Origin of the sequence: Quatrionicoccus australiensis, assembly GCF_020510525.1 — a bacterium.
GTDB classification, from domain to species: domain Bacteria; phylum Pseudomonadota; class Gammaproteobacteria; order Burkholderiales; family Rhodocyclaceae; genus Azonexus; species Azonexus australiensis_B.
Window position 1 is genome coordinate 1,123,961 of record NZ_CP075188.1, and the last position, 115,343, is coordinate 1,239,303.

The 115,343-nt window shown below is 62.3% G+C and carries 94 protein-coding genes and 1 tRNA gene (2 of these 95 running past the window's edge); 42 read left to right on the plus strand and 53 right to left on the minus strand.

What is annotated here, in order from left to right:
• The 6 genes from KI612_RS05505 to queA form a co-directional block, all read right to left on the minus strand.
• A protein-coding gene (locus KI612_RS05505) for a bacteriohemerythrin (RefSeq protein ID WP_226442818.1) crosses the window boundary here: on the minus strand, positions 1 to 93 show its 5' portion. The gene continues 321 nt to the left of window position 1, outside the view; 93 of the gene's 414 nt are visible here — the first part of the coding sequence; it begins with the start codon at positions 91 to 93; its stop codon lies beyond the left edge, outside the window.
• A gap of 154 nt (positions 94 to 247) precedes the next feature.
• Positions 248 to 1,195 (minus strand): protein translocase subunit SecF, encoded by a 948-nt coding sequence (gene secF, locus KI612_RS05510; protein ID WP_226442819.1) that lies wholly within the window; start codon positions 1,193 to 1,195, stop codon positions 248 to 250.
• Positions 1,196 to 1,206: 11 nt separating this feature from the next.
• On the minus strand, positions 1,207 to 3,084 hold the full coding sequence (secD, locus tag KI612_RS05515; RefSeq protein WP_226442820.1) for a protein translocase subunit SecD: 1,878 nt from the start codon (positions 3,082 to 3,084) through the stop codon (positions 1,207 to 1,209).
• A 49-nt stretch (positions 3,085 to 3,133) separates the two neighbouring features.
• Positions 3,134 to 3,457 carry a preprotein translocase subunit YajC gene (gene yajC / locus KI612_RS05520; protein WP_226442821.1) on the minus strand — a complete coding sequence of 108 codons (324 nt, stop codon included), beginning with the start codon at positions 3,455 to 3,457 and terminating at the stop codon, positions 3,134 to 3,136.
• A 42-nt stretch (positions 3,458 to 3,499) separates the two neighbouring features.
• The gene (gene tgt / locus KI612_RS05525) at positions 3,500 to 4,609 is read right to left on the minus strand and encodes a tRNA guanosine(34) transglycosylase Tgt (protein WP_226442822.1); all 1,110 of its coding nucleotides are present in this window, start codon (positions 4,607 to 4,609) and stop codon (positions 3,500 to 3,502) included.
• Entirely contained in the window at positions 4,599 to 5,645 is a 1,047-nt protein-coding gene (gene queA, locus KI612_RS05530) for a tRNA preQ1(34) S-adenosylmethionine ribosyltransferase-isomerase QueA (RefSeq protein WP_226442823.1), read from the minus strand. The genes tgt and queA overlap by 11 nt, the downstream gene beginning before the upstream one ends.
• A 396-nt stretch (positions 5,646 to 6,041) precedes the next feature.
• Here queA and KI612_RS05535 point away from each other — a divergent pair, with 396 nt between their 5' ends.
• Positions 6,042 to 6,656: a hypothetical protein gene (locus tag KI612_RS05535; protein WP_226442824.1), complete on the plus strand. Its 615-nt coding sequence runs from the start codon at positions 6,042 to 6,044 to the stop codon at positions 6,654 to 6,656.
• Positions 6,657 to 6,828: 172 nt separating this feature from the next.
• On the opposite strand, the gene KI612_RS05540 is transcribed toward KI612_RS05535, so the two are convergent.
• The 7 genes from KI612_RS05540 to KI612_RS05570 form a co-directional block, all read right to left on the minus strand.
• A tRNA-Leu gene (locus KI612_RS05540) sits at positions 6,829 to 6,913 on the minus strand.
• A 25-nt stretch (positions 6,914 to 6,938) separates the two neighbouring features.
• On the minus strand, positions 6,939 to 7,340 hold the full coding sequence (locus KI612_RS05545) for a Rap1a/Tai family immunity protein (protein ID WP_226442825.1): 402 nt from the start codon (positions 7,338 to 7,340) through the stop codon (positions 6,939 to 6,941).
• Positions 7,337 to 8,101: a uroporphyrinogen-III C-methyltransferase gene (cobA, locus tag KI612_RS05550; RefSeq protein WP_226442826.1), complete on the minus strand. Its 765-nt coding sequence runs from the start codon at positions 8,099 to 8,101 to the stop codon at positions 7,337 to 7,339. The genes KI612_RS05545 and cobA overlap by 4 nt, the downstream gene beginning before the upstream one ends.
• A 150-nt stretch (positions 8,102 to 8,251) precedes the next feature.
• A complete protein-coding gene (cphA, locus tag KI612_RS05555) occupies positions 8,252 to 10,825 on the minus strand; it encodes a cyanophycin synthetase (RefSeq protein WP_226442827.1) in 2,574 nt (857 codons plus the stop codon).
• A 15-nt stretch (positions 10,826 to 10,840) separates the two neighbouring features.
• Positions 10,841 to 13,096 (minus strand): cyanophycin synthetase, encoded by a 2,256-nt coding sequence (locus KI612_RS05560; RefSeq protein WP_226442828.1) that lies wholly within the window; start codon positions 13,094 to 13,096, stop codon positions 10,841 to 10,843.
• 123 nt (positions 13,097 to 13,219) lie between these two features.
• Complete coding sequence (locus tag KI612_RS05565) at positions 13,220 to 13,690, minus strand: cyanophycin metabolism-associated DUF1854 family protein (RefSeq protein WP_226442829.1); 471 nt, start codon at positions 13,688 to 13,690, stop codon at positions 13,220 to 13,222.
• A gap of 8 nt (positions 13,691 to 13,698) precedes the next feature.
• A complete protein-coding gene (locus KI612_RS05570; RefSeq protein WP_226442830.1) occupies positions 13,699 to 15,993 on the minus strand; it encodes a cyanophycin metabolism-associated ABC transporter in 2,295 nt (764 codons plus the stop codon).
• A gap of 133 nt (positions 15,994 to 16,126) precedes the next feature.
• Between KI612_RS05570 and KI612_RS05575 the strand changes: the two genes are divergently transcribed.
• Genes KI612_RS05575 through KI612_RS05585 form a run of 3 tightly spaced genes read left to right on the plus strand, consistent with a single transcriptional unit; the run spans position 16,127 to position 17,668 of the window.
• A complete protein-coding gene (locus KI612_RS05575; protein ID WP_226442831.1) occupies positions 16,127 to 16,702 on the plus strand; it encodes a pseudouridine synthase in 576 nt (191 codons plus the stop codon).
• Positions 16,695 to 17,138: a DUF192 domain-containing protein gene (locus tag KI612_RS05580; RefSeq protein ID WP_226442832.1), complete on the plus strand. Its 444-nt coding sequence runs from the start codon at positions 16,695 to 16,697 to the stop codon at positions 17,136 to 17,138. The genes KI612_RS05575 and KI612_RS05580 overlap by 8 nt, the downstream gene beginning before the upstream one ends.
• Positions 17,138 to 17,668, plus strand: a complete 531-nt coding sequence (locus KI612_RS05585; RefSeq protein ID WP_226442833.1) for a chorismate--pyruvate lyase family protein — start codon at positions 17,138 to 17,140, stop codon at positions 17,666 to 17,668. The genes KI612_RS05580 and KI612_RS05585 overlap by 1 nt, the downstream gene beginning before the upstream one ends.
• 7 nt (positions 17,669 to 17,675) lie before the next feature.
• Here KI612_RS05585 and KI612_RS05590 read toward each other — a convergent pair whose 3' ends face one another.
• The 4 genes from KI612_RS05590 to xseA all read right to left on the minus strand — a co-directional run bounded on the left by KI612_RS05590 (position 17,676) and on the right by xseA (position 20,800).
• The gene (locus KI612_RS05590; protein WP_226442834.1) at positions 17,676 to 18,041 is read right to left on the minus strand and encodes a hypothetical protein; all 366 of its coding nucleotides are present in this window, start codon (positions 18,039 to 18,041) and stop codon (positions 17,676 to 17,678) included.
• 15 nt (positions 18,042 to 18,056) lie between these two features.
• On the minus strand, positions 18,057 to 18,626 hold the full coding sequence (locus KI612_RS05595; protein ID WP_226442835.1) for a hypothetical protein: 570 nt from the start codon (positions 18,624 to 18,626) through the stop codon (positions 18,057 to 18,059).
• A gap of 195 nt (positions 18,627 to 18,821) precedes the next feature.
• Positions 18,822 to 19,409 (minus strand): superoxide dismutase, encoded by a 588-nt coding sequence (locus tag KI612_RS05600; RefSeq protein WP_226442836.1) that lies wholly within the window; start codon positions 19,407 to 19,409, stop codon positions 18,822 to 18,824.
• 38 nt (positions 19,410 to 19,447) lie between these two features.
• A complete protein-coding gene (gene xseA, locus KI612_RS05605) occupies positions 19,448 to 20,800 on the minus strand; it encodes an exodeoxyribonuclease VII large subunit (RefSeq protein ID WP_226442837.1) in 1,353 nt (450 codons plus the stop codon).
• 281 nt (positions 20,801 to 21,081) lie between these two features.
• Here xseA and KI612_RS05610 point away from each other — a divergent pair, with 281 nt between their 5' ends.
• From KI612_RS05610 to KI612_RS05665, 12 genes are all read left to right on the plus strand, one after another.
• Positions 21,082 to 21,687, plus strand: a complete 606-nt coding sequence (locus KI612_RS05610) for a MotA/TolQ/ExbB proton channel family protein (RefSeq protein ID WP_226442838.1) — start codon at positions 21,082 to 21,084, stop codon at positions 21,685 to 21,687.
• A 3-nt stretch (positions 21,688 to 21,690) separates the two neighbouring features.
• The gene (locus KI612_RS05615) at positions 21,691 to 22,107 is read left to right on the plus strand and encodes an ExbD/TolR family protein (protein WP_226442839.1); all 417 of its coding nucleotides are present in this window, start codon (positions 21,691 to 21,693) and stop codon (positions 22,105 to 22,107) included.
• Complete coding sequence (gene lpxK / locus KI612_RS05620) at positions 22,107 to 23,114, plus strand: tetraacyldisaccharide 4'-kinase (protein ID WP_319002991.1); 1,008 nt, start codon at positions 22,107 to 22,109, stop codon at positions 23,112 to 23,114. Before KI612_RS05615 ends, lpxK begins: the two co-directional genes overlap by 1 nt.
• Positions 23,095 to 23,268: a Trm112 family protein gene (locus KI612_RS05625; RefSeq protein ID WP_226442840.1), complete on the plus strand. Its 174-nt coding sequence runs from the start codon at positions 23,095 to 23,097 to the stop codon at positions 23,266 to 23,268. The genes lpxK and KI612_RS05625 overlap by 20 nt, the downstream gene beginning before the upstream one ends.
• Positions 23,269 to 23,270: 2 nt before the next feature.
• Positions 23,271 to 24,056, plus strand: coding sequence for a 3-deoxy-manno-octulosonate cytidylyltransferase (gene kdsB / locus KI612_RS05630; protein ID WP_226442841.1), 786 nt, complete (start codon positions 23,271 to 23,273; stop codon positions 24,054 to 24,056).
• A 78-nt stretch (positions 24,057 to 24,134) separates the two neighbouring features.
• Positions 24,135 to 24,788 (plus strand): adenylate kinase, encoded by a 654-nt coding sequence (adk, locus tag KI612_RS05635; protein ID WP_226442842.1) that lies wholly within the window; start codon positions 24,135 to 24,137, stop codon positions 24,786 to 24,788.
• A gap of 9 nt (positions 24,789 to 24,797) precedes the next feature.
• Positions 24,798 to 26,057 carry a 6-phosphofructokinase gene (locus KI612_RS05640; RefSeq protein ID WP_226442843.1) on the plus strand — a complete coding sequence of 420 codons (1,260 nt, stop codon included), beginning with the start codon at positions 24,798 to 24,800 and terminating at the stop codon, positions 26,055 to 26,057.
• Between the two features lie 30 nt (positions 26,058 to 26,087).
• Positions 26,088 to 28,160, plus strand: coding sequence for a sodium-translocating pyrophosphatase (locus tag KI612_RS05645; protein WP_226442844.1), 2,073 nt, complete (start codon positions 26,088 to 26,090; stop codon positions 28,158 to 28,160).
• A gap of 107 nt (positions 28,161 to 28,267) precedes the next feature.
• Complete coding sequence (locus KI612_RS05650) at positions 28,268 to 30,445, plus strand: type I secretion system permease/ATPase (protein WP_226442845.1); 2,178 nt, start codon at positions 28,268 to 28,270, stop codon at positions 30,443 to 30,445.
• A complete protein-coding gene (locus tag KI612_RS05655; RefSeq protein ID WP_226442846.1) occupies positions 30,442 to 31,857 on the plus strand; it encodes an HlyD family type I secretion periplasmic adaptor subunit in 1,416 nt (471 codons plus the stop codon). Before KI612_RS05650 ends, KI612_RS05655 begins: the two co-directional genes overlap by 4 nt.
• A complete protein-coding gene (locus KI612_RS05660; protein WP_226442847.1) occupies positions 31,857 to 32,477 on the plus strand; it encodes a response regulator transcription factor in 621 nt (206 codons plus the stop codon). Before KI612_RS05655 ends, KI612_RS05660 begins: the two co-directional genes overlap by 1 nt.
• A gap of 114 nt (positions 32,478 to 32,591) precedes the next feature.
• Positions 32,592 to 49,421 (plus strand): cadherin-like domain-containing protein, encoded by a 16,830-nt coding sequence (locus KI612_RS05665; RefSeq protein ID WP_226442848.1) that lies wholly within the window; start codon positions 32,592 to 32,594, stop codon positions 49,419 to 49,421.
• Between the two features lie 115 nt (positions 49,422 to 49,536).
• On the opposite strand, the gene KI612_RS05670 is transcribed toward KI612_RS05665, so the two are convergent.
• Together KI612_RS05670 and KI612_RS05675 are read right to left on the minus strand one after the other, a co-directional pair.
• Entirely contained in the window at positions 49,537 to 51,009 is a 1,473-nt protein-coding gene (locus tag KI612_RS05670; protein ID WP_226440886.1) for an IS1182 family transposase, read from the minus strand.
• A 123-nt stretch (positions 51,010 to 51,132) separates the two neighbouring features.
• The gene (locus KI612_RS05675) at positions 51,133 to 51,828 is read right to left on the minus strand and encodes a Crp/Fnr family transcriptional regulator (RefSeq protein ID WP_226442849.1); all 696 of its coding nucleotides are present in this window, start codon (positions 51,826 to 51,828) and stop codon (positions 51,133 to 51,135) included.
• Positions 51,829 to 51,968: 140 nt separating this feature from the next.
• Here KI612_RS05675 and KI612_RS05680 point away from each other — a divergent pair, with 140 nt between their 5' ends.
• Positions 51,969 to 53,309, plus strand: coding sequence for an NYN domain-containing protein (locus tag KI612_RS05680; protein WP_226442850.1), 1,341 nt, complete (start codon positions 51,969 to 51,971; stop codon positions 53,307 to 53,309).
• Between the two features lie 57 nt (positions 53,310 to 53,366).
• On the opposite strand, the gene KI612_RS05685 is transcribed toward KI612_RS05680, so the two are convergent.
• The 12 genes from KI612_RS05685 to creD form a co-directional block, all read right to left on the minus strand.
• The gene (locus KI612_RS05685) at positions 53,367 to 53,876 is read right to left on the minus strand and encodes a hypothetical protein (protein ID WP_226442851.1); all 510 of its coding nucleotides are present in this window, start codon (positions 53,874 to 53,876) and stop codon (positions 53,367 to 53,369) included.
• 98 nt (positions 53,877 to 53,974) lie between these two features.
• Entirely contained in the window at positions 53,975 to 54,346 is a 372-nt protein-coding gene (gene panD, locus KI612_RS05690; protein ID WP_264180423.1) for an aspartate 1-decarboxylase, read from the minus strand.
• A gap of 101 nt (positions 54,347 to 54,447) precedes the next feature.
• Positions 54,448 to 55,272 (minus strand): pantoate--beta-alanine ligase, encoded by an 825-nt coding sequence (gene panC / locus KI612_RS05695; RefSeq protein WP_226442852.1) that lies wholly within the window; start codon positions 55,270 to 55,272, stop codon positions 54,448 to 54,450.
• Positions 55,273 to 55,291: 19 nt separating this feature from the next.
• Positions 55,292 to 56,110 carry a 3-methyl-2-oxobutanoate hydroxymethyltransferase gene (gene panB, locus KI612_RS05700; protein WP_226442853.1) on the minus strand — a complete coding sequence of 273 codons (819 nt, stop codon included), beginning with the start codon at positions 56,108 to 56,110 and terminating at the stop codon, positions 55,292 to 55,294.
• Positions 56,111 to 56,401 carry a DMT family protein gene (locus KI612_RS05705; RefSeq protein WP_404818094.1) on the minus strand — a complete coding sequence of 97 codons (291 nt, stop codon included), beginning with the start codon at positions 56,399 to 56,401 and terminating at the stop codon, positions 56,111 to 56,113. It abuts the gene before it with no gap.
• 68 nt (positions 56,402 to 56,469) lie between these two features.
• Positions 56,470 to 56,946, minus strand: coding sequence for a 2-amino-4-hydroxy-6-hydroxymethyldihydropteridine diphosphokinase (folK, locus tag KI612_RS05710; protein WP_226442855.1), 477 nt, complete (start codon positions 56,944 to 56,946; stop codon positions 56,470 to 56,472).
• A complete protein-coding gene (gene pcnB, locus KI612_RS05715) occupies positions 56,943 to 58,286 on the minus strand; it encodes a polynucleotide adenylyltransferase PcnB (protein ID WP_226442856.1) in 1,344 nt (447 codons plus the stop codon). Before pcnB ends, folK begins: the two co-directional genes overlap by 4 nt.
• Positions 58,287 to 58,369: 83 nt before the next feature.
• Positions 58,370 to 59,893, minus strand: coding sequence for a mechanosensitive ion channel family protein (locus KI612_RS05720; RefSeq protein WP_226442857.1), 1,524 nt, complete (start codon positions 59,891 to 59,893; stop codon positions 58,370 to 58,372).
• The gene (locus KI612_RS05725; protein ID WP_226442858.1) at positions 59,893 to 60,567 is read right to left on the minus strand and encodes a histidinol-phosphatase; all 675 of its coding nucleotides are present in this window, start codon (positions 60,565 to 60,567) and stop codon (positions 59,893 to 59,895) included. The genes KI612_RS05720 and KI612_RS05725 overlap by 1 nt, the downstream gene beginning before the upstream one ends.
• Positions 60,564 to 61,190, minus strand: a complete 627-nt coding sequence (gene hda / locus KI612_RS05730; RefSeq protein WP_264180863.1) for a DnaA regulatory inactivator Hda — start codon at positions 61,188 to 61,190, stop codon at positions 60,564 to 60,566. Before hda ends, KI612_RS05725 begins: the two co-directional genes overlap by 4 nt.
• The gene (locus KI612_RS05735; protein WP_226442859.1) at positions 61,093 to 62,562 is read right to left on the minus strand and encodes a glycoside hydrolase family 3 N-terminal domain-containing protein; all 1,470 of its coding nucleotides are present in this window, start codon (positions 62,560 to 62,562) and stop codon (positions 61,093 to 61,095) included. The genes hda and KI612_RS05735 overlap by 98 nt, the downstream gene beginning before the upstream one ends.
• Before the next feature lie 9 nt (positions 62,563 to 62,571).
• Entirely contained in the window at positions 62,572 to 63,903 is a 1,332-nt protein-coding gene (gene creD / locus KI612_RS05740; RefSeq protein ID WP_226442860.1) for a cell envelope integrity protein CreD, read from the minus strand.
• Positions 63,904 to 64,153: 250 nt separating this feature from the next.
• Here creD and KI612_RS05745 point away from each other — a divergent pair, with 250 nt between their 5' ends.
• The 6 genes from KI612_RS05745 to KI612_RS05765 all read left to right on the plus strand — a co-directional run bounded on the left by KI612_RS05745 (position 64,154) and on the right by KI612_RS05765 (position 73,055).
• Positions 64,154 to 65,767: a diguanylate cyclase domain-containing protein gene (locus KI612_RS05745; protein WP_226442861.1), complete on the plus strand. Its 1,614-nt coding sequence runs from the start codon at positions 64,154 to 64,156 to the stop codon at positions 65,765 to 65,767.
• Positions 65,768 to 65,828: 61 nt separating this feature from the next.
• On the plus strand, positions 65,829 to 68,369 hold the full coding sequence (locus tag KI612_RS05750) for a type I restriction endonuclease subunit R (RefSeq protein ID WP_404818079.1): 2,541 nt from the start codon (positions 65,829 to 65,831) through the stop codon (positions 68,367 to 68,369).
• A gap of 12 nt (positions 68,370 to 68,381) precedes the next feature.
• Complete coding sequence (locus KI612_RS19925) at positions 68,382 to 68,687, plus strand: type I restriction-modification enzyme R subunit C-terminal domain-containing protein (protein WP_404818095.1); 306 nt, start codon at positions 68,382 to 68,384, stop codon at positions 68,685 to 68,687.
• Positions 68,687 to 70,210: a restriction endonuclease subunit S gene (locus tag KI612_RS05755; RefSeq protein ID WP_226444158.1), complete on the plus strand. Its 1,524-nt coding sequence runs from the start codon at positions 68,687 to 68,689 to the stop codon at positions 70,208 to 70,210. Before KI612_RS19925 ends, KI612_RS05755 begins: the two co-directional genes overlap by 1 nt.
• Positions 70,207 to 71,223 carry a PDDEXK nuclease domain-containing protein gene (locus KI612_RS05760; protein WP_226442862.1) on the plus strand — a complete coding sequence of 339 codons (1,017 nt, stop codon included), beginning with the start codon at positions 70,207 to 70,209 and terminating at the stop codon, positions 71,221 to 71,223. Before KI612_RS05755 ends, KI612_RS05760 begins: the two co-directional genes overlap by 4 nt.
• Before the next feature lie 350 nt (positions 71,224 to 71,573).
• Positions 71,574 to 73,055 carry a class I SAM-dependent DNA methyltransferase gene (locus tag KI612_RS05765; protein ID WP_226442863.1) on the plus strand — a complete coding sequence of 494 codons (1,482 nt, stop codon included), beginning with the start codon at positions 71,574 to 71,576 and terminating at the stop codon, positions 73,053 to 73,055.
• A 9-nt stretch (positions 73,056 to 73,064) separates the two neighbouring features.
• Here KI612_RS05765 and KI612_RS05770 read toward each other — a convergent pair whose 3' ends face one another.
• Positions 73,065 to 73,409 (minus strand): cupin domain-containing protein, encoded by a 345-nt coding sequence (locus tag KI612_RS05770; protein ID WP_226442864.1) that lies wholly within the window; start codon positions 73,407 to 73,409, stop codon positions 73,065 to 73,067.
• A gap of 152 nt (positions 73,410 to 73,561) precedes the next feature.
• On the opposite strand from KI612_RS05770, the gene KI612_RS05775 reads away from it, so the two are divergent.
• Entirely contained in the window at positions 73,562 to 73,942 is a 381-nt protein-coding gene (locus tag KI612_RS05775; RefSeq protein WP_226442865.1) for a VOC family protein, read from the plus strand.
• Between the two features lie 50 nt (positions 73,943 to 73,992).
• Here the strand turns inward: KI612_RS05775 and tyrS are convergent, their stop codons facing one another.
• The 3 genes from tyrS to KI612_RS05790 form a co-directional block, all read right to left on the minus strand.
• The gene (tyrS, locus tag KI612_RS05780) at positions 73,993 to 75,267 is read right to left on the minus strand and encodes a tyrosine--tRNA ligase (RefSeq protein ID WP_226442866.1); all 1,275 of its coding nucleotides are present in this window, start codon (positions 75,265 to 75,267) and stop codon (positions 73,993 to 73,995) included.
• 136 nt (positions 75,268 to 75,403) lie between these two features.
• Positions 75,404 to 75,568 carry a carboxymuconolactone decarboxylase family protein gene (locus KI612_RS05785; protein ID WP_226442867.1) on the minus strand — a complete coding sequence of 55 codons (165 nt, stop codon included), beginning with the start codon at positions 75,566 to 75,568 and terminating at the stop codon, positions 75,404 to 75,406.
• A gap of 224 nt (positions 75,569 to 75,792) precedes the next feature.
• A complete protein-coding gene (locus KI612_RS05790) occupies positions 75,793 to 76,281 on the minus strand; it encodes a hypothetical protein (protein ID WP_226442868.1) in 489 nt (162 codons plus the stop codon).
• Between the two features lie 104 nt (positions 76,282 to 76,385).
• On the opposite strand from KI612_RS05790, the gene KI612_RS05795 reads away from it, so the two are divergent.
• Positions 76,386 to 77,423 (plus strand): IS630 family transposase, encoded by a 1,038-nt coding sequence (locus KI612_RS05795; protein ID WP_226440294.1) that lies wholly within the window; start codon positions 76,386 to 76,388, stop codon positions 77,421 to 77,423.
• Positions 77,424 to 77,581: 158 nt separating this feature from the next.
• Here KI612_RS05795 and KI612_RS05800 read toward each other — a convergent pair whose 3' ends face one another.
• The 3 genes from KI612_RS05800 to creB form a co-directional block, all read right to left on the minus strand.
• Positions 77,582 to 78,718 carry a trypsin-like peptidase domain-containing protein gene (locus tag KI612_RS05800; RefSeq protein WP_226442869.1) on the minus strand — a complete coding sequence of 379 codons (1,137 nt, stop codon included), beginning with the start codon at positions 78,716 to 78,718 and terminating at the stop codon, positions 77,582 to 77,584.
• Between the two features lie 217 nt (positions 78,719 to 78,935).
• A complete protein-coding gene (creC, locus tag KI612_RS05805; RefSeq protein WP_226442870.1) occupies positions 78,936 to 80,363 on the minus strand; it encodes a two-component system sensor histidine kinase CreC in 1,428 nt (475 codons plus the stop codon).
• Positions 80,364 to 80,370: 7 nt separating this feature from the next.
• Positions 80,371 to 81,078, minus strand: coding sequence for a two-component system response regulator CreB (gene creB / locus KI612_RS05810; protein WP_226442871.1), 708 nt, complete (start codon positions 81,076 to 81,078; stop codon positions 80,371 to 80,373).
• A 114-nt stretch (positions 81,079 to 81,192) separates the two neighbouring features.
• Here creB and KI612_RS05815 point away from each other — a divergent pair, with 114 nt between their 5' ends.
• From KI612_RS05815 to KI612_RS05835, 5 genes are all read left to right on the plus strand, one after another.
• Positions 81,193 to 82,629, plus strand: coding sequence for a sensor histidine kinase (locus KI612_RS05815; RefSeq protein WP_226442872.1), 1,437 nt, complete (start codon positions 81,193 to 81,195; stop codon positions 82,627 to 82,629).
• A 109-nt stretch (positions 82,630 to 82,738) separates the two neighbouring features.
• Positions 82,739 to 84,325 carry a magnesium-protoporphyrin IX monomethyl ester anaerobic oxidative cyclase gene (bchE, locus tag KI612_RS05820; RefSeq protein ID WP_226442873.1) on the plus strand — a complete coding sequence of 529 codons (1,587 nt, stop codon included), beginning with the start codon at positions 82,739 to 82,741 and terminating at the stop codon, positions 84,323 to 84,325.
• Positions 84,326 to 84,400: 75 nt separating this feature from the next.
• Positions 84,401 to 85,453 (plus strand): phosphoribosylformylglycinamidine cyclo-ligase, encoded by a 1,053-nt coding sequence (purM, locus tag KI612_RS05825; protein WP_226442874.1) that lies wholly within the window; start codon positions 84,401 to 84,403, stop codon positions 85,451 to 85,453.
• Positions 85,454 to 85,481: 28 nt separating this feature from the next.
• Positions 85,482 to 86,126 (plus strand): septal ring lytic transglycosylase RlpA family protein, encoded by a 645-nt coding sequence (locus KI612_RS05830; protein WP_226442875.1) that lies wholly within the window; start codon positions 85,482 to 85,484, stop codon positions 86,124 to 86,126.
• A gap of 86 nt (positions 86,127 to 86,212) precedes the next feature.
• Positions 86,213 to 87,340 (plus strand): response regulator, encoded by a 1,128-nt coding sequence (locus tag KI612_RS05835; RefSeq protein ID WP_226442876.1) that lies wholly within the window; start codon positions 86,213 to 86,215, stop codon positions 87,338 to 87,340.
• Here the strand turns inward: KI612_RS05835 and miaA are convergent.
• On the minus strand, positions 87,330 to 88,274 hold the full coding sequence (gene miaA / locus KI612_RS05840) for a tRNA (adenosine(37)-N6)-dimethylallyltransferase MiaA (protein ID WP_226442877.1): 945 nt from the start codon (positions 88,272 to 88,274) through the stop codon (positions 87,330 to 87,332). The two genes, KI612_RS05835 and miaA, sit on opposite strands and share 11 nt — an antisense overlap.
• 161 nt (positions 88,275 to 88,435) lie before the next feature.
• Here miaA and KI612_RS05845 point away from each other — a divergent pair, with 161 nt between their 5' ends.
• Genes KI612_RS05845 through KI612_RS05855 form a run of 3 tightly spaced genes read left to right on the plus strand, consistent with a single transcriptional unit; the run spans position 88,436 to position 90,419 of the window.
• Positions 88,436 to 89,041 (plus strand): LemA family protein, encoded by a 606-nt coding sequence (locus KI612_RS05845; RefSeq protein ID WP_226442878.1) that lies wholly within the window; start codon positions 88,436 to 88,438, stop codon positions 89,039 to 89,041.
• 7 nt (positions 89,042 to 89,048) lie between these two features.
• The gene (locus tag KI612_RS05850) at positions 89,049 to 89,921 is read left to right on the plus strand and encodes a TPM domain-containing protein (protein WP_226442879.1); all 873 of its coding nucleotides are present in this window, start codon (positions 89,049 to 89,051) and stop codon (positions 89,919 to 89,921) included.
• A complete protein-coding gene (locus tag KI612_RS05855; protein ID WP_226442880.1) occupies positions 89,922 to 90,419 on the plus strand; it encodes a TPM domain-containing protein in 498 nt (165 codons plus the stop codon). It begins immediately after the preceding gene.
• Positions 90,420 to 90,444: 25 nt separating this feature from the next.
• On the opposite strand, the gene ybaL is transcribed toward KI612_RS05855, so the two are convergent.
• The 3 genes from ybaL to mutL all read right to left on the minus strand — a co-directional run bounded on the left by ybaL (position 90,445) and on the right by mutL (position 96,846).
• Positions 90,445 to 92,148: a YbaL family putative K(+) efflux transporter gene (gene ybaL, locus KI612_RS05860; RefSeq protein WP_226442881.1), complete on the minus strand. Its 1,704-nt coding sequence runs from the start codon at positions 92,146 to 92,148 to the stop codon at positions 90,445 to 90,447.
• Between the two features lie 130 nt (positions 92,149 to 92,278).
• Entirely contained in the window at positions 92,279 to 94,972 is a 2,694-nt protein-coding gene (locus KI612_RS05865; RefSeq protein WP_226442882.1) for a bifunctional diguanylate cyclase/phosphodiesterase, read from the minus strand.
• A 26-nt stretch (positions 94,973 to 94,998) separates the two neighbouring features.
• Positions 94,999 to 96,846 carry a DNA mismatch repair endonuclease MutL gene (gene mutL / locus KI612_RS05870; protein ID WP_226442883.1) on the minus strand — a complete coding sequence of 616 codons (1,848 nt, stop codon included), beginning with the start codon at positions 96,844 to 96,846 and terminating at the stop codon, positions 94,999 to 95,001.
• 653 nt (positions 96,847 to 97,499) lie between these two features.
• Between mutL and KI612_RS05875 the strand changes: the two genes are divergently transcribed.
• Positions 97,500 to 98,516: a hypothetical protein gene (locus KI612_RS05875; RefSeq protein WP_226442884.1), complete on the plus strand. Its 1,017-nt coding sequence runs from the start codon at positions 97,500 to 97,502 to the stop codon at positions 98,514 to 98,516.
• 217 nt (positions 98,517 to 98,733) lie between these two features.
• Here the strand turns inward: KI612_RS05875 and KI612_RS05880 are convergent, their stop codons facing one another.
• The 3 genes from KI612_RS05880 to KI612_RS05890 all read right to left on the minus strand — a co-directional run bounded on the left by KI612_RS05880 (position 98,734) and on the right by KI612_RS05890 (position 104,067).
• Positions 98,734 to 99,978, minus strand: a complete 1,245-nt coding sequence (locus tag KI612_RS05880; RefSeq protein ID WP_226442885.1) for a nucleoside recognition domain-containing protein — start codon at positions 99,976 to 99,978, stop codon at positions 98,734 to 98,736.
• Between the two features lie 95 nt (positions 99,979 to 100,073).
• Positions 100,074 to 100,796, minus strand: a complete 723-nt coding sequence (locus KI612_RS05885) for a L,D-transpeptidase family protein (RefSeq protein ID WP_226442886.1) — start codon at positions 100,794 to 100,796, stop codon at positions 100,074 to 100,076.
• 37 nt (positions 100,797 to 100,833) lie between these two features.
• Positions 100,834 to 104,067: an ATP-binding protein gene (locus KI612_RS05890; protein ID WP_226442887.1), complete on the minus strand. Its 3,234-nt coding sequence runs from the start codon at positions 104,065 to 104,067 to the stop codon at positions 100,834 to 100,836.
• A gap of 74 nt (positions 104,068 to 104,141) precedes the next feature.
• On the opposite strand from KI612_RS05890, the gene KI612_RS05895 reads away from it, so the two are divergent.
• The 6 genes from KI612_RS05895 to KI612_RS05920 are packed head-to-tail and all read left to right on the plus strand — an operon-like array spanning position 104,142 to position 109,703.
• Positions 104,142 to 104,783, plus strand: a complete 642-nt coding sequence (locus KI612_RS05895; protein WP_226442888.1) for a DedA family protein — start codon at positions 104,142 to 104,144, stop codon at positions 104,781 to 104,783.
• The gene (locus tag KI612_RS05900; RefSeq protein WP_226442889.1) at positions 104,783 to 105,487 is read left to right on the plus strand and encodes a hypothetical protein; all 705 of its coding nucleotides are present in this window, start codon (positions 104,783 to 104,785) and stop codon (positions 105,485 to 105,487) included. The genes KI612_RS05895 and KI612_RS05900 overlap by 1 nt, the downstream gene beginning before the upstream one ends.
• Positions 105,484 to 106,131 carry a phosphoribosylglycinamide formyltransferase gene (purN, locus tag KI612_RS05905; protein WP_226442890.1) on the plus strand — a complete coding sequence of 216 codons (648 nt, stop codon included), beginning with the start codon at positions 105,484 to 105,486 and terminating at the stop codon, positions 106,129 to 106,131. The genes KI612_RS05900 and purN overlap by 4 nt, the downstream gene beginning before the upstream one ends.
• 6 nt (positions 106,132 to 106,137) lie before the next feature.
• Entirely contained in the window at positions 106,138 to 107,115 is a 978-nt protein-coding gene (locus tag KI612_RS05910; RefSeq protein WP_226442891.1) for a DUF3108 domain-containing protein, read from the plus strand.
• A gap of 60 nt (positions 107,116 to 107,175) precedes the next feature.
• The gene (locus KI612_RS05915) at positions 107,176 to 108,438 is read left to right on the plus strand and encodes an RsmB/NOP family class I SAM-dependent RNA methyltransferase (protein ID WP_226442892.1); all 1,263 of its coding nucleotides are present in this window, start codon (positions 107,176 to 107,178) and stop codon (positions 108,436 to 108,438) included.
• Positions 108,435 to 109,703 (plus strand): mechanosensitive ion channel family protein, encoded by a 1,269-nt coding sequence (locus KI612_RS05920; protein ID WP_226442893.1) that lies wholly within the window; start codon positions 108,435 to 108,437, stop codon positions 109,701 to 109,703. Before KI612_RS05915 ends, KI612_RS05920 begins: the two co-directional genes overlap by 4 nt.
• 39 nt (positions 109,704 to 109,742) lie before the next feature.
• On the opposite strand, the gene KI612_RS05925 is transcribed toward KI612_RS05920, so the two are convergent.
• The 5 genes from KI612_RS05925 to KI612_RS05945 all read right to left on the minus strand — a co-directional run bounded on the left by KI612_RS05925 (position 109,743) and on the right by KI612_RS05945 (position 112,643).
• On the minus strand, positions 109,743 to 109,889 hold the full coding sequence (locus tag KI612_RS05925; protein WP_226442894.1) for a hypothetical protein: 147 nt from the start codon (positions 109,887 to 109,889) through the stop codon (positions 109,743 to 109,745).
• Positions 109,890 to 110,077: 188 nt separating this feature from the next.
• Positions 110,078 to 110,257, minus strand: coding sequence for a hypothetical protein (locus tag KI612_RS05930; RefSeq protein ID WP_226442895.1), 180 nt, complete (start codon positions 110,255 to 110,257; stop codon positions 110,078 to 110,080).
• Positions 110,257 to 110,406, minus strand: coding sequence for a hypothetical protein (locus KI612_RS05935; protein ID WP_226442896.1), 150 nt, complete (start codon positions 110,404 to 110,406; stop codon positions 110,257 to 110,259). The genes KI612_RS05930 and KI612_RS05935 overlap by 1 nt, the downstream gene beginning before the upstream one ends.
• A 109-nt stretch (positions 110,407 to 110,515) precedes the next feature.
• Positions 110,516 to 111,952 carry an ATP-binding protein gene (locus KI612_RS05940; protein ID WP_226442897.1) on the minus strand — a complete coding sequence of 479 codons (1,437 nt, stop codon included), beginning with the start codon at positions 111,950 to 111,952 and terminating at the stop codon, positions 110,516 to 110,518.
• Complete coding sequence (locus KI612_RS05945) at positions 111,939 to 112,643, minus strand: winged helix-turn-helix domain-containing protein (RefSeq protein WP_226442898.1); 705 nt, start codon at positions 112,641 to 112,643, stop codon at positions 111,939 to 111,941. Before KI612_RS05945 ends, KI612_RS05940 begins: the two co-directional genes overlap by 14 nt.
• Positions 112,644 to 112,762: 119 nt before the next feature.
• Between KI612_RS05945 and KI612_RS05950 the strand changes: the two genes are divergently transcribed.
• Positions 112,763 to 113,254 carry a disulfide bond formation protein B gene (locus tag KI612_RS05950; protein ID WP_226442899.1) on the plus strand — a complete coding sequence of 164 codons (492 nt, stop codon included), beginning with the start codon at positions 112,763 to 112,765 and terminating at the stop codon, positions 113,252 to 113,254.
• Positions 113,255 to 113,306: 52 nt separating this feature from the next.
• Here the strand turns inward: KI612_RS05950 and rpmG are convergent, their stop codons facing one another.
• The 3 genes from rpmG to radC all read right to left on the minus strand — a co-directional run bounded on the left by rpmG (position 113,307) and on the right by radC (position 114,490).
• Positions 113,307 to 113,474: a 50S ribosomal protein L33 gene (rpmG, locus tag KI612_RS05955; protein WP_226416658.1), complete on the minus strand. Its 168-nt coding sequence runs from the start codon at positions 113,472 to 113,474 to the stop codon at positions 113,307 to 113,309.
• Between the two features lie 19 nt (positions 113,475 to 113,493).
• Positions 113,494 to 113,727 carry a 50S ribosomal protein L28 gene (rpmB, locus tag KI612_RS05960; RefSeq protein WP_226442900.1) on the minus strand — a complete coding sequence of 78 codons (234 nt, stop codon included), beginning with the start codon at positions 113,725 to 113,727 and terminating at the stop codon, positions 113,494 to 113,496.
• An 82-nt stretch (positions 113,728 to 113,809) separates the two neighbouring features.
• Complete coding sequence (radC, locus tag KI612_RS05965) at positions 113,810 to 114,490, minus strand: RadC family protein (protein WP_226442901.1); 681 nt, start codon at positions 114,488 to 114,490, stop codon at positions 113,810 to 113,812.
• A 46-nt stretch (positions 114,491 to 114,536) separates the two neighbouring features.
• Here radC and coaBC point away from each other — a divergent pair, with 46 nt between their 5' ends.
• On the plus strand, positions 114,537 to 115,343 hold the 5' portion of the coding sequence (gene coaBC / locus KI612_RS05970) for a bifunctional phosphopantothenoylcysteine decarboxylase/phosphopantothenate--cysteine ligase CoaBC (protein ID WP_226442902.1). Its footprint extends 396 nt past the window's final position; only the first 807 of its 1,203 coding nucleotides appear in the window; its start codon is at positions 114,537 to 114,539; the stop codon falls past the right edge of the window.

Genomic DNA, 115,343 nt, shown 5'->3' on the forward strand with positions numbered 1-115,343 from the left:
GCACAGTTGCAGCAGTTGCTTGTGTTGCCCATCCAGCAAGGCATTGCCGACACTGTAATGGGGCTGCCATTCGGTAAAGTCGCTTTTGTCCATGCGCGGACCCTCTATTGTTTGCAGGCAGCTTGGCGTGCCCTTGTATCCCTTGTGCGCAGTAACTATATACGAATCAGGTGTTTGCCATTCGCGCCGTCAAGAAAAAAGGGAGCCAAAATGGCTCCCTTTTTGCGGTCGACCGGTCAAAAACGGCTTAAACCACGGCGCCTTCTTCGTTGGCGCCTTCGACGACTTTCTTCTGCTTGGCGATGAACTGTTCGCGCGAGACGCCCAGCCACATGACCAGCGGGCTGGCGACCAGCACTGAGGAGTAGATGCCGAAGCAGATGCCGATGGTCAGCGCCATGGCGAAGTAGTGCAGGGTTTCGCCGCCGAAGATCAGCATCGAGAGCACCATCATCTGCGTCGAGCCATGGGTGATGATCGTCCGGCTGATCGTGCTGGTGATGGCATGATCGAGCACTTCCGGCGTCGACATGCCGCGGACCTTCTTGAAGGTTTCGCGCACGCGGTCGAAGACGACCACCGACTCATTGACGGAGTAGCCGAGCACGGCAAGGATGGCGGCCAGCACCGACAGCGAGAACTCCCACTGGAAGAAGGCGAAGAAGCCGAGAATGATCACCACGTCGTGCAGGTTGGCGATGATGGCCGAGACCGAGAAACGCCATTCGAAGCGGAACGCCAGGTAGATGACGATGCCGATCACGACCAGCAGCAAGGCCATGGCGCCATTTTCGGCGAGTTCCTTGCCGACCTGCGGGCCGACGAACTCGACGCGGCGCAGTTGGGCACCCGGCGCATCGGCTGCGAGCGACTTCATCACGGCTTCACCGAGCTGGTTGCTGTTCTGCTCGCCCTTGAGCGGCAGACGGATCATGACGTCCTGCGACGAACCGAAGTTCTGCACGGCGTAATCGCTGAACCCCGCCTTGCCCAGCGCATTGCGCACCTTTTCCAGGTCGGCGGTCTGTTCGTAGTGGGTTTCGATCAGCGTACCGCCGGTGAATTCGACCGACAGGTGCAGCCCCTTGGTGAACAGGAAGACGACGGCGAGGATGAAGGTGACCAGCGAGATGACGTTGAACGTCAGCGCGTGGCGCATGAAGGGAATGTCTTTGTGGATGCGGAAAAATTCCATGTCCGTTCTCCTTATTTCTGACCGTCGGTCGTGGCGGCAGCGGGTTTCCAGAGCTGGCCGATGGCAACCTTGGTCAGCTTCTTCTGGCGGCCGTAGATCAGATTGACCAGGGCGCGGGAAACGACGACCGAAGAGAAGATCGAGGTCAGGATGCCGAGACAATGCACGACGGCGAAGCCGCGCACCGGGCCGGAGCCGAAGATGAGCAGCATCAGGCCGACGATCAGCGTCGTTACGTTGGAGTCGAGAATGGTCCCGAAAGCACGTTCGTAGCCTTCCGAGATGGCACCTTGCGGCGGCATGCCGCTACGCAGTTCTTCGCGGATCCGTTCGTTGATCAGCACGTTCGAGTCGATGGCCATGCCCAGCGCCAGTGCGATGGCGGCAATGCCGGGCAGGGTCAGCGTCGCCTGCAGCAGCGAAAGCAGGGCGATCAGGAAGAGCAGGTTGGCGCCGAGTGCAACGACGGAAACCACGCCGAAGACCTGGTAGTACACGATCATGAACAGCGCGATTGCGGCAAAACCCCAGAGCGTCGAATGGAAGCCCTTCTGGATGTTGTCGGCACCGAGCGACGGGCCGATCGTGCGTTCCTCGATGATGTCCATCGGTGCGGCCAGCGAACCGGCGCGCAGCAGCAGGGCGGTGTCGTTGGCTTCGCTGGTGGTCATGCGGCCGGAAATCTGGACGCGGCCGCCGCCGATTTCGGTGCGGATGACCGGCGCGGTGACGACTTCGCCCTTGCCCTTTTCGATGAGCAGGATGGCCATGCGCTTGCCGACGTTTTCGCGCGTGATGTCGCGGAAGATGCGGGCACCGGCCGAGTCCAGCGTCAGATGCACGGCGGCTTCCTGGGTCTGGTTGTCGAAACCGGGCTGGGCGTCGGTCAGGCGGTCGCCGGTCAGGACGACCTGCTTCTTGACCAGCAGCGGCTGGCCGCCACGCTCGTTATAGACCTCGGTGCCGAAAGGCGGATTGCCGGCCAGCGCGGCTTCCAGGCCACCTGGTGCATCGTCCACCATGCGGATTTCGAGGGTCGCGGTACGGCCGAGAATGTCCTTGGCCTTGGCGGTATCCTGCACGCCCGGCAGCTGAACGACGATGCGATCGGCGCCTTGCTGCTGGATCACCGGTTCGGCAACGCCGAGTTCGTTGATCCGGTTGTGCAGGGTGGTGATGTTCTGTTTCAGCGCGAATTCGCCGATCTTCTGCTGTGCCTGCGGCTTGAGCGTCGCAATCAGCTTGAAGTCGCTGCCGTCGGACTGTTCGGCGACCAGCAGGTCCGGCTGGCCGTCGCTGATCACGTTGCGTGCCTTGTCGCGGGTTTCGACTTCGCGGAACTTGACGACCAGACGGTCGCCTTCGCGGCTGATGCCGGCGTGACGCAGGTTCTTGTCGCGCAGCAGGGTGCGCAGGTCGCCGGCGGTCGAGTCGAGGCGCTTGGTCAGCGCGCCCTTCATGTCCACCTGGAGCAGGAAGTGCACGCCGCCGCGCAGGTCGAGGCCGAGATACATCGGCAGCGAGTGCATGGCGGTCAACCATTGCGGCGAGGCCGAAAGCAGGTTGAGGGCGACGACGTATTTCGGATCGGCCGGGTCAGGATTGAAGGCTTTTTCCAGGACGTCCTTGGCCTTCAACTGGGTGTCGGTGTCCTTGAAACGGGTCTTGACGCCGTTCAGGTCGAGCAGGATGCCGTCGTTGGCAACGCCGGCGGCGCTCAGGGCTTCTTCGAGGCGGGCCTTGGTCTTGTCATCGATCTTGATGGTGACCTTGGCGCTCGAAACCTGCACGGCCGGCGACTCGCCGAAGAAATTGGGCAGGGTGTAGATGAAACCAAGCACCAGCGCGATGGCGACGGTGATGTACTTCCAGAGAGGATAGCGATTCATGGTGGCTTTAAAGCGAAAAGGCGGCCAGCGGCCGCCTTTTTTGGGGTGATTACAGCGACTTCAGCGTGCCCTTCGGCAGAACCAGGCCGATGGCCGGTTTTTGCACGACGACTTCGGTACCTTCGGCAACTTCGAGAGTCACGTAGTTGTCGCCAACCTTGACGATCTTGCCAACCAGGCCGCCGCCCGTGACGACTTCGTCACCCTTGGCCAGTGCATCGATCAGGGCCTTGTGTTCCTTGGCCTTCTTCATCTGCGGACGGATGAAGAGCAGCCACATGGCGGCCACCATGATGAGCAGCGGGAGGTACTGCATCAGGCCGCCGGTCGGGTCGTTGGCGGCAGCGGTCTGGGCGTGGGCAAGACTAATCATTGGTCAAACTCCTGGATGCGAAAAAACAAAACGTGGATTCTATCATTGGCCCGCAGAACGGTCCCGGGCAAAGGCAGCCGACCACTGGTCAAGCGTGCCGGCCTCGATGGCAGCCCGCATCTCGGCCATGATGGTCTGGTAGAAATGCAGGTTGTGGATGGTGTTGAGCATGCCGCCGAGGATTTCGCCGTTGCGGAAGAGGTGGTGCAGGTAGCTGCGCGTGAATTGCGTGCAGGTATAGCAGGTGCAGGACGGGTCGAGCGGGCCGGTGTCCAGCTTGTAGCGGGCGTTCTTGATCTTGACGTCACCGAAGCGGGTGAACAGGTGGCCGTTGCGCGCGTTGCGGGTCGGCATCACGCAGTCGAACATGTCGATGCCGTTCTTGACGCCGTTGACCAGGTCTTCCGGCGTGCCGACACCCATCAGGTAGCGCGGCTTGTGGGTCGGCAGGCGCGGTGCGGTATGCGCCAGGATGCGCGCCATGTCGTCCTTGGGTTCGCCGACCGAGAGGCCGCCGATCGCCATGCCGTCGAAGCCGATGTCGCACAGGCCGGCCACCGATTCGTCGCGCAGGTCTTCATACATGCCGCCCTGGACGATGCCGAACAGCGCATTGCCGTTTTCCAGGCGGTTGTGCTCGTCACGCGAACGTTGCGCCCAGCGCATCGACATGCGCATCGATTTGGCGGCTTCGTCGTGGCTGGCTGGGTAAGGCGTGCATTCGTCGAAGATCATGACGATGTCGGAATTGAGCACCTTCTGGATCTGCATCGAGATTTCCGGCGTCAGGAAGAGCTTGGCGCCGTCGTGCGGCGAGCTGAACTTGACGCCTTCCTCGGTGATCTTGCGCATGGCGCCGAGCGAGAAGACCTGGAAACCGCCCGAATCGGTCAGGATGGGCTTCTGCCAGTTCATGAAATCGTGCAGGCCCTTGTGCGCGGCGACGACATCCAGACCCGGGCGCAACCACAGGTGGAAAGTGTTGCCGAGACAGATCTGTGCGCCGATGTCGTTGAGACTTTGCGGCGTCATCGCCTTGACCGTGCCGTAGGTGCCGACCGGCATGAAGACGGGGGTCTGGACCTGGCCATGGGCCAGGGTCAGGGTGCCGCGGCGGGCGGCGCCATCGGTTTTGTGGAGTTCAAATTGCATCGGTTTTTTCCAGAAGCATGGCATCGCCATAACTGAAGAAGCGGTAACGCCCGGCCACCGCGTGCGCATAGGCAGCGCGGATGTTGGCGTAACCGGCAAAGGCCGAGACGAGCATGAGCAGCGTCGATTTCGGCAGGTGGAAATTGGTGATCAGGCGGTCGACGACCTTGAAGCGATAACCCGGTGTGATGAAAATGTCGGTTTCGCTGGCGCCGACGCGCACCGTGCCATCATCGTTGCCGGCCGATTCGAGCGAGCGCAGGCTGGTCGTGCCGACCGCGATGACCCGGCCACCGGCGGCGCGGGTGGCGGCGATGGCAGCGGCCGTCGCCTGCGGGATTTCGTAGCGCTCGCTGTGCATGCGGTGATCGGCGATTTTCTCGACGCGCACCGGCCGGTAGGTGCCGGCGCCGACATGCAGCGTGACGAAGGCGGTATTGACGCCCTGCGCGCGCAGCGTGGCCAGCATTTCCTCGGTGAAGTGCAGGCCGGCAGTGGGCGCGGCGACGGCGCCCGGCTCACGCGCATAGACCGTCTGGTAGCGCGTCTCGTCGGCGCCTTCGGCCGGGTGTTCGATATAGGGCGGCAGCGGCAGTTTGCCGTACTGTTCGGCGACTTCCCAGAAGTCCGTACGGTCGACCAGCTCCAGGGCAAAGAAATCATCGTCGGCGCCGGCCCGGCCGGTCATTTTTACCGTGAAGGCGTCGGCCAGCAGCAGCGTGCAGCCGGTCTTCGGCGCCTTGCTGGCGCGAATCTGGCAGATCGCGTGCGTCGCATCGACGATGCGCTCAAGCATGATCTCGACCCGGCCGCCGCTGTCCTTGACACCAAAGAAGCGTGCCTTGATGACGCGCGTGTCGTTGAAAACGAGCAGGTCGCCGGCCCGGAGCAGTTCCGGCAGTTCGGCAAATTGCCGGTTCACAAGCTGTTGACCGCTGACGTGCAGCAAGCGGCTGCCACCGCGTTCGGCGGAGGGATGCTGGGCGATCAGTTCGGGCGGGAGGGGGAAGTCGAAGTCGTCTACTGTCAACGACATGGGCAAAATCCGTATTCCTGAATGATGACGGCGCCCACAGGGAGCGCCGCTGGCGGATGGCGCCATCTGGCGCCGGCATTGGCTGGAAATGAACGGCATCAACGAGTTGGTGTGTCGCTCAATCAAGCGGGGCGAATATTACCATCCGCAGGCTTCCCCGGTCTCGCTCCCGGTAAAACGCCTGTTCGGAATGCGTTTACTGCCTGCGGCATGTCCATCCCGGCCGGAAGGTCGATTGCCGCCGGCATTCATCGTCCGGGTGAAGTGGGCGAACGGGTTTCATGAATCCGGAGGCTCAATAAAGCCAATTAATTGATTTATTTGTGTTTCGCTGACAACCAAATCGAAATTGCTGCGTTAAGCATGCATTGAGTACGTATTTGCAAGGGAATCGAAGTGCGCTGGATAGCAATCGCATTGGCTGCAGCATTGGTTTCAGGGGGGGGCGGTGCCGCCGAACCTGAAGTAACGGCTGTGCCCGCAGCAGAGGTCGTAACGACAGTGATCGATTACGCCCAGACCGCACGTGCGACAGTTGATATTGCGCAAGTTGCCGCAGCGAGCAGTCTTCCTCAAATTACGCCACAAAAAGTGGCAAAGCTTGAGAAAAAGGGCACGATCAAGAAATCGATGCTCTCCAGAAGTGCCCGCAGCCAGATGAGCTTGTTGAGCACGAAAGCCATGCCTGAACTGGCCGCCTCGTTCAAATTCATCGACGATGGCGATGACGATGAGGGCGCCGATGATCTTGACCTGCATCGTTCATTCAGCCGCCCGAAGCTGGCCGGTTCGGAAGATCAGGATGATGAGCAGATTGCTTATCCGGCCATTTCGGAAACCGCCAAGCTCAGACTGTTCCTTGCGCGCATGAAGGCGGTCGAAGCCCACAAGATGGCTAATGTTGCCGGCATCGATGAGCAGGCAGCCGAAGATGTTTCCGACGCGGTGAAGCTCAGGTTGCTGATTGCCCGGACAAAAGCCGTTCAGGCGCATGAGCGGAAGTTCTCTTAAGGTTCGACGCCCGCTGTCGTCGCCCATCCCGCGAGTCTGATCGCGCGGGCTGAATTCCAGAAAGCCGGATCCTCGTTGCCGAGGAGCCGGTTTTTTATTGCGGAAAAACCAACAAAAAACCCGCACAGAGGCGGGTTTGATGGACTTGCTTGGACTGCTTTAACCAGCTAACTGGTGCCCCGAGCCAGACTCGAACTGGCACACCTTTCGGCGGCGGATTTTGAATCCGCTGCGTCTACCGATTCCGCCATCGGGGCGAATGGAGGCCGGATTATCCATGAATCACTTCTTCGTTTCAAGTGAATCAGGACAGGAGAAGGATTTAGCCAGGGCGCTGGCGACCAGCATGGCGGTGTTGCCGCCCGGTTTTGGCGGCAGGTGTTCGAGGTGGGCGAGCACGGCGCGGACCAGGCGCGGCGTCAGATCGGCGTCGTTCGGCAGGCAGAAGGCGTTGATCTTGAGGCCGATTTTTTCGGCGAGATAGTCGCTGATGGCGTAACCGTCGGCAAAGCCGGCGACGTAGGAAATGCAGCGGGCACTGCGTACCGACTGGTAAGGGTCGGTCGTTTTCTTCTGGGCATAAAAGTCGTCGGCAGCCTGACAGTCGTCGCGTAGTTCATCGATCGAGTAGGCGTGGGCTGACGCGGCACAGCAGAGAGCGAGCAGGCAGAAGAGTTTTTTCATGATTTTTCGAACCAGTTGAGCTTGTCATGCAGGTTGACGACGCTGCCGACGACGATCAGCGCCGGCGGCTTGATGCCGGATTCGGCTATGCGCTGCGGCAGGGTGCCGAGTGTGGCGAGCAGGGTTTGCTGTTCGGGCAGGGTGCCCTTGCGGATGACAGCGGCCGGTGTCAGTGACGGCAGACCGTGCGCGATCATCTGCTGGCAGATTTGTTCGGCGGCACCGATGCCCATGTAGAAAACCACGGTCTGGCCGGGGCGGGCCAGTGCCGGCCAGTCGAGATTGACGCTGCCATCCTTGAGGTGGCCGGTGACGAAGGTGACCGACTGGGCGTGCTCGCGATGCGTCAGCGGGAAGCCGGCATAGGCGGCGCAGCCGGCCGCAGCGGTGACGCCGGGGACGACCTCGAAGGGAACGCCGGAGGCCTGGAGAATTTCAAGTTCTTCGCCGCCGCGTCCGAAGATGAACGGGTCGCCGCCTTTCAGCCTGACCACGGCGAGGCCTTCTGCTGCCAGTTCGACGAGCAGCTGGTTGATCTCTTCCTGCTTCAGGGTGTGCCGGGAGGCCTTCTTGCCAACGTAGATGTGACGGCTGTGGGCCGGAAAGAGCGCGCGCACGCCTTCGCCGACCAGATGGTCATAGACGATGGCATCGGCACTGGCGATCAGGCGGGCCGCCTTGACAGTCAGCAGGTCGGCATCGCCGGGGCCGGCGCCGACTAGCCAGACCTTGCCGGTGGAGAGGGTTGCGTTGTCGTTCATGGTGGTTTCCGGCAGTGGCTTGTATGCTGGGAGGCTGGCGGTCGACCGGGGAAAAATGCTGTTTTTCGCCGGTCGACCGATAAAAGGAAAGGGCTGCCGCCTGGTGCGCGTACACCTTGCAGCAGCCCGTGGCGCATGTTGCTTGTCGCTTTAGCCGGCTTCGCTGATCCGTTTGGCGATATGGGCGAGTGCCTCGTCGACCTGGTCGATCAGGATCAGGCAGAGGTCGCCCGGACGCAGGCGCTCCAGTGCCGTATCGATGGCCAGGAACTCGCCGGTGATCGCATCGATATGCTTGGTGCGGCTGGCATTGGCCAGGCCTTCACGCAGCAGGCCGATGACTTCGCCATCTTCGCGGCCGCGCTGGCAGGCATCCTGGTAGAGGATGACGTCGTCGAAGGCTTCGCCGAGGATTTCGGTCTGCTGCCGGATATCGTCGTCGCGCCGGTCGCCGGCGCCACTGATCACCACCGAGCGACGCACCGCCGGCATGTTGGCGATGCCGCCGACCAGCGCCTGGATGGCATCCGGATTGTGGCCATAGTCGGCAATCAGCGTCGCACCCTTGTAGTCGAAGACGTTGAAACGACCGGGGGCGGTTGCTGCGTCGCTGACAAAGTTGGCCAGTGCCTTTTCGATCACGTCCCAGGCGTAGTCGAGCGCCCAGCCGGTGCCGATGGCCGCCATGGCGTTCTCGACCTGGAAGCCGATCGTGCCGTTGCGGGTGAGCGGAATGTTGGCGAACGGGATGCGGTGTTTCTTGCGGCCTTCGCCGCAGATGATCGCATCGCGTTCGGCGTAGATCACCCGGCGGCCCTGGGCGCGGTGCGTGGCGAGTACCGGGTTCATGCGGTCGCGGGCAAAGTAGATGATGTCGCCGTGGCAATGGTGAGCCATGGCGGCAACCACCGGGTCGGCGGCGTTGAGCACGGCGGTACCATCCGGTGCCACGTTTTCGACGATGACCCTTTTGACCACCGCCAGCTCGTCGACCGTCGTGATGTAGTTGAGACCGAGGTGGTCGCCGAGACCGATGTTGGTGATCACGGCCACATCGCACATGTCGAAGCCGAGACCTTCACGCAGTACGCCGCCACGGGCGGTTTCGAACACGGCAGCGTCGACGTCCGGATGCAGCAGCACGTTGCGCGCGCTGCGCGGGCCGGAGCAGTCGCCGTCGTCGGTACGGCGGCCTTCGATGTAAACACCGTCGGTGCTGGTCATGCCGACGCGCAGGTTGTTGGCTTCGAAGATGCGGCCGATCAGGCGGCTGGTCGTTGTCTTGCCGTTGGTGCCGGCGATCGCGACGACCGGGATGCGGGCGTTGTCGCCGTCCGGGAACATCATGCCGACAATCGCTTCGCCGACGGCGCGGCCCTTGCCGAAAGACGGGTCGAGGTGCATGCGCAGGCCGGGGGCGGCGTTGCATTCGACAATGCCGCCGCCCTGTTCTTCGAGCGGCTTGTGCATGGTGTCGCAGACGACGTCGATGCCGCAGATGTCGAGGCCGACCGTCTGCGCGGCAGCGATGGCGGCAGCAGCGAGTTCCGGATGCACGTCGTCGGTGACGTCGGTGGCGGTGCCGCCGGTCGACAGGTTGGCATTGTTGCGCAGCACGACACGCACGCCGCGGCCGGGCACGGAGTCGGCTGTATAGCCTTGCTCTTCGAGGCGGGCGATGGCGATTGCGTCAAAACGGATCTTGGTCAGCGAGGTGGCGTGACCGTCGGAACGGCGCGGATCGCTGTTCACGATGTCGACCAGCTCGCGCACGGTGTGTGTGCCGTCGCCGATGACCAGCGGCGGATCACGCCGGGCGGCAGCGATCAGCTTGTCGCCGATGACCAGCAGGCGCCAGTCGTGGCCGGGCAGGAATTTCTCGACCATGATGTCGTCGAAGAAGCTGACGGCGACCTGGTAAGCCTTGCGGACTTGTTCTTCGGTGGTCAGGTTGACCGAGATGCCCTTGCCCTGATTGCCGTCCTGCGGCTTGACGACGACCGGCAGGCCGACTTCCTGGGCGGCAACCCAGGCGTCGTCCTCATCCTCGACCGGGCGGCCGTAGGGAACGGCAACGCCGGCGGCATGCAGCAGCTTCTTGGTCAGTTCCTTGTCCTGGGCGATGGCTTCGGCGATGGCGCTGGTGAAGCTGGTTTCGGCGGCCTGGATACGCTTCTGCTTGGAGCCCCAGCCGAACTGGACGAGGCTGCCCTGGGTCAGGCGGCGGTAGGGAATGCCGCGCGCCACAGCGGCAGCGACGATGGCACCGGTCGATGGGCCGAGGCGGATATCCTCGTCGAGGTCACGCAATTCCTTGAGCGTGCCTTCAAGATCGAAGGGCGTGTCAGCGATTGCAGCCAGGCAAAGTTGCTCGGCGCGCTCGAAGGCGAGGCGACCGACTTCTTCTTCGGTGTACTCGACCACGACCTGGTAAACCCCCTGGTCTACGGTCTGTGCCGTGCGGCTGAAGGTGACCGGGCAGCCGGCCTGGGCCTGCAGGCCGAGAGCGGCGAACTCGAGGGCATGTGCCATCGACACGGTGTCGAGGTGGTCGGCCGGGATCAGGTCGCCCAGCGCCGGGAAGCGCTCGCGCAGGCGGGCTTCGAAATTGTCCAGATCAGAGATGGCACATTCGGCACCTTCACAGGTGACGATGGCCTGGATCGCGGTGTGCCGGCTCCACAGGTTGGGGCCGCGCAGGGCACGAATACGGGAAACGTCCATGACGCTAAATCCTTGTTAGTTCCGGTGGGTCGCCGGCTTTTTGGCCACGGGCGATTTCTTGGCGCGCAGCGGCAGCAGCGCGGCGGGGTCGGGCAGTTCGATGCCGAAGGTCTTGAGGCCGGTGACGATGACTTCCTGCGTCAGGCCCAGGGCCCAGCCGGCAGCGACAGCGGCCAGCACATTGGCAATGGTGTGCGGATCCTTCTGCTTGCCGATGACCGGGGCATCGCCCAGGCGGCAAAGACGAATCTCGTCCTGGCCGCTGGCCATGATGATGCGGCCCTCGGCGACATAGACCGTGCGGCCGTTGCCGGCGCGGTGCGTGACCAGAGCCGGGGTGGCCGGATCGGCGGCGTAGAAGATCACTTCGCCGTCGCACAGCTCGGCAAAGTCGGCGACCAGCTCGTCGGCGCCATTGAGCACGGCATGGCCGCTGGGCAGCACGACATCAACCTGGGTGCGGTAGATCGAACGGTGCGTCGTGTAGTACTCGCCGCCCGTGGGCTGGACATCCCAGCGTGACAGGTCTTCGTCGGCCGGCACGATGTCGGTGATGACACCGACCGAGCAGCGGTCGTAGGGCAGGCCTTCGCCGAGGATGACTTCGGCGCCGTTCTCGATGACGGCAGCTTCAACCGAGCGGTTGAGCAGCAGGCGACGGCCGCCTTCCCAGTTGGCTGCATTGCTCTTCTGGACCTGGCGACGGCCGAGGAATATGCCGTCGCTGCAGGCCAGGCCGGCCTTCTGACCGGACAGGTAGAGGAAGTGGGCGATCAGCTTGGCGACGGCCGTCTTGCCGTGCGTGCCGGTCACGCCGACCAGCGGTACGCGGCCACCGACGTTGGGGCCAAACAGGTTGTCGACGATGGCCTGGCCAACCGGACGCGGCTTGCCGATGCCCGGTTTTATGTGCATCAGCAGGCTGGGGCCGGCGTTGACTTCAACGATGGCGCCGCCCTGTTCGCCGAGCGGCTTGGCGATGTCCTTGCAGACGAGGTCGATGCCGGCAATGTCGAGACCGACGATACGGGCGGCGAGGGCGGCAGTACGGGCCGTTTCCGGGTGGACGTCGTCGGTGCAGTCAAAGGCGTGGTTGGCGTTGCGCTGGATCAGTACTTCGCGCCCGGCGGCCGGTACGCTGTCGGCGTTCAGGCCCTGGCGTTCGAGTTCCATGCGGGCCGCGGTGTCGATGCGGATGATCGAGAGCGGATGCAGTTCGGTCGTGCCGCGGCGCGGATCAACGTTGATCTGGCTGTCGATCAGTTCCTGCACGGTCGACTTGCCGTCGCCGTTGATTGTGATCAGGTCGCTGCGATTGGCGGCGACCAGTTTGCCGCCGACCACCAGCAGGCGGTGTTCGATGCCCTGGATGGAGCGCTCGACGAGCACGCCGGAGCCTTCTTCGACGGCGATGGCGTAGGCCTTGGCAACCTCTTCCTTGCTGGTCAGGTCGATGAAGACGCCGCGCCCGTGGTTGCCGTCGGTCGGCTTGACGACGACCGGTACGCCGATGTCTTCGGCGGCTTCCCAGGCATCTTCGGCGCTGCTGACTTCGCGGCCTTCCGGGATGGCGACGCCGCAGGAGGAGAGCAGGGTCTTGGTAAGGTCCTTGTCGCGCGAGATGGTCTCGGCAATGGCGCTGGTCTGGTCGGTTTCGGCCGTCCAGATGCGGCGCATCGCGGCGCCGTAGCCGAGTTGCACCAGGTTGCCGTCGTCGAGCAGGCGGATCGCCGGAATGCTGCGCGCTTCGGCGGCATTGACGATGGCTGCGGTTGACGGGCCGAGATACTTGCGGTCGACGCGGCGGCGCATGGTGCTGGTCGCTTCGGCCATGTCGAAGGGCGTGTCATTGACGGCAGCGAGGATGAGCTTGATGCCGAGTTCGAGGGCGAGGCGGGTGCAGTCTTCCTGGAAGTTGCTGATCGCCAGCTTGTAGACGCCGCGCTCGGTGGTTTCGCGGGTGCGCCCGAAGCCGTCGGGCAAGCCGCCCAGCGTCATCAGTTCGAGAGAAACGTGCTCGAGCACGTGGCCGATCCAGGTACCTTCGTCGAGGCGGCGCAGGAAGCCGCCGCGTTCGTCGTAGTTGCAGCGATGTTCGATCAGCGACGGCAGCCAGGCCTTGAGGCGGTCCACGAAACCGGGCAGCTTGTTGGACGGGTAGTCCTCGAATTCGCCAATGTCGATCCAGGCTTCGAGGGCCGGGGGATAGGTCCAGATGCTCGGACCGCGCAGGGAAATGATGTCCCGGATGATGATGTCTTTTTTCTTCATGATTCCTTCGCCCGGCTCCGTTTCACGGTCAAGATTGTTATTGGGGCAGATGGTGATTATTAACGCTTTCGAGGGGCGATGGATTACCCGTGACAAAAAAATGTCACAACCCGGTACGCCCGGTTACAGGAAGCGGTCGAGCAATTTGCGGCTTTGCCGGTCGAGCACGGTCAGGTCGCGGACCAGAAACTGGATGCCGTTGCTGTCGGCAATCAGCAGACAGGTCTGCGACAGGCGGCGGATATCTTCTTCGCCCTTGAGGACGAGCGCCGTTGCGCCGCGGTTGGTACCTACCTGCCAGGTGCTCGGACAGGCGAAGCTCGACACCTCGGTGATCTGCGTGATCTCCGGGACGAATTCGCGGCTGGCCAGTTCTTCTTCAAGCAACTGGCCGATCGCCGGCGGCAGGTCGGCGATGTTGTCCACCCAGGCCACTTCGTGCCCTTCGTAATTGATTAGCGACAGGCCTTCGTCGGGGGCGGCGATGGGGAAGGCGCGGACCGGCGTGATGCCTTCGTGGCGTTCGCCATTTTCGCCGGTCAGGATGAGTCGACCGTAAGCGTCGCGTTCGAGCTGGAAATTGGGGTTCGACATGATGACTTTCAGGCCGTGACGGTTTTCGGAAGATCGGGGGAGCGCGGCAGTTCCTGTTCGGTATCGACGTTGCGCGCCTGGGCCTGGTAGAGCTTGTAGTAATGCCCTTCGAGTTCCATCAACTGGTCGTGATTGCCGATTTCGACGATGCGGCCGCGATCCATGACGACCAGACGGTCAGCCTTCCTGAGCGTGGACAGGCGGTGCGCGATGGCGATTGTGGTACGGCCACGCACCAGGTTGTCGAGCGCCTTCTGGATTTCCTTCTCGGTTTCGGTGTCGACCGCCGAGGTCGCTTCGTCGAGGATCAGGATGCGCGGGTCGATCAACAGGGCGCGCGCGATCGAGATGCGCTGGCGTTCGCCGCCGGACAGGCCCTGGCCGCGTTCGCCGACCAGCGAGTCGTATCCGTGCGGCAGGCGCAGGATGAACTCGTGGGCGTGCGCGGCGCGGGCGGCGGCGATGATTTCCTGGCGCGTTGCCTGCGGCTTGCCGTAGGCGATGTTCTCGGCGATGGTGCCGAAGAAGAGGAAGGGCTCCTGCAACACCAGGCCGATGTGCTGGCGGAATTCCTCGACCGGCACGGAGCGGACATCGACGCCGTCGATCAGCACCTGGCCTTCGGAGACGTCGTAGAAGCGGCAGATCAGGTTGACCAGCGTGCTCTTGCCCGAGCCGGAGTGGCCGACCAGGCCGATCATTTCGCCGGGCTGGATGACCAGATCGACGTCGCGCGTCACCGCACGTGTGCCGTAGCGGAAGCTGGCCTTCTTCAGTTCGAGCTGGCCGGTGACCTTGCTCAGGTGGATCGGGTTGGTCGGTTCCGGCACGCTGGAGACGTGGTCGAGAATTTCGAAAATGCGCTTGGTGCTCGACGCGGCGCGCTGGGTCGCGGAGACGATGCGGCTCATCGAGTCGAGACGGGTGTAGAAGCGGCCGATGTAGGCGAGGAAGGCGGTGAGCACGCCGACCGTGCTGGCACCCTTGGAAATCTGCCAGATGCCGAAGACCCAGACGACGAGCAGGCCGACTTCGGTGAGCAGGGTCACGGTCGGGGTGAACAAGGACCAGGTCTTGTTCAGCTTGTCGTTCATCTGCAGGTTGTGCTCGTTGGCGGCGCGGAAGCGGGCGCCTTCGCGCTTTTCCTGGGCAAAGGCCTTGACGACGCGGATGCCGGGGATGGTATCGGCCAGCACGTTGGTCACTTCGGCCCAGACGCGGTCGATTTTCTCGAAGCCGGTGCGCAGCTTTTCGCGCACGAAATGGATCAGCCAGCCGATGATCGGCAGCGGCAGCAGTGTGACCAGCGCCAGCCACGGGTTGATCGAGAACAGGATGACGGCGGTCATCGTGATCATCAGCACGTCGGTGGCGAAGTTGAGCAGGTCGAGCGACAGGAAGATGTTGATGCGGTCGGTTTCGTTGCCGATACGTGCCATCAGGTCGCCGGTGCGCTTGCCGCCGAAGTATTCGAGCGACAGGCCGAGCAGGTGGTCGTAGGTCTGCGTGCGCAGGTCGCGGCCCATGCGTTCGGAAACCAGCGACAGGATGTAGGTGCGGATCCAGCCCAGGCCCCAGGCCAGCACGGCGGCGCCGAGCAGGCCGCCGAGATACATGAGCACCAGCGGCCAGTCGATCGGCTTGCCGTTCTGGAAAGGGATCAGCACGTTGTCCATCAGCGGCATGGTCAGGTAGGGCGGCACCAGCTGCGCCGCGGTCGACGCGAGCGTGAGCAGGAAACCGGTCAGCAACTGCCAGCGGTAGGGGCGGGCGAAGCGCCACAGGCGGAACAGCGTCCAGGTCGATGGCGGAACGGCGGTTTCGCGATTGCAGTTCGGACATTCGTCGTCGCCCGGCTCGAGCGGTGCCTTGCATTTCGGGCAGACGTCTTCCGGCGGGCGTTCGACCGGCTGGCTGGAGACGATGCTTTGCAGATGCAGCTCGAACTCGGCGATGACGCGCAGGGCGGCCAGGTTGTGGGCCAGCGTGTAGCGCCAGCAGGCCTGGCGGCCATGGGTATCGAGCAGTTCGAGCGTGCCGACGCCGGCATGGTCGACATGGTTCAGGCTGAGGCCGGCTTGTAGCGGCCAGGTTCGCCAGTTGCTCTCGCCCGGCGCCAGCGCCAGCAGGCGGCGGTCAGTGATGACGACCAGGCCGCGGGCGAACTGCAGACGGGCATCGAGATCGATTTCAAGCCAGGCCTGGGGGTTTTCGCCGGCGCTCAGTTGCGCTTCGACTTCAGCCGCCCAGTGAGCGGGGAGCACCGGCTCGTTGCCGGCGGTGTTTTGTGCAATGGCAGTCATCGGGCGAGTATATCGCAAGGCTGGGGGTAGCCGCCTAACGCCCGGCCGGCAGGACGGTTGACCGGAGCCGGTCGCCGGGCGCGTCCGGCTCGGCTAGAATTGCCCTCTTTTTCCGGGTTGACCGCTGCGCGCCGTGTCCAGAATCGTTTTCTTCAACAAGCCTTACGGTGTGCTCAGCCAGTTTACGCCGGAGGGCAAATGGCGTTCGCTGGCTGAATTCATCAGTCTCAAGGATGTTTACGTCGCCGGCCGCCTCGATGCCGACAGTGAAGGCCTGCTCATCCTGACCGACGACGGCAAGTTGCAGGCGCGCATTGCCGATCCGAAGCACAAGCTGGAAAAAACCTACTGGGCGCAGGTCGAGGGCGAGCCGCAGGAAAGCGATCTGGAACGCCTGCGCGCCGGCATCAAGCTTTCCGACTTCACGGCACAACCGGCCAAGGTTCGCCTGATCGACGAACCAGCCGGGCTGTGGCAGCGCGACCCGCCGATCCGCTTTCGCCAGGCGATTCCGACCCGCTGGCTGGAAATCCGCATTGCCGAAGGCAAGAATCGCCAGGTCAGGCGAATGACAGCGGCCATCGGCTATCCTACGCTGCGTCTGATCCGCGCCGCGATCGGTGGGGTTGGCCTGGCCGGTCTGTCGCTTGGCCAGTTGCGTGTCATCGAAGGCTCTCTCAAGGATTTGCAAGGAACATTCCATGAATAAGAACGTATTTGCCGCCTTTTTCGGCCTGCTGCTCAGCGGCGCGGCGCTGGCGCAGACGGCCATGCCGGTCGTCGAACTGACCGCCGGCTTTCACCGCATCGAGGCCGAAGTCGCCGCGACCGACCAGAACCGGCAGACCGGTCTGATGCAGCGCAAGTCGATGCCGGCGCAGCGCGGCATGCTGTTCGTCTTCCCGCAGCCGAACGCCTATTGCATGTGGATGCGCAATACGCTGATCCCGTTGTCGGTGGCCTTTCTCGATGCCGAGGGCAAGATCATCAATATCGAGGACATGCAGCCGCAGACCGAAGACAACCATTGCGCCAAGAAGATGGCCAGTTACGCGCTGGAAATGAATCTCGGCTGGTTCGCCCAGCGCGGCCTCAAGGCCGGCACCCGCCTCAATGGCATCGAAAAGGCACCGCGGGGGCAGTAATGCGCAGCAATCGCTGGCAGTCCGGCCTGGGCCGGGCGGCCGTTTCGCCTTCCCTGGCTTCCTGGTTGAGCGAGCCGACTTCGTTGACAGCGCGCTGTCAGCGCCTGAGCACGGGCTTTCGCGTGCGCCTGCTCGCCTACGGGCGCGGCCGGCCGCTTGCCGATGAAGGGTTGATTTTCGATCAGGGCCGCCAGCCGGCCTGGGTGCGCGAAGTGGCGCTCGAATGCGACGGCGTGCCGGTGATTTTTGCCCATACCACGTTGTCGACCGCTGGCCGCGGCCGCCTGAGCCGCTGGCTGGCGCGTCTGGGTAGTCGTTCGCTCGGTTCGCTGCTCTTTGCGCATCCCGGCTTTCGCCGTGGTGATATCGAGTTTCGCCGCCTCGACAGCCGGCATCCGCTCTATCGCCGGGCCGCGGCGCTCGCTGCCTGCGGCCCCCATCTCTGGGCGCGTCGCTCGCTGCATCGCCTGGGCGGGCAGCAGGTGGTGGTCACCGAGGTCTTTTTGCCGGCGATCGAACGCCTGGGCTGAACGCCGCTCAGGCGGATTGTTTGGCGTTTCGCTCGCGCACGACCGGGCGCATGAACTTGACCGAGAACTGCCAGCCTTCCGGCGTTGCCTTGAGAACCAGGGTTTTGGAATGGTCGCCGTCTTCGAAGGCCGGTTCGCCGTGCAGTTCGATGGCGCCGATGCCCTTGATGACGCAGGCGCCGGGCAGGGTGACGAAGGCCGATTCGGCAGCGACCAGCACGAACTGGCCGCTCTTCGACTCCGAGCAGGCCAGGCCTTTCGGTACGCCGGCCGGATTTTCCTTCCAGCTTTGCCGCAGTTTTTCCAGGCCGTGCAGCAGTTCGTCGGTGGTCTGGGCGGCGAGACTGAGCTCGCAGGATTTTGCCTGGGCCATGCGCGTGCTCCCGGTTTAAGCGGCGGCCGCCGCTTTGGCGGCTTCCAGTTCGAGATGACAGGGCGCGAGCAGCAGGTGCGCCAGGTGCTCCGGGTCGTTCGAGTGCATGTGTTCGGCAAAGGCGGTCAGGCGCGGGTCGGCGGCTTCAGTGAGGCTGGCGATCAGGGCACGGGCGGCTTCGCGCGGGTTCGGGCCGGGCTGGTAGGCCGGCCAGTCCTTGTAGTGCGACAGCAACTCGGCGCGGTGATCGAGATAGAGCGGGCTGCTGCAGGTGTAATCGAGTTCGGCCTGGCGGGCGGCGATTTCGGCATCGATTTCAGCGTCGGTGTTCTTGTAGTGAGCTTTCTCGGCCTCGGTCCAGTGCGGCTTTTCGCCGTGTTTCTCGCGCAGCGTCGCGAAGGTGCTGTTGAGCACGATCTGCGAATGCGTGCCGGCATCGCGGAAGATATGGACCAGATCCTTGCCGTGTCCTTCGGTGCCGACGTAGCGCATGCCGGCCGTGACCCGGCGCGGGTTGAAGGCGAACTGACGGGCGCAGGCGGCGCGCAGGACATCGAAAAGGGCGTTGATTTTGGCGGGATTCACGGCGGACCTGCTTTCGCTCGAAGGTGGCGGCCGGAACGGCCGATCGGTGCGGTGCACGATACGCTTCTTGCTCGGCCAGCGGTCGACGGCTGTTTTTTGCCGATTTTCACAATCCGGGCCGGCAATGAAAAAAGCCCTGCGGACGGTGCCGCAGGGCTTCTCTGGTTCAGGCCCGGATGCGCCTGAATCCGGCGTTTAGCCGGTGAAGTTGCTTTCGGCGAAAGCCCAGTTCACCAGGCTGGCGAGGTAGGTTTCGACGAACTTCGGACGGGCGTTGCGGTAGTCGATGTAGTAGGCGTGTTCCCAGACGTCAACGCAGAGCAGGGCCTTGTCGCCGGTGGTCAGCGGGGTGCCGGCGGCGCCCATGTTGACGATGTCGACGGAACCGTCGGCCTTCTTGACCAGCCAGGTCCAGCCGGAACCAAAGTTGCCGACAGCCGAGGTCTGGAAGGCGGTCTTGAATGCATCCAGCGAACCCCACTTGGCGTTGATCGCGTCAGCCAGGGCGCCCTTCGGAGCGCCGCCGCCGTTCGGGGTCAGACAGTTCCAGAAGAAGGTATGGTTCCAGACCTGGGCTGCGTTGTTGTACACGCCGCCAGCCGGAGCCTTCTTGACGATGGCTTCGAGGTCGAGGTTTTCGTATTCGGTGCCCTTGATCAGGTTGTTCAGGTTGGTGACATAGGCCTGATGATGCTTCGCGTAGTGATAGTCAAAGGTCTCGGCCGACATGTGCGGGGCCAGGGCATCCTTGGCGAAAGGCAGCTGGGGCAGTTGATGTTCCATTGGTATTCTCCGTTATGTTCAAGGGGTAAAACAAAATTCTAGTCAGCTTCGGGTGTGGCCACAACCTGATTGACGGTGACGTCGGCCGAGCCCCGGGCGAAGCTGAGTTTGAGTGCGTCGCCACGCGCAATCTGTGCGGCATCGCGCACGGCACGCCCGTCGGGGCCGATGGCCAAGGCATAACCGCGGGCCAGCACCGCTTGCGGGTCCAGCTGTACTAGACCGCTGCTTAACGCATTAAGTTTCCCGGTCTGTTGAGAAATTTTCCAGAGCGCCTGGCTATGCAGCCGGTAATGCAGATGCACGAGCTGTTCGCCGAGCTTGCCCGGCTGTGGTCGGGCGGCTTTATGGCGCTGGCCGAGGACGGCGAGGCGCAGTTGCTGGCTGGCAGTCTGGCGCAACATCGCCTGGTGCAGACGGCGGCCGAGCTCGGTCGCGTCCTGGCGGCGCTGTTCGATGCGCGCCGCGGGGTGGATCAGGCGGCTGGCCAGCCAGTCGATCTTTTGCTGCTGGTCGGCCAGGGTGCGTTCCATGCGCCGTTCGAGATGGCGCTGCAGTTCGGTGAGGCGGGCGAGCAGGGCGTTACGGTCGGGACTGAGCAGCTCGGCCGCGGCGGTCGGCGTCGGGGCGCGCTGGTCGGCGGCAAAGTCGGCAATTGTGAAATCGGTTTCGTGGCCAACCCCGGCGACGACCGGGATGGCGGAGGCGCGTATGGCACGCGCCACGCATTCCTCGTTGAAGGCCCAGAGATCCTCGATGCTGCCACCGCCGCGACAGAGAATGAGCGCGTCACAAGCGCTGTCGCCGGCCGCCATGATCGCGGCGGCAATTTTTTCGCCGGCGCCTTCGCCCTGGACCGGCGTCGGAAAAAGGCTGATCCGGATATGCGGCGCACGCCGGTGCAAGGTGCTCAGCACATCGCGCAGCGCCGCGGCCTGCGGGCTGGTGACGATGGCCAGGTGGCGCGGAAAGGTCGGCAGCGGCCGTTTGGCTGCGCTGGCGAACAGGCCTTCGGCTTCGAGTTGTGCCTTGAGGCGCAGGAAGCGTTCGAACAGGTCGCCCTGGCCGGCGCGGCGGATGGCTTCGACATTGAGCTGGAATTCGCCGCGCGGTTCGTAGAAGGAAACCAGCGCGCGTGCCTCGATCTTCTGGCCGTTTTCCAGACGCCAGCCGAGCAGTTGCGCCCGGCTGCGCCACATCACGCAGCGCACCTGGGCGGCGGCATCCTTGAGCGAGAAATAGACGTGGCCGGAGGCGGCGTAGGTCAGGTTGGAAATCTCGCCGCCGACCCAGGTCAGCGGGAATTTCGCTTCAAGACATTCGCGGACCAGGCGGTTCAGGCCGGAAACCGTGAGTGTGGAAGAGGGGGCGGTGGTGGTGACTTCACGCATCCGGCGATTGTAACCCGTCGATTTTTGTTGCGGGCTTTGCTTGACAGGTTGGATTTTATTTAACCCGTTGATTTTTATCAATTTAAATAATGTGCCTTGTTTTTTGGCAGAGCAGGAAAAAGCCTTTGCCGGAGTGGGTTTAGCGCAACTGGCCACAATTCATTCACAGACTTATCCACAGATTTTGGGGATAAGCGCGGCCGCGCCTGATTTTTAGGGCTTGCCCCGCCGGAAGGGGAGAGGCAAAATCCACGGTTAATTTTCCAGCGAGGAATTCCCACGTGTTTGCGATCGTTCAGGCTGCCGGTTGGCCCATCTGGCCGTTGTTGCTGGCCTCCATCATTTCCGTTGCGCTGATCATCGAGCGTCTGGTTGCCCTGCGTCGTTCCAAGGTTGTCCCGGCCGGCCTGCTGCAGCGTGCGGTCGGCGAGTTCAAGCGCGGTGCCAACAACGACAAGCTGCTTGAGGACCTTGAAAAGCATTCGCCGCTCGGACGCGTTTTGTCGGCCGGCCTGCGCAACGTCAATGCGTCGCGCGAAATCATGAAGGAATCGATCGAGGAAGCCGGCGGCGCCGTGGCGCACGAGCTCAACCGCTACCTGACGACGCTCGGCACGATTGCCTCGATCAGCCCGCTGATGGGTCTGTTTGGCACCGTGGTCGGGATGATCGAGATTTTCGGTTCGCAGTCGCCGAGCGGCTCGAATCCGCAGCAACTGGCGCATGGCATCTCGATTGCCCTGTACAACACCGGTTTCGGCCTGGTCATCGCGATGCCGAGCATGATCTTCTGGCGCCATTTCCGCGCCCAGGTCGATGGCTTCGTGGTCGAGATGGAACAGCAGGCCGTGCGTCTCGTCGAGTACATGCACGGCGACCGGAAGTAAGCAATGAACTTTCAGCGCGGACGCAGCCGGGAAGAGCCGGAAATCAACCTGATTCCGATGATCGACGTCTTGCTGGTCATCATCATTTTCCTGATGTTGACGACGACTTACGCCAAGTTCTCCGGCCTAGAAATCAATTTGCCGACGGCCGATGCCAGCAAGCAGGCCGAGCAGCCCAACGAGATCGATGTCGCGGTGACGGCGAGCGGCCAGATCCTGGTCAACAAGTCGCCCTTGCCCGGCGGTGACGTCAAGAGCATTGCCGATGCCCTGCAGCGTGCGGCCGGTACCCGGACCGATCCGCTGATCGTCATCAACGCCGATGCCAAGGCGACGCACCAGAGCGTCATCGATGTCATGCAGGCGGCGCAGTCGGCGGGCTATCCGCACATTTCCTTCGCGACGCAAGCGCCACGCTGATGGCGCGCTGGTTGCAGCGGCAGTGGTTCGAGCAACGCCGGCTTTCGCCGGCGTTGTGGCTTTTGCTGCCGCTCCTGCTGCCCTTGTGCGGGCTGTTTGTCCTGCTCGCCAAGCTCAAGCGCCGCCGCACGCAGCCGCTGCGCCTGCCGGTGCCGGTCGTCGTGGTCGGCAACATCACCGTCGGCGGTGCAGGCAAGACGCCGCTGACGCTGTGGCTGGCCCGGGCGCTGCAGGAGCGCGGCTGGCAGCCGGGTATCGTCAGCCGTGGCTATGGGGGTCAAAATTCGGCGCCGCGCGCGGTACTGGCCGACGCCTCACCGGTCGACGTCGGTGACGAGCCGATTTTGCTCGCCCGGCGCAGCGGCGTGCCGGTCTGGGTCGGGCGCGACCGGGCGGCGGCCGGGCTGGCCTTGCTGGCGGCGCACCCGGAAGTGAACCTGATTCTTTGCGACGACGGCCTGCAGCATTACCGTCTGGCGCGCGATGTCGAACTCGCCGTCTTTGACGGACGCGGTGCCGGCAACGGCTGGCGCTTGCCGCTCGGGCCGCTGCGCGAACCGCTGGCACGGCTCGATTCGGTCGATGCCGTGATCTGCAACGGCATGCCGGATGAACGTCTGCCGGCCACCGTGCCGTCCTTTGCAATGTGTTTGCAGCCCGGCGATTTCTATCGTCTCGATGATTTTGCCCGTTTCTGTACGGTCGACCGTCTGCGCGGGCAGAAATTGCACGCGCTGGCCGGGATCGGCGATCCGGGGCGCTTTTTCCGGACCCTGCAGGCATTGGGTTTGGTGTTCGAAGCGCATCCCTTTCCCGATCATCATGCCTACGTGGCGGCCGATCTGGCCTTCGCCAAAGACGGCATCCTGCTGATGACCGAGAAGGATGCAGTAAAATGCGCCGGATTGACGCCCGGCGAAACCTGGGTTTTGCCCGTCGCGGCCGAGCTTGCGCCGGCCCTAACTGAACTTATTCTGGAGAAACTTCGTGGACGCCAGGCTGCTTGATATCCTCGTCTGCCCGATTTGCAAGGGCAATCTCGAACACCGCAAAGCCGAAAAGGAACTGGTCTGCAAACCCTGCAAGCTGGCTTTCCCGATCCGCGACGACATCCCGATCATGCTCGAGGATGAAGCCCGGCAACTGCCCACGGAGGGTTGAACATGGCCCACACTGCATTCAAGGTGGTGATTCCAGCCCGCTACGCCTCGACGCGTCTGCCGGGCAAGCCGCTGCTCGATCTCGGCGGCAAGCCGATGGTTGTGCGCGTGGGCGAACGGGCGCGCCTGTCGGGGGCGGATGAGATCTGGGTGGCGACCGATCACCCGGAAGTGCGTGCTGCGGCCGAAGCGCATGAATTCGCCGCGCTGATGACGCGCAGCGACCACGCCACCGGCACCGATCGCCTGGCCGAAGTCGTGCAGCAGCGCGGCTGGAGCCGCGACACCATCATCGTCAATGTGCAGGGCGACGAGCCGTTGATCGAGCCGGACATCATCGCCCGGACGGCGCGCCAGCTGGCGATCAGCGGTGCCGACATCGCGACGGTGGCGCATCCGATCGCCGAGGCAGGCGATTTCTTCAATCCCAATGTGGTCAAGGTAGTCTGTCGCGCCGATGGCGATGCCGCTTATTTCTCGCGGGCGCCGATTCCCTATGCGCGCGATCACTTTGCGCGTGAAAACGGCGGCGAAACCTTGCCGGCGGACTTTCCGGCCTATCGCCACGTGGGTCTTTATGCCTATCGCGCGAGCTTTTTGCAGGCTTACGCCGGGTTGACCGTTGCGCCGACCGAGCAGTTCGAGTCGCTCGAGCAATTGCGTGCCCTTTGGCATGGTTACCGGATCAGCGTTTTGCTGGTCGATGCGGCGCCGGCACCGGGTGTCGACACGCCCGAAGATGCAGAGCGGATGCGCAAATTGTTTGACCGGGCCGGCAATAGCGAGTAATTTTTCGCCTTTAGAGAACGGCAGCCAGACAAGCCGATAAAAAGAACGAATTAACATTTTTGAACCGAGGGACACTCCATGAAATTGATTCTGTTGGGCGCACCTGGCGCCGGTAAGGGTACGCAAGCCAAATTCATCTCCGAGAAATTTGGCATTCCCCAGATTTCCACCGGCGACATGCTGCGCGCCCAGGTAAAAGCGGGCACTGCCCTCGGTCTGGAAGCCAAAAAACACATGGACGCCGGCGGTCTCGTACCGGACGCCGTCATCATCGGCATGGTCAAGGATCGTTTGACCCAGGACGACTGCAAGGGCGGTTACCTGTTCGACGGCTTCCCGCGCACCATTCCCCAGGCCGATGCCATGAAGGATGCCGGCGTTGTGCTCGACGTCGTGCTCGAAATCGACGTGCCGGACAGCGATATCGTCGAACGCATGGCCGGTCGCCGTGCTCACCTGGCTTCGGGCCGTACCTACCACGTCAAGTTCAATCCGCCGAAGGTTGAAGGCAAGGACGACGTGACTGGTGAGGACCTCGTCCAGCGTGACGACGACAAGGAAGAAACCGTCAAGAAGCGTCTCGAGATCTATCACTCGCAGACCAAGCCGCTGGTTGATTTCTATACCAAGTGGGCTGCAACCGGCGATGCCAAGGCACCGAAGGTTGCCAAGGTGGCCGGGGTGGGCTCGGTCGACACGATTACCAAGAGCGTTTTTGACGCACTGAAATAAGGGACGAAGATGACGGTTAAAAACGCCTTCTACGCGCAGTCAGGGGGCGTAACAGCCGTCATCAACTCAACGGCGTGCGGCCTGATCCAGGAAGCACGCCGCCATCCCGACAGGATCGGGAAGGTTTATGCCGGTCGTGACGGAATCATCGGTGCCCTGACCGAAGACCTGATCGATACCAGCCTCGAAACCGACGAGGCCATCGCCCGCCTGCGGCACACGCCGGGCGGCGCTTTCGGTTCCTGCCGCTACAAACTGAAAAGCCTGGAAGACCATCGCGCCCAGTATGAGCGCCTGATCGAGGTGTTCAAGGCGCACGACATCGGCTACTTCTTCTACAACGGCGGCAACGACTCCATGGATACTGCGTGGAAGGTCTCGCAGATCGCCGAGAAGCTGGGCTATCCGGTCGTTTGCGTTGGTGTGCCAAAGACTGTCGATAACGATCTGCCGCTGACCGACTGCTGTCCGGGCTTCGGTTCGGTTGCCAAGTATGTCGCGACCTCGATCCGCGAAGCCGGTTATGACGTCGCCTCGATGGCGCGGACGTCCACGAAGATTTTCGTTCTCGAAGTCATGGGGCGCCACGCCGGCTGGATTACCGCCGCTTGCGGCCTGGCTTCGGAAAATGCCGGCGAGCCGCCGCACATCCTGCTCTTCCCGGAAGTGCCGTTTGATCCCGAGCGTTTCCTGGCGCGCGTTCAGGAATGCGTCGAGCAATATGGCTATTGCACGGTCGCCGTCTCGGAAGGTTTGTCCGATGCTTCCGGCAAGCTGATCGCCGATTCCGATACCAAGGATGCTTTCGGGCATTCGCAACTGGGCGGTGTCGGTCAGGTAGTTGCACAACTGATCAAGGACAAGCTTGGCCACAAGTATCACTGGGCGCTTGCCGATTATCTGCAGCGCTCGGCCCGCCACCTGGCTTCGCGTACCGATATCGAACAGGCGCATGCGCTCGGTGTCGCAGCGGTCAACCTTGCTTTGCAGGGCAAAAATGCCGTCATGGCGACCGTCGACCGTCTGGCCGACAAGCCCTATCGCTGGCAGATCGGCGAAGCGCCGCTCAAGGACGTCGCCAACGTCGAGCGCAAGATGCCGGCCGAGTTCATTACCGCCGATGGCTTCCATATCACCGATGCGTGCCGCACCTACCTGCAGCCGCTGATCGAAGGTGAGGAGCCGCCACCGTATCGCAATGGCTTGCCGGACTACGTCCGCTTGCAGAATGTCTCCATCGGGAAAAAGCTGGGGGCGTTCAAGATCTGATTTTTTGTTGACCATGAAGAGGGGGGAGTAATGTCTAATGCGTTGTTGTTGGCGCTTGCCTGCGCCGTATTGGCTGTCCTGTATGGCTGGATTTCCAGCCGACAGATCCTCGCGTTGCCTGCCGGCAACGAGCGTATGCAAGAAATCGCCAAGGCGATCCAGCAGGGGGCCGAGGCTTACCTGAACCGACAGTACAAGACCATTGCGATGGTCGGTATCGTGCTCTTCGTGGTGATTGGCGTTATTCCCAAACTCGGTTGGCTCACCGCTTTCGGCTTCTTGATTGGTGCCGTACTGTCCGGTGCCGCCGGCTTCATCGGCATGAATGTCTCGGTGCGCGCCAATGTGCGTACCGCGGAGGCGGCGCGCGGCGGGATTGCCAAGGCGCTTGATGTCGCCTTCAAGGGCGGTGCCATTACCGGCATGCTGGTGGTCGGTCTCGGCCTGCTCGGCGTGGCTGGCTACTTCGCCTTCCTGAAATCGGTCAATGCGCCGGATGCCGAATTGAGTCATGTCATCGAGCCGCTGGTCGGCCTGGCCTTTGGTTCCTCGCTGATCTCCATCTTCGCCCGTCTCGGTGGTGGCATCTTCACCAAGGGCGCTGACGTCGGTGCTGACCTGGTGGGCAAGGTCGAAGCCGGTATTCCTGAAGATGATCCGCGCAATCCGGCGGTGATTGCCGACAACGTCGGTGACAACGTCGGTGACTGCGCCGGCATGGCGGCCGACCTGTTCGAAACCTACGCCGTGACCGTGGTTGCCACCATGGTGCTGGCCGCGCTGACGATCAAGGCGACGCCGGGGCTGGGCGAAAACCTTCTGCTCTACCCGTTGGCCCTCGGTGGCGTCTCGATCATCGCTTCGATCATCGGCTGCTATTTCGTCAAGGCGACCGAAGGCGGCAAGATCATGGCAGCCTTGTATCGTGGCCTGACGGTTGCTGGCGTGCTGGCGCTGGTCGCCTACTATCCGGTGACTTCCTGGTTGATCGGGGCCGGCGCCGTGCTGCCGGATGGTTCGACGATCAATACCATGACCATGTTCGGTTGTTCGCTCGTCGGCTTGCTCCTGACGGCTGCGCTGGTCTGGATTACCGAGTATTACACCGGTACCGAATACGGGCCGGTCAAGCATGTTGCCGAAGCCTCGACGACCGGACACGGGACCAACATCATCGCCGGTCTGGGCGTTTCGATGAAGTCGACGGCCTGGCCGGTGCTTTCGGTCTGTGCCTCGATCTACGCCGCCTATGCCATGGGCGGGCTGTTCGGTATTGCCATCGCCGCTACCTCCATGCTGTCGATGGCCGGTATCGTCGTGGCGCTTGATGCCTACGGCCCGATTACCGACAACGCCGGTGGTATCGCCGAAATGGCCGGGCTGCCGAAAGAAGTGCGCGATGTCACCGATCCGCTCGATGCCGTGGGCAATACCACCAAGGCGGTGACCAAGGGCTATGCCATCGGTTCCGCCGGTCTGGCTGCCCTGGTGCTGTTCGCCGACTACACGCATGCGCTCGGTCTGGACAAAACCACGGGCCTGCCCTTCACCTTCGATCTGTCGAACCACATGGTGATCATCGGTCTGATCATCGGCGGTCTGATTCCCTACCTGTTTGGCGCGATGGCCATGGAAGCGGTGGGGCGTTCAGCCGGGGCTGTGGTTGTCGAAGTGCGTCGCCAGTTCAAGGAAATTCCCGGCATCATGGAAGGCACGGCCAAGCCTGACTATTCCAAAGCCGTCGATATGCTTACTGTGGCGGCGATCAAGGAAATGATGATCCCGTCCATTCTGCCGGTCGCCGTGCCTGTATTGGTTGGTTTGTTGCTCGGTCCGGTTGCTCTGGGTGGCCTGTTGGTCGGTACCATCGTCACTGGCCTGTTCGTGGCCATTTCGATGACGACGGGCGGTGGCGCCTGGGATAACGCCAAGAAATACATCGAAGATGGCCATTTTGGTGGAAAGGGCTCTGAAGCGCATAAAGCGGCAGTCACCGGTGACACGGTTGGCGATCCCTACAAGGATACAGCCGGTCCGGCCGTTAATCCGCTGATCAAGATTATCAATCTCGTGGCACTGCTGATTGTGCCGTTGATCGCCTGATAATTCGGTGTTGAGCGCAAAGGCGGCCTTTGCCGCCTTTTTTACATTAATTCAAGCTGAGTAAATTCGTCTAAGATAGAATCGAACGTCAAAATGCTGGGAAGGCCATGAGCGCGGATATCGAAGTTTCTTCAGAAGTTGGCAAGGCGGGTGTGCGGGAGGATCTTCTGCATCATGACCCGCTGCTGGATTGTCTGGTCGAGCTGACGCGCATTCATGGGCGGCCGAGTACCCGTGCCGCACTGATTTCCGGCCTGCCTCTGGAAAAGGGTTCGCTGACGCCCGGTTTGTTCGCACGCGCGGCGAGTCGTGCCGGTCTCTCTGCCAAGCTGGTCCGGCGACCGCTTGTCCGTATCGATCCGGCATTGTTGCCCGCTGTCTTGCTGAATCACAACGAAGAGGCTTGTGTTCTGCTGGGCTGGGACGAGTCCGGAGAGAACGCCCGTTTGCTCTTTCCTGAAACTGGCCAGGGTTCCGTCCAGATGTCGCGCGAGGCCCTCGAGGCTCGCTACACGGGCGTTGCGATTTTTGCCCGGCCGCATTTCCGCTTTGACAAACGTACGCCGCAGGTTGGTGACATCAAGCTGCGCCACTGGTTCTGGGGGGCGCTGGCTGAGCAGTGGCCGGTTTATCGCGATGTGCTTGGCGCGGCCTTGCTGATCAATGTGATGGCCCTGGCCATGCCGCTCTTCTCCATGAATGTGTATGACCGGGTGGTGCCCAATCGGGCGATGGAGACGCTCTGGGTGCTTGCACTCGGCGTCTTGCTGCTGATTGGTATTGATTTCATCTTGCGTCTGCTGCGCGGTCATTTCATCGATCTGGCCAGCGCGCGTATCGACATGCAATTGTCGGCGCAGATCATGGAGCGGGTGCTGGGAGTGCGTATGGAGGCACGACCGGCTGCGGTCGGGGCTTTTGCTTCCAACTTGCGCTCTTTTGAGACGGTACGTGATTTCATCGCTTCGGCAACGGTAACCGCATTCATCGATCTGCCATTTGCACTCATTTTCATTGTCGTGATCGCGATCATTGCCTGGCAGCTGGTGTTGCCGGTTCTTCTGGCAATCATCATGGTGGTGATCTACGCCTATATCCTGCAGCACAAGATGCATGCCTTGTCGGAAACGACTTACCGGGCCGGCGCCTTGCGTAATGCAACCCTGATCGAAAGTTTGTCGGCACTGGAAACCATCAAGACGCAAGGCGCCGAGAGCGTGATGCAGTCCAAGTGGGAAAAATCGGTGGCTTTCGTTTCCCGGGTAAACAACCAGATGCGCTTTCTTTCGGCTGCCGCGACCAACGGGGCTTCCGAAATCCAGCAGATGGTGAACATCGTTGTGATTATTGCCGGGGTTTACCTGATTGCTGACGGCAAACTCAGCATGGGCGGCCTGATTGCCTGCACGATGCTGGCTTCACGGGCTGTCGCCCCACTTGGGCAGATGGTCGGTTTGTTGATGCAATACCACAGTGCCAAGGTGTCGCTGACTTCGCTCGATCAGGTGATGAACAACCCGGTCGAACGACCGGCTGATGCCGCCTTCGTGCATCGTCCCGATCTGAAGGGCAATATCGAATTCCGTGATGTCGGGTTCAGTTACCCGAACTGTTCGATTGCTGCGTTGAAGGGATTCAGCTGCCGGATTACCTCCGGAGAAAAAGTCGTTGTTATCGGTCGGATAGGTTCCGGTAAAACGACTTTGCAGAAGTTGATACTGGGGCTTTATCAGCCGACCGCTGGTGCGGTGACCATTGATGGCGTTGATGTGCGTCAGCTCGATCCGGCCGATTTGCGGCGCAACATCGGTTATGTATCACAGGATGTGACTCTGCTTTATGGCACGCTGCGTGACAATATCGCGATTGGTGCCCCTTATGCTGACGATGCGGCAGTGATGGCGGCGGCGGATGCGGCCGGGCTGACCGATTTCGTCAATCGCCACCCCGATGGTTTTGACATGATGATCGGCGAGCGGGGTGATTCCCTTTCTGGCGGGCAGCGTCAGGGCGTGGCGATTGCCCGGGCCTTTCTGATGGATCCGCCAATTTTGCTGCTTGATGAGCCAACCAGCTCCATGGACTTTTCTTCCGAGCAGCAGTTCAAGCAGCGGCTGAAGGATGCGGCTGCCCACAAGACGGTGATTATCGTGACGCACCGCAACAGCTTGCTTGATCTGGCAACCCGCGTGATTGTCGTTGATGATGGGCGTGTGGTGGCGGATGGTCCGCGAGATCAGGTGATTCAGGCGCTGCAGAGCGGCCGGATCGGGAGGGCGGCATGAGTCGTCTGAAATTGATTTTAGGCAAACTGCATGCCTTGCTGGAGCGGGTGGCTGTCAGTAATGCGCCGCGCGTCGAAAAAATCCTGGGGCGCCTGCCCAATCGTGAGGATATCGAAGCCGTCGATTTTGCGACGGACGCAGATCTGGCGATGCTTCGTCAGGAGCCCCTGCGGGCCCGGGTTCTGTTGCGCTCGATTGGTATTGTTGCGGTGATCTTCCTTTTGTGGGCCGCGATTGCGCAACTTGATGAAGTGACGCGCGGTGATGGCAAGGTGATCCCTTCGCGGCAACTGCAGGTGTTGCAGAGTATCGATGGTGGTCTGGTTTCGGAAATTCTGGTCAAGGAAGGTGATGTGGTCCAGGCCAATCAACTACTGATCAAGATTGATGAAACCCGCTTCGCCTCATCGGTCAACGAGAATCGGGCGCAATATCTCAGTTTGCTTGCCAAGGCGGCGCGTCTGAAGGCGATGTCGGAGGGCAAGGCTTTCGTGCCGCCACCAGAAGTGATGAAGGAGTCGCCGGAGGTGGTTGAGCAGGAAATGCAGTATTACGAAGCGAAGCGCAGTGAGATGGGGGCGGCTATATCGATTGCGCGCCAGCAACTGTCACAGCGCCAGCAGGAGTTGAATGAAGCGCAGGCGCGACGGACCCAGGCCTCACAGGGCTATGACCTGACTTCGAAGGAGCTTACAGTCACCAAGCCGCTGATCAATTCGGGTGCTGTTTCGGAAGTCGAATTGCTGCGTCTGGAGCGTGATGTGTCCAGGTATCGTGGCGAGCGTGATCAGGCTTCGGCTCAGATTACCCGCGTTCAGGCGGCGATCAATGAAGCTCAGCGCAAGATCGAGGAGGTTGAATTGACCTTCCGCAACGATGCGGGCAAGGAGCTGTCGGAAATAACGGGCAAGCTGAACGGGCTGGCAGAAGGAAGTGTCGGTCTTTCCGATCGGGTCAAGCAGTCCTCGATTCGTTCGCCGGTCAAAGGAACGGTCAAGCGCCTGCTGGTGAATACCGTCGGTGGCGTGGTTCAGCCCGGCAAGGACATGATTGAAATCGTGCCGCTCGATGAGGCCTTGTTGCTTGAGGCGCGGGTAGTGCCACGCGATATTGCTTTTCTGAGGCCTGGTCAGCCAGCCATGGTTAAATTCACTGCCTATGACTTTTCTGTCTATGGCGGCCTTGAGGGAACCCTGGAGCATATCGGTGCGGATACGGTAACCGACGATAAAGGCAATGCCTTCTATATTGTTCGGGTGCGCACCAACAAGCCTGGTTTCGGTGATAGTAATTTGCCGATCATTCCCGGGATGGTGGCCGAGGTCGATATTCTGACGGGCAAGAAAAGTGTGCTGGCGTATCTCCTGAAACCGGTATTACGTGCCAAAAATGTGGCCATGACGGAGCGTTGATGCAACACTGGTTCATTGATACTGATATAAATCCTCTGCCTACGTGGCAGGAGGCGATGCCGAAAGCAAGGTTTCTGCGTCGAGATCAGCTTGCAGCCATTCCTGATGGGCGTCAGGGGGTTATCTGGTGTCGTCTGCGTTCAGGCGAGTCACTCGACTCTCTCGTGCAAAGCGTTTTTACCTGTGCCAACGGCAAACCGCTGATCCTCCTGTGCGACGAGCCGGAGGAGTGGTTAACCATGGAGGCCTTGTCCGCGGGGGCGGCAGGGTGTTGCAATACCAATGCGGCGCCCGAGGTGCTCAAGCAGGTGGCATTGGTTGTCAGTAACGGCGGACTCTGGGTTGGTCAGTCATTGTTGCAGCGCCTGGTTGGCAGTACCTCGCGTGCGCTGGGTGAGAAGGCAGAGCGGCCGCCGCGGGATGACTGGTCGACCCTGCTATCTGAACGGGAGACCCAGGTTGCACGTCTTGTTGCGGGTGGTGCAAGCAACAAGGAAATTGCCGGTCAACTCGCAATTACTGAAAGAACGGTCAAGGCGCACCTCACCGCTATTTTTGAAAAGCTGAGTCTGCGTGATCGCCTCCAGCTCTCGCTCAGGATTAATGGTCTGAGTCTCTGATTCAAGGTGGCGAGTTACGTCGCTGCCGTTGTTGAACTGTACTTTGGTTCAATTGTTTTGCATGGTTGAGGCTCCTACACTGGCAGTATCGAAAACAGTGTCTGGAGTATTACCATGGCCCAATCCCAAGTCATCGCCAAAGTCTCATCCATTACCGGCGAAGCCTTTGCTCGTGACGGTGCTGGCAAGTTGCGGCGCCTCAAGGCTGGGGATGCCATTCGTGAAGGCGAAAGCGTAGTTGCCTCCGATGGCTCCCAGGTGAACTTGGCGTTGGCTGATGGTCGCGAGATGACTGTCCGTCCGGGAGAGGTTGCCAGGCTTGATGCCGAAGTTGGTGCCCCGGTCAAACCAGATGCCGCTGACAGTGCTGTTGCCGACCATGGCAAAGGCGGACTCCAGAAAATTGCCAAGGCTCTGACATCAGGCAACAGTCTCGATGCCCTGCTTGATGAAGACGCGCCGGCCGCTGGTGCGGGGCAGGGTGGCAACGAAGGTCATACTTTCGTTGAGTTTTTGCGTGTGGTTGAGACGGTTGATCCGTTGTCTTATCAGTTTGCTACCAGCCGCGGTGTGCCACTTGAGTCGATCGAGGCTGGTCCTCTTGTTGCTGCCACAGCCGTTCCGGTGCTGGCGGTGAGCGACGTGACGGTGGAAGAAGGCAGCACGGCGGTGTTCACGGTGAGCCTGGACAAGGCCACGGAAAGCGCAGTGACGCTGACGCTGACCCCGGAAATCAAGGTGGGCGACACGGCAGAAGCGAGCGACATCGGTGGCGTGACGAAGGTCAGCTACACGGACGGCACGGGCGAGCACGTGATTGCGGCGAACCCGGACGGCACGTACACGATTCCGGCCGGCGTGCAGACGCTGTCGGTGAGTGTCGGTACGACGAACGATGCGGTCTATGAAGGCAACGAAACCTTCACGCTGAAGGCAGAAGGCACGGTATCCGGCGCCACGCTGACGGCCGCGGAAGGCAAGGGCACGCTGACCGACAACGGCAGCGGTCCGGATGGTGATGATCCGGGCACGACGCCGGACAACGACCTGCCGGTGCTGGCGGTGAGCGACGTGACGGTGGAAGAAGGCAGCACGGCGGTGTTCACGGTGAGCCTGGACAAGGCCACGGAAAGCGCAGTGACGCTGACGCTGACCCCGGAAATCAAGGTGGGCGACACGGCAGAAGCGAGCGACATCGGTGGCGTGACGAAGGTCAGCTACACGGACGGCACGGGCGAGCACGTGATTGCGGCGAACCCGGACGGCACGTACACGATTCCGGCCGGCGTGCAGACGCTGTCGGTGAGTGTCGGTACGACAAACGATGCGGTCTATGAAGGCAACGAAACCTTCACGTTGAAGGCAGAAGGCACGGTATCCGGCGCCACGCTGACGGCCGCGGAAGGCAAGGGCACGCTGACCGACAACGGCAGCGGTCCGGATGGTGATGATCCGGGCACGACGCCGGACAACGACCTGCCGGTGCTGGCGGTGAGCGACGTGACGGTGGAAGAAGGCAGCACGGCGGTGTTCACGGTGAGCCTGGACAAGGCCACGGAAAGCGCAGTGACGCTGACGCTGACCCCGGAAATCAAGGTGGGCGACACGGCAGAAGCGAGCGACATCGGTGGCGTGACGAAGGTCAGCTACACGGACGGCACGGGCGAGCACGTGATTGCGGCGAACCCGGACGGCACGTACACGATTCCGGCCGGCGTGCAGACGCTGTCGGTGAGTGTCGGTACGACGAACGATGCGGTCTATGAAGGCAACGAAACCTTCACGCTGAAGGCAGAAGGCACGGTATCCGGCGCCACGCTGACGGCCGCGGAAGGCAAGGGCACGCTGACCGACAACGGCAGCGGTCCGGATGGTGATGATCCGGGCACGACGCCGGACAACGACCTGCCGGTGCTGGCGGTGAGCGACGTGACGGTGGAAGAAGGCAGCACGGCGGTGTTCACGGTGAGCCTGGACAAGGCCACGGAAAGCGCAGTGACGCTGACGCTGACCCCGGAAATCAAGGTGGGCGACACGGCAGAAGCGAGCGACATCGGTGGCGTGACGAAGGTCAGCTACACGGACGGCACGGGCGAGCACGTGATTGCGGCGAACCCGGACGGCACGTACACGATTCCGGCCGGCGTGCAGACGCTGTCGGTGAGTGTCGGTACGACAAACGATGCGGTCTATGAAGGCAACGAAACCTTCACGCTGAAGGCAGAAGGCACGGTATCCGGCGTCACGCTGACGGCCGCGGAAGGCAAGGGCACGCTGACCGACAACGGCAGCGGTCCGGATGGTGATGATCCGGGCACGACGCCGGACAACGACCTGCCGGTGCTGGCGGTGAGCGACGTGACGGTGGAAGAAGGCAGCACGGCGGTGTTCACGGTGAGCCTGGACAAGGCCACGGAAAGCGCAGTGACGCTGACGCTGACCCCGGAAATCAAGGTGGGCGACACGGCAGAAGCGAGCGACATCGGTGGCGTGACGAAGGTCAGCTACACGGACGGCACGGGCGAGCACGTGATTGCGGCGAACCCGGACGGCACGTACACGATTCCGGCCGGCGTGCAGACGCTGTCGGTGAGTGTCGGTACGACGAACGATGCGGTCTATGAAGGCAACGAAACCTTCACGCTGAAGGCAGAAGGCACGGTATCCGGCGCCACGCTGACGGCCGCGGAAGGCAAGGGCACGCTGACCGACAACGGCAGCGGTCCGGATGGTGATGATCCGGGCACGACGCCGGACAACGACCTGCCGGTGCTGGCGGTGAGCGACGTGACGGTGGAAGAAGGCAGCACGGCGGTGTTCACGGTGAGCCTGGACAAGGCCACGGAAAGCGCAGTGACGCTGACGCTGACCCCGGAAATCAAGGTGGGCGACACGGCAGAAGCGAGCGACATCGGTGGCGTGACGAAGGTCAGCTACACGGACGGCACGGGCGAGCACGTGATTGCGGCGAACCCGGACGGCACGTACACGATTCCGGCCGGCGTGCAGACGCTGTCGGTGAGTGTCGGTACGACGAACGATGCGGTCTATGAAGGCAACGAAACCTTCACGCTGAAGGCAGAAGGCACGGTATCCGGCGCCACGCTGACGGCCGCGGAAGGCAAGGGCACGCTGACCGACAACGGCAGCGGTCCGGATGGTGATGATCCGGGCACGACGCCGGACAACGACCTGCCGGTGCTGGCGGTGAGCGACGTGACGGTGGAAGAAGGCAGCACGGCGGTGTTCACGGTGAGCCTGGACAAGGCCACGGAAAGCGCAGTGACGCTGACGCTGACCCCGGAAATCAAGGTGGGCGACACGGCAGAAGCGAGCGACATCGGTGGCGTGACGAAGGTCAGCTACACGGACGGCACGGGCGAGCACGTGATTGCGGCGAACCCGGACGGCACGTACACGATTCCGGCCGGCGTGCAGACGCTGTCGGTGAGTGTCGGTACGACGAACGATGCGGTCTATGAAGGCAACGAAACCTTCACGCTGAAGGCAGAAGGCACGGTATCCGGCGCCACGCTGACGGCCGCGGAAGGCAAGGGCACGCTGACCGACAACGGCAGCGGTCCGGATGGTGATGATCCGGGCACGACGCCGGACAACGACCTGCCGGTGCTGGCGGTGAGCGACGTGACGGTGGAAGAAGGCAGCACGGCGGTGTTCACGGTGAGCCTGGACAAGGCCACGGAAAGCGCAGTGACGCTGACGCTGACCCCGGAAATCAAGGTGGGCGACACGGCAGAAGCGAGCGACATCGGTGGCGTGACGAAGGTCAGCTACACGGACGGCACGGGCGAGCACGTGATTGCGGCGAACCCGGACGGCACGTACACGATTCCGGCCGGCGTGCAGACGCTGTCGGTGAGTGTCGGTACGACGAACGATGCGGTCTATGAAGGCAACGAAACCTTCACGCTGAAGGCAGAAGGCACGGTATCCGGCGCCACGCTGACGGCCGCGGAAGGCAAGGGCACGCTGACCGACAACGGCAGCGGTCCGGATGGTGATGATCCGGGCACGACGCCGGACAACGACCTGCCGGTGCTGGCGGTGAGCGACGTGACGGTGGAAGAAGGCAGCACGGCGGTGTTCACGGTGAGCCTGGACAAGGCCACGGAAAGCGCAGTGACGCTGACGCTGACCCCGGAAATCAAGGTGGGCGACACGGCAGAAGCGAGCGACATCGGTGGCGTGACGAAGGTCAGCTACACGGACGGCACGGGCGAGCACGTGATTGCGGCGAACCCGGACGGCACGTACACGATTCCGGCCGGCGTGCAGACGCTGTCGGTGAGTGTCGGTACGACGAACGATGCGGTCTATGAAGGCAACGAAACCTTCACGCTGAAGGCAGAAGGCACGGTATCCGGCGCCACGCTGACGGCCGCGGAAGGCAAGGGCACGCTGACCGACAACGGCAGCGGTCCGGATGGTGATGATCCGGGCACGACGCCGGACAACGACCTGCCGGTGCTGGCGGTGAGCGACGTGACGGTGGAAGAAGGCAGCACGGCGGTGTTCACGGTGAGCCTGGACAAGGCCACGGAAAGCGCAGTGACGCTGACGCTGACCCCGGAAATCAAGGTGGGCGACACGGCAGAAGCGAGCGACATCGGTGGCGTGACGAAGGTCAGCTACACGGACGGCACGGGCGAGCACGTGATTGCGGCGAACCCGGACGGCACGTACACGATTCCGGCCGGCGTGCAGACGCTGTCGGTGAGTGTCGGTACGACGAACGATGCGGTCTATGAAGGCAACGAAACCTTCACGCTGAAGGCAGAAGGCACGGTATCCGGCGCCACGCTGACGGCCGCGGAAGGCAAGGGCACGCTGACCGACAACGGCAGCGGTCCGGATGGTGATGATCCGGGCACGACGCCGGACAACGACCTGCCGGTGCTGGCGGTGAGCGACGTGACGGTGGAAGAAGGCAGCACGGCGGTGTTCACGGTGAGCCTGGACAAGGCCACGGAAAGCGCAGTGACGCTGACGCTGACCCCGGAAATCAAGGTGGGCGACACGGCAGAAGCGAGCGACATCGGTGGCGTGACGAAGGTCAGCTACACGGACGGCACGGGCGAGCACGTGATTGCGGCGAACCCGGACGGCACGTACACGATTCCGGCCGGCGTGCAGACGCTGTCGGTGAGTGTCGGTACGACGAACGATGCGGTCTATGAAGGCAACGAAACCTTCACGCTGAAGGCAGAAGGCACGGTATCCGGCGCCACGCTGACGGCCGCGGAAGGCAAGGGCACGCTGACCGACAACGGCAGCGGTCCGGATGGTGATGATCCGGGCACGACGCCGGACAACGACCTGCCGGTGCTGGCGGTGAGCGACGTGACGGTGGAAGAAGGCAGCACGGCGGTGTTCACGGTGAGCCTGGACAAGGCCACGGAAAGCGCAGTGACGCTGACGCTGACCCCGGAAATCAAGGTGGGCGACACGGCAGAAGCGAGCGACATCGGTGGCGTGACGAAGGTCAGCTACACGGACGGCACGGGCGAGCACGTGATTGCGGCGAACCCGGACGGCACGTACACGATTCCGGCCGGCGTGCAGACGCTGTCGGTGAGTGTCGGTACGACGAACGATGCGGTCTATGAAGGCAACGAAACCTTCACGCTGAAGGCAGAAGGCACGGTATCCGGCGTCACGCTGACGGCCGCGGAAGGCAAGGGCACGCTGACCGACAACGGCAGCGGTCCGGATGGTGATGATCCGGGCACGACGCCGGACAACGACCTGCCGGTGCTGGCGGTGAGCGACGTGACGGTGGAAGAAGGCAGCACGGCGGTGTTCACGGTGAGCCTGGACAAGGCCACGGAAAGCGCAGTGACGCTGACGCTGACCCCGGAAATCAAGGTGGGCGACACGGCAGAAGCGAGCGACATCGGTGGCGTGACGAAGGTCAGCTACACGGACGGCACGGGCGAGCACGTGATTGCGGCGAACCCGGACGGCACGTACACGATTCCGGCCGGCGTGCAGACGCTGTCGGTGAGTGTCGGTACGACGAACGATGCGGTCTATGAAGGCAACGAAACCTTCACGCTGAAGGCAGAAGGCACGGTATCCGGCGCCACGCTGACGGCCGCGGAAGGCAAGGGCACGCTGACCGACAACGGCAGCGGTCCGGATGGTGATGATCCGGGCACGACGCCGGACAACGACCTGCCGGTGCTGGCGGTGAGCGACGTGACGGTGGAAGAAGGCAGCACGGCGGTGTTCACGGTGAGCCTGGACAAGGCCACAGAAAGCGCAGTGACGCTGACGCTGACCCCGGAAATCAAGGTGGGCGACACGGCAGAAGCGAGCGACATCGGTGGCGTGACGAAGGTCAGCTACACGGACGGCACGGGCGAGCACGTGATTGCGGCGAACCCGGACGGCACGTACACGATTCCGGCCGGCGTGCAGACGCTGTCGGTGAGTGTCGGTACGACGAACGATGCGGTCTATGAAGGCAACGAAACCTTCACGCTGAAGGCAGAAGGCACGGTATCCGGCGTCACGCTGACGGCCGCGGAAGGCAAGGGCACGCTGACCGACAACGGCAGCGGTCCGGATGGTGATGATCCGGGCACGACGCCGGACAACGACCTGCCGGTGCTGGCGGTGAGCGACGTGACGGTGGAAGAAGGCAGCACGGCGGTGTTCACGGTGAGCCTGGACAAGGCCACGGAAAGCGCAGTGACGCTGACGCTGACCCCGGAAATCAAGGTGGGCGACACGGCAGAAGCGAGCGACATCGGTGGCGTGACGAAGGTCAGCTACACGGACGGCACGGGCGAGCACGTGATTGCGGCGAACCCGGACGGCACGTACACGATTCCGGCCGGCGTGCAGACGCTGTCGGTGAGTGTCGGTACGACGAACGATGCGGTCTATGAAGGCAACGAAACCTTCACGCTGAAGGCAGAAGGCACGGTATCCGGCGCCACGCTGACGGCCGCGGAAGGCAAGGGCACGCTGACCGACAACGGCAGCGGTCCGGATGGTGATGATCCGGGCACGACGCCGGACAACGACCTGCCGGTGCTGGCGGTGAGCGACGTGACGGTGGAAGAAGGCAGCACGGCGGTGTTCACGGTGAGCCTGGACAAGGCCACAGAAAGCGCAGTGACGCTGACGCTGACCCCGGAAATCAAGGTGGGCGACACGGCAGAAGCGAGCGACATCGGTGGCGTGACGAAGGTCAGCTACACGGACGGCACGGGCGAGCACGTGATTGCGGCGAACCCGGACGGCACGTACACGATTCCGGCCGGCGTGCAGACGCTGTCGGTGAGTGTCGGTACGACAAACGATGCGGTCTATGAAGGCAACGAAACCTTCACGCTGAAGGCAGAAGGCACGGTATCCGGCGTCACGCTGACGGCCGCGGAAGGCAAGGGCACGCTGACCGACAACGGCAGCGGTCCGGATGGTGATGATCCGGGCACGACGCCGGACAACGACCTGCCGGTGCTGGCGGTGAGCGACGTGACGGTGGAAGAAGGCAGCACGGCGGTGTTCACGGTGAGCCTGGACAAGGCCACGGAAAGCGCAGTGACGCTGACGCTGACCCCGGAAATCAAGGTGGGCGACACGGCAGAAGCGAGCGACATCGGTGGCGTGACGAAGGTCAGCTACACGGACGGCACGGGCGAGCACGTGATTGCGGCGAACCCGGACGGCACGTACACGATTCCGGCCGGCGTGCAGACGCTGTCGGTGAGTGTCGGTACGACAAACGATGCGGTCTATGAAGGCAACGAAACCTTCACGCTGAAGGCAGAAGGCACGGTATCCGGCGCCACGCTGACGGCCGCGGAAGGCAAGGGCACGCTGACCGACAACGGCAGCGGTCCGGATGGTGATGATCCGGGCACGACGCCGGACAACGACCTGCCGGTGCTGGCGGTGAGCGACGTGACGGTGGAAGAAGGCAGCACGGCGGTGTTCACGGTGAGCCTGGACAAGGCCACGGAAAGCGCAGTGACGCTGACGCTGACCCCGGAAATCAAGGTGGGCGACACGGCAGAAGCGAGCGACATCGGTGGCGTGACGAAGGTCAGCTACACGGACGGCACGGGCGAGCACGTGATTGCGGCGAACCCGGACGGCACGTACACGATTCCGGCCGGCGTGCAGACGCTGTCGGTGAGTGTCGGTACGACAAACGATGCGGTCTATGAAGGCAACGAAACCTTCACGTTGAAGGCAGAAGGCACGGTATCCGGCGCCACGCTGACGGCCGCGGAAGGCAAGGGCACGCTGACCGACAACGGCAGCGGTCCGGATGGTGATGATCCGGGCACGACGCCGGACAACGACCTGCCGGTGCTGGCGGTGAGCGACGTGACGGTGGAAGAAGGCAGCACGGCGGTGTTCACGGTGAGCCTGGACAAGGCCACGGAAAGCGCAGTGACGCTGACGCTGACCCCGGAAATCAAGGTGGGCGACACGGCAGAAGCGAGCGACATCGGTGGCGTGACGAAGGTCAGCTACACGGACGGCACGGGCGAGCACGTGATTGCGGCGAACCCGGACGGCACGTACACGATTCCGGCCGGCGTGCAGACGCTGTCGGTGAGTGTCGGTACGACAAACGATGCGGTCTATGAAGGCAACGAAACCTTCACGCTGAAGGCAGAAGGCACGGTATCCGGCGTCACGCTGACGGCCGCGGAAGGCAAGGGCACGCTGACCGACAACGGCAGCGGTCCGGATGGTGATGATCCGGGCACGACGCCGGACAACGACCTGCCGGTGCTGGCGGTGAGCGACGTGACGGTGGAAGAAGGCAGCACGGCGGTGTTCACGGTGAGCCTGGACAAGGCCACGGAAAGCGCAGTGACGCTGACGCTGACCCCGGAAATCAAGGTGGGCGACACGGCAGAAGCGAGCGACATCGGTGGCGTGACGAAGGTCAGCTACACGGACGGCACGGGCGAGCACGTGATTGCGGCGAACCCGGACGGCACGTACACGATTCCGGCCGGCGTGCAGACGCTGTCGGTGAGTGTCGGTACGACGAACGATGCGGTCTATGAAGGCAACGAAACCTTCACGCTGAAGGCAGAAGGCACGGTATCCGGCGCCACGCTGACGGCCGCGGAAGGCAAGGGCACGCTGACCGACAACGGCAGCGGTCCGGATGGTGATGATCCGGGCACGACGCCGGACAACGACCTGCCGGTGCTGGCGGTGAGCGACGTGACGGTGGAAGAAGGCAGCACGGCGGTGTTCACGGTGAGCCTGGACAAGGCCACGGAAAGCGCAGTGACGCTGACGCTGACCCCGGAAATCAAGGTGGGCGACACGGCAGAAGCGAGCGACATCGGTGGCGTGACGAAGGTCAGCTACACGGACGGCACGGGCGAGCACGTGATTGCGGCGAACCCGGACGGCACGTACACGATTCCGGCCGGCGTGCAGACGCTGTCGGTGAGTGTCGGTACGACGAACGATGCGGTCTATGAAGGCAACGAAACCTTCACGCTGAAGGCAGAAGGCACGGTATCCGGCGCCACGCTGACGGCCGCGGAAGGCAAGGGCACGCTGACCGACAACGGCAGCGGTCCGGATGGTGATGATCCGGGCACGACGCCGGACAACGACCTGCCGGTGCTGGCGGTGAGCGACGTGACGGTGGAAGAAGGCAGCACGGCGGTGTTCACGGTGAGCCTGGACAAGGCCACGGAAAGCGCAGTGACGCTGACGCTGACCCCGGAAATCAAGGTGGGCGACACGGCAGAAGCGAGCGACATCGGTGGCGTGACGAAGGTCAGCTACACGGACGGCACGGGCGAGCACGTGATTGCGGCGAACCCGGACGGCACGTACACGATTCCGGCCGGCGTGCAGACGCTGTCGGTGAGTGTCGGTACGACGAACGATGCGGTCTATGAAGGCAACGAAACCTTCACGCTGAAGGCAGAAGGCACGGTATCCGGCGCCACGCTGACGGCCGCGGAAGGCAAGGGCACGCTGACCGACAACGGCAGCGGTCCGGATGGTGATGATCCGGGCACGACGCCGGACAACGACCTGCCGGTGCTGGCGGTGAGCGACGTGACGGTGGAAGAAGGCAGCACGGCGGTGTTCACGGTGAGCCTGGACAAGGCCACGGAAAGCGCAGTGACGCTGACGCTGACCCCGGAAATCAAGGTGGGCGACACGGCAGAAGCGAGCGACATCGGTGGCGTGACGAAGGTCAGCTACACGGACGGCACGGGCGAGCACGTGATTGCGGCGAACCCGGACGGCACGTACACGATTCCGGCCGGCGTGCAGACGCTGTCGGTGAGTGTCGGTACGACGAACGATGCGGTCTATGAAGGCAACGAAACCTTCACGCTGAAGGCAGAAGGCACGGTATCCGGCGCCACGCTGACGGCCGCGGAAGGCAAGGGCACGCTGACCGACAACGGCAGCGGTCCGGATGGTGATGATCCGGGCACGACGCCGGACAACGACCTGCCGGTGCTGGCGGTGAGCGACGTGACGGTGGAAGAAGGCAGCACGGCGGTGTTCACGGTGAGCCTGGACAAGGCCACGGAAAGCGCAGTGACGCTGACGCTGACCCCGGAAATCAAGGTGGGCGACACGGCAGAAGCGAGCGACATCGGTGGCGTGACGAAGGTCAGCTACACGGACGGCACGGGCGAGCACGTGATTGCGGCGAACCCGGACGGCACGTACACGATTCCGGCCGGCGTGCAGACGCTGTCGGTGAGTGTCGGTACGACAAACGATGCGGTCTATGAAGGCAACGAAACCTTCACGCTGAAGGCAGAAGGCACGGTATCCGGCGCCACGCTGACGGCCGCGGAAGGCAAGGGCACGCTGACCGACAACGGCAGCGGTCCGGATGGTGATGATCCGGGCACGACGCCGGACAACGACCTGCCGGTGCTGGCGGTGAGCGACGTTTTGGTTCACGAAGGGGATACCCTGCACTTCATCTTGAATACGGGGACTGCTTCGTCTACCGACAGTGTCGTTACCTTCACGGTGGGTGGTGCATCCTCTGATACGGTTGAAGCCGATGATTACTCCTTGCCGATTACTGTTTTCATCGGTGGGGTTCCGGTGGCGGTGACTCATGTTTCCGGCGGCACTTACAGTTTTACCATGCCATCAGGGGCAACCAGTGCTGATGTTGCGATCAATAGCAATCCCGATGGTTCGTTGGAGGGAGTTGAGCAACTGGCCGTCAGTGCGACGCTCAGCGGCGAGGTAAATGGTATTCCTTTCAACTCTTCGGCCGGAGCGACGGGTTACATTTCCGATGCCAACATGGCACCGTCTGGCCAAGACTCGACGATCAGCCTGAATGAGGACGCGTCCTACGCTCTCAAGGCGAGCGATTTCGGATTTGTTGATTCGGATGGCGGAAATCTGCTCAGCATTTTGGTTGGTCCTACCTCTGCGGGGACTTTGTATTTGAATGGTTCGGCAGTAACTGGGCCGGTTACCGTGACGTTGGCAGAGCTGAATTCCGGTTTGTTGACTTTCGAGCCGGTGGCCAATGCAAACGGCAGCCAGTACGCCACGTTCAATTTCCAGGTCAAGGATGATCAAGGGACAATCAACGGTGGGCAGGATATCGACCAGACGGCGAACACAATCACGTTCAATGTCGTTCCGGTCAATGATGCACCGACGACGACGCCGGTCACGCTGACGGCGATTGCGGAAGACAGCGGTGCGCGGGTCATCACGCAGGCCCAGTTGCTGGGGAATGCAGCGGATGTCGAAGGGAACACGCTGACGGCGTCGAACCTGACGATCACGAGCGGCAACGGCACGCTGGTGAACAACGGCAATGGCACCTGGACCTACACGCCGGCGCTGAACGACGACACGAATGTCAGCTTCAGCTACACGATCACGGACAACGGTACGACGAATGGTGTGTCGGATCCGAAGAGCGTGGCTGGTTCGGCAACGCTGGACATCACGCCGGTCAATGATGCACCGACGACGACGCCGGTCACGCTGACGGCGATTGCGGAAGACAGCGGTGCGCGGGTCATCACGCAGGCCCAGTTGCTGGGGAATGCAGCGGATGTCGAAGGGAACACGCTGACGGCGTCGAACCTGACGATCACGAGCGGCAACGGCACGCTGGTGAACAACGGCAATGGCACCTGGACCTACACGCCGGCGCTGAACGACGACACGAATGTCAGCTTCAGCTACACGATCACGGACAACGGCACGACGAATGGCGTTTCGGATCCGAAGAGCGTGGCTGGTTCGGCAACGCTGGACATCACGCCGGTCAATGATGCACCGACGACGACGCCGGTCACGCTGACGGCGATTGCGGAAGACAGCGGTGCGCGGGTCATCACGCAAGCCCAGTTGCTGGGGAATGCAGCGGATGTCGAAGGGAACACGCTGACGGCGTCGAACCTGACGATCACGAGCGGCAACGGCACGCTGGTGAACAACGGCAATGGCACCTGGACCTACACGCCGGCGCTGAACGACGACACGAATGTCAGCTTCAGCTACACGATCACGGACAACGGTACGACGAATGGCGTGTCGGATCCGAAGAGCGTGGCTGGTTCGGCAACGCTGGACATCACGCCGGTCAATGATGCACCGACGACGACGCCGGTCACGCTGACGGCGATTGCGGAAGACAGCGGTGCGCGGGTCATCACGCAGGCCCAGTTGCTGGGGAATGCAGCGGATGTCGAAGGGAACACGCTGACGGCGTCGAACCTGACGATTACGAGCGGCAACGGCACGCTGGTGAACAACGGCAATGGCACCTGGACCTACACGCCGGCGCTGAACGACGATACGAATGTCAGCTTCAGCTACACGATCACGGACAACGGCACGACGAATGGCGTGTCGGATCCGAAGAGCGTGGCTGGTTCGGCAACGCTGGACATCACGCCGGTCAATGATGCACCGACGACGACGCCGGTCACGCTGACGGCGATTGCGGAAGACAGCGGTGCGCGAGTCATCACGCAGGCCCAGTTGCTGGGGAATGCAGCGGATGTCGAAGGGAACACGCTGACGGCGTCGAACCTGACGATTACGAGCGGCAACGGCACGCTGGTGAACAACGGCAATGGCACCTGGACCTACACGCCGGCGCTGAACGACGACACGAATGTCAGCTTCAGCTACACGATCACGGACAACGGTACGACGAATGGTGTGTCGGATCCGAAGAGCGTGGCTGGTTCGGCAACGCTGGATATCACGCCGGTCAATGATGCACCGACGACGACGCCGGTCACGCTGACGGCGATTGCGGAAGACAGCGGTGCGCGAGTCATCACGCAGGCCCAGTTGCTGGGGAATGCAGCGGATGTCGAAGGGAACACGCTGACGGCGTCGAACCTGACGATCACGAGCGGCAACGGCACGCTGGTGAACAACGGCAATGGCACCTGGACCTACACGCCGGCGCTGAACGACGACACGAATGTCAGCTTCAGCTACACGATCACGGACAACGGCACGACGAATGGCGTGTCGGATCCGAAGAGCGTGGCTGGTTCGGCAACGCTGGACATCACGCCGGTCAATGATGCACCGACGACGACGCCGGTCACGCTGACGGCGATTGCGGAAGACAGCGGTGCGCGAGTCATCACGCAGGCCCAGTTGCTGGGGAATGCAGCGGATGTCGAAGGGAACACGCTGACGGCGTCGAACCTGACGATCACGAGCGGCAACGGCACGCTGGTGAACAACGGCAATGGCACCTGGACCTACACGCCGGCGCTGAACGACGACACGAATGTCAGCTTCAGCTACACGATCACGGACAACGGTACGACGAATGGTGTGTCGGATCCGAAGAGCGTGGCTGGTTCGGCAACGCTGGACATCACGCCGGTGAATGACGCGCCAACGACGACGCCGGTCACGCTGACGGCGATTGCGGAAGACAGCGGTGCGCGGGTCATCACGCAGGCCCAGTTGCTGGGCAATGCAGCGGATGTCGAAGGGAACACGCTGACGGCGTCGAACCTGACGATCACGAGCGGCAACGGCACGCTGGTGAACAACGGCAATGGCACCTGGACCTACACGCCGGCGCTGAACGACGACACGAATGTCAGCTTCAGCTACACGATCACGGACAACGGTACGACGAATGGTGTGTCGGATCCGAAGAGCGTGGCTGGTTCGGCAACGCTGGACATCACGCCGGTGAATGACGCGCCGACGACGACGCCGGTCACGCTGACGGCGATTGCGGAAGACAGCGGTGCGCGGGTCATCACGCAGGCCCAGTTGCTGGGCAATGCAGCGGATGTCGAAGGGAACACGCTGACGGCGTCGAACCTGACGATCACGAGCGGCAACGGCACGCTGGTGAACAACGGCAATGGCACCTGGACCTACACGCCGGCGCTGAACGACGACACGAATGTCAGCTTCAGCTACACGATCACGGACAACGGTACGACGAATGGTGTGTCGGATCCGAAGAGCGTGGCTGGTTCGGCAACGCTGGACATCACGCCGGTGAATGACGCGCCGACGACGACGCCGGTCACGCTGACGGCGATTGCGGAAGACAGCGGTGCGCGGGTCATCACGCAGGCCCAGTTGCTGGGCAATGCAGCGGATGTCGAAGGGAACACGCTGACGGCGTCGAACCTGACGATCACGAGCGGCAACGGCACGCTGGTGAACAACGGCAATGGCACCTGGACCTACACGCCGGCGCTGAACGACGACACGAATGTCAGCTTCAGCTACACGATCACGGACAACGGTACGACGAATGGTGTGTCGGATCCGAAGAGCGTGGCTGGTTCGGCAACGCTGGACATCACGCCGGTGAATGACGCGCCAACGACGACGCCGGTCACGCTGACGGCGATTGCGGAAGACAGCGGTGCGCGGGTCATCACGCAGGCCCAGTTGCTGGGCAATGCAGCGGATGTCGAAGGGAACACGCTGACGGCGTCGAACCTGACGATCACGAGCGGCAACGGCACGCTGGTGAACAACGGCAATGGCACCTGGACCTACACGCCGGCGCTGAACGACGACACGAATGTCAGCTTCAGCTACACGATCACGGACAACGGTACGACGAATGGTGTGTCGGATCCGAAGAGCGTGGCTGGTTCGGCAACGTTGGACATCACGCCGGTAGACGATCCGATTGGTGTGACGGGTATTGGCGTCGCAACTGGTGATGAAACGGTGTACGAAAAGAATCTGTCCGCCGGAACTTCCCCTGATGCGGCAGCACTGACGCAAACTGGAACCTTCGCCATTCAGGCAATTGACGGTGTTTCGTCGCTAAATGTTGGCGGTACGATTCTTTCCCTCGCCCAACTGCAGACGGCAGCTACCTTCCCTGTTGTGGTTGATACGCCTTATGGTGCGCTGACCTTGACGGGCTACTCTGGCAATACGCAGGGTGGTACGGTCAACTACTCCTATCTGTTGCAAACTAATGTCGATAACGATACTCAGGCCGGTGCGACGACTTCTGGCTATGTCGAGTCTATTGCCGTTACCGTAACTGATACTGATGGTGATACGGCTGCGTCTTCGGTCAAGATCAATATCGTTGATGATGCGCCGGTCACGCATGATGCTTCCAATAACATCTATGTCGGCGTCGATCTCATCAATGTCAATGACTTGAAGGCTGGTTGGCAGAATTCAACCTATTCGAGTGGTACGGGTACGACGGGAAATACCGATGCCGATGCTTACGTTGATACGCTTACCTGGGGTACTGCACAGAATGGTGGTTCGAGGTCCGGCTATACGTTGGTCGACAACACCGCATATACCAGTGCGGCTGGGACAGTTGTACAGCAAGGCACGTTGATCAAGCTGGCTGATTTCACCCATAACAACTTCCCTGTTTCAGGTGGCTCGCTGACCGGAACCGATTTGATCATGACGATGGATGTTGTGATCAACGGAATCTCGACACCTGTCTCGTTCACTGTCCATCTCACCCATACGGAGACACCCAATACCGGTACTGCCGATCAAAATCGCGACATCATCACTTTGCCGACTCAATCAGTGTCAGTGAATATCAATGGGCAACCCTACGTGGTTAAGCTTGATGGTTTCCGGGATTCCTCCGGTAATGTCGTGAATACCATTTATACCAACGAGAGTGCTTCCAATGTCTATGGTGTGTATGGATCCATCGTGACAACCGATGCCTTGCCGTCGGCTACCGGGAATGTTCTGCATGAAAATGGTGCAGATGCCTCGGCGACGAACGTTGTTTGGGATGCGGTTACCAGCACCTACGGATCGTTCGTCGGTAATTCTGACGGAAGCTACACCTTCGTCATGAATGATGCGACACGTAATTCTCTGACTGCGGGTCAATCGTTGTCGATAACTTATGGCTATACGGTAACTGACAACGATGGTGACGCCTCGCACAGCGTCCTGACCATCAATGTTGGCGGGTATCAGAATATCGAAGGTAGTTCTGCCGCCAATACGCTGACAGGTACGGCTGCCAACGAGATGTTGATGGGCTACGCCGGCAATGACTCCCTGGTTGGCGGTGCGGGCAACGATGTGCTGGTTGGTGGTGCCGGTACGGATACCCTGACTGGCGGCACTGGTGTTGATGTGCTGAAGTGGAATCTGGGTGAAACCGGTAGTGATAATGTTGTCGGCTTCGGCAGTGCTGCGGGTACGGATATTCTTGACCTGCGTGACCTGCTGGTTGGCGAGTCTCATGCCGGGACGAATGCTGGAAACCTTGCTAACTTCCTGCACTTCACCTATGACTCTGGCACTGGTAACACGACGCTTAGCGTTCATGCGACCGGTAGTGCAACTGTCAATCAGACCATCATCCTGCAAGGGGTTGATTTGGGTGCAACCGGAACCAATGATGCAACGGTTATTCAGAATCTGCTGACCAATGGCAAGCTGATTGTTGATTGATAGTCTTTAGAGTTAGCAAAAAGGGGCGGATTTTCCGCCCCTTCAGACTGCTGACGAACCCCCGATTTTTCGGGGGTTTTGTTTTTCTGTTTTGGAATTCGGGCGTTTTTCGGATTCAGGCCGAAACAAGGCGGATTCTGGAATTCTCGTGGTGGAGCGCCATCGGCAGGTAATTGCGGGCGAAGTCGGCCGCAAACAGGGCCTGCCCGAGGATTTTGGCCAATAAGGCTGCCGCCTTGCGGGCCAGCAACAGGGCCATCTTCTTCATGTTCTGACAGGCCGCCGAGAGCAGGCACTGCGCTTGCACCTTGGCCAAGCCGCGGAAGCGGGCGTAACGGTGGCCGTGCAACTCCTTGGCATCGGCAAAGCTGCGCTCCACTGTTTCCTTGCGCCGGGCGTACAGCCGTTTGCCCAGGTCGCTCAGGCGATTGGCGTTGATCGCTTCCTTGAAACCTTCCCAGAGATGCCGGGTCACGAGCTTCTGATGATTCCGGCTCTGCGTGCACTGCCCGCGCACGCCACAATCAGCGCAACGGGCGGGATTCGAGGCATATTCCCGATAGCCCAGCCGGTTGGTCGTCCGGTACGGCAGAACCTCCCCGGCCGGGCAGCGGTAGCAGTCCTGGACCGCATCGTAGAGATAGTCCCGCTTGTAGAAATAGCCATCGCGGTGTGTGGGTCGCTTGTAGCCCATCACCCCGAACAGTGCCCGCTCGAGAATGCCCTTGCAGACTTGCGGGGTGAAATACCCGGCATCGAGCCCGACGGCGCCCACGGCCAGATCAAAGCGCTCCATGACCCGGTCCAGGCGGGCCAGATAGGGCTGGCTGTCATGGACATTGCCCGGCGTGACATGGGTATCGACGATCAGGGCATGCACGCCATCGACAGTCCGGTGATCCAGATAGAAGAAGCCGGTCGGCTTGTTGTCGCGGGCCATGAAACCTGCGTCGGGATCGACCGTGCTGACCTTGACCTCCTTCAGTGGCGGTGTCGAATCATCGTCATCACGCTTGAGCGGCTTCTTGCCCGCGGCGGCACGATCCGCTTCGATGGCTGCATCCAGCTCGGCCAAATAGGCCGCCGGCGTTTGCTCGACCTGATGCACCTCGAAGTGCCGTTTGTTGGCATTCGCCTTCAGATGCGTGCTGTCCGTGTAAAGCACCCGCCCGCCAATCAGCTTGTGCTCAATGGCTTGCTCGACAATCCCGTCAAAGATGCGTTGCTCAATGTCCGTCCCGACAAAGCGGCGACGCCGATTCTGCGACAGCGTCGAGGCATCCGGCACTTTGTCCGTCAGCCGAAAGCCGAGAAACCAGCGGTAAGCCACATTGACCTCGATTTCCTTCACCAGCCGTCGCTCGGAGCGAATCCCGAACAGGTAGCCAATGAACAGCATCTTGAACAACACCACCGGATCAATCGCCGGTCGGCCATTGTTCTCGCAATACAGGTGCTGGGTCGCTTCACGAATGAAATCAAACCGGATGTGCTGGTCGAGCAGCCGGAGCAAGTGGTCTTTCGGGACCAATTGCTCCAACGTCACCATCTCCAGTTCCGTTTGGGCAGGGTAGGCAGGCTTGAGCATGCCTGCATTATAAAAAAATAAAGCCCCCAATCGCTTGGAGGCTTTGTCAGCGGTCTGAGGGGCGGTTTTTCCGCCCCTTTTTTTATTTTTAGTTGTCTGCGAATTGAACCGGCTGGCCCGTCTTCAACTATCGTGTGCCCGCAAGCCAGCGACATCGGGAATGCAGATCTTGCGTCCCTTGACGACAATCAGCCCGAGTTCGCTCAGTTCATGCAGGATGCGGGAAAAGTGTTCCTGGGTGAGGTTCAGGCGGGAGGCGATGATGCCCTTGCTGGTCGGCAGGGTGACGGCAATGTCGTTATCTGCCGTTGCATCTTCCGGAATGTCGCGCAGCAGGTAGCCGATGATGCGCTGCTTGCCGGAACGCAGGGAATAGGATTCGACGTCGTTCATCAACTGGTGCAGGCGCACCGCCATGCCGGCCAGCATCTTGCGGCAGAGGCGGGGGTCGCGCTCCAGTTCGGCGTAGATCACGGCTTTGGGGATGTGCAGCAGCAGCGAGTCGCTGAGGGCCTGGGCGAAGACGATGTAGGGCTTGTCCATGAACATGATGGCTTCGCCGAAGCTTTGTCCCTGGCTGATGATTTCGACGACCTTCTCGTTGCCTTGCGACGAAGTGAAAGCCAGTTTGATCTGGCCGTAGACCAGCAGGTGAAAGCCGGTGCAGGGGTCGCCCTTGTGAAACAGGATGTCGCCCTTTGCCGCCTGGCTTTCGCGCGCGGAGGCGGCAATGCGGGCAATTTCCTCCGGCGCCAGGCCGTTGAACAGTGGCAGGTGGGAAAGAAGGGCCTCGATGTTGATACGCGGATTGGCTGCCATGGGAGCTCGCTGGAAAGTGTCGCTGGATGGTGGCATTGCCCCGTCCGGCGAGCAATACCTCTTTCGGACTAGATGCGGATCACCGTCGGAGATACTCCCGCTGGCGGTATACTCCGTCACCCTCTCTCTGGATGAACTTCATGGCCGCACCCAACGATAATGTCAGCATGGCGCTGTTCTGCGATTTCGAAAATATCGCGCTTGGCGTCCGTGACGCCCAGTACGAAAAATTCGATATCCGCCCGGTTCTCGAGCGTCTGCTCGCCAAGGGCAGCATCGTCGTCAAGAAGGCCTATTGCGACTGGGAGCGTTACAAGGGCTTCAAGGCCGCGATGCACGAGGCCAATTTCGAGCTGATCGAGATCCCGCATGTGCGCCAGTCCGGCAAGAACTCGGCCGACATCCGCATGGTGGTTGATGCGCTCGACCTCTGCTACACCAAGTCGCACGTCGATACCTTCGTGATCATCTCCGGCGATTCCGACTTCTCGCCGCTGGTTTCCAAGCTGCGCGAAAACGCCAAGCGGGTGATCGGCGTCGGCGTCAAACAGTCCTGTTCCGACCTGCTGGTCACCAATTGCGACGAATTCATCTACTACGACGACCTCGTGCGCGACCGCGACTCCAGCCGTGGCGGCCAGCGCCGCGAGCGCGAGAAGCGTTCGCCGGAAGAAGAAGCCAAGCGCAGCGAAAAGCAGGAAGAGCGCAAGAGCAAGGCGGTCGATATCGTCTCCACCACCTTCGTCGACCTGATCGCCGATCGCGGCGAGAGCGAGCGCATCTGGGCTTCGGTGCTCAAGGAAGTGGTCAAGCGCCGCAACCCCGGTTTCAACGAAAACTATTACGGCTTCCGCTCTTTCGGCAACCTGCTGGAAGAAGCGGCCGGCCGCGGTTTGCTCGGCTTCGGCCGTGACGACAAGGGGGCCTATGTTTTCCGTGCGCCACAGCGTCCGGCCGTTGCTGAAACAGAGAGTGCCGGCGAAGTCCCTGCCGTCGCCGAAGTGCCAGCGGTCGACGTCACGGAAACGGCAAAAACCGAAACGCCAGCGTCCGAAGTCGAGACTTCCGGCAATCCGCGTCGCCGCGGTGGTCGCCGTTCGCGCAACGGCAAGGACAGAACGGCTCAGGCGGAAGTCGTCGTTGCGAACGAGGCTGTCGAGCTTGCCGCGCTCGAAGCGCCGGCATCGGTGAGCGAAGCCGCCGCCGTGGCACCCGTTGCGCCGGAGTCAGCAGAAAGCGTCGAGGCCAAGCCGCGGCGTGGTGCCCGCAGGCCGCGCAAGGCTGCCGAGCCGGCTAAGGTCGACATGCCGGTGGCAGTCGAGGTGGCGGCAGCGGTCGACCCTGCGCCGAAGGAGAAAAAGGCGGCCAGCCGCAAGGCCAAGGACGGCGAGAAGAGCCCGGCCAAGCCCAAGGATGCTAAGCGTCCGGCCCGTACCCCGCGGGCACGCAAGCCGAAGGCGAGCGAGGCTGCAGAGAGCTGAGCCTCCCCGGAGATGCAGCAAGGGCAGCGCGAGCTGCCCTTTTTTTGTCTGCCGTCCTCAGATCACCTGCAGCAGCTTGCTGCGCAGCGATTCGGCCTCGCGTTTGCCTTCACGTGTCATCACGATGGTGTGATACCACTCGTCGTAGAGCGCCCGCAGACCCGCATGGCCGGCCGCCTCCTCGATGCGGTCGAGCAGCGAACTTGCACCGAGTGTGCCGTTGAAGGCTTTCAGCGTGTTGGTCATGAAATTGCGTGCCCGCTGCAGGTCGACCGGGTCGTGGTCGCCCGGCAATTCGCGAAAGGCGGTAATCGATGGCAGCGGCGCCTGTACGGCCACATTCTGCCCGCCCTTGTCGGTCAGGCCGGCAAGTTCGATGTAGCCTTCCTCCTCCAGCATGCCCAAGGTGTGTTGCAAGTCGTCGGATTGCAGCATGCCGCGCAATTCGTCGACACTGCGTTTGCCATCCACAAAAATCAGCACCCGTCGGACGCGGGGCGTCAGCCCCCCGGCCTTGGTGGCGATTTCGTCATGCCCCTTCGGGGTCTTGGCGAAAACAACGCCCATGGTTTGTCTCCAGTGTTTTTATGAAATTCTGCGGGGCATTGTACACAAAGAAAAACCCGCCGGAGGGCGGGTTTTTTCGGGTCCGGCGAACGACAGGATCAGGCGGCGGCTTGCACCGGGATCTTGTGGCCGCGACGGACGATGCGGTTCTGCGAATCAACGTAAATCAGCTCCGGCTCGTGCTTGGCCAGTTCGACTTCGTTATAGACCGCAAAGGTCGCAATGATCAGGATGTCGCCAGGTGCAGCACGGCGGGCAGCCGAGCCGTTGACGGAGATGACGCCAGAACCACGTTCAGCACGAATTGCATAGGTGGTGAAACGCTCGCCATTGTTTACGTTCCAGATGTCGATCTGTTCGTATTCCTTGATGTTGGCGGCTTCGAGCAGGTCTTCATCAATGGCACAGGAACCCTCGTAGTGCAGGTCGGCGTGGGTTGCTGTCACGCGATGCAACTTGGATTTCAGCATTGTTCTCTGCATGGTTTCACTCATCCAGATGGTTGGGGGATGCGAATTGTAGCCCCTACAAAACCGCTGTCAACGATCTTTTTATGCCCGGCGGAAGGGCGTCAAATCTCAATGTTATCAATGAGCCGTGTTGTTCCCAGTCGGCTGGCGGCAAGCACGACCATTGGGGCGTCTACGCCTTTCGGCATAGACAGGTCGGACTGTTGTCGCACTGCAACATAATCGCTCTGCCAGCCGGCAGCGGTCAACGCATCCAGCGTGCCTTTTTCCAGTTTCGCGATGTCGGTTTCGCCATTGCGCAGGGCGTCGCGAATGCGGTTCAGCTCGCGATACAGGCGCGGCGCCTCGGCGCGTTGCTCCGTTGTCAGGTAACCGTTGCGTGATGAAAGGGCCAGGCCGTCCTCGGCGCGTACCGTTTCGCCGCCGATGATGTCGATCGGCAGGGCCAGCTGGCGCGTCATGTTGCGAATCACCATCAGCTGCTGGTAATCCTTCTTGCCGAACAGTGCAGCCTGTGGCTGGACAATGTTGAACAGCTTGAGGACCACGGTGGCGACGCCGCGGAAGTGGCCGGGGCGAAATTCGCCGTCGAGGATGTTCTGGATGGCCGGTGGCTCAACCAGATATTCTTGCGGCTCGGGGTAGAGGTCAGCCTCGGTCGGTGCGAACAGCACGTCAACGCCGGCGGCGGCCAGTTTGTCGCAGTCGGCCTGGAAGGTGCGCGGATACTTGTCGAAGTCCTCGTTCGGGCCGAACTGGATGCGATTGACGAAGATGCTGGCAACCACGGTGTCGCCATGGGCGCGCGCCTGGGTCATCAGGCTGATGTGACCGGCGTGCAGGTTGCCCATGGTCGGCACGAAAACAACGCGGCCGCGTCCCTTGAGCGCCGCACGCAGGTCGGCGATGCTGGAATGGATTTGCATGTGAATACTCGCTGCGAAATTAGCCGGCGTAGGTATGTTCCGGACCCGGATAGCTGCCATCCTTGATGGCGGCAACGGCACGGCTGGCGGCATCGGCAATGCTGCTGGCGCCATCCATGAAATTGCGGACAAACTTGGCCTTCTTGCCGGGGGGGATGTCGAAGGCGTCGTGCAGCACCAGTACCTGGCCGGAGCAGTCGCGGCCGGCGCCGATGCCGATGGTGATGATGTTGAGGTCGGCGGTGACTTCGCTCGCCAGCTGGGCCGGGATCGCTTCCAGCACGAGCATGGTCGCACCGGCACGCTGCAGGGCCTGCGCATCATCCTTCAGGCGTTGCGCGGCGGCTTCGCCCTTGCCCTGGACCTTGTAACCGCCCAGCGCATGCACCGACTGCGGCGTCAGGCCGAGATGGCCGCAAACGGGGATGCCGCGGTGGGTCAGGAATTCGACCGTGGCTGCCATTTCCTGGCCGCCTTCGAGCTTGACCATCTGGGCGCCCGCGGCCATCAGGGTCACCGCATTGCGGAAGGCCTGTTCCGGCGATTCCTGGTAACTGCCGAAGGGCATGTCAGCGATGATGAAGGGGCGGTCGCTGCCGCGCTTGACGGCGGCGGTGTGGTAGGCGATGTCGGCGACAGTGACCGGCAGCGTCGTGTCATGTCCCTGGATGACATTGCCCAGCGAGTCGCCGATCAGCAGCGTCTCGACGCCGGCACCGTCGAGCAGACGGGCGAAGCTGGCGTCGTAGCAGGTGAACATGCTGACCTTTTCGCCCGCCTGGTAGAGCTTGGCGAGGTCGGCCTGGGTCAGGCGGCGGGTGACGACTTGTGCAGACATTCAGGTCCTGAAAACGAAATAGACAGCGCCTAGGATACACAGGGCAGCCCACAGGTAGTCAAGCTTCAGCGGCTGATCCATGTAAAAAATCACGAAAGGCACAAAAACGGCGAGGGTGATGACTTCCTGCAGGATCTTGAGCTGGCCGAGGCTCATCTCGGTGTGGCCGATGCGGTTGGCCGGCACCTGGATCAGGTACTCGAACAGTGCGATGCCCCAGGAAAACAGCGCGGCAATCCACCACGGCTTGTCATTGAGGTTTTTCAGGTGCGAATACCAGGCGAAAGTCATGAAGACATTCGACAAAGCAAGCAGGATCACCGTCTGCCAGAGAACCGGCAGGTTGAAACCAGGGAAATTCACAGGCGGACGATGCCCTGGTTGGCGACGGCCGGCAGCCAGGCAGCGATGCTGCCGCGGCCGGGGATGACCAGGTCGGGGGAGATTTCAGCCAGCGGCTGCAGGACGAAGGCGCGCAGGTGCAGGCGCGGATGCGGTAATTGCAGGCGCGGCAGGTCGAGAAACTGGTCGTTGTAGAGCAGCAGGTCGAGATCGAGCGTGCGCGGGCCGTTTTTCTCGGCACGCAGGCGACCGAAGCGGTTTTCCAGGTCGAGCAGCGCGTCGAGTAGGCTTTCCGGCGCCAGCGTTGTTTCCAGTGCAGCGACGGCGTTGATGAAGTCGGGCTGGTCGGCAAGGCCGACCGGTGCCGTGCGGTACAGCGACGAGGTATGCACGACGCGGCTTTCCGGCAGGTTGGCCAGGGCACCGAAGGCAGCGCGGACGGTGCTCGCCGGGTCGCCGAGGTTGGCGCCCAGCGCGACGTAGGCGAGGTTCATTCGGCGCTGCTGGATTCGCCGCCCGCGGCCGCAGGCTTCTTGCGCCGGCGGCGGCGTTTCTTGTCGGCAGCCTGTTCCGGCAGCAGCATTTCTGCCCTTTCTTCACCGTCGACCGCCTGGAAGCGCGTCCACCAGTCCGCGACTTCCATGTCGAGCTCACCGGACTCGGCGCGCAACACGAGGAAGTCGTAGCCGGCGCGGAAGCGCGGCTGCTCGAGCAGGGCGTAGGGGCGCTTGCCGGCGCGCTGTTCGAAGCGCGGTTGCAGGGCCCAGATGTCCTTGATGTCGCCGGCGATGCGGCGCGTGATGGCGAGCTTTTCGCCCTGCACGTCGAGCACCGTGTCCATGGCCTGGTAAAGCGCCGGGATCTTGGCTTCGCCCTTGTTCTTGAGCTTTTCCCAGTGTGCCAGCACTTCGTGCCAGAGCAGTGTCGCGAACAGGAAACCGGGCGAGATGCCCTTGCCCTTGCGTACGCGGGCATCGGTGTTGGCGAGCGAGAGCATGATGAATTTCTCGCCCATCGGCTGGTCGAGAATGACGTCGAGCAGCGGCAGCAGGCCGTGATGCAGGCCTTCGTCGCGCAACTGGGTGATGCACTTGACGGAATGGCCCGAGGTCAGCAGTTTGAGCATTTCGTCGAAGAGGCGGGCAGCCGGCACGTTTTCGAGCAGCACGGCCATCTCGCGGATAGGCTTCTTGGCTTCCGGGTCGATCGACAGGCCGAGCTTGGCGGCGAGACGCACGGCACGCAGCATGCGCACCGGGTCTTCGCGGTAGCGGGTGCGCGGCTCGCCGATCATGCGCAGGGTTTTCTGCTTGAGATCGCCGACGCCGTGGTGATAGTCGATGACCGCTTCGGTGGCCGGATCGTAATACAGCGCATTGGCGGTGAAGTCGCGGCGGGCGGCATCCTCGGCATGGCTGCCGAAGACGTTATCGTGCAGCACGCGGCCGTGTTCGTCGGTTTTCGTCTTCTCGTCCAGGGTGCCGCGGAAGGTGGTGACCTCGAGGGTTTCCTGGCCCATCATCACATGCACGATCTGGAAGCGGCGGCCGATGATGCGGGCGCGGCGGAAGTGGCGACGCACTTCTTCCGGCGTGGCATCGGTGGCGATGTCGAAATCCTTCGGCTCGGCGCCGATCAGCAGGTCGCGTACGGCGCCGCCGACGACATAGGCCTTGTGGCCGTGTTCCTGCAGGGTTTCGCAAACACGCCGGCTGCCGGAACTGATCCGGTCGCGGGTGATGCCGTGGGTGGAGACGGGGATGACGGCCGGCTCATGGTGGCCGGCCCTGGGTTTTTTGCCGCCTAGAACGCGGGAAATGAATTTGCGGATCACTTATTACCGATCATTGAGCGCTTGCTGCGCTGCGGAAAAGAAGCGATTCTACCGCAAAGTGATGATTTTTCATCGAATTGGCATCAATCCAGACCAAAGAACTCGCGGATTTTCCTGCCGATTGCGGCACTGCCCGGGACTTTCTGCTGTGCTTCGTTGCGCCCCTGGTGGTAACCATGTTCGAGCTCGGCAAAGCGCTGCAGGCGGGCTTCGAGAATGCCGGACAGGCTGTCGGCCAGCTCGGGGCGCTGCTGGATGATTTCCTGGAAACCTTCCTTGTCGAGGCGGTAGGCCTCGACATTGCTGGTCGCGATCACCGTGGCCCGGCGCGGCGCCCCGGTCATCAGGCCGATTTCGCCGAAGACGCTGCCCGGGCCACGCTTTTCCAGCAGGCGGCGGGGGCCTTCCGGCGGTTGCCACCAGGCTTCGGCCTCGCCATTGACGATGATGTACAGCCAGTGGGCGATGGCGCCCTGGCGGGTGAGGATGTCGCCGCGCGCGAATGGCGCGTTGATCAGGTGTTCGGCGAGATGGCGCTTTTCGCTGTCATCGAAGCGGGCAAACAGCTCGATCGAGTTGATCGCCTGCAAGCGGCGTTTCAATTCGCGGCTCTGTACCTCTTCGCGATGTGCGGCACCTTCCTCGACGAGGTGGATGGTGTGATCGTCGGTGGCGAGGCGGATGCCGTTGCGTTGCAGCGTGGCGAGTACGTGCGTGCGCACATCGGAGTCGGTGAGGTCGTCGGGCAGCGGGTTGTGCAGCCAGTAGCGCAGCGTGTAGTGGGCGTAACCGGGGCCGAAATTCATCAGCACGCAGCTCGGTGCCGGGTCAGGTGCGACGTTGCTGATCGTCGCCGCGGCAATGTCTGCCTCGATCAGCGGGATCAGGCGGCCGGGCTGTACCGCGAGGTCGATGTTGAAGTCGATGCTGCGCCGCCAGGCCGGGTGCTCGCTGTTCTTGTCGCAAATGATGTAGTAACGCCCCTTCATCAGTTGGCTGTTGGGAACGATGACCTTTTCGCCGTTGCGCGTGAGCAGGGCGGTGTAACGCCACTGGATGTCGGTAACCCGGCCTGACAGGTCGTCGACCCTGATCCAGTCGCCGATTTCCAGTGAGTTGTCCATCTGCAGCGCGAGGCCGCCGAGCAGGTTGCCCAGCGTGTCCTGCATCGAGATGGCGAGCACCGCGGTCAGGATGGCGGAGGTGGCGAACAGGTGGGTCAGTTCAACGCCGGACTGGTTGAGGCGGAAGAAGCCCCAGCCGATGTAGCCGATGATGACCAGGATGTCGGCCAGGATGCCGGCGATGTGGATGCGTACGCGCGGCAGGGCGACATTGAACAGGGCAAGGCCGGCGAAGCGGATCACCGCCAGGCCCTCGCCGAAAATGCTCATCTGGCGCAGCCAGCGGGCAGCGGCGGTCATTGCCTGGTCGGCAAGGAGGAGGCCGGCGAGCAGGTCGCCGAGCAGGCAGGCGGCGAAAAAGACGCTGGTATTGATCAGCGAGCGGCGCAGCGGCTTCAGCGGCTGCCAGATCAGGAGCAGCAGAAAACCGAGGGCGAGGAAGGTGAGCGGAGCTTCGCGGCTGAGAAAGGGGATGTTCAGCATCAGGCGTTGCGCAGGCTGATCGAGATCCAGTCATGCGCGTCGGCGTGCGCCTGCAGTTTTTCATCGGCATCGACCGCGACCGGCGTCTTGACCTTGCCCATCAGCGGCAGGTCGTTGTGCGAGTCGCTGTAGAAGAAGCTGTCCTCGAAACTGCCCCACCACAGGCCGAGCGATTCGAGCCAGGCTTCGACGCGGACGATCTTGCCTTCACGGAAGGACGGTACGCCGCTCGGCGCGCCGGTAAACGCCCCGGTTTGCACGTCGACCGCCGGGATCGTGCCGATCAGGTGCGGAATGCCGAAGGCGCGGGCAATCGCGCCGGTGACGAAGGTGTTGGTGGCGGTGACGATGGCGCACAGGTCGCCGTTGTCGAGGTGCTGGCGCACGACGTCGAGGCCTTCGCTGCTCATGATCGGGCGGATGTGCTTTTCCATGTACTCGGCGTGCCAGGCATCGAGTTCGGCGCGGCTGTGACGGGCGAGCGGGGCGAGCTGGAAGGCGAGGAATTCATGGATGTCGAGGGTGCCGGCCTTGTACTGTTCGTAGAACTGGACGTTCTTGGCTTCCTGTACTTCGCGGTCGACGACGCCCTTGCTGATCAGGAACTGCGCCCATTCAAAATCGGAGTCGCCGGAGAGGAGGGTATTGTCCAAGTCAAAAAGAGCGAGGTTCATGCGTTTTCCATATTGAGCAGTTCGCGCAGCAGCGGCAGGGTGACCGGCCGTTTCTGTTCGAGGGTGTATTGATCGAGGGCGACGACCAGCATCGACAGCGTGCGCATGTCGCGCGGCGCGTGGCGCATCAGGTAAGCGATCACTTCCGGCGTCAGCTTGAGGGCGCGTTCCTTCGCCTGGGCGGCGACGGCGGCGGCCTTCTCGGCGTCGGACAGCGGCTGCAGGCGGTAGATCAGGCCGGAGCCCAGGCGGGTGCGCAAATCCTCGCGCAGCGCGAGGTGGACCGGTGGCTGCGGTGCGGCGGTCAACAGCATGCCGTCGCTCATTTTCAGGCGATTGAAATGGTTGAACAGGGCGATCTGGCCGACCTCGTTCAAGGCATCGACGTTGTCGACCGCGAGCTGCTCGGCTGCCGGGGCGCTGCCCAGGGACGGATCTAGCGCCGCATCGACCAGCGTGAAAGTGCTCGCCTGCAGCAGGTGCGAGCGGCCGCAACCGGATTCGCCCCACAGGCAGAACGAGGTGTCACGCCGTTCGCCGGCCAGCCAGCCGGTCAGGGCGGCGACCGTTTCCGCATTGCCGCCGGCGACGAAGTTGTCGAGCGAAGGCGGGCTTTCCGGCAACAGGTCGAGAATCAGCTGGCGCATCATGGGGCGGGTAGGAAACAAGGGTGGCGATTTTAGCATCGCTGCCGGCAATCGCCGGTGCTTGCCGGGTGGCGTTGAAGCTTTCCAGGCGTTGCCAGGCGGTCGACAGCGTTTTTTGCCCGATTTTGCCGGCCTTGAGCGCTTGTGCTGCGCCGTAGAGGGCGCGGAAATACTGGTCCGGATCGTAGGAAACGAGGACCAGGTCGACGCCGGCGGCAAGCGCTTCGCTGGCCACCCGGCCGATGCCGCGTTGATAGACGGCGCCCATGTTGAGATCGTCGGTAATCAGGATGCCGGCGTAGCCCCAGTCGCGGCGCAGCAGGCCGGCAACCACGGCGGCCGAGTGCGAGGCGGCGTGCGCCGGATCGATGCTGTCCAGCGTCACATGGCCGAGCATGATCGCGGTCGCCGGCTGCCCGCCCAGGGCGCGGAAGGGCAGCCAGTCGGCCGCCAGCGCGGTTGGTGTGGCGGTGAGGCGGGCGGCCTTCAGATGGGTATCCTGGCGCACCTGGCCGAGACCGGGGAAATGCTTCAGTGTCGCGCGCACCCCGTTGTTGCTCAGGCCGGTGATGTAGCCGTCGGCGACTTCGCTGACCAGCAGCGGATCGGCCGAGATGGCACGGGCGCCGATGTTGGTCAGCATGTCGTCGGCGACGGGCCGCTGCGGGCGCAGATCGACGACCGGGCCGAAATTGAGATTGACGCCGAGCCGCGCCAGGCCGGCGCCCTGTTCCTCGCCATAGCGGCGGGCCCGCTCATGCAGGCTGCCGCCTTCCCGCTCAAGCAGACTGGATAGCGGCGGCAGGTTGGCCAGCATCGGCGAGAGGTGGGCCACGCTGCCGCCTTCCTGGTCGGCGGCGACGATCAGCGGCGGCAGGCCGTTCTGCTGGCGCAGCTGCTGCAAGCGGGCGATGGCAGCGGCGACTAGGCCGGGCGAACTGTGGCGCACATTGCGCCGGGTCAGATAGATGCCGCCGATCAGGCCGCGCGCGGCGAGCGGCTCGAGATCGTCGAAGTGCTCGAAGCCGACGATGAAATGCCTGCCCAGCCGGCGCATGTCGGCATCGGCGGCTAGCACGCTGGCGCGCTGCAACTGGAATTCCAGCTCGCGGTACAGGGTGAGCGCGACCAGAGCGAGCAGCGCCATGCCGAGCAGGCGGCGGTTGCCGCCGGGCCGGCGCAGGGCGAACCCGGCGCCGGTCATGCCGATCAGCAGCAGAGCCGGCGTTTCCCAGGCGCGCCAGACATGGAGCAAGGGATGCTTGAGATGCCAGGCGACGCCGAGCAGCAGGCAAACTGCCGCCCAGCCGGGGGCCGGGCGGAGCAGGCGACAGAGTGGTCGCAACATCGTCTTGCCTTACTCGACGGTCGGGTTGAGGCTGGCGCCGATGCGGTACCAGTCGAGGCGGCGCGTGGCAAGCATGGTGGTGGCGAGCGCCAGGAAGAGCAGGATGGCGCCCATCAGCAGCGCGTTGTCTTCCGAGAGCAGGACGCCGTAGAGCACGCCGTACAGCCCGGTCAGGCCGCCGGCAAAGGCGAAGCCCTGGCGGGTGCCGCCGAGCGCGCCGGCGAGGTAGGTGCCGATCAGCAGGATGCAGGCGGCGGACGACAGGCCGTAGGAGACGACAAAGGGCAGATGCTCGGAAAGTGCGATCAGGAGCAGGAAGAAGATCGCCAGCGCGAGGCCGACCAGCAGGTATTGCATGGGGTGGATCGGCGAGCGGCGCAGGATCTCGGTCAGGAAAAAGCCGGCGAAGGTCAGCGCGACGAAGAGGATGCCGTACTTGATGGCGCGTTCGGCCTGCAGATAGACATTGACCGGGTCGACGAAGTCGACGCTGAGCACTTCGCCGCTGGCCGGGTTCAGCGTGTTGGCGAAATTGCGAGCCAGGTGCGAGATCTCCCAGTGCGCGCTGAAACCGTCGGCGCTGATCTGGCGTTCGCGCGGCAGGAAGCGGCCGCCGAAATTGGGATGCCGCCAGTCCGACTTGAGCTGGACGCTGTTCGCCTCGCCGCTCGGTGCGATGGCAAAGCGCTCCGTACCGGTCAACTGCAGCGGAAAGCTGAAATTGAAAGTGGCGCCCTGGGCCGGGTCGATGCTGCCGAGCGCGATGCTCAGTTGCGGCATGGGCAGTTCGGCGTCGCTCTTCGTCTTGCCGCTGGGCGAGGCAAAGCGGCGGCGCTGGCCGTTGATGCTGACTTCCGGGTCGCTGTCGACGCCGCGCGGATCGCTCAGGCCGAGGATCAGCGTCGCCTCGACATTGCTGATCGCGCCGGCCTCGCCGCCGAGCGGGGCAATCACGAAACGGCCGGCGGCCTGCAGGTTGAGGTGGAAGAGGCGGGCCTGGTAGATGCCGCGGTTACGCGCCTCGACCTTGGCCTCGCCGCTGATGTTCAGGGTTTCCGGCGGCAGCAGGCGGGTTTTGACGACGTAGCGCGGGGTCCGGATCAGGCGGCCGCTTTCCGGGTCCTTGCTGACTTCCGGCTCGACCGCCTCGTGGTAGCGCAGGGCGATCACCGGGCCGCTCAGCGTCTGCGCGCCGGCCGCGCTGTTGGCGATGTTTTGCTGCACCTCGTTCTGGCGATTGCTGCGCGCCCGGATCTGGTCCTCGATCAGGCCGAGCGGAATGAGCAGCAGGATGGTCATCAGGCCGATGGCCAGCATCTTGTACAGCAGTTTCTTGTCCATGACAGGCTCCCTTGTTGAAAGTGATGCCAGTCTGGGCGGCCGGCGTGAACCGTTGACGAAGCCGGGGTGAAGGCCTGTGAAGCGAATGTGAAGTCGGGTTTTAAATGTGACGCAGCGGTCGACCGCCTGGATTCGCCAATTTCGTATGCGAGGTGGAAAGCTGCATCAATCGTGACTGTTCGAGTCATCCTTGTTTGGTAACATTGTTGAAAATAATGCGCCCAAGCGCAGCCAGGAAAGCTCCCCCAACATGCAAGTTCGTCGTTTCGCCAACAGTCTTGTCGTTCGCGCCGTCCTGGTCGGCGTGCTGATTACCGTGATCGGCACGGTTATTCGCTTTGCGCTGCTCTCCACCAGCATGCACGACAGCATCGAAGTGACCGTTTCGGCGCATCTGCTGTCCGATGCGAGCTACGTGGCCAAGGACATCGACGAGAAAATCAACCAGCGCAAGATTCTTCTCGAAACCCTGGCCCGGCAATTGCCGCCTGCCCTGCTCGGCAAGCCGGTGGCGCTCGAGGCCTGGCTGGCCGAGCGGCATGCGCTGGCGCCGCATTTTTCGCTCGGGCTTGCCGTGCTGCCACCCAACGGCCGGGGCGCACTGGCCGATTACCCGGTTTTGCCGGGGCGGCGACAATTCAACTTTGCGATGCTGGACTGGTTCCTGATGGCGCGCGATCAAGGTGGTTTTGCCATTGGCAAGCCGACCGTCGGGCGCATCTCGCATCAGGGAGTCATCGCCATGGCGGTGCCCGTGCACGATGCGCAGGGGCATGTGCTGGCGATCATTGCCGGTGCCACGGCGCTCGATGCGCCGGGTTTTCTCAACCTGATCCAGGGCAACAAGATAGGCTCGACCGGTGGCTTTCTTCTGGTTTCGCCACGGGATCAGCTCTTCGTGACGGCGCTGCAACCGGACATGCGTCTGAAGCCGACGCCGGCATCCGGCATCAATCCGCTGCACGACCGGGCGATGGCCGGTTGGCGGGGCGTTGGCCGGACGGTCAATGCGGCCGGCGTCGAGGAACTGGCCGGAGTTGCCAGTGTGCATGCCGCCGACTGGTTCGTCGTCGCCCGCATGCCGACGGCGGAAGCCTTCAGCTCGGTCGACGAGGCGCGCCGCATGTTGCTGAAAATCGGCACGGTCGCCGGCGTGATCGTCATCCTGATTTTCGGCGCCGTCTTGTTCCGGCTCTTTCGGCCCTTGCGCGAGGCGGCCCGCCAGATGCACCGGATGGCCAGTGGTGAGGCACCGCTGGCGCCGCTGGTGCGCGTGCGCCATGACGAAGTCGGCGACATGGTCGATGGCTTCAACTTCCTGGTCGCCCGGGTCAGGGAAAAGGAGTTGCGCATGACGGAACTGGCGCACCACGACACGCTGACCAGCCTGCCCAATCGTCTTTCCTTCCTCAAGCGGGCGCAGCAGACCGTGGCCCTGAGCATGCGCCAGAAGGGCCGTCTGGCCCTGATGTTCATCGACCTCGACGGCTTCAAGCCGATCAACGACCGGCACGGCCACGAAGCCGGTGACATGGTCTTGCAGCAAGTTGCGGTTCGTCTCGGCGAAGGCTTCCGTCAGGCCGACATGGTGGCGCGTTTCGGCGGCGACGAATTCGTCGTGCTGCTGACCGACGTCCGCGACCGTGAATGCCTGACCCGCATGGCCGACAAGGTCATCGCCCGTCTCTCCGAGCCTTACCTGATCGATGGTGCGAGCTATTCGATCGGCGCCAGCATCGGCATCGCCTGCCTGCCCGACGACGCCGAAGACATCGAATCGCTGATCGCCCAGGCCGACGCCGCGATGTACGACGCCAAACGCGCCGGCCGCAACTGCAGCCGCTTTGCGCATCGGGTGGATTGAGGCGGGGCTGCGTTACCCGCCTTGAGCATTCGGTTGGCATGGCTGTGGGCGGCGCTATATCATGCCGAGCTTGACCCATGCGGCACAGGCCGGTTCCCCGATGACCGAAAACCAGAATCCAGAACAACAAGCCCGCGACCGCATCGACGCGCAACTGCGCGCCGCCGGCTGGGTGGTGCAAGCCAAGAACAAGGTCAATTTTGCTGCCGCAATCGGTGTCGCCGTGCGCGAATGGCAAACCGACGTCGGTCCCGCCGACTACGTGCTCTTCATCAACAAGCAGGCGGTCGGCGTCATCGAAGCCAAGCGCGAGGAAGAAGGCCAGCACCTGACCGTGCACGAAACGCAGACCGAAGGCTACGCCGCCGCCAAACTCAAGTGGGTCAATAACAAGCAGCCGCTGCCCTTCCTCTACGAAGCAACCGGCATCGTCACCCGCTTTACCGATGGCCGCGACCCCAAGCCACGTTCGCGTGAAATCTTCAGCTTCCACCGCCCGGAAACCCTGCGCGACTGGCTGACCGAGGATGAAAGCCTGCGCGCCCGCCTCGCCGAGTTGCCTCCGCTCAACCCCGCGCATCTGCCGGCCGCCCAACTGCGCCTGCGCGATTGCCAGGAAACGGCGATCACCAATCTCGAACAGTCCTTCCGCGAAGCCCGGCCGCGCGCGTTGATCCAGATGGCCACCGGGGCCGGCAAGACCTACACCGCCATTACCAGCATCTACCGGCTGTTGAAGCACGCCGACGCCAAGCGCGTGCTCTTCCTGGTCGATACCAAGAACCTCGGCGAGCAGGCCGAGCAGGAAATGATGGCCTATGTGCCCATCGACGATAACCGCAAATTCACCGAGCTTTACAGCGTCCAGCGCCTGAAAAGCAGCTTCGTCGACAAGGGCGCCGACGTCTGCATCTCGACCATCCAGCGCCTCTATTCGCTGTTGCAGGACAAGGAACTTGACGAAGCCGCCGAAGAAATCAACCCGGCCGAACTGGTCCAGCCGAAAGCGCCTGCGCCCGTCGCCTACAACGCCAAAATCCCGCCCGAGTTCTTCGATTTCATCTTCATCGACGAATGCCACCGCAGCATCTACAACCTCTGGCAGCAGGTGCTCGACTACTTCGACGCCAGCCTGATCGGCCTCACCGCCACGCCCGACAACCGTACCTACGGCTTCTTCAAAAAGAACGTCGTCAGCGACTACAGCCATGAAAAGGCCGTCGCCGACGGGGTCAATGTCGGCAATGAAATCTACCTGATCGACACCCTGGTCACCCAGCAAGGCGGCGTCATCGCCGCCCAGCAGCAGGTCGAAAAGCGCGAACGCCTGACGCGCAAAAAGCGTTGGGAACAGCAGGACGAAGACGCCGCCTACACCGCCAAGCAACTCGACCGCGACATCGTGAACCCGGACCAGATCCGCACCGTCGTCCGCGCCTTCCGCGACAACCTGCCGGCCATCTTCCCCGGTCGCGAGGAAGTCCCGAAGACCTTGATCTTCGCCAAAACCGACAGCCACGCCGACGACATCATCAACACCGTGCGCGAGGAATTCGGCGAGGGCAACGCTTTCTGTAAGAAAGTCACCTACCGCGCCACGCAAGACAGAAAACTGCCCGATGGCACGGTCGACCGTGGCGAAGACCCCAAATCCATCCTTGCCCAGTTCCGCAACGAATACCACCCGCGCATCGCCGTCACCGTCGACATGATCGCCACCGGCACCGACGTCAAGCCGCTCGAATGCCTGCTCTTCATGCGTGACGTCAAAAGCCGCAACTACTTCGAGCAGATGAAAGGTCGCGGCACCCGCACGCTGGACATGGACGACCTCAAGAAAGTCACCCCCAGCGCCAAAACCGCCAAGACTCACTACGTCATCGTCGACGCCATTGGCGTCACCAAATCGCTGAAGACTGCCAGTCAGCCGCTGATCACCAAGCCCGGCGTGCCGCTCAAGGATCTTGCGATGGGCATCCTGATGGGCGCCTGCGACACCGACAGCGTCTCCTCGCTGGCCGGTCGCCTGGCCCGGCTCAACAAGCAGCTCGACGCCGACGACCAGCGCCGTCTGCGCGAAGCGGCCGGCGGCGTCGAACTCAGCCACCTGATCAGCAAACTGTTCAACGCCATCGACGGCGACCTCATCGAAGCCCGCGCCCTCGAACTGGCGGAATTACCCATCGGCAACGACCCCGGCGACACCTTGCGCGACCAAGCCCAGCAGCAACTGGTCGGCGAAGCCGCGGCGCTGATGAACGGCGAATTCATCGAACTGATCGACACCATCCGCCGCGAAAAAGAACAGACCATCGACCACGACACCCTCGATCACCTGACCTACGCCGGCTGGAGCCAGGACAGCGCCGCCAACGCCGAAGCATTGACCGGCGAATTCGCCGACTGGTTGGCCGCCAACCGGGACGAAATCGAAGCCCTCAGCATCTTCTTCGCCCAACCCTGGCGGCGGCGCGAGGTCACGCTCAAGCTGGTGCGCCAGGTGCTCGACAAGCTCAAGGCCGACAAACCGAAGTTGGCCCCGCTGCGCATCTGGCAAGCCTACTGCCAGCTGGACAGCTACAATGGCGCCCCGCCGGAATAGGAACTGACCGCGCTGGTCGCCCTGATCCGCCGCGTCTGCGGCCTGGACGCCAAAATCACCCCATTCGCCGACACCGTGCGCAAGAACTTCCAGACCTGGATCATGCAGCACCACGCCGGCGGCACCGACAAATTCAACGAAGAACAGATGAACTGGCTACGCATGCTCCGCGACCATATTTGCCACTCCTGCCACGTCGACCGTAACGATCTTGAGCTTCCTCCCTTTGGTCAGGGCGGGCTGGGGAAGATGTGGCAATTGTTCGGCGAGGGCATGGACCCGCTGCTGGATGAACTGAATGAGGCGTTGGTGGCGTGATGGGTGCGGCTGCGTTGCCAGAAAGCTGGTGTGTTGCAACCCTGAATGACATTGCGCAACCTTTTGGCGGCTCAACACCGTCCAAAATTGACGCCTCCTTATGGAGCGATGGAACTGTGCCTTGGGTTTCGCCCAAGGACATGAAGGTTTTTGATTTACGGGGAAGCGAAGATTTAGTTTCCGAAAAAGCCTTGGCAAGACTGTCACTGATTCCCGAGGGCAGCATTTTGGTTGTGGTCCGTTCTGGCATCCTTTCGCGCATCCTTCCCGTAGCGATCAACCATCTGCCAGTGACGATCAATCAGGACATGCGTGCTTTTGTTCCGGCCCCCGAAATCAGCGCAAGATTCATTGCGTGGCAGTTGTTGGCAAATCAGCGTGAAATTCTTGGCAAGTGCTCGAAAGATGGCACTACCGTGGCGAGCATCGAAGCGGTTGCGTTGGCCTCATTTCCCTTCGCGCTGCCTCCCGCCGCTGAACAACACCGCATCGTCGCCAAGATCGAGGAACTGTTTTCCGAACTCGATCAGGGCGTGGCCAGCCTGAAAACTGCCCGCGAACAACTCAAGGTCTATCGCCAGTCGCTGCTCAAAAATGCCTTCGAGGGCAAGTTGACCGCTGCCTGGCGCGCCGCCCACCGCGACCAGCTCGAAACCGCCACCGCCCTGCAACAACGCATCGCCCGCGAACGCGAAGCCCGCTACCAGCAACAACTCGCCGACTGGCAAGCCGCCGGCCAAGCAGGCCCCAAACCCAAATTCCCCAAGCTCCTGCCACCGCTCACTGCCGAAGAACTCGCCGAGTTGCCTGAATTGCCGGGAGGATGGGGATGGATTCGAGTTGGTGAGTTGGTCGACCGAGTAACGGTCGGTTACGTAGGCCCTATGAAGAACGAATACATCGAACAAGGGGTGCCATTTTTGCGTTCGCAGAATGTTCGAGAAAACCGTTTTGATTCCGAAGGCTTAAAGTTCGTATCAGAAAGATTCCATCAGTCCTTGAGCAAGTCCGCCTTGTCTGCGGGGGATGTGGTCGTGGTTCGGTCAGGCTCTGTTGGCGTTTCTTGTGTGATCCCTGAGCATCTGGGTGAGGCAAATTGCTCTGACCTTGTTATTGTCAAAGCGCCGCGACATGTTTCCTCGCATTTGTTGGCCTACTACATGAACTGGCAAACGCAGGGGCGCGTAAAACAAAAGATGGTTGGGGTTGCGTTGATTCACTTCAATACCAAGTCCGTTGAAGGTTTTGCCTATCCGCTTTGCAGTGAGCAAGAACAGCAACAAATAGAAAAACTGCTTGCTGAAAAACTCTCCGAAGCCGACCAACTCGAACTAACCCTCGCCACCGCGCTGCAACAGGCCGACGCGCTGCGCCAGTCCATCCTGAAAAAGGCTTTCCACGGTCAACTGGTAAAACAGGCCAAAAACGAAGAACCCGCCACCACCCTGCTCGAACGCATCCGCACCGCGCGTTCCGCCAACCAACCGGCCCGCCGTGGCCGTTCTGCCGGGAGCCAGCCATGAGTCTTCTGCTTGCCGATGTCCGCCAGCTCATCGTTTCCGCCCGCGTCCGCGTGGCGCAGGCGGTGAATAGCGAGTTGAGCCTGCTTTACTGGCAGGTCGGGCAGCGGATTCGCAATGAGGTGTTACAGGGCGAGCGCGCCGAGTACGGCAAGCAGGTGGTCGAGTCGCTGGCCGGGCAGTTGTCGCTGGAGTTCGGGCGAGGCTGGGGCGCACGCCAGTTGCGTGACTGCCTGCGCATGGCTGAGGTTTTCCCTGAGGCGGAGATTGTGCACACGCTGTGTGCACAATTGAGCTGGTCGCATTTGCGCCTGATGTTGCCGGTGGACGATGCGCTGAAACGGGATTTCTACCTGACGATGTGTCGCCAGGAAGGCTGGAGCGTTCGTCAGTTGCAGGAGCGCATGCGCTCGATGTTGTTCGAGCGCACCGCCATTTCCCGCAAGCCGGAGGAAACGATCCGGCAGGAATTGGTGCAACTGCGCGAGAGCGGCGAGCTGTCGCCCGATCTGGCGTTTCGCGATCCCTATCTGCTGGATTTCCTCGGTTTGGCCGACAGCTATTCGGAGAAGGATCTGGAGACTTCGATCCTCGCGGAGTTGCAGCGCGTCATCATCGAACTGGGGAGCGACTTCGCGTTCATGGCCCGGCAAAAGCGGATTGTCATCGACGGGCGGGACTACTGGATTGACCTGCTGTTTTTCCATCGTCGCCTGAAATGCCTTGTGGCGGTGGAGCTCAAGATCGGCGAGTTCGAGGCCGCGCACAAAGGACAGATGGAGCTTTATCTGCGCTACCTCGAAAAATACGAGCAGATGGAAGGTGAGAACACGCCGATTGGCCTGATCCTTTGCACCGGCAAGAATCAGGAGCATGTCGAATTGATGCGTCTGGACCAGAGCAATATCCGCGTTGCCGATTACCTGACGGTTTTGCCGCCGCGCGAGATTCTGGAGGCTAAGTTGCATCAGTCCATTGCCATGGCCAGGCAGCGATTGTTGGAGAGTGAGGAATGATCGCAACGAGGATATTCTGGGCGTGATTTCTTGATCCTGTTTTGATTCGATGGGTGCTGCTTGGGGAAACGTATGGCAAAGAAACCCAATAAATCAGGTTGTTGTGGGCGTTCCGGGTACGCCGAATTTCTTGATTTACAGTTGCCGATGCATAGCCAGGACTGATCGCCGAGAAAAGCTGTTGACCGGTTGTTATGCGCCTTGGCGCATAAATTACCGCTTGGTGAAATACTTAATAAACAATTACTTATTCAAATAACGAAAGATTTTACGCGCTGAGGCGCATAAATTTACGCGCTTAACTTTCGTTTTGAGCGTGAGCAGCAAGCCAAAAAAGAGAACCTGAATTCATGAACGCAACCGCATCCATCGTCTCCCGTGTCTGGAGCTTCTGTACCACGCTGCGCGACGACGGGGTCAGCTATGGCGACTATCTGGAGCAGCTTACTTATCTTATCTTCCTGAAAATGGCCGATGAATACGGTCGACCGCCCTACAACCGCAAAATCGGCATTCCCGAAAACCTCGGCTGGAGTAGCCTGAAGGCAGTGCGCGGGGCTGCGCTGGAGGTGCATTACGTGACGGCGCTGCGCGAACTGGGCAACAAGCCGGGGTTGCTCGGGCAGATTTTCACCAAGGCGCAGAACAAGATTCAGGACCCGGCCAAGCTGTCGCGGCTGATCGACATGGTCGACGAAACCAGTTGGGTGACGCTGGGGGCGGACGTCAAGGGTGACATCTACGAAGGCCTGCTCGAGCGCAATGCCGAGGATACGAAGTCGGGCGCCGGGCAATACTTCACGCCGCGGCCGCTGATCCGGGCGATGGTGGAATGCGTGCGGCCGCTGCCGAACAAGACGATTGCCGACCCGGCCTGCGGTACGGGCGGCTTCTTCCTCGCCGCCTACGATTTTCTGGTCGCCACCTATCCGGGTATGGACAGCGAACAGCGCGCTTTCCTCAAGCATGAGACGTTTTTCGGCAACGAGATTGTCGCCGGCACGCGCCGTCTCGCCTTGATGAACATGTTCCTGCACAACATCGGCGAGATCGACGGTGACAGCCCGATTTCGCCGAACGATGCCTTGGTGGCTGCGCCGGCCCAGACCTTCGACTACGTGCTGGCCAACCCGCCCTTTGGCAAGAAGAGCAGCATGAGCTTCACCAACGAGGAGGGCGAGCAGGAAACCGATGCGCTGACCTACAACCGTCAGGATTTCTGGGCGACGACCTCGAACAAGCAGCTCAATTTCGTGCAGCACATCAAGAGCCTGTTGAAGAGCACCGGCCGCGCCGCCGTGGTGGTGCCGGACAATGTGCTGTTCGAAGGCGGGGCGGGCGAGACGGTGCGCCGCAAGCTGCTCGAAACGACCGATCTGCACACCATCCTGCGCCTGCCGACGGGGATTTTCTACGCCAACGGCGTCAAGGCCAACGTGCTGTTCTTCGACAACCAGCCGGCGAGGAAGGAAGCGTGGACGCGGGAAGTCTGGGTCTACGACTACCGCACCAACATCCACCACACGCTGAAAAAGAAGCCGCTGCGCTACGAGGATTTGAAGGATTTCGTCGCTTGCTACCAGCCGCTGAACCGCTTCGAGCGCGCCGAAACCTGGCACGAGACGCAAAACCCGGAAGGCCGCTGGCGCAAGTTCAGCTACGAGCAGATCGTTGCCCGCGACAAGACCAGCCTGGATATTTTCTGGTTGAAAGACAAGAGCCTGGCCGACCTCGATAACCTGCCCGAACCGGATGATCTGGCCGGCGAAATTATCGAAAACCTGGAGGCCGGGCTGGCCAGTTTCCGGGCGGTGGCGGCGGCTTTGGCGTAAGCGAAGCGCTTAGCCTTCCGGGAAGAACACGAAGAGCACGCAGCCCTCGACGGACTGCGGGATGTGCGAACTGCCGGCCGGGTTGTGGATGAAGCTGCCGGCCGGATAGCTGGTGTGGCCGTCGCAGAAGGTGCCGGAGACGACGAAGACCTCCTCGGCGCCGGGCGCGTGGATGTCGAGCTCGGGATAGACGGCACCGGGCGCGATTTCGAACAGCAGGGCCTTGCGGCCGTTCTCGCCGGTCCACAGCAGGCGGGTCGTGAAGCCGGGATGAATGCTGCGCGGCGGGACGTCTTGCCAGTGGCAGGCGACGACGCCGGTGAGATTGAGTGCGGGCGGGGTGTTGGCGGTCATGCTTGGCGGACTCCGGTTCGGCGTTAAATCATTTGGCATTATTTTGCCCGGTTTTTAGCGGTCGACCGCTGTGAGACAGCATTTTTGCCCAAGACAGCCGCCCGGTCAGCCATTATGCTTGCTGCCTATTCGGTAACCACGGAAGCAACGCCATGCAACTCGCCTACACCATCCTCTACGTTGAAAATGTCGCCGCAAGCCTCGCTTTCTACAGCGCGGCCTTCGGGCTGGAGCGCAAATTCCTGCACGAATCCGGCGATTTCGGCGAACTGGCGACCGGCACCACGACACTGGCCTTTTCGTCGCGGCAACTGATGCGCTCGCTGGGCAAGAACCCGCAGCTGGCGCGCCCGGAGGCGCCGTGTTTCGAGATTGCGCTGAGCACGCCGAACGTGCCGGCCGCCTACGCGCAGGCGCTGCAGGCCGGTGCCAAGGCGGTGCAGGCGCCGGAGCAGATGCCCTGGGGCCAGACCGTGGCTTACGTCGCCGATCCCGACGGCTTTCTCGTCGAACTGTGCACGCCGATGGGCTGACATGAAAACGGCGACCCGCAGGTCGCCGTTGTTGTATCGGGCCGGCCGGCTTACTGCCAGCTGATCAGGCCGTAGTTCTTCTTGCCGCGACGCAGGATGGTGAAGCGGCCGTAGAGCAGCTCGTCGCCGCTGACCGCGTGGTCGAGCGCCTCGACCTTGTTGCCGTTGATGCTGACGCTGCCGCTCTGGATGAAGGTGCGTGCTTCCGACTTCGATTTGGCCAGACCGGCGGCGACCAGTGCGTCGATCAGGCCGGCATTGGCCTTGTCGATCTGGACGCCGGGCATGCCGTCCTGGGCGAGTTGTTCGAGGTCGTTTTCGGTCAAATCGGCGAGTTGACCGCTGAACAGGCATTCGGTGATGCGCCGCGCCGCCATCAGCGCGACTTCGCCGTGCACCAGGCGGGTCGCTTCCTCGGCCAGGATGCGCTGGGCTTCCGGCTTGGTGCCGCTGGCCTGGTCGGTGGCTTCGATCTCGGCGATACGGTCGACCGGCAAAAAGGTGAAGAATTTGAGGAACTTGTAGACGTCGGCGTCGCTGGTGTTGAGCCAGAACTGGTAGAAGGCGTAGGGCGAGGTCTTTTTCGGGTCGAGCCAGATGGCGCCGGATTCGGTCTTGCCGAACTTGGTGCCGTCGGCCTTGGTGATCAGCGGCAGGGTCAGGCCGTAGACCTGCTTCTGGTGCAGGCGGCGGGTCAGGTCGGTGCCGGCGACGATGTTGCCCCACTGGTCGGAGCCGCCGATCTGCAGCACGCAGCCGTGGCGCTTGTAGAGCTCGGCGAAGTCGTAGCCCTGCAACAGGCTGTAGGAGAACTCTGTGTAGGAGATGCCCTGGTCTTCGCGGGTCAGGCGCTGCTGCACGGATTCCTTCTTGATCATGGCGTTGACCGAGAAGTGCTTGCCAATGTCGCGCAGGAATTCGAGGCAGTTCATGCCGCCGAACCAGTCGTAATTGTTGGCCATGATGGCCGGGTTGGCGCCTTCAAACTTGAGGAAGGGCTTGACCTGCTCGCGGATGTTACCGACCCAGCTGGCAATCACGTCCGGCGTGTTGAGCTTGCGCTCGGTCGCCTTGAAGCTCGGGTCGCCGATCATGCCGGTGGCGCCGCCGACCAGCGCGATCGGCTTGTGACCGGCTTCCTGGAAGCGTTTCAGAATGAGCACCGGCACCAGGTGGCCGAGGTGCAGGCTGTCGGCCGTCGGGTCGAAGCCGCAATAGAGCGTTACCGATTCCTCAGTCAGCAGCTTGTCGAGCGTCTCGGCGTCGGTGATCTGGGCGATCAGGCCGCGCTCGTGCAGATCCTGGATGAGGGGGGACTGGTACATGGCAAAACTCTCCACTGGGACAGGCGCTCGCTGAAAGTCGCGGGCGCCGAAAAATTCGGACCCGCGATTTTAGCAGAGGCGGGCGGCACCCGGCCCGCCTTGGCGCGGCATTTGCCGCTGCGTGCCGGGCCGGTGCTCAGGCGGGCAGTGCCACACCATGCGCGGCAAACACTTCCTTGGCCGCAAACAGGCCGTTCAGGGCGGCCGGAAAGCCGGCATAGACGGCCATCTGCATGATCACCTCGACGATTTTCGCGGGTGTCACGCCGACATTGAGCGTGCCGCCGCTATGCGCCTTCAATTGGCTGGTCAGGCGCGCGGGAGTGTTCGATCTGCCGGTAATGTGCAACCCCGGCCGATGCGTTCGTTGTAGCGCAGCGTATGGAGGCTGAGTCCGCGACGTGTCGCCACTGCCTTGATGGTCAGGTCGGACGCCATGGGCGGGACTGTAAAAGTTCGAGCGCGCTCGAAGTCAAGCGGGGTTTGCGGCAGCACCTCCACCAATGCATCACGACGAATCCCTGTTTAGGGATTCAGGAGGAACTCCTTTATCTTCTCAATCGTTGGATTATCCATGGTGGATATGTCTTTTAAGGAGTCTCGGGTGATAGAGAGTTCTTTCTCTATCAGGCCTAGCGTTTCGTGACTGACAGTTCCTGTGCTATCGACCTCCATCCTGACCAGCTGAAACAGGTTAAAAGCATTTCCCACATAATGCGACGTAGCCAGCATTGCTGCGTCATACGTCGCAACTCGCTCTTTGATAAGCCGCGTCTGATTGAAATGCGCAGAAAGTTCTTTGGAAACCCACCAGGCGATCAGTGTCGAAAGCACAGAGGTAAAGACGATCGTTATCACGTGGGATTGCCAAAGGGTCAGATTCCCAAATATTTGCTGTTTGAGGGACTCATACGCTGTCATCACGACTGCGGTCGTCACAAAGGTCGTGACTGCTACAGAGGTGCTTGAGCTGATCATTCGTTCCAAGCGTTCGGGTTTTTTTGCTGTGTGCACAAATGTCTCCTCATCCTTATTCACCATCTGGTGCCGGAATTAGTATTGCTTTCTCAGATTATTAACCTGGCAAATAGATAGGGCGTTTATGTTATGATATTTGCATGGATAAAGAAGATGCCCGCAAGCTCAGGCCAGAGCAACAAAAGGAGAAGCGCAAGATAGCGCTTCGCATGCGAATGAACGGACGCGAATTTGCCGAGATTGGATTAGCGGTCGGAGTACATTCCCGTACGGTCCAATATTGGTGGTCGCGCTACCAGGCAGAAGGCCTCAAGTCGGCGGTAGAAGGCGGCAAAAGAGGCACGGAGATTGGTGAGCGACGCACACTCAGCGTGGAACAGGAGTGGGCAGTGCAGCAGTTGATCAGCGAGAAAATGCCTGACCAACTCAAGCTTTCCTTCGCGCTCTGGACACGGGCAGCAGTTCAGGAGTTGATCCATCGTCGTTTCAAGATCGACATGCCGATTCGGACGGTCGGTGAGTATCTCAAGCGCTGGGGTTTTACACCGCAGAAGCCGTTGAAGCGGGCCTATGAGCAGAAACCTGAATTGGTGGAGGCTTGGCTCAAGGAGAGTTACCCACGCATCGCCCGGCGCGCCAAGGACGAAGGGGCGGAGATTCACTGGGGTGACGAAACGGGCATCCGTAGCGATTGCCAACATGGCCGGAGCTATGCGCCAGCGGGAAAAACACCTGTTCAAAGGGTGCCCGGCAGCCGGTTTGCCACGAACATGATCTCCACGGTCACCAACCAGGGGAAAGTGCGCTTCATGCTCTATCGGGAAACGATGACGGCCACTGTCCTGATTCGATTCCTTGCACGCCTGGTTCGTGATGCTGGACGCAAAGTGTTTTTGATTCTCGACAACCTGCGAGTGCATCACAGCAACAAGGTTCGGGACTGGTTGGAAAAACATACCGAGCACATTGAGTTGTTCTTCTTGCCCGCCTACGCCCCGGAACTCAATCCGGACGAGTATCTGAATTGCGACCTGAAGGCCTTGGTTCATGGCGGAAAGCCTGCCAGGAATCGGGATGAACTGGAATCAAAGGTGCGAGGTGCAATGATGAAAATACAGAATCGCCCAAAACGGGTTATGTCCTATTTTAGACACCGAAAAATCCAATATGCCGCGTAATGAACCTATTGGATTGCCGGGTTAATAGCAGTTAGCAGCTCAATTGATCAATTGTTGCAAATGGCATGGCAGGAAGATGCGTGTCTTGGCTCTTGGGTGTCCATATCTGTAGCGTGCCTCCTTAAATCGGCCGACTTTTGCGTGGATTATGGATAAGCCTAGTTGAACTGCGCGGGCGCCAGAGCAATAGGAAAAAAAGTTCGGCCCATCAGTTTTCGGGCCGTAGCTTCAGTGATGGAAAAACAGGCGCCATAACGTACGGCTCCGTCATTTTGGGATCGGTTTGCCTGCACCGCGGTTACGACACCCACCAAGCGCCCTTGGCCATCCAGCAAGGGTCCTCCGGAAGATCCGGGGCGACAGTAATTCGAAGTCACCAAATAGGGCACGCCGTTACGCTCTGTTCGAGCAATAAATTTTGCCTCTGACCAAATAACGTCTGACGATCCGCCCGGATGCCCGAGATTGTAGGTGGTGTCGCCGTTTCCAAGGTTATCTGAAGCCCCCCAGGGAATCACGTCTCCGCCAGCCCCTGGTGCATGCAGCAAACATACGTCCTCGTCAGCCAGGCGCGTATATTGTTCCACCCTTGCCACGGTGTTTGTTTGCTTGTGAATGACGATCAGCCCGTTGGTTGCCCCGCCAGCAAGCACGTGGCAGTTAGTGAGAATGCGGTCTGGCGCAATGAGTACGCCTGAACCCGATTTGTGACGTTGGCGAATCATGAACACGGACCAGGCGAGGCATTGAGGGTCAAATCCCGGTTTGCAGGCTGGATGCGAGTAAGTGACAGTCCTGGTCTCGGCCTTTGGCTGAGCGGCCTGGATGTCGGATGGCAACGCGACAGGTTCGTTTTGCGCCGGTATTTCTGCGGGAGGCGCTTCTGCTTCTGCAGATGGTGGTGCAGGCAAATCAGGTGCAGGCGAATCCATTGCATTCTCTTGTGCCAGCGATAACGGCGGCGAAGGGTTTTCGATGGGTTTCTTCTTCCAATAGGCCGCGCCAATGGCAAGCAGGAGCATTAGGAACAGCAAGGAATAACGGCGCCCGCCAGGTTTCGATTCCACGCTCTCAATCGCCCTGGACTGGAGGGCCCTTTCCCGGGCAAGCCTGCGATCATAAGCTGCGCGTAAATCCGGAACACGCAGGTTGTCGTAGGCGATTTTTAGCAATGACGTCTCCGTGCCGGCATCCTGCGCTTCTTTTAGTCGGGCCAGATAGGCCATTTCGATGTCTTCGGCGGAGGATGAAGCCTCAATGCCCAGGATCGCATACAGTGTGTTTGGTTGGCTCATTCGGTGTCAGTGATGGCGGGAATGAATAGTTTGACGTCTTGCTGCTTCCTCAACAGGCCCGGGGACGCTGGAGCAAACGAGTATTCATCGGCATCCTGCCGTAAAGCATATGGAATATCAAGGCAGCATTTTTCCTCGAATTTGCTGCCGGCGGCTGCTATGGAGCGCATTGGTGAGAGCCCGGTTGTGCGCGATTGCTACCTCTTCTCCCCGCTAGTCAAACCATCGCCAGCCGAATCCACGCCACTCCGCCACCCTCCGGATGATTCGCAAACCCCGCTTCGCCGCCATGCAGCCTGGCCACTTCGCGCACCAGCGCCAGCCCCAGGCCGGTGCTTTTTTTGCCGGTGGCCGGGCGGGGCAGGGAATAGAAGCGCTCGAACAGTTGCGGCAGGGCGTAGTCGGGGGCGCCGGTGCCATGGTCGCGGATGCGGATTTCGGCCTCGTCTTCGCCAACTTCGAGCGTGATTTCGATGCGGCCGCCGTCGGGTGAGAATTCGATGGCGTTGTCGAGCAGGTTGAGGACGGCCTGTTGCAGCAAAAAGGCATCGCCACGCAGGTCGACCGCTGCAGGGGCATCGAGTTGGCAATCAAGGTGGCGGGCATCGAGGAACTGGCGGCGCAGTTCGATCGTGGTTTTGAGCATTTTGGCGAGGTCGACCGTCGCGCCGCCTTCAGGGGCCTGCAGTTGTTCGACGCGGGCGAGCATCAGCATGCGCTCGATGATGGCCTGCAGGCGACGGGCCTGTTCGCCGATGCTGTCGGCGAATTTGCGGCGGTCGGCGGCGGGCAGTTCGTCCTCGAGGATTTCGGCGGCGCCGATCACCGCGGTGAGCGGGCTTTTCATTTCGTGCGCGAGGTTCTGCACGTAGCGTTCGACGTATTGCTTGCCTTCGAGCTTTTCGCGCATCTGGCCCAGCGCGCGGGCGAGTTCGGAAAACTGGTGGCCGCCGCCGGTCGGCGGTTCGACCTTGCGGCCGTCGGCGACGGCGCGGGCGTAGGCGCGCAGGCGGTGGATGGACCAGCTCAGCCAGCCCGAGAAGAAGAGGCCGATGGCGGCGGTGGCGGCGAGCAGCCAGAAGCCGGATTGCTTGACGCGTGCCGTGGCGCGGCTGATGTAGGGGGCGAGCGAGGACATCGGCTTGGCGACCGAGAGCACGCCGATGCGTTCGCCCTGCCAGAAGATGGGGGCGGCGACGTACATCACCGAGGAGTAGGGATCGTCCGGGTCGTCCAGCGTGCTGCGCGCGCCGTATTCGCCGCGCAGGACGCGGGCGATGTCGCGCCATTGCGAGTAATCCTCGCCGAGCGCGGCGTGTTCGGAGTCGTAGACGACGATGCCCCTGGCGTCGGTGACATAGACGCGGAAGTCGATGCTTTCCTTGTGCACGCCGGCGATGTCGGCACGCGGGCTGCGCCGGGTGGCGGCGCGCAGCGAGGCGGCGAAGCTGCCCTGGTTGATGCGTCCGGTCGACAGTTCGAGGGCGGCCATTTCGGCCAGCACGTGCGCCGTGTCGACCAGGGTTTCCTCGGTTGCCTGGCGGATGCCGGGCTCGGTTTCGCGGTTGATGACGGTAAGCACGAACCAGGCGGCCAGGCCGACCACCAGGAAGTAACCGAAAAACAGGCGGACCGAGACGTTCACCGCAGTCTCAGTCGGCCGTCACGCTGTAACCGAGGCCGCGGTGGGTCTGGATGCAGTCGGCGGTGGCGTCGATGGCGCGCAGCTTGCCGCGCAGGGTCTTGATGTGGGTGTCCACGGTGCGCTCGAAACTCTCGCCGCTGTCCTGCCAGACGCTTTCCATGATCTGGGCGCGGTTCAGGATGCGGCCCGGCCGCTCAAGCAGCTGCGCCAGCAGCAGGTATTCGTAACGCGTCAGGTTCAGCCACTGGCCGTGGTAGGCGATGCGCAGGCCATCCCGGTCGACGGCAAAACGGGCACTTTTTTCCGGTCGACCGTCAGAAATGCCTGTTTTTGCTTCCGGCCGCAGGCGGCGCAGGATGGCGCGGATGCGCGAGACGACTTCGCGCGGGCTGAACGGTTTGGCAACGTAATCGTCGCCGCCCAGCTCAAGGCCGACGATGCGGTCCACCTCGTCGGTACGTGCGGTCAGGAATAGCACGGGAATATCGGAAAAGCGGCGCAACTGGCGGCAGACGTCGAAACCGTTCAGGTCGGGCAGGCCGACATCGAGTACGACCAGGTCGTGTGCGCCGTCCTGCAACATGGCCAGCGCCGCACTGCCCAGCGTGCAGCTGTCGGCCGTGAAGCCGTCGGCGCGCAGCGCGTAGGCCAGGGTTTCGGAAATGGCGGGTTCGTCGTCGACGATCAGGATTTTCATGGCGCCATGATAATTCATCCCTTTGCCAATTTTGCCAAACTCTACCTGGCCGACTGCTCTCGCGTGCTATGCTTTTCCGGACGGGCCGCTTGCCGGCGGCGCGCTCAGATTGTTGTTTCTGGAGGAGGCAACATGAAGCAGATACATGAATTGGTCGTCCAGTCCTTTGCCGATCCGGCGACCCGGCCGGCGGCGCTGGCACGTTATCTGGAAGCGGCGGCGGCTGCGGCGCCGGTTGCGCCGGAACTGCTCGAAGCGGCCCTGGTCGATGCGCTCACTGCCTGTCAGGCCATCCAGGCCGACAGCGCCCGCCAGGCGGCGGAGCGGCTCGATGCCGAGGAACATACCGAGAACCTGTTGCAACTGCTCGGCACCATCCTCGAGTCGTCCGACGAAGGCATCCTGGCGCTCGATACCGAAGATCGCATCATTCGTTTCAACAGCCGGCTGGTCGGCCTGTTCGCGATTCCCGACGAGGTCATCGCCTTCTGGCGGCACGAGGATGTGATGGCGGCGCTGCTGGCGCAACTGGCCGACCCGGCTGCCTTCAGCCATAGCCTGGCAGAGCTCTGCCTGGCGCCGGACGCCGACTGGCGCGAGACCCTGGAATGCGCGGACGGGCGCGTCATCGAGTGGCGCTCGCAGCCGCAACCGGCGGTCTGGGCAGGCGTCAAGCGGGTGATCAGCTTCCTCGACGTGACCGAGCGCTTCCGCTCGGAAACCAACCGCCGCCTGCTTGAGCGCAAGCTCGACGAAACGCGCGAACGCCTGTTGCAGGCCGAAAAGCTCGCCGCGATTTTCCAGCTCTCGGCCGGGCTGGCGCACGAAATCAGCAATCCGATCGGCTTCATCCAGTCCAATCTTGAGGCGATGGGGCGCTACGTGCATACCATGCTTGGCCTGCTCGAACTCTACGCGCAGGCCGAGGATGATTTGCCGCCCGAGGGAGCCAGGATGGCGGCACTCGGTGCAGCCAAAAAGGCAGCCGACCTCGAGTTCCTGCGTGACGATGTCGTCGATCTGCTCGACGAGTCGCTGCGCGGCACCCGTCGCCTCGCCACCATGGTCGGCAGCCTGCGCGTGCTGGCGCATGCCCAGGGCAGTGCGATGCAGACGGTCGGTCTGGCCGGACTGCTCGACGCCGCGCTGGTGGCCGCCGATGCGGCGGCGGGCGGGCGCGTGCAGATCCGGCGCAGTGTAGATGACAGCCTGCAGGTCGAGTGCCGTCCCTCGGAACTGGGCGAGGCGCTCAAGAATCTGTTGCACAACGCCCGCGATGCGATTGCCGGGGCGGGCGAAATCAGTCTGCGCGCCGGCGCCGACGAGCGTCAGGTCTGGCTCGAGATTGCCGATACCGGCTGCGGGATTCCGGCCGGGAACCTGGGCCGCATCTTCGAACCCTTCTTCACCACCAAGCCGCCCGGCGCCGGCATGGGGCTCGGCCTGTCGGTGGCCTATGCGATCGTCGCCATGCATGGCGGGACGATTGCAGCGACGAGCGAGGCGGGGCAGGGCAGCGTTTTCCGGATCTGCCTGCCGCGGCACCAGGCAGCAATACCGGCAGCCTGAGCTTTCCGGCGCGTCACCCGCACGTGGGCCCGAGCCGACTTCACCCTCGCTTCGTCATCTCTTCACCGGGTGGGCAAATGCTGACAGCTCTTCGTTCAAGGAGCCTGCCATGCCTGCCATCATTCCCAAGATTCTTCTGCTCAACCCGCCGCATACCGCCATCGGCAGCCGCATTCCCGACGATCACCTGCCGCCGCTCGGCCTGCTCGCCATCGGTGGACCGCTGCTCGATGCCGGTTTTGCCGTCGAATTGCTCGACGCCGATTACGACCCGCTGGCGCCGGCTGAAATCGTCCGCCGCATCGTCGCCGCGGCGCCGCGCATCCTCATGCTCGGCCATGCCGGCTCGTCGACGGCGCATCCGACCTGCGTGGCGCTGGCTGTGCGGATCAAGGCGGCGCTGCCGGCGGTGACGATCGTCTATGGCGGTGTTTTTCCGACCTATCACTGGCGGGAAATCCTCGCCGAGTGCCCGGCCATCGATGTCATCGTGCGCGGCGAGGGTGAGCGGACGGCCGTGCTCGTGGCGCGCGCCATCGTCACGCACGGCCTGCTCGCCACCGTGCCGGGCTGTGCCTACCGGGATGGCGGTCTGGCGCGGGCGACCCGGCAGGCCAAGCCGATTGAAAACCTCGATGCTTACCGGGTCGGCTGGGAACTCATCGATTTTGCGCGCTATTCCTACTGGGGCGGGCGCCGGGCCGTCGTCGTGCAGTTCTCGCGCGGTTGTCCCTACCTGTGCAATTACTGCGGCCAGCGCGGCTTCTGGCGCAGCTGGCGGCATCGTGACCCGGTGCTTTTTGCACGCGAACTGGCCTGGCTGCACCGTACGCATGGCGTCGAAGTGATCAATTTCGCCGACGAGCTGCCGACCGCCTCGCGTCCTGCCTGGCAAGCCTTCCTCGAAGCCCTGATTGCCGAAAACGTGGCGCTCACGCTGGTCGGTTCGACGCGGGCCGGCGACATCGTGCGCGATGCCGACATCCTGCATCTCTATCGCCAGGCCGGCGTCGTGCGCTTCCTGCTCGGTATCGAAAGCTACGACGCCGCCACCTTGCAAGCCATTCGCAAGGACGCCACGCCGCGCGAGGACCAGCAGGTGATCCGGCTGCTGCGCGCGCACGGCATCGTGTCGATGGCGACCTACGTCGTCGGTTTTGCCGCCGAGACCGACCGCGATTACTGGCGCTCGCTGCAGCAACTGCTGCGCTATGACCCCGACCAGATCCAGTTGCTGTACGCGACGCCGCATCGCTGGACGAGTCATTTCGCCAGCGTGGCGCAGCACGAAGTGGTGCAGCCTGATACCCGGCTCTGGGATTACAAGCACCAGGTGCTGGCCGCGCCGGGCATGCCGCCCTGGCGCATGCTGCTCTGGGTGAAGGGCATCGAGGTCGCCATGCAGTTGCGGCCGCGCGCCCTGTTGCGCACTTTCTTCAGTCGCGATCCGGAATTCCGGCATGCCATGCAGTGGTATGTGCAGATGGGACGCCGCGTCTGGCTGCGCGAAGTCGGCGAATTCATTTTTGCCGCCCGGCCGCGGTCGACCGGTGTGCGCCTGGCCGATTTCCGCGGGGCGGGGTATGGCGCTCGCCCGACGGCGATCCCGGCAGCGCGGCCAGCGCCGCCGATCGTGCAGAAAATCCTGCGCTTCGCGCGTTTGGCACTGATGGCGGGCATCGACAGAAGCGCTTAGGAAGCAGGCCGGTTTCGGGTAAAATCGCCGTTTTTTCCAGCGGCCATCCGCCGCCACCGGCGAGTTCACCAGACCATGACCCAGACTACTTCCCTCTCCTACCGTGATGCCGGCGTCGATATCGATGCCGGTGACGCTCTCGTCGAACGCATCAAGCCGCTCGCCAAGAAGACCCTGCGCGAAGGCGTGCTCGGCGGCATCGGCGGCTTCGGCGCGCTGTTCGAAGTGCCCAAGCGCTACAAGGAGCCGGTCCTGGTGTCCGGTACCGACGGCGTCGGCACCAAGCTGCGCCTGGCCTTCGACCTGAACCGCCACGACACCGTTGGTCAGGATCTGGTCGCGATGAGCGTCAATGACATCCTGGTGCTCGGCGCCGAATCGCTGTTTTTCCTCGATTACTTCGCCTGCGGCAAGCTCGATGTCGATACCGCCGCAGCGGTTGTCGGCGGCATCGCCAAGGGTTGCGAACTGGCCGGCTGCGCGCTGATCGGTGGCGAAACCGCCGAAATGCCGGGCATGTACCCGGCCGGCGAATACGACCTGGCCGGTTTTGCGGTCGGTGTTGTCGAAAAGTCCAAGGCCATCGACGGCAAGGACATCGCCCCGGGCGACGTCGTGCTCGGCCTGGCGTCCTCCGGCGCCCATTCCAATGGCTACTCGCTGGTGCGCAAGATCATCGAGCGTTCGAACCCGGACATGAATGCCAAGTTTGACGAAGTTGACGGAAAAGCGCGCACCCTGGCCGACGTCGTCATGGCGCCGACCCGCATCTACGTCAAGCAGGTGCTGGCGACCATGCAGAAGGTCAATATCAAGGGCATGGCCCACATCACCGGCGGCGGTCTGCTCGAAAACGTGCCGCGCGTCCTGCCGGAAAACGTCGTCGCCGAACTGACCAAGGCTGCCTGGCCGCGTCCCAAGCTGTTCGACTGGATGCAGGCCGAAGGCAATGTCGCCGAGAACGAGATGCACCGCGTCTTCAACTGCGGCATCGGCTTGGTCATCGTCGTTGCGGCAGCCGATGCCGACGCTGCCATCGCCGAACTCAAGGCGCAGGGCGAAGCCGTCTATAACATCGGCAAGATCAGGGCTCGTCAGGGTGACGAAGCGCAGACCCTCGTGGTCTGATCGGCTGCGGTGGGCCGCCGCCACGCTGGTGGGCGGCCTGCTTCTGCTGAATGTCTCGTTGGCCGACGCGGCAACGAGCAAGAATCCATCTGTCAAAAAGGTCGAAGTTTCGGCCCGGGCCGCCGCGCGGCAGGCCGGGAAAAAGCCGACCAGAACCGTGGTGCGCGGTACGCGCACGCTGGGGCGTAACAACCTCAAGCAGCGCAGTGAAAGTCATGCCGCGCCGGAGGTGCTGACCGCCGAAATGAAGGACAACGCGGCGACCGGCTTGCATGGCGCCGCCAGTTTCTATGCCTACGGTTTCCATGGTCGGCGCACGGCGACCGGCGAGGTTTTCAAGGTCAAGGACTTCACGGCGGCGAGTAATCACTTTCCGCTCGGCACCATGGTTGCCGTGCGCCGTCTCGACAACAGCCTGTGTGCGATCGTCAAGGTCAATGACCGCATGCATGCCAAGCATCGCAAACGCATCATCGATGTTTCGCGCGGTGTCGCCGAATACCTCGACATGATTCGCGCCGGTGTGGTGCTGGTGCGCGTTGCCGCGTTGCGGCCGGACTGGCGCGAGCAAGGTCTGGGAGCCTGTCAGGCGGCGTTCGAGCCGGTAGGCGATTGTCCGTCCTGCGCTCAGGCGCCGCGTCTGCCGGATTTTGCCGGCGAGCCGCGCGACTAGCCGGGAATTTTCTCCGGTTTTTTCCTTCCGGGTCCTTGAAGCCGGCCATTGATCGGCAGACAATCAGAAAACACAGGGAGAACGAGATGAGCACAGGCTTGCGGCTGTTTGTCGTCGATGACGATCCGGTACTGACCGAAATCTTCATGGCGACCCTTGAGGATGATTTCCAGCTTGAGACCTTTGCCTCGGCCGAGGCCTGTCTGGCCCGCGTCGCAGAGCAGAAACCCGACATCTTCCTGCTCGACGTTTCGCTGCCTGGCATTGATGGTTGCCAGCTCTGCCGGCAGTTGAAGGACGACTGGGATACGCAGGACATTCCGGTGCTCTTCGTTTCCGGCAGCGATGACATCGAGGCGCGCCTGCTCTGTTACGACGCCGGCGGCGAGGATTTCATCAGCAAGCCGTTCGACCCGAACGAATTGCTGCGCAAGCTGCGCATTGCCGCCCAGTTGATCAACAGCCGCCGGCAGTTGCACGAACAGGCCGGCTATGCCCAACGCACCGCGATGTCGGCGATGGTCAGCATGGGCGAACTGGGCGTCGTGCTGCAGTTCCTGAGCAAGTCGTTTGCCTGCGAGAGCGCCGGAGAGCTGGCCGAGGCCTTGCTCGAATCGATGCGTCAGTACGATCTGCAGGCCGCCGTGCAGGTGCGCCTGGGCGAAGATATGCTCTCGCTCAGTGAAAACGGCCGCGATCTGCCGCTCGAAACTTCGGTGCTCAATCACGTCAGCCACGCCGGCCGGATCTTCCAGTTCAAGTCGCGCTGCGTTTTCAATTACGGCCGCGTCACGCTGATGGTCAATAACATGCCGCTCGATGATGCCGACCGTTGCGGTCGCATCCGCGACAACGGCGCACTGCTCGCCGAAGGCGCCGATGCGCGGCTCAAGGCGATCGAGGTCGAGCTGTCGGCACAGCGCCGGCGCAGCGGCATCGAGGCTGCGCTGCCACGCGTGCATGCCACGCTGGATGCGGTGCAGGGCAATTACCGGCGCAACTGCTACGAGCTGACCCAGGTCATGGTCGAATTCCAGGAGGCGCTGATGAAGTCCTACGTGCATCTCGGCCTGACCGAGGGGCAGGAGGAGCAGATGACGGCAATGGCCGGCGAGTTCATGCAGCGCATGGTCGGCACGCAGGACGAGAGCCTGCACATCGTCGGCCAGCTCGAGGAACTGGCCCACAGCCTGGAAGGGCTGGTCAAAGCTTGAGGTAGTCTCCGACGCGGGCGGCGATCCGCTCGCTCAGCGCCGGATCGAGACAATCGAAGCTTTCGGCGGCAAAGGAGTTGCCGAGCCAGGTGATCTGCCGCTTGGCGAGCTGGCGGGTGGCGAAGATGCCGCGCTCGCGCAACTCCCTGGCCGGCAGCAGGCCATCCTGCACTTCCCAGGCCTGGCGATAGCCGACGCAGCGCATCGACGGCAGGTCGAGACTCAAATCGTATTTTTGCCTCAGCTGGCGGACTTCCTCGTCCAGCCCGGCGAGCAGCATCTCGTCGAAGCGGCGCGCGATGCGTTCGTGCAGCACGGCACGCTCGGAGGGCAGCAGCGCGATCTGGAGAAAGTCGTAGGGCGGTTTCTGCTGTTCGCTCTCGGCGAGCAGTTCGGACATCGGCCGGCCGCTGAGCAGGCAGACTTCGAGCGCCCGCTGCAGGCGCTGGCTGTCGCCCGGATGCAGGCGGCCAGCGGTCGACGGGTCGAGAACGGCCAATTTGGCATGTATCGCCGGCCAGCCTTTTTGCGCGGCTTCGGCATCGATTTCGGCACGCAGCGCCGCATCGGCCTGCGGCAGTTCGGCCAGGCCCTGGAGCAGCGAGCGGAAGTAGAGCATGGTGCCGCCGACCAGCACCGGCACCTTGCCGGCGGCCGTGATCTCGGCCATCGCGGCGAGCGCATCCTGGCGGAAACGTGCCGTCGAGTAGCTTTCTTCCGGTGAAATGATGTCGATCAGGCGGTGCGGGTAGCGCGCCAGCGTCGCCGGGTCCGGCTTGGCGGTGCCGACATTCATGTCGCGGAAGACCTGCGCCGAATCGACGCTGATCAGCTTGACCGGGAAACGCTCGGTCAGCGCCATGGCGGCAGCCGTCTTGCCCGAGGCGGTCGGGCCCATGATCAGGATGGCGGGAGGCAGGCGGGGCGAATTCATGGCGGCGAATGCTACCACGCCGGCTGCGCTCGCCGCTTTTGTCGGCCAGCGGTCGACGCCGCGAAAAGGGCAAAAATGCCCGGCATTCAATATGCCCTTGAGCTTTCGCGGCAACGGCCTCATATTGGCGCCACTTGTCTTAACACTGGGAGATTCCCGCCATGAAGCTACGCCTGCTTGTCCTGCTTTCCGTTATCGTTTCGCTGCTCTCCGGCTGCGGCTACAACCAGATCCAGATCAACGACGAGGCGGTCACCGCCAGTTGGTCCGAGGTGCTCAATCAATACAAGCGGCGTGCCGACCTGGTGCCCAATCTGGTGTCCATCGTGCAGGGCTACGCCGCCCACGAAAAGGACGTGCTGACCCGCGTCACCGAAGCGCGCGCCGGCGTCGGCAGCATCAAGGCCACGCCCGAGCTGGTCAATGACGAAGCCGCCTTCGCCAAGTTCCAGAAGGCGCAGTCCGAATTGTCGAGCGCCCTCGGTCGACTGCTCGTGGTCTCGGAAAACTATCCGCAACTGAAGGCCGATGCCAATTTCCGCGATCTGCAGGCGCAGGTCGAAGGCACCGAAAACCGCATTACCGTTGCCCGCAACCGCTACATCAAGGCAGTGCAGGACTACAACATCTCGGTGCGTACCTTCCCCAACAACCTGACCGCCATGGCGATGGGCTGGAAGGCCAAGGCCAACTTCACGGTCGAGGACGAGAAGGCGATCAGCGATGCGCCGAAGATCGATTTCAACGCGCCGAAGGCAGCCCAGTAATTTCCGCATGAAAGCCTGGCGGCACGGCCTGCTCGGCCTCTTCCTCTGTCTCTGCGCCAGCCTGTTGTGGGCGGCGCCGGCAGCGGACGGGCTGGTGCCTATCCCGGCGCTGACGGCGCGCGTCACCGATCTGACCGGCACGCTGGATGCCGCGCAGAAGGCGGCGCTGGAAGAAAAGCTCGCGGCTTTCGAAGCGCAGAAGGGCGCCCAGGTCGTCGTGCTGTTGCTGCCGACGACGCAGCCGGAGACGATAGAGCAGTTCGGCATCCGCCTGCTCGAAGCCTGGAAAATCGGGCGCAAGGGCGTGGACGACGGCGTCCTGCTGATCGTTGCCAGGGATGACCGCAAGCTGCGCATCGAGGTTGGCTACGGCCTGGAAGGCGCACTCAACGACGCGACGGCGAAGCGCATCATCGCCGAAACGATCACGCCGCTGTTCAAGGCCGGCGACCTGCCGGGCGGCGTCGCGGCCGGGGTCGATGCGATTCTCAAGGTGGTCGGGGGCGAGGAACTGCCGGCGCCTTCCGGTCTGGCCGGGGGCGCTACGGTCGACCTCGGAAATATCCCGGAATTCGTCTTTTTCGCCGTGCTGATCGGCGTCGTGCTGGGTGGCACGCTTCTGCGTCACCTGCTCGGCAATCTGCTCGGCTGCGGCGTCGTCGGCGCGGTGACAGGCGGCATCGGCTGGCTGGTGGTCGGCGGTCTGGCGGGCATCATCGGCGGCGCCCTGGCCGGCATCTTTCTCGCCGTGTTCGGGCTCGACCTCGTGCTGAGCGGCATCCTGAGCGGTGGACGCGGCGGCGGGGGCGGTTTTGGTGGCGGCGGCTTTTCCGGCGGTGGTGGTTCAGGCGGGGGCGGTGGTGCCTCGGGGAGCTGGTAAATGAATTTCGCGCGTCTGTTCAAGCATCTGCTGGCGCCGCCCTGGCTCGCGGCGCACCGCTTCAATGCCCGGCTGGTCGCCGAGATCGGTGCGGCCGTCGAGCTTGCCGAAGCCGGCCAGCGCGGCGAATTGCGTTTCGTCGTCGAAGGGCCGCTGCCCTGGGCCGACCTGCGCCGCGGGCGCACTGCCCGGCAACGCGCCGCCGACCTGTTCGCGCGGCTTGGCGTCTGGGATACGGCGGAGAACAGCGGCGTGCTGATCTATGTCCAGCTGGTCGACCGCCAGGTCGAGATCCTCGCCGATCGCGGCATTGCCGCCAAAGTGGCGCAGGCCGAGTGGGATGCCATCTGCCGAAGCATGGAAGCGGCGTTCCGGATGGGCGACTACCGTGCCGGCGCGCTCGCCGCGATTGCCCGCGCCGGCCAGTTGCTGGCCGAGCATTTTCCGGTCGACGGGGAAAATCCCAACGAATTGCCGGATCGCCCGCTGCTGCTCTGAGCGGGCGGATCAGGCCGATGCCGGATCAGTCGTGCCCGGCGGCCGGCGCAAAGCGTTGCAGGACGTGCCGGCTCATGCCGCGCGCCAGTTCTTCCTCGCCGAAAAACACGGTGCCCAGGTTTTCCGTGCGTAGCAGGCGTGATTCCTCTTCGCTGTGCGTGCGCAGCACGATCTCGATCGCCGGGTTCAACGTGCGCGCGGTGTCCACCATCTGTCGGATGTTGAGCGTGTCCGGCGCGGCGACGACGAGCATCGCGGCATGCGCGATATGCGCCTGGATCAGCACGGCCGGTTCGGCGGCATTGCCGGAAACCGCGGCATAACCCTGTTTCCGCAGGCCTTCGACCTGTTCGCGGTTTTGTTCGACGATGACGTAAGGAATGCCGCGCTCGTCGAGGCTGGCGGCGATGCGCTTGCCGACGCGGCCGAAGCCGATCAGCACGATCTGGCCCTCAAGGAATTTGCGTTCGGTGCTCATCGGCAGTTCGGCATAGGGATCGTCGCGGCTTTCCAGGCGGCGGGCCAGCGCCGAGCAGGCGATGACCCAGCGGCCGAGCGGCTTGACGACGGCAAAGACGAGCGGATTGAGGGCGATCGAAATCAGCGCCCCGGCCAGGATCAGGCTCATGCCTTCGGCCGGCATCAGTTTCAGCGAAATGCCCAGCGCCGCGAGGATGAAGGAGAATTCGCCGATCTGCGCCAGGCTCGCGGCCACCGTCAGTGCCGTGTTGAGCGGGTAGCGGAAGACCAGGACCAGCGCCATCGCGGCCAGCGATTTGCCGATCACGATGATGGCGACGACGGCCAGCACCTGCAGCGGCTGCTCGAGCAGCACGTTGGGCACGAAGAGCATGCCGACCGACACGAAGAAGAGCACCGAGAAGGCATCGCGCAGCGGCAGCGATTCCTCGGCGGCGCGGTGGCTGAATTCCGATTCGCGCATGACCATGCCGGCGAAGAAGGCGCCGAGCGCAAAGGAGACATGGAAGAGCGCCGAGGCGCCGTAGGCGATGCCGATCGCGACGGCGATCACGGCCAGCGTGAATAATTCGCGCGAACCGGTGCGCGCCACCTGCCAGAGCAGCCAGGGCAGCACGCGGCGGCCGACGATGAGCATCAGGGCGATGAAGGCGGAAACCTGGAGCAGGGTCTGGCCTATGGTCTGCCAGAGCGGTGCGCCGTCGCCGGCCCCGGCGTCGCCGCCGAGCACGCCGGCGAGCGGCGGCAGCAGGACGAGGATGAGGACGGTGGCGAGGTCTTCGACGACCAGCCAGCCGACCGCGATACGGCCGTTCATCGAATCGAGGATGCCGCGCGCTTCGAGCGCCTTGAGCAGGACGACGGTGCTGGCGCAGGACAGCGACAGGCCGAAGATCAGCCCGGCACCGAGACTCCAGCCCCAGCCCCAGGCGATGCCCATGCCGAGCAGCGTCGCCAGACTCATCTGGACGACGGCGCCGGGCAACGCGATGCGCTTGACGGCGAGCAGGTCGTCGAGCGAAAAATGCAGGCCGACACCGAACATCAGCAGCATTACGCCGACTTCGGCGAGTTGCGAGGCGGTGTGGATATCGGCAACGAAGCCCGGTGTCGCCGGGCCGATGATGATGCCGGCGACGAGGTAGCCGACCAGGGCCGGCAGCTTGATGCGTTCGGCGATGAAGCCGAGGATCAGCGCGACGCCGAAACCGGCGGCCAGGGTGGTAATCAGGGAGATATCGTGTTCCATGCCGGGGCGGGTTCCATGCGTGAGGCTGGGTGGAAGGCGTCGACGGCGAGCGACGGACAGCCGCTATGCTAGCCGGTTTTTCCCTGGCCGGACCGGCCGGTCAAACTCGGTCAAACTTCGTCAAGCTTGGTCAGCCGAGCGGCGCGTCCCGGCGCAGCAACTCGGTCATGGCGTCAGCCGGCATCGGCCGGCCAAAATGGTAGCCCTGCATCAGTTCGCAGCCTTCGGCGAGCAGGAAGCGGCGCTGTTCTTCCTGTTCGACGCCCTCGGCAATGACTTCCTTGCGCAGGCTCTCGGCAATGCCGATGATCGCCCGCGTGATGGCGACATCGTCTTCATTGTGCGGCAGGTCGCGGACGAAGGACTGGTCGATCTTGATCCGGTCGAAGGGCAGGCGCTTCAGGTAGCCGAGGCTGGAATAGCCGGTGCCGAAGTCGTCGACCGATAGCTTGACGCCGAGCTTTTTCAGGCGCGCCAGGGTTTCGATGATGCGTTCGGTGTCGCGAATGAAGGCGCTTTCGGTGATTTCCAGTTCCAGCCAGCACGGATCGAGGCCGGTTTCGGCAAGTACGCCGGCGACCTGCTCGGCCAGGCTGGCCTGGCGCAATTGCACGGCCGACAGATTGACGGCAACGACGACCGGTGTGATGCCTTGCCGAATCCATTCGGCATTCTGGCGGCAGGCTTCGTGCAGCACCCATTCGCCGATGGCGTTGATCAGGTTGCTTTCCTCGGCAACCGGAATGAAGCGCACCGGCTGGATCTCGCCAAGTTCGGGATGCTGCCAGCGGATCAGGGCTTCCATGCCGATCAGGCGGCCGCTGCTGCCATCGACCTGGGGCTGGTAATGCAGGCGGAATTCCTGGTTGTCCACGGCGCGGCGCAGGCTGTTTTCCAGCGTGACGCGCTCGGAGATGCGCGCATTCATTTCCGGCGTGAAGAAGCGGTAGGCGTTGCCGCCGGCTGCCTTGGCCTGGTACATCGCCGTATCGGCGTTCTTGAGCAGGCCGCCGATGTCGGAGCCATCCTGCGGGTAGATGCTGATGCCGATGCTGGCGCCGACCCGCAGTTCCTGACCATTTACCAGGAAGGGCTGATTGATGCCGTTGATCAGGCGCTGCGCGATGATCGCGACGCGCGACAGGTTGTGGAAGCCCTGCAGCAGGACGGCGAACTCGTCGCCGCCCTGGCGGCTGATCGTGTCGCGTCCGTCCAGGCAGTCGCGCATGCGCTGGGCGACCTGCAGCAGCAACTGGTCGCCGGTGTCGTGGCCGAGCGTGTCGTTGATGTATTTGAACTGGTCGAGATCGAGGAAGAGCAGGGCTAGTTGGGCCTGCTCGCCGAGCACGTCGGCCAGCGCCTGCGACAGGTGTTCGCCGAGCATGGCGCGGTTGGGCAGGTCGGTCAGAATGTCATGTTCGGCGAGGTGGCGGATGCGTTCCTGGTTGTCATGCAGTTGCGTGATGTCGCGCGCGACGCCGGCCACGCCGGCCAGACGGCCTTCCTCGTCAAGCACCGGGGTCGAGATGTACTCGAAGTGGCGCTCGCTGCCGTCGGCGACCAGCTGGCTGCCCTCGCGGCGTTGCTGCAGGCGGCTGTGCATGGCTTCGGCATCCTGCTCGACGAGGGCGATGGCGGCTTCTTCGGGCCAGATCTCGTCGGCAGTCCGGCCAAGGATTTCGCCTTCCGTGCGTCCGCTCACCGAGCAGTAGGCTTCGTTGACGGCAATCATGCGCTGCTGGCGATCGCTCAGCCAGGCCGGGTCGGGCAGGCTGTCGAGCAGGGCGCGGGTGCGCCGCAAGGTGGTTTCGTAGGCGCGTGCCATGCCTTGTGCGAGACGGCGGGCATTGCCGTAGGTGCGCAACCAGACGGCAATCCAGCCCGCCAGAACGAGGCTCAGGATGACCGTGCTGATCACCCCCCAGATGACCTGCTGGTACCAGTTGGCGAGGTAGTCGTCGGTGGCGTGCCCGATCAGCACGTAGAGCGGGTAATCGCCGACCTTGCGCAGCGCGTACAGGCGTTCGACGCCGTCGACGCCGGAGTGCGTGGTGTACAGGCCGCCCTGGCCGTGACCGCCGGCGACCAGCTTACGTAGCGTCTCGCTTTCGATGACCTTGCCGAGCTTGTCGGGGGCGGCCGGATAGCGGGCGATCAGGCGCAGTTGGTCGTCGATCAGCGTGACGCTGTGGTTGGGGCCGAGATTGAGGCTGGCGTAGAAGGTCTGGAAATGCTCGGCGCGCACGGCCGCCTGGATGAGGCCGGCGAATTCCCCGTTCCGGTCGTTGAGGCGCCGGCTCAGTGTGATTACCCAGTTGTCGGTGATGCGTGCGAAAAGCGGTTCGGAAATGACCAGGCGGCCGCTGTTGTCGGCCTTGTTGTGCAGGAAATAATTGCGGTCCGCGATGCTGGCCGTGGAAATCTCGCCCGAGGCGTCATAGATGAATTTGCCAGTGCGGTCGGCGATGCGCAGGCTTTGCGACTCGTCAATCAGAGCCAGGTAGCGGGCCAGCGAAGCGTTGATCGCGCTGGCGTCCATCGCCTCGCCGGCGAAGGCGCTGTTCAGCCGTTGCTGGCTGGCAAGCAATACTGTGTCGATCTTGTCAATGCTGCTGCGGGCATGGCTTTCGAGTACCTTGGCGAGGTTTTCCTGGCCACGCCGGGCAAATTCGTTCTCGCGGTCGTAAGATTGTTTCAGGCCGATCAGGCCGAGACCGACATAGGTGGCCAGTGCGATCAGGCCGAGCGCGATAATCGCGACACTGCGCCAGATTTCTGCGCAGTTTTTCGCCAATGGTGGCGTTGCGGGGTTTTCGCGCTCCATGTGGGTCATTGGCGATAAAAAGGCGCTTATTGTCCGCGCAGAAACAGTGTGTCAAGTTGATCCAGCGCAAGTTCCGTCCATGTCGGTCGGCCGTGGTTGCACTGGCCGGCGCGCTCGGTTTCCTCCATCTGGCGCAGCAGGGCGTTCATCTCGGGTAGCGCCAGCTGGCGCCGGGCGCGCACCGCGCCGTGGCAGGCCATGGTGGCGAGCAGTTCGTTGCGCCGCGCGGTGGCGAGCTGGGTAATGCCGTGCTCGCGCAATTCGGCGATCAGCGAACGCGCCAGCGCCGCCGGGTCGCCCGATTGCAGCAGCGCGGGGACGCTGCGCACGCCCAACTGGTTGGGGCCGAGCGGGGCAATGGCGAAACCGAGATCGGCGAGCGCTTCGGCATGTTCCTCGACGGCGGCGATATCGAGCGCGTCGGCCGAGAAAACGGCCGGAATCAACAGTGCCTGGGTGGCGATCTGGCGGTTGTCGAAAGCGGTTTTCAGCTTTTCGTAGAGGATGCGTTCGTGCGCCGCGTGCATGTCGACCAGCACCAGGCCGCGCGCGTTCTGGGCCAGGATGTAGATGCCGTGCAGTTGCGCCAGCGCGTAGCCGAGCGGCGGGCCGTCGTTGCCCTGGGAAATCTCGCCCGTGGACCGGTCGACCGTTGGCGAAGGGGCAAAATGCGGCGTCGTCGCCGGGGTGGCCGCGGTGTGCTGATTCTGGCCGATGTTCTGCGTTGCCTTGGCGAAAGCGAGATAGGCCGCGGCGGCAGGTTCGGCAACGCCGAGCGAGGTCTGGTGGCGCAGCGGCGGCGGATAATTCGGCGGCGTGAAATTGGCCGTTTTTGCCGCGTCGACCGCTACGGAATACTGCCGCTCGACCAGCGGCGGCGTCGCTTCGGCCTGCACCGGCGCGGCCAGCGTGCGCTGGATGGCGTGGAAGACGAACTGGTGCATGGCGCGCGAATCGCGGAAACGCACCTCGGTCTTGGCCGGATGCACATTGACGTCGACCAGTGCCGGATCGATGTTCACGAACAGGCAGACGGCCGGCTGGCGGCTGCCGTGCAGCACGTCGCGGTAGGCCTCGCGCAACGCGTGGCCGATGATCTTGTCGCGCACGAAGCGGCCGTTCACAAAGACGTACTGGCCGTCCTTGGCGTCGCTGGCACGGGTCGGATCGATCGCGAAACCGCTGATGGAAATCGGCCCGCCGGCGGCGTCGACCGTACGGGCTGCGGCAAGGAAGTCGTCGCCGAGAATGTCGGCGATGCGTCGCGCGCTGTCGGCCGGCGCCAGCTGGAACAGGCTGCGCCCGTTGTGCGAGAGGCTGAAAGCGACATCGGGCCGGGTCAGCGCCAGGCGGCGCACGGCATCGGCGCAATGAGCGAACTCGGTGCCCTCGGCCTTCAGGAATTTGCGGCGGGCCGGGGTGTTGTAATACAGGTCGCGCATCTCGACCACGGTGCCGGCCATCAGCGCCGCCGGCTCGGGCTCGGCACCCGGCTCGCCGCGCAATTTCCAGGCATGGCCGGCGCCGCGTTCGCGGCTGGAAATCGCCAGGCGGGCGACCGACGCCACCGAGGCCAGCGCCTCGCCGCGAAAACCCAGGGTATTGACGCATTCCAGGTCGTCGAGCGAAACGATCTTCGAGGTCGCATGCCGGGTCAGGGCCAGCGCCAGTTCATCCTTCGCTATGCCGCAACCGTCGTCGGTAATGCGGATCAGCTTGACGCCGCCTTCCTCCAGATGCACCTGGATCGCCTTGCTGCCGGCGTCGAGGCTGTTTTCGAGCAGTTCCTTGAGAACCGAGGCGGGACGTTCAACGACTTCGCCAGCGGCAATCTGGCTGATTAGGAGGTCGGGGAGGCGGGCAATGGTCGGCATGGCGGCGATTATCCCAGATTGGCTGTTACCGGCTTGTGGATAACGAAAAAATCCACTGTCGAGACGCAAGAGGGATGCTGCGGAGTTTCTGGTCCGTTGTCCGCCAAATCTAGTACATCAGGCAGGGGAAAGTCATCTCGCTGATCAGCTGACAGGCATGAGGTGGCAATCGGCCACAACCGGTCATCCAAGAAATCGCTCCATAGCTGACATTTGCGTGGAAATTTTGCCCGTACCTTGTAATCACGAAATATACGCGACGCGTTGAAGTGCTCAAATCTCAGGTAACGAATCCATCGGACTGTGCATTCCACGGCCGCCAATCTTCAATACATGGGTATAAATCATGGTCGTCGCCACTATTCGGAGTTCCAGACTATGCCGACTGTAATCACATGCACGCTCGAAAGCGTGCTGCCGGTGGTCGTTCCAGGGCGGATGCACGTAGGCAACTCGGCATAGTCCAGCGCTTCAGTCCTTATAATTCCTTGAGGAACGTCAGCAATTGGTCATCCGGCCGGAAGCGGCCAGGAGTGACGTCGGGTGGCGCGGTTCTGGCCAGTGCTGATGCACGAATCAACCGTCATTTGGGGTAGAAAGCCAAATCCAAAGTAGTACTATTGTGGAATTCATCAACTTCGTTGCTCCACGATATGAATCCCCCCCCCCGCCTTACCCCCAGCGAGGCGATCAGTGCGACTGAGCTTGCCCGGAAAGGTAAGTTCAAGGAATCTGGCATCAAAGGCAGTGCGGCATTAGCCCATGCAGACAAGACTACCGTCAGGATGGCGGGGTTGTCTCGACGGATCGTTTCCTTCTCGTTGTTTGGCAGCGAACCGGGCTATTGTGAGACCGCCATCCTGAACGCGCAGGCCATGGGACAGCTTTACCCTGGCTGGGAAATGTGGGTCTTCCACGACAACACGGTGCCGACTTCCGTTCTTCAACGGCTGGAGGCAGCAGGAGCTCACCTTACAACGCCAAGTGAGTGGGGAATTGCCCATTGGCCGGGTACATTTTGGCGGTTTGCCGCCCTGCTCTTTCCGCACACGGAGAAGGTGATTTTCAGGGATGCGGATTCTGTTGTCTCGATCAGAGAAAGCGCGTTGGTATCGGTGTGGCTGACGAGCGGCAAGCCGTTTCATGTTCTCCGCGACTGGTACTCGCATGTCGACCTGATCCTGGCCGGCTTGTGGGGGGCTCATGCGCCTTTCTTGGGTGACATTCGGAGTTTGGTCGAAGCCTTCCTTGGTCAAGGGAATCTGCATCCTACGCACGCGGATCAGCATTTTCTCGCGGAATCGATTTGGCCGCGCATCCGGGACTACGTGCTTGAGCATGACAGCATTCATTCCGGGCCAAACATCGTGGCCTTTGACGCGCCCAATGCAGCGGCAAATGGCAAGAATGCATTGGGGGGGTTTCGCCTCAATCAGTTGAGCTTTGTGCTGGATTCAGGGTGGAGTGGCCCCTATGATTTCGTGATCCTTGACGGGCGCAAACAGGCGGTTTGCAGCTATCGCCGGGCCTTCGTGGCCGGCAAAGACTCGGTTGAAATTCCCTACGAGTACAATGATCGGATCAATAGCAAGCAGTGGGAGGTTGCCCTGCGCCGGGTAAGCGTTGCACCCACCATTCAGGTTCGACTCTCGCCGACAGGAAGAGCGTAATGCGGTTGTGCCAAGTGTGTTGCTTCAGTCCAGATTCTTCTGGATGGTCGAAGGGGTGCGATTTGCCGCATTTTAGGCAATCCAGAAGTATTCAAAAATCAAGCCACTGGATTGCTTTGCTACGCTCGCAATGACGGTTTCTCGATTGGATTCGGTTCCCTTTACGCTTTCTTCGCATCCCAGCGCATTTGCGGCGGCTTTTGGGTTTCGCGATTTTTCAGTGATAAAACGCATAACCAATCAGCACCGCCCCGACCAGCCCGACCGCATCCGCAATCAGCCCGCAGGCCAGTGCGTAGCGGGTTTTCGTGATGCCGACGCTGCCGAAGTAGACGGCGAGCACGTAGAAGGTGGTTTCGGTCGAGCCCTGGATGATGGCGGCGAGTTTGCCCGGGAATGAGTCGACGCCGTAGGTCGTCATGACGTCCACCATCAGGCCGCGCGCACCGCTGCCGGACAGCGTCTTCATCAGGCCGACCGGCAGGGCCGGGACAAAGTCGGCATTGAGGCCGAACGCCAGGACCAGGCTGCGGATGCCGCCGATCAGGTAGTCCATGCAGCCGGTGCTGCGAAAGACCGAGATGGCGACGAGCATGGCGATCAGGTAGGGAATGATCTGTACGGCGACGCCGAAGCCCTCCTTGGCGCCGTCGACGAAACTCTCGTAGGCGTCGATGCCCTGCCAGGCGGCGACTGCGACGAAGAGCACGATAATCGACACGATGATGCCGCTGCCGAGCAGGCCGATGGCCTGCGCCATGGCCTCGGGCGGCAGGCCGCCCAGCCAGGCGTAGAGGCCGCCGAGCAGGGCCGCGAAGGCGGCGAAGAAGACGAGCACGGGGCGGCAGAAAAGATTGATGCGCTGCCACAGTGCAACGGCGATCAGCCCGGCGCAGAAGGAGATGAAGGTGGCGAGCAGTGTCGGCAGGAAAATGTCGGCGGCGTTGAAACCGACCAGTCCCTGCTTGAGCGCCAGGCTCTGGCGGATGGCGATCACCGAGGTCGGGATCAGCGTGATGCCGGCCGTGTTGAGCACCAGGAACATGATCATCGGGTTGCTGGCGGTATCTTTCTGCGGATTGATTTCCTGCAGCTCGCGCATGGCCTTGAGGCCGAGCGGGGTCGCCGCGTTGTCGAGGCCGAGGATGTTGGCCGAGACATTCATGACGATGCTGCCGCTGGCCGGGTGGCCGGGCGGGATGTCGGGGAAGATGCGGCGGAACAGCGGTGCGATGAGTCGGCCGAAGAGCTGGATCAGGCCGCCACGCTCGCCGATTTTCATGATGCCCAGCCACAGGCTCATGACGCCGACCAGACCGAGCGAGACTTCGAAGCCGGTCCGGGCGCTGTCGAACAGGCCGGCGAGGACGCGCGCAAAGACATCCAGGTCGCCCTGCAGCAATTGCAGCAGCGCCGCAGCGAAGCCGACCAGAATGAAGGAAATCCAGACGCGATTGAGCACGTTCTTTGCGGCCTTATTCCGGGGGAATGCGGCCGGCCGGGAAATGGAAAGCACGCAGTCTAGCGGTCCGGCCGCCGGCTGTCATCGCAAGCGCCTCAGGGCAGCGCCCAGACGGCGCGGAAATGCGCGTATTCTGCTTCTGGCAACTGGACGAGCAGCGGCATGGCGGCGCCATCCAGCCAGGTGCAGATTTCCGTGATCTCGGCCAGTGCGCCGGCCGTGCAGCCAGCCGTCGGCACGCCGGGCGCCTGCCAGACGTGCAGGAAGATGCAGGAGCCGGCCCCGGCGAGCGGTGCGGGGCTGTTGTGGGCGATCACGGCGCCGATTGTGTAGCGGGCATCGGTGCGCAGCATGTCTTCGTGCGAATGCCAGTCGCGCTGCGGGGCTGTGGCGAGATCGACGAAGCGGTTGTAATGCGCCGAGGCCGGGTCGTCCACGCATTTGAGATCAGCGCTCGCCGCGCGGTAGGGCAGGCGGGCGGCGTTGGCGAAGGCGCTGTCGGCGCTGGCCGCACCGAACAGTTCGCTGATCGCGAAAATGCCGGCCGGCGCGCAGCCATCGCCTTCCCGCTTGCGCGGTCCCGGACGGTCGACCGCGCCATGCAGGCCAATTCCCCAGGCCAGCCCGCTACGCCCGAGGCTGACCGGGATGCATGCGCCAATCGCTTGCCAGTCCGAACATAGACTTTGCCGTGCAAAGCGCTGCAATTTGCCGGTTGTGCACGTCCAGTCCTGTGCCACGACGACGAGCAACTGGTTTGAGTTTGCCAGTGGTGACGCTTTGTGTTGTGGCAGTTTGTCAGGGCAGTGGTTGGTCATTGTGGCGGGGATTGCAGCCTGTTTGACATCGGGGTACTTATTGGTGCCGGAGATGTTGGCGAATAACACGAACCAGATCATCGGCAATAATCGGTTTGGCAATGTGTCCAACCATGCCTGCAGCAATGCACTTGTCGCGCTCCTCCTCAAAGGCGTGCGCCGTTTGGGCAATAATTGGCAAGTCCGGGACTAATGCTAGGATGTGTCGCGTTGCTTCGTAACCGTCCATCTCGGGCATCTGTAAATCCATCAGCACGATGTCGTAAGTGCTGCCGCCATCCTGGCGAATCTGCTCGAAGGCCTCCTTGCCGTTGGTGACCAGAACAACCTGTGCGCCTTCTTCGATCAGGCAGTCTTCGAGTATGGCCCGGTTGACCGGTTCATCCTCGGCAACCAGGACGGAAATGCCGGCCAGTGCTTTGCCTTCCCGTGATGAATCTGCTCTCTTTTGAGAGCTTTCCATTGGCGGTGCGACAGGAAGGATCAGCGGTATTGAAAAGGAAAAAGTGCTGCCTGATCCCAAATGGCTTTCGACGCTGATCCGGCCCCCCATCAGTTCGAGAATTCGCTTGCTGATCGCCAAACCCAAGCCGGTTCCGCCAAAGCGTCGCGATGCAGAAGCATCGGCTTGATGGAAAGCGCTGAACAACTCGACTAGTTGCGCCTCGCTCATCCCGATTCCGGTATCGCTTACCGTGAAGTGAATTTCATCGTTTGTCCGGGAAACCGATACGGTGATACGCCCCGATTCAGTGAATTTGACAGCATTTGACAGGATGTTGAGGAGGACCTGGCCTATCCGTAGCGGATCGCTGATGCAAATGGCTGGCAAATCAGGCGCAACTTCGAGTTGCAAGGCGAGATTCTTGGCCTGGATGCGGTCGGCAAGAATTTCGATTGTTTGATGGGTGATATCACTCAAGCAGACCTCTGTCTGCTCGATTTTTAGCTTGCCCGCCTCGATCTTTGAAAAGTCGAGAATGTCGTTAATGACACCCAGTAGCCGCTTTCCTGAGGAAATGATTTTCTGGAAGGCATTCAGAGCTTTTTCGGGATTGTGGCAATTGCGCAGGCCGATGTCGGCAAATCCCAGAACGCCATTGAGCGGTGTGCGGATTTCGTGGCTCATGTTGGCCAGGAATTCACTGCGTATCCTTGCCAGGTTTTCTGCCGCAAGCAGTGCACGCTCACGCGCTTCGCTGGCGGCCCGCTGTTCGCTGATGTCTACGAAACTGGTTACCGCACCGGTGATTTCGCCGTTCTTGATCATCGGATGGGTCGCATAAATGACTGCGATGCCATGCCCGTCAGAGTGCCAATAAACTTCGTTGTCGACGCGAATTTGCTGACCCTGCTGCAATGCACGGTAGCTCGGGCATTCAGATGCCGGATAGAACGTGCCATCGCCCCGGCTGTGATGGAAAAGCGCATGCGCTGATTGCCCGATGACTTGTTCCGAGGTGTATCCGAGCATGCTGCAAGCAGCCGGGTTAATGAAGGTGATCAGTCCGCCGCGGTCAATGCCGTAGAGGCCGCCGGCACTCGATTCAAGCAAGTGGCTGGCTTTGGCTTCAATCTCGTTGAGTGCGGTTGTGCGTTCCTCGACCAGGGTTTCAAGATCATGCCGGTAGGCCTCAAGCTCAATTTCACCTTTCTTGCGCTCGGTGATGTCGCGAAAGACATTGACTGCTCCGCTGACTTTTCCATCCTGAAGCAGGGCTGAAACGGTATATTCGACCAGAAAAGACGAGCCATCGCGGCGCCAGTAGCAGTCATCCTTGATGTGTCGTTGCTCGGCATCAAGCATGGTCGCCGTTATCGGGCATTGTGCGGAGGGGAATTCCTGCCCATTGGCGTAATGGTGGTGCGTCAACGCGTGCAGGTTGCAGCCGATTCCTTCACCTTCCTTCCAGCCCAGCAGTTCGCGGGCTGTTTGGTTGATGAATATGATATTGCCTTCCGTGTCGACACCGCAGATACCTTCGCCGACAGACGCCAAGATCAGTTCGATTTTCTGGCGAGCATCTTCTGCTTCCAGGCTGCGCGCGGCGAGTGCTGCATTCAACTCGTTCAGCTTGTGTTGGGCGAGTTCACGTCTTTGCCAGCTAACATAAGCCTGGCGGGCAAAAAACAGGGTCGCAATCGAGAACAGCGCTACCAGTCCAAGAATTTTCAAGGAATGGTCACGCCATTCCGCCAGGTAGTCTTCGTCGGCCAGGCCGACAACCAGAAACAGTTCGTGCGGCTCTATTTTTTGGAAGCGATAAATGCGGCTAATGCTGTCGATGCCCGATGTTGCGTGATAACTGCTTTCTCGCAGGTCAGACTCCAGAAGCCCCCGTAATTGTGGAGAAGGGGATGTCGAGCCTGTTTGGGCTCCGACTGGGTCGGCCTTGCTGAAGCGCGCGATCAACTGGCTTCTGTTCCATAAGCCGGAGTTTCCCTGGTTTCCCAGGTCGAGCTTGGAGAACAGGTTAAGGAAGTAGGCGATGGGCACCGAAATATAGGCTGCACCAGCGAAGGAGCCATCCGGGTTGTTGATGCGCCGCGCCAGAATGATTGCCGGTTTTTGGCTTAAGCGGCCGAGCAATGGTTGGGAAATGACCAGTCCGCTATCAGGGTTGTTGCGCAGGCGCAGGAAATAATCCCGATCAGCATTGTTGCTCTTGGCGATCGTGACATTCGATACAGCGAACAAAACAGCACCGTCGGCATCAGAGATGCGTATACCCAGTGTGCCTGGTAGATGTGATTGCTGTTGCGTCAGGAAGGCTTCAAGCTTGCTTGATTTGATGCCGCCGAAGGGTTCCTGGCGCTTAACTTCGTCAATCACGTTCAGGAGTGTGATGTCGATTTGTCTGATGAAACCGGCAATGTTCTGTTCGAGGATCTTGGCGTAGTTCTCGGTCAATCGCTGCGCCTTATCCACCGAACTTTGATGGTCTTCGGTGATGACGAGGGTGGCCAGACTGAAAATCAGCAGATTGGCAATCAGGGTGCCCAGCCAGATGAGTCGACCAAACCGTTTGTCGAATTTGCTTTCCTTGCCAATCACCATTTCAATTCGCATCCTTGGCATGTAGTGAGTGAGGCACGTCGAAATAACTTGCGTCGAGTTTAGCAGTAGCCGGAGCGCTTCCGGTTGCCAGTGTTTGCAAAGCGGCCAGTGGGTTTTTTGCAAAATGACAGGTGCCTGTCGCCCCCGTTTTCGGCGGGCGCGTGGGGTGTTTGGTGGACGCATGCTGAAATTGCCTTTAGTGGCGCAGTTCATCTCCCGTTGCTCTCCCGCAGCCCAAGCCCCCTTGGGGTAAAATCGCAGCCTCTCTCCTCATCCGGCGTATCCGCATGGAATTCCTCGCGCAGTTCATCGATATCGTGCTTCATCTGGACAAGCATCTGGCCTTGCTGGTGCAGCAATACGGCTTGTGGATCTACGGCATTTTGTTTTTCATCGTCTTTGCCGAAACCGGTTTTGTCGTGACGCCCTTTCTGCCCGGCGATTCGCTGCTGTTCGTGGCCGGGGCGCTGGCTGCGCTGGGCGAGGGCGGCATGGATATTTTTGTGCTGATCGGCGTGCTGTCGGCGGCCGCGATTCTTGGCAACATGCTCAATTACCAGATCGGCCGCTTTTTCGGGCCCAAGGTGTTCCACTGGGAGAACTCGCGTTTCTTCAACCGCAATGCGCTGATCAAGACGCATGCCTTTTATGAAAAGCATGGCGGCAAAACGCTGGTGCTGTCGCGCTTCCTGCCACTGTTCCGGACCTTTGCGCCCTTCGTGGCCGGCATCGGTGCGATGTCCTATGCCCGATTCACGCTGTTCAACCTGATCGGCGCCATCGGCTGGGTCGTTTCGTTGTGCGCTGCCGGCTACTGGCTGGGCAATATCGCCTGGGTCAAGGCCAATTTGTCGCTGATCATCATCGGTATCGTCGTTTCCTCACTGGTGCCGATCGGCATCGGTTACCTGAAAACCCGGGAAGCCTGATGCGCTGGCTGGTCATCCTGCTGGTGCTCAGCCTGTCGGCCTGTTCGACGCGCCTTGGCAAGGATGGCCGGACCGAGACTACGGTCGACGCCAAATATCTGATCAAAACCGAGGTCGACCGGATCGCCGATACCGGGCGTGCCGAAGTCATGGGCGGCCTGATGCTGATTGCCGACAAGCTCTACAAGCGCAATCCCAAGGAATGGAAAAAGGCGGGTCTGGCCAGCCGCGAGGCGGCGCTCGAGCGCCTGAGCCTGCGCAACCAGCGCAGCTGGCCGGAACTGGCCGGGGCGCGCGAAGGGCCGGCGGCGGCGCTGGCTTTCAGCGAGACGTTCAGTGGCGACCGGGTCGCGGCGTTGATGTTCGGGCTGTTCAGCATGGCCGACGCGGCTTTCGAGCACAAGGAAGAGTTCTACATCCTCGACGGCCTGAACGAGATCAAGCTCTACAACTGCGCCCGCAACATGGAGGTGGCGATCTGGAAACTCAGCCAGGACAAGAACTCGCTCGGTGAGCCTTATCTGCTGTCGAACGAGCTCGATCCGGCCAGGCGCAATCTTTCCTTCGAGCGCGAGTTCGGGCGCCTGATGGGCATTCTCGATTTTATGGCCAAGGTCGTTGCCGACCGCAATGGCCGCAATTTATCCCGGCTGACCCAGACGGTGGTCGGCTCGATCTTTTTACCGGTGAGTTTTTTGAAATGAAGAATATCGTCATCCTGATTTCCGGCCGCGGCAGCAACATGGAAGCCCTGATCGCCGCCCGCGATGCCGGCAATCTGCCGGTCAACATCGCTGCCGTGATCAGCAACCGGCCGGATGCCAAGGGGCTGGAGACGGCGATGAAGGCCGGTATTGCCACGCATTACATCGACCACAAGGCATTCGCCGGGCGCGAGGCTTTCGATGCCGCGCTGGCCGAATGCATCGACGGCTTTGCGCCGGATCTGGTTGTGCTCGCCGGTTTCATGCGCATCCTCAGCGAGGGCTTCGTGCGCCATTACGAAGGTCGGCTGATGAATATCCATCCTTCGCTGCTGCCGTCCTTTCCTGGCCTGCACACGCACCAGCGGGCGCTGGAGGAGGGCGTGCGCATTCACGGCTGCACCGTGCATTTTGTCACGCCGACCCTCGATCACGGCCCGGTCATCATCCAGGCTGCCGTGCCGGTGCTTGATGCGGATGATGAAGATGCCCTCGCCGCCCGCATCCTGGTGCAGGAACACAAGATCTATCCGCAGGCCGTGCGCTGGTTTGCCGAAGATCGCCTGCGTCTGGAAAACGGCCGTGTACGCCTGTCGACCGCCCTGGCTGACAGCAGTGTGCTGATTTCGCCCGAGATTCGCTGAGCCGCAATGCCCTTTGCCCTGGTTGTCGCATTTGCCGGTTCGTTGGCGCTGCACGCCCTGGCCTTGTTCGGCACCGATCTTGAATTGCCTGGCAGCGAGCCGGAGCCGCTGGTGCTGCATGCCGAACTGCGCATGCCCTTGCCGCCGCCCGCCGTGCCGGATCCGGTGCAAGCGGCGCGCGAAAAAAAGCCGCGGCCGCTCAAGAAAGTACCGCTGACCCGTGCCGCACCGGATGCCGTGAGCCTGGCGCCGGCGCCGGAACTCTTGCCGGTGGAGGAAGCGCCGCCGGAGGAGCAAGCGCCCGAAGTGTCGACATCGCCGCTGCCGACCGAGCCGCTGCTGCCGGCCAGTGGTGCGATTCGCTACGCGGTCTACAAGACCTCGCTCGGTATGCAGGTCGGGCGCGCCGAGCATCGCTGGGAGTTCGACGGCGAAGGACATTACCGTCTGACGGCCTTTACCGAAACCAGCGGCCTGGTGGCCTTGATCAAGCCGGTGCGCGTCGACATGGAAAGCCGCGGCCGGCTGCTTGCCGGCGGTCTGCAGCCGGAGAGCTATCGCACCTGGAAAAAAAGCGGTGACGAGGAAAATGCTGATTTTGACTGGTCGACCGGTCAGGTGCGCCTCAGTCGCGATGGCGGCGTTGCCAACATCGTGCCGGGGACGCAGGACCTGCTGTCGCTGATCTACCAGCTGGCCTACCTGCCGCACCCGGAGGAGGGCGGTAGCATCGGTGTCGTCACCGGTCGCAAGTACGACCGCTACGAACTCGACTCGCATGGTGAAGAGCTGATCGAGGTGCCTGCCGGGCAATTCCTTACCCTGCATTTGCGCGCCGTGGCCGGTGGAACCATAACGGAAATCTGGATTGCGCTCGATGACTCGCGCTTGCCGGTTAAAATTCGCTTTACGGATAAAAAGGGCGACAGCTTTGATCAGGTCGCTACAGAAATTGCAATGAAGGTCGAACCGCCTCAACCGTGAGGCGAGCGTCGACCGCTCAGAACCGGTGCGGCGAATGCCGGCCGTCGATTTAGGAAAATGATGAAAGCTCGCTTTACGCCCGCCCTGTTTGCCCACGCCGAAGCTGTGATCGGCCAGTTGTTGCGCTTCGAGCACCCGGCCGACGCCGTTGTCTCGCGCTACTTCCGCGATCACCGCGAACTGGGCCACGCCGACCGCGCCTTCGTTGCCGAGACGGTCTTCGCCGTGCTGCGCCGCGGCCGCAGTCTGGAAGCACGCTGCGCCGGCCAGCTGTCGGATCGTCACCTGCTGCTCGTCGCGCTCGCCGTGACACGCGGCTGGAACCAGCGCGAACTGGCACCGGTGCTGCGTGCCAACGAGGAAGAATGGCTGGCCACTGCCCGCGCCATGCCGGACAGCGAATTTTCGCCGGCGGTGCGCTGCGACCTGCCGGACTGGCTGTACAACAAGCTGGAAGCCCAGTTCGGCGCCGAGGAAACGGAAAAGCTGGCGCACGCGCTGAATCAGCCGGCGCCGCTCGACCTGCGCGTCAATACGCTGAAGACCAATCGCGATGCGGTGCTCGCCCGCTTTGCCGAAGAAGGCATTGGCGCCGCTGCCGGGCCGCTCTCGCCGACCGCCATTCGCCTGCGCGAAAAGCCGGCGCTGGCCAAGCATGCGCTCTTCCTCGAAGGCGCTTTCGAAGTGCAGGACGAAGGCAGCCAGTTGCTCGGCTACCTGCTCGAACCGCGCCGCGGCGAGATGGTGGTCGATTTCTGCGCCGGCGCCGGCGGCAAGACGCTGCTGCTCGGCGCGCTGATGAAGAACACCGGTCGTCTCTACGCCTTCGACGTGTCCGACAAGCGCCTCGTCAAGCTCAAGCCGCGCCTGGCGCGCTCTGGCCTGTCCAACGTGCATCCGGCCCGTATCGAGCACGAGCGCGACCAGAAGATCAAGCGCCTGTCCGGCAAGGCCGACCGCGTGCTGGTCGATGCGCCGTGTTCCGGCCTCGGCACCCTGCGCCGCAATCCCGACCTGAAATGGCGGCAGAGCGAGGAATCGGTTGCCGAACTGACCGTCAAGCAGGCCGCCATCCTCGATTCGGCGGCGCGCCTGGTACGCCCGGGCGGGCGTCTGGTTTATGCCACCTGCAGCCTGTTGACCGCTGAAAACGATGCGATCGTCGAGGACTTCCTGGCGAAGCATCCGGAATTCACGCTGACGCCGGCGTCGACCGTGCTGGCCAAGCATGGCATCGAGTTCTCCGGCGACCTGCTGCGCCTCTTGCCCAACCAGCACAACACCGACGGTTTCTTCGCCGCCGTTCTCGACCGGAAAGCATGATGCAGAAAAACCCGGCGCTGCAGCTGTTCAATGATCTTTGGTCGGATATCAACGAGCCCAATTTCATCTGGCAGGTGCTCGCGCTGATCGGCTGCCTGGTCGTTGCCTACGTGATTGCGCACTGGTGGCGCAGTCGTCACGCCGAAGGGGCCGGGCGCCTGAGCGACGCCGGTTCGCGCCTGGTTTTTCCGCTCACCGGCATGATCCTGGTCGGGGCGGCGCGGCTGGCATTGAAGCCTTTCTTTCACGTCAATCTGCTCAAGCTTGCCTTGCCGCTGCTCGGTTCGATGGCCCTGGTGCGCAGCGTCATCTTCGTGCTGCGTCAGGCCTTCCCGCGCGCTACCTGGCTGACTGCCTGGGAGCGCATCATCGCGGCCGTGGTCTGGAGCTGGCTGGCGCTCTACATCACCGATCTCGCACCCTACGTGGTCGACGCGCTGGAGCAGGTCGATTTCGCAATCGGCAAGCAGCGTGTCGATCTGTGGATGATCCTGCATGGCCTGATCACGGTCTTCCTGACCGTCGTTCTCGCCCTCTGGGTGGCCGGCATCATCGAAGCCCGCCTGATGCGCATCGATACGCTGGACTCCAGCCTGCGCATCGTCGGCATCCGCGTCGCCAAGGCGCTGCTGACCGTGCTGGCCATTGTCTCCAGCCTGTCGCTGGTCGGCATCGACATGACGGCGCTCTCGGTATTTACCGGCGCACTCGGTGTCGGGCTCGGTTTCGGTCTGCAGAAAATTGCCAGCAACTATGTTTCCGGCTTCATCATCCTGCTCGACCGCTCGATCCGCCTCGGCAACATCATCCAGGTCGGCAGCGAGGGTGGCCAGGTGACGCAGATCACGACGCGCTACACCGTGCTCAAGCATCCGGGCGGTACCGAGTACATCGTGCCCAATGAAACGCTGATCGGCAGTGTCGTGCAGAACCAGACCTATTCCGACAGCAGCCTGCGCCTGACGACGACGGTCGGGGTTGCCTATGACAGTGATCTCGATCTGGCCATGCGTCTGATGGTCGAGGCGGCCGCGGCGCAGGCGCGCGTGCAGAGCGAGCCGCCGCCCAAGGTTTTCCTGACCCAGTTTGCCGACAGCAGCATCAATCTCGAACTCGGCTTCTGGATCGAGGATCCGGAAGGCGGCAAGGGCAATGTCGTTTCCGACATCAACCTGGCGATCTGGAAGTCCTTCCGCGCCCACGGTGTCGAGATTCCCTTCCCGCAGCGCGACGTGCGCATCGTCAACGAAAAAACGGCGGCCTGACCGGTGGACCGGTGGCCGCCGTGCCTGGCCGCTGCCGTTTCAGGTCAGCGGCTGCAGGCTGCGCTCGAAGGCGCGCAGTGCCCGTTCCTTGCGGCGCTTGTTGATCGCCCGCGTGGCGTGGGCGATGCGCTGGCCGAGCTTGTCCAGCTTGAGAAACTTGCCTACCTTGCTTTTCGTCTTTTGCATGTTCGTCTCCTTTGTCGATTGCAGGTGAAATCACTCTAGCAAGGTGCAGGTGGCGAATTTGTCCTGTTTTCTTGGCGGCTTTGTAACGCTTGCTGACTTCCCGCTGGCGAGGCAAAAAAAACCCCGCCACGTGGGCGGGGTAACAGGGAGTTTCTCGAATGGGGGATTCGAGAGGGAGGTAAAACTGTTCAGTGTTTCGTGCGCTGCTTCAGGTAGTGGCGGGCGGCGGCGATGACCACACCGGCGGTGATGGCGGCGGCAATTGCTTTCAGCGGTTCCGCCTGGCCTTCGGTAAGCCAGTCATAACCGGCGACACCGACAAATACGCCGAGTGTTTCGCTGACTGGCAAACTGCTGCCAAAGGCCATCACTGCACCCGGCAGGCGGTGCTCAGGTTTTGTTGCACTGGCGCGCTGACCAGGCCAAAAAAGTGCTGGCGGGCGGCGGCGATGAATTGTTTGATGTTGTTTTCGAGCATTTCGGGGTTCTCCTCTTGCGGGTCTTGTTGCTGATCCATGGCTTGCATTCTAGGGAGGGCAAGCCATGGTGTCTGTTGCGCAAGAGTGGCCACGACGTAACGTGGCTTGATGTTCTATGACGCTTTGTAACCGGCGGCGGGAGATGGCCTACTGGTGAGCCTTCCAGGCCAGCGTGAAGCGGGCGCCGCCGAGCGGTGCGGCTTCGGCGGTGGCGGTGCCGCCGTGCAGTTCAAGCACGCGGCGGGCGATCGCCAGACCGAGGCCGTAACCACCGGTCGCCCGGTCGCGCGAGCGGTCGAGGCGGGTAAAGGCGGAGAAGACATGGTCGCGCTCTTCCGGCGGGATGCCGATGCCGTCGTCGTCGACGTGGATCAGGATGCGTTCGCCATCGACTTCGGCGCTGACCACGATCTGCCGGCTGGCGTACTTGAAGGCATTGCGCAGCAGGTTGCGCAGCGCGTAGGGCATGGCCTTGCGGTCGAGATCGACATTGAGCTTTTCCGGCAGTTTTTCGGTGTCGACCGTAATCTGCAACTGGCGGCCGAGCAGGCGGACGCTATCGACCTCATCGGCCAGCCATTCGTCGAACTGGACGCTGGAAAAGTGCGGCTGCGGCGCTTCACGCTCGAAGCGGGCATAGGTCAGGCTGGTGTCGATGAGGTGGTCGAGCTCGTCGAGATCAGCCTCCATCATGCCCCACAGGCGCTCGCGCTCGGCAGTCTCATCGGTCTCGGTGAGCATTTCCAGCGCAAAGCGCATGCGCGCGATCGGCGTGCGCAGTTCGTGCGAAATGCCGCAGGACAGTTCGCGATGCGTCGCGAGCAGTTGCTGCACACGTTCGGCCATGCTGTTCATGGTGTCGGAGAGCGGTGCGATCAGCTGACTGATGGCGGGGGGCGAGCGGGCGTCGAAATTGCCGTCGCCGAGATCGCGTGCGGTCTGGCGCAGCGACTCGAGGTCGCGCCAGATCGGGCGGACCCAGAACCACAGCGCGATCCCGAAGATGACGCCGATCAGGCTCCAGGTCAGCAGGCGCAGGCGCAACTCGAGCGGCAGGCGTTCGGCGAGTTCCGGGTTGCGGTTGGCGGCGAGCGGGCCGACCACGAGCACCTGGCTGCTGTTGCCGAGGCGGTGGTACATGATGTCGCCGTCGTGGTCGATGGCAATGTCGCCGGCGTCGAGCTTGCTGACCTGGACCGGGGTCAGGCGGCGGTCGAGCGACATGCGCTCGACGATGTCGAGCTTGTACGAGAATTTCTCGTCGAGCTCCTTGATGTTGCGTTGCCAGGTCGTGCGCGGATGGCGAAAGAGCTCGTCTTCGATCAGCGTGATCGTGCCACGCATGAAGCGGCGCGCGTAATCATCGGTGATGCCGCGCTGGGCCGTGGAAATGATGAAGTCGGCGGTAAACGCGATGGCGACGAAGGAGCCCATCGCCAGCAGGTAGAAGTTGAAGAACAGCTTGGACAGGCTGTAGCGGCCGCCCCGCCAGCGCGGCAGCGAAACGCGGAACAGCGAGCGGGCAAGCCCCTGGCTGCTTTCGCTGGCTTCCTTGTCGGCCGGCGCCGGCTCAGTTCCAGTCATGTTTGCTGAACAGGTAGCCCTTGCCGCGGACCGTCTTGATCCGGGTCGGATTTTCCGGATCGTCATTGAGTTTCTTGCGCAGGCGCGAGATGCGGGCGTCGATCGAGCGGTCCAGGCCGTCGAAGCCGATGCCGCGCAATTCCTGCAGCAGGTCGTCGCGCGACAGCACGTTGCCGGCATGTGAGGCGAGCAGCCAGAGCAGGTCGAACTCGGCGGTGGTCAGGTCGATCGTGATGCCGGTCAGCGAAGCCGTGCGGGTGGATTGGCTGATCCGGAACTGACCGAAAACCATGGCTTCGGATTCGTCGCTGCTGCTTTCGCCGGTGTTCGGCCGACGCCGGAGCAGGGCCTTGATGCGGGCCAGCAGCACACGCGGCTGCACTGGCTTGGCGATGTAGTCGTCGGCGCCCATCTCGAGGCCGAGAATCTGGTCGAAGTCCTCGTCGCGCGCAGTGAGCATCAGGATCACGCCGCGATAGTTCTGGCGCACGGCGCGGCAGACTTCGAAGCCGTCCTTGCCGGGCAGCATGACGTCGAGGATCACCAGATCCGGCTGTTCGGCCAGGATGCGGGTCTCGGCGGTGTCGCCGCGCGGTTCGATGGAGACCTGGAGATCGTTCTTGGTCAGGTATTCGGCGGTCAGTTCGGCCAGCCGTTCGTCGTCTTCGACAAGCAGGATACGTGTATTCATGCGCCAATCTTAACGGCGGGGCGGCCGGTGGTCCACCTTCTTGCGGTCAACCGCACTGCCAAGGCCATTTTCGCCGGGTTAGAATCCGGGCTCGCATCAACTTTACTGGAAGCCTTGTTATGCCTTGGTCCAAAGTGCCCGTCCGGGCCTGGTTTGCCGCCTTGTCGCTGGGTTGTTTCGGCCTCGTTGCGGTCGGTATGGAATTACAGAGTCTGCTGCGCCTGGCGCCTTGTCCGCTGTGCATCTTTCAGCGCCTGCTCTATCTGGTGATCGGCGCGCTCGCCCTGTTCGGCTTCATCCTGCCGCAGGGCCGTCAGGTGTGGACGGCGCTGATTGCAGTTGTCGCACTGTTTGGTGTCGGTGTTGCCGGTTACCAGACCTGGATGCAGGCTTTTCCCGAGCTGGCCAGCGAATGCAGCTATGTCGATCCGAACCTGATCGAGCGTTTTGTCGACTGGCTGGGCATGCAGTATTCGCCGCTCTTCCTGGCGACCGGTTTCTGTACCAGCAAGGAATGGGTATTCCTTGGCCTGTCGATGGCCAACTGGTCGGTACTGATGTTTGCCGGTATCGCGGCTTACGCTGCCTTGCTTTTCCGGCGCCGGGCCTGAAAAAACAAAACCCGCCGAGAGGCGGGTTTGTCGAAAGCTGGAGGATGCCGAATTACTTCAGCTTCACTTCCTTGTAAGCAACGTGCTTACGGGCCTTCGGGTCATACTTGTTGAACTCCAGTTTGCCAGGCGTCGTGCGCTTGTTCTTGGAGGTGGTGTAGAAGTGTCCGGTACCAGCTGTAGATTCCAGCTTGATTTTTTCGCGTCCGCCTTTAGCCATTTTACTTATCCTTCCTTAATCAGACTTCGCCGCGGGCACGCAGGTCGGCCAGAACGGTATCGATACCATTCTTGTCGATCAGACGCAGACCGGCGTTGGAAACGCGCAGGCGGACGAAGCGGTTTTCGCTCTCGACCCAGAAGCGGCGATACTGCAGATTCGGCAGGAAGCGACGCTTCGTTCTATTGTTGGCGTGGGAAACTTTGTTCCCAACCATCGGGGCTTTACCCGTTACTTGGCAGACTCGCGCCATGATTGGTGCTCCAGAATTCGCTAGAAGAAAGCCCGCGATTTTACGAATAAGCCACGGTAATTTCAAGTACTTTTTGCTTTTTCTATAAAAGGCCACGCTCGGCGAAGGAGAGTGGCAGCTGATTGCCGGCCACGATGAAGTGGTCGAGCAGCCTGACATCGACCATGGCAAGCGCCTCCTTGAGCGAGCGGGTGAGCATTTCGTCGGCGCGTGATGGCTCGGCGATGCCCGACGGATGGTTGTGCGCGAGGATGACGGCCGCGGCATTGTGGGCGAGGGCAATCTTGACCACTTCGCGGGGATAGACCGAAGTCTGGGTCAGCGAGCCGGTAAACAATTCCTCTGCTATTAGTAGACGATTCTGCGCATCGAGCCAGAGTGCCATGAAAATCTCGCGCGGCTGGCTGGCCAGTTTCAGGCGTAGCCAGTCGCGTACCGCGCCGGGGGCGGACAAGGTGTCGCGCTGCGCCAGTTCCTGGGAAAGGGCGCGCCGGCTCAGTTCGAAACTGGCTTTGAGTTGTGCCGCCTTGGCCAGGCCGATGCCCGAGACGCTGGCCAGTTCCTTCAGCGAGGCTTCGGCCAGGCGGCTCAAATGGCCGTCGAAGCGCTTCAATAAATCGCGCGCCAGATCGACCGCGCTTTTGCCGCGCACGCCGACTCTTAAATAGATGGCGAGCAGTTCGGCATCGGAGAGCGCTTGCGGGCCATGCCGCAACAAACGTTCGCGCGGACGTTCGGCGAGGGGCCAGTCGGTGATCGACATGCTAATTCCAGTAAAATGGAAAGGCTCTCATTCTAATGGCAAGACAATGGAATTAAATGCAAAACGCATAGTTCTTGGCGTGACCGGTGGTATCGCTGCCTACAAGGCGGCGGAACTGGTTCGTCTGCTGGGCAAGCAGGGCGCCGACGTGCAGGTGGCGATGACCGAGGGCGCGACGCACTTCGTGACGACGACCACTTTCCAGGCCCTGTCCGGCAAGGCGGTATTCACCGACCAGTGGGATCAGCGCATGCCGAACGCCATGGCGCATATCGATCTGTCGCGTGCGGCCGACCTGATCCTGGTGGCGCCCGCTTCCGCCGACTTCCTGGCACGCATCGCCCACGGTTTTGCCGATGACCTGTTGTCTACCATGGTGCTGGCGCGCGCTTGCCCGCTGCTCGTGGCGCCGGCGATGAATCTGCAGATGTGGCAGAACCCGGCGACGCAGCGCAATGTCGCGCAACTCGCCGCCGATGGCGTGCAGCTGCTCGGTCCGGCCAGCGGCGAGCAGGCCTGCGGCGAAGTCGGTGCCGGTCGCATGCTGGAGCCGGAAGAGATTCTCGAAGAGGTGATCGCCTTCTTCACGCCCAAGGTGCTGGCCGGACGCAAGGTGGTGATTACGGCCGGACCGACTTTCGAGGCGATCGACCCGGTGCGCGGCATTACCAACCTGTCGTCCGGGCGCATGGGTTATGCGCTGGCACGTGCTGCGCGCCAGGCCGGGGCGCAGGTGACGCTGGTTTCCGGGCCGGTTGCTTTTGCCGCGCCACAGGGCGTCGACCGTATCAATGTGCGCAGTGCGCTCGAAATGCATGCGGCGGTGATGGGCGCGGTCGGCGCTGCCGATATT

Excerpts from the sequence above, each read along its gene's own strand:
- KI612_RS05895 (WP_226442888.1), top strand. The coding sequence starts at position 104,142 with ATGGAATTCCTCGCGCAGTTCATCGATATCGTGCTTCATCTGGACAAG.
- KI612_RS05920 (WP_226442893.1), top strand. The coding sequence starts at position 108,435 with ATGATGCAGAAAAACCCGGCGCTGCAGCTGTTCAATGATCTTTGGTCG.
- KI612_RS05850 (WP_226442879.1), top strand. The coding sequence starts at position 89,049 with ATGAAAGCCTGGCGGCACGGCCTGCTCGGCCTCTTCCTCTGTCTCTGC.
- KI612_RS05760 (WP_226442862.1), top strand. The coding sequence starts at position 70,207 with ATGAGTCTTCTGCTTGCCGATGTCCGCCAGCTCATCGTTTCCGCCCGC.
- KI612_RS05940 (WP_226442897.1), bottom strand. The coding sequence starts at position 111,952 with ATGACTGGAACTGAGCCGGCGCCGGCCGACAAGGAAGCCAGCGAAAGC.
- cobA (WP_226442826.1), bottom strand. The coding sequence starts at position 8,101 with ATGAACGACAACGCAACCCTCTCCACCGGCAAGGTCTGGCTAGTCGGC.
- ybaL (WP_226442881.1), bottom strand. The coding sequence starts at position 92,148 with ATGGAACACGATATCTCCCTGATTACCACCCTGGCCGCCGGTTTCGGC.
- KI612_RS05765 (WP_226442863.1), top strand. The coding sequence starts at position 71,574 with ATGAACGCAACCGCATCCATCGTCTCCCGTGTCTGGAGCTTCTGTACC.
- KI612_RS05585 (WP_226442833.1), top strand. The coding sequence starts at position 17,138 with ATGCGCAGCAATCGCTGGCAGTCCGGCCTGGGCCGGGCGGCCGTTTCG.
- KI612_RS05915 (WP_226442892.1), top strand. The coding sequence starts at position 107,176 with ATGAAAGCTCGCTTTACGCCCGCCCTGTTTGCCCACGCCGAAGCTGTG.
- KI612_RS05650 (WP_226442845.1), top strand. The coding sequence starts at position 28,268 with ATGAGCGCGGATATCGAAGTTTCTTCAGAAGTTGGCAAGGCGGGTGTG.
- KI612_RS05615 (WP_226442839.1), top strand. The coding sequence starts at position 21,691 with ATGAACTTTCAGCGCGGACGCAGCCGGGAAGAGCCGGAAATCAACCTG.
- KI612_RS05925 (WP_226442894.1), bottom strand. The coding sequence starts at position 109,889 with ATGCAAAAGACGAAAAGCAAGGTAGGCAAGTTTCTCAAGCTGGACAAG.
- KI612_RS05745 (WP_226442861.1), top strand. The coding sequence starts at position 64,154 with ATGCAAGTTCGTCGTTTCGCCAACAGTCTTGTCGTTCGCGCCGTCCTG.
- KI612_RS05545 (WP_226442825.1), bottom strand. The coding sequence starts at position 7,340 with ATGAAAAAACTCTTCTGCCTGCTCGCTCTCTGCTGTGCCGCGTCAGCC.
- KI612_RS05565 (WP_226442829.1), bottom strand. The coding sequence starts at position 13,690 with ATGTCGAACCCCAATTTCCAGCTCGAACGCGACGCTTACGGTCGACTC.
- KI612_RS05890 (WP_226442887.1), bottom strand. The coding sequence starts at position 104,067 with ATGAACTGCGCCACTAAAGGCAATTTCAGCATGCGTCCACCAAACACC.
- KI612_RS05900 (WP_226442889.1), top strand. The coding sequence starts at position 104,783 with ATGCGCTGGCTGGTCATCCTGCTGGTGCTCAGCCTGTCGGCCTGTTCG.
- xseA (WP_226442837.1), bottom strand. The coding sequence starts at position 20,800 with ATGCGTGAAGTCACCACCACCGCCCCCTCTTCCACACTCACGGTTTCC.
- purM (WP_226442874.1), top strand. The coding sequence starts at position 84,401 with ATGACCCAGACTACTTCCCTCTCCTACCGTGATGCCGGCGTCGATATC.
- KI612_RS05775 (WP_226442865.1), top strand. The coding sequence starts at position 73,562 with ATGCAACTCGCCTACACCATCCTCTACGTTGAAAATGTCGCCGCAAGC.
- adk (WP_226442842.1), top strand. The coding sequence starts at position 24,135 with ATGAAATTGATTCTGTTGGGCGCACCTGGCGCCGGTAAGGGTACGCAA.
- KI612_RS05720 (WP_226442857.1), bottom strand. The coding sequence starts at position 59,893 with ATGCTGAACATCCCCTTTCTCAGCCGCGAAGCTCCGCTCACCTTCCTC.
- creD (WP_226442860.1), bottom strand. The coding sequence starts at position 63,903 with ATGGACAAGAAACTGCTGTACAAGATGCTGGCCATCGGCCTGATGACC.
- KI612_RS05855 (WP_226442880.1), top strand. The coding sequence starts at position 89,922 with ATGAATTTCGCGCGTCTGTTCAAGCATCTGCTGGCGCCGCCCTGGCTC.
- kdsB (WP_226442841.1), top strand. The coding sequence starts at position 23,271 with ATGGCCCACACTGCATTCAAGGTGGTGATTCCAGCCCGCTACGCCTCG.
- radC (WP_226442901.1), bottom strand. The coding sequence starts at position 114,490 with ATGTCGATCACCGACTGGCCCCTCGCCGAACGTCCGCGCGAACGTTTG.
- KI612_RS05875 (WP_226442884.1), top strand. The coding sequence starts at position 97,500 with ATGAATCCCCCCCCCCGCCTTACCCCCAGCGAGGCGATCAGTGCGACT.
- KI612_RS05600 (WP_226442836.1), bottom strand. The coding sequence starts at position 19,409 with ATGGAACATCAACTGCCCCAGCTGCCTTTCGCCAAGGATGCCCTGGCC.
- KI612_RS05735 (WP_226442859.1), bottom strand. The coding sequence starts at position 62,562 with ATGTTGCGACCACTCTGTCGCCTGCTCCGCCCGGCCCCCGGCTGGGCG.
- queA (WP_226442823.1), bottom strand. The coding sequence starts at position 5,645 with ATGTCGTTGACAGTAGACGACTTCGACTTCCCCCTCCCGCCCGAACTG.
- secF (WP_226442819.1), bottom strand. The coding sequence starts at position 1,195 with ATGGAATTTTTCCGCATCCACAAAGACATTCCCTTCATGCGCCACGCG.
- KI612_RS05885 (WP_226442886.1), bottom strand. The coding sequence starts at position 100,796 with ATGACCAACCACTGCCCTGACAAACTGCCACAACACAAAGCGTCACCA.
- KI612_RS05560 (WP_226442828.1), bottom strand. The coding sequence starts at position 13,096 with ATGAAGAAAAAAGACATCATCATCCGGGACATCATTTCCCTGCGCGGT.
- KI612_RS05675 (WP_226442849.1), bottom strand. The coding sequence starts at position 51,828 with ATGGCAGCCAATCCGCGTATCAACATCGAGGCCCTTCTTTCCCACCTG.
- miaA (WP_226442877.1), bottom strand. The coding sequence starts at position 88,274 with ATGAATTCGCCCCGCCTGCCTCCCGCCATCCTGATCATGGGCCCGACC.
- KI612_RS05950 (WP_226442899.1), top strand. The coding sequence starts at position 112,763 with ATGCCTTGGTCCAAAGTGCCCGTCCGGGCCTGGTTTGCCGCCTTGTCG.
- KI612_RS05680 (WP_226442850.1), top strand. The coding sequence starts at position 51,969 with ATGGCCGCACCCAACGATAATGTCAGCATGGCGCTGTTCTGCGATTTC.
- tgt (WP_226442822.1), bottom strand. The coding sequence starts at position 4,609 with ATGCAATTTGAACTCCACAAAACCGATGGCGCCGCCCGCCGCGGCACC.
- KI612_RS05845 (WP_226442878.1), top strand. The coding sequence starts at position 88,436 with ATGAAGCTACGCCTGCTTGTCCTGCTTTCCGTTATCGTTTCGCTGCTC.
- KI612_RS05655 (WP_226442846.1), top strand. The coding sequence starts at position 30,442 with ATGAGTCGTCTGAAATTGATTTTAGGCAAACTGCATGCCTTGCTGGAG.
- KI612_RS05570 (WP_226442830.1), bottom strand. The coding sequence starts at position 15,993 with ATGACTGCCATTGCACAAAACACCGCCGGCAACGAGCCGGTGCTCCCC.
- KI612_RS05645 (WP_226442844.1), top strand. The coding sequence starts at position 26,088 with ATGTCTAATGCGTTGTTGTTGGCGCTTGCCTGCGCCGTATTGGCTGTC.
- panC (WP_226442852.1), bottom strand. The coding sequence starts at position 55,272 with ATGCAAATCCATTCCAGCATCGCCGACCTGCGTGCGGCGCTCAAGGGA.
- KI612_RS05945 (WP_226442898.1), bottom strand. The coding sequence starts at position 112,643 with ATGAATACACGTATCCTGCTTGTCGAAGACGACGAACGGCTGGCCGAA.
- panD (WP_264180423.1), bottom strand. The coding sequence starts at position 54,346 with ATGCTGAAATCCAAGTTGCATCGCGTGACAGCAACCCACGCCGACCTG.
- KI612_RS05865 (WP_226442882.1), bottom strand. The coding sequence starts at position 94,972 with ATGGAGCGCGAAAACCCCGCAACGCCACCATTGGCGAAAAACTGCGCA.
- KI612_RS05665 (WP_226442848.1), top strand. The coding sequence starts at position 32,592 with ATGGCCCAATCCCAAGTCATCGCCAAAGTCTCATCCATTACCGGCGAA.
- KI612_RS05590 (WP_226442834.1), bottom strand. The coding sequence starts at position 18,041 with ATGGCCCAGGCAAAATCCTGCGAGCTCAGTCTCGCCGCCCAGACCACC.
- KI612_RS05705 (WP_404818094.1), bottom strand. The coding sequence starts at position 56,401 with ATGACTTTCGCCTGGTATTCGCACCTGAAAAACCTCAATGACAAGCCG.
- KI612_RS05910 (WP_226442891.1), top strand. The coding sequence starts at position 106,138 with ATGCCCTTTGCCCTGGTTGTCGCATTTGCCGGTTCGTTGGCGCTGCAC.
- KI612_RS05750 (WP_404818079.1), top strand. The coding sequence starts at position 65,829 with ATGCCGAGCTTGACCCATGCGGCACAGGCCGGTTCCCCGATGACCGAA.
- KI612_RS05685 (WP_226442851.1), bottom strand. The coding sequence starts at position 53,876 with ATGGGCGTTGTTTTCGCCAAGACCCCGAAGGGGCATGACGAAATCGCC.
- KI612_RS05835 (WP_226442876.1), top strand. The coding sequence starts at position 86,213 with ATGAGCACAGGCTTGCGGCTGTTTGTCGTCGATGACGATCCGGTACTG.
- mutL (WP_226442883.1), bottom strand. The coding sequence starts at position 96,846 with ATGCCGACCATTGCCCGCCTCCCCGACCTCCTAATCAGCCAGATTGCC.
- KI612_RS05660 (WP_226442847.1), top strand. The coding sequence starts at position 31,857 with ATGCAACACTGGTTCATTGATACTGATATAAATCCTCTGCCTACGTGG.
- KI612_RS05800 (WP_226442869.1), bottom strand. The coding sequence starts at position 78,718 with ATGAGCCAACCAAACACACTGTATGCGATCCTGGGCATTGAGGCTTCA.
- secD (WP_226442820.1), bottom strand. The coding sequence starts at position 3,084 with ATGAATCGCTATCCTCTCTGGAAGTACATCACCGTCGCCATCGCGCTG.
- yajC (WP_226442821.1), bottom strand. The coding sequence starts at position 3,457 with ATGATTAGTCTTGCCCACGCCCAGACCGCTGCCGCCAACGACCCGACC.
- KI612_RS05795 (WP_226440294.1), top strand. The coding sequence starts at position 76,386 with ATGGATAAAGAAGATGCCCGCAAGCTCAGGCCAGAGCAACAAAAGGAG.
- KI612_RS05930 (WP_226442895.1), bottom strand. The coding sequence starts at position 110,257 with ATGGCCTTTGGCAGCAGTTTGCCAGTCAGCGAAACACTCGGCGTATTT.
- panB (WP_226442853.1), bottom strand. The coding sequence starts at position 56,110 with ATGTCTGCACAAGTCGTCACCCGCCGCCTGACCCAGGCCGACCTCGCC.
- KI612_RS05725 (WP_226442858.1), bottom strand. The coding sequence starts at position 60,567 with ATGAACCTCGCTCTTTTTGACTTGGACAATACCCTCCTCTCCGGCGAC.
- KI612_RS05935 (WP_226442896.1), bottom strand. The coding sequence starts at position 110,406 with ATGGATCAGCAACAAGACCCGCAAGAGGAGAACCCCGAAATGCTCGAA.
- purN (WP_226442890.1), top strand. The coding sequence starts at position 105,484 with ATGAAGAATATCGTCATCCTGATTTCCGGCCGCGGCAGCAACATGGAA.
- KI612_RS05640 (WP_226442843.1), top strand. The coding sequence starts at position 24,798 with ATGACGGTTAAAAACGCCTTCTACGCGCAGTCAGGGGGCGTAACAGCC.
- tyrS (WP_226442866.1), bottom strand. The coding sequence starts at position 75,267 with ATGTACCAGTCCCCCCTCATCCAGGATCTGCACGAGCGCGGCCTGATC.
- cphA (WP_226442827.1), bottom strand. The coding sequence starts at position 10,825 with ATGGACGTTTCCCGTATTCGTGCCCTGCGCGGCCCCAACCTGTGGAGC.
- KI612_RS05815 (WP_226442872.1), top strand. The coding sequence starts at position 81,193 with ATGAAGCAGATACATGAATTGGTCGTCCAGTCCTTTGCCGATCCGGCG.
- KI612_RS05755 (WP_226444158.1), top strand. The coding sequence starts at position 68,687 with ATGGGTGCGGCTGCGTTGCCAGAAAGCTGGTGTGTTGCAACCCTGAAT.
- KI612_RS05580 (WP_226442832.1), top strand. The coding sequence starts at position 16,695 with ATGAATAAGAACGTATTTGCCGCCTTTTTCGGCCTGCTGCTCAGCGGC.
- folK (WP_226442855.1), bottom strand. The coding sequence starts at position 56,946 with ATGAACCTCGCCTACGTCGCGCTGGGCGCCAACCTCGGCGACCCGGCG.
- KI612_RS05770 (WP_226442864.1), bottom strand. The coding sequence starts at position 73,409 with ATGACCGCCAACACCCCGCCCGCACTCAATCTCACCGGCGTCGTCGCC.
- lpxK (WP_319002991.1), top strand. The coding sequence starts at position 22,107 with ATGGCGCGCTGGTTGCAGCGGCAGTGGTTCGAGCAACGCCGGCTTTCG.
- creB (WP_226442871.1), bottom strand. The coding sequence starts at position 81,078 with ATGAATTATCATGGCGCCATGAAAATCCTGATCGTCGACGACGAACCC.
- KI612_RS05670 (WP_226440886.1), bottom strand. The coding sequence starts at position 51,009 with ATGCTCAAGCCTGCCTACCCTGCCCAAACGGAACTGGAGATGGTGACG.
- bchE (WP_226442873.1), top strand. The coding sequence starts at position 82,739 with ATGCCTGCCATCATTCCCAAGATTCTTCTGCTCAACCCGCCGCATACC.
- rpmG (WP_226416658.1), bottom strand. The coding sequence starts at position 113,474 with ATGGCTAAAGGCGGACGCGAAAAAATCAAGCTGGAATCTACAGCTGGT.
- rpmB (WP_226442900.1), bottom strand. The coding sequence starts at position 113,727 with ATGGCGCGAGTCTGCCAAGTAACGGGTAAAGCCCCGATGGTTGGGAAC.